The organism is Streptomyces spiroverticillatus (genome assembly GCA_014650415.1).
Lineage (GTDB): Bacteria > Actinomycetota > Actinomycetes > Streptomycetales > Streptomycetaceae > Streptomyces > Streptomyces spiroverticillatus.
In genome coordinates, this window is record BMUX01000018.1 from 57672 (window position 1) to 171080 (window position 113409).

Sequence of the window (113409 nt, forward strand, 5' to 3'; positions counted from 1 at the left end):
CCTGGTGATTCATGTGCTGCTGATGGGGCTGGAGTTCGAGGTGGTGGAACCGGCGGAGCTGACCGGCCGGATCACTGCGGCCCGTGATCTCCTCGGACGCGCTCTGGATCGAGGGGCGCCGGCTCCGTCTGCGACAACTGCTGGAGTTCGGCGATCTCCGGATGGTGCAGGTCGAACGCCGGGGACTCCGAGCGGATCTTCGGCAGGGTGACGAAGTTGTGCCGGGGCGGCGGGCAGGACGTCGCCCACTCCAGCGAGCGGCCGAACCCCCAGGGGTCGTCCCGGTCGACCTTCACCCCGTACTTCGCCGTCTTCCAGACGTTGTAGAAGAACGGCAGCGTGGACAGCCCCAGCAGGAACGCCCCCATGGTCGAGATCGTGTTCAGTACGGTGAAGCCGTCGGCCGCCAGATAGTCGGCGACCCGGCGCGGCATCCCCTCCACACCCAGCCAGTGCTGCACCAGGAACGTGGCGTGGAAGCCCACGAACAGCGTCCAGAACTGGATCTTCCCGAGCCGCTCGTCGAGCATCTTCCCGGTGAACTTCGGCCACCAGTAGTAGAAGCCCGCGAACGTCGCGAACACCACCGTCCCGAATACCACGTAGTGGAAGTGCGCCACCACGAAGTACGAGTCGGAGACGTGGAAGTCCATCGGCGGCGACGCCAGGATGACCCCGGTGAGCCCGCCGAACAGGAAGCTCACCAGGAACCCGACGGACCACAGCATGGGTGTCTCGAAGGACAGCGAGCCCTTGAGCATCGTGCCCGTCCAGTTGAAGAACTTCACCCCGGTCGGCACCGCGATCAGGAACGACATGAACGAGAAGAACGGCAGCAGCACCGCACCGGTGACGAACATGTGGTGCGCCCACACCACCAGCGACAGACCGGTGATGGCCATCGTCGCGCCGATCAGCATCACGTAACCGAAGATCGGCTTCCGCGAGAACACCGGGATGATCTCCGTGATGATGCCGAAGAACGGCAGCGCGATGATGTAGACCTCGGGATGGCCGAAGAACCAGAAGAGGTGCTGCCACAGCAGCGCACCCCCGAACTCGGCCTCGAAGACCATCGACCCGAACCGCCGGTCCGCCTCCAGCACCAGCAGCGCCGCCGCGAGCACCGGGAACGCGACCAGCACCAGAATCGACGTAAACAGCACATTCCAGGTGAAGATGGGCATCCGGAACATCGTCATGCCGGGTGCGCGCATCCCGATGATGGTGGTCAGGAAGTTCACCGCGCCGAGGATCGTGCCGAAGCCGGCCAGCGCGAGCCCCATGATCCACAGGTCGGCGCCGATGCCGGGGGAGCGGGTCAGGCTGTTGAGCGGCGCGTACGCGAACCAGCCGAAGTTCGCCGGACCGCCGGGCACGATCAGCGAGCCCAGCACGATCAGCCCGCCGAACAGGAACAGCCAGTACGAGAACATGTTCAGCCGGGGGAACGCCACGTCCGGCGAGCCGATCTGCAACGGCATGATCTCGTTGGCGAACCCGGCGAAGGTCGGCGTCGCGAACAGCAGCAGCATGATCGTGCCGTGCATCGTGAACGCCTGGTTGAACTCGTTGTTGCTCATCAGCTGAAGGCCCGGCCTGGCCAGCTCGGCCCGCATCATCAGCGCCATCAGCCCGGCGATCAGGAAGAACCCGAACGACGTGATCAGGTACAGGTGCCCGATCTTCTTGTGGTCGGTGGTGGTCAGCCAGTCCACGACGACCCGCCCAGGGCGTCGGTCGCGCGCAGGTGGAGCGGCAGGCGCCTCCACGGTCTCCGTACCCATCGTGCCCCCTCGCGTCCGCGGACCGGGCCTCAACCCGACACATGATGCGCGCGCAGGGGCCCGCTCCGACAGGGGGCGTACGCGACCGGATCACGGCCGAGGGCAAGAGGATCACCGGAGCGGGAAGCGAGTTGATACGGAATCAATAATTCCGCCGACCTCAAGGCGCCGCTTTATCCCGGCCCTACGGAGCGGAATAGCCCTGGCCCGGGGTTCGATTCCTTTCGGGAAGAAATCGAAGAAAGCGCCGGACCTGTCAATTCCCCGATGAATGCGTGCTATTCGCGGACAAAGAATGTGCCCCATCGGGTGAAAGCACCCCGGGCAAACTTCTGTCGTGATCTTGTGACACAAGCGTGACCGGGAGGGTATCGGGCCCTACGGTGGCCCCATGGCACCTCTACCGACACCTCCCGCCCAGCCCGACGACAACCCGGACACCTATCTGGGCCTCGCCCCCGAGGAGGCCGAACGCGCGGCGACGGAACGCGGCTGGAGCACCGTCAGGACGCTTCCGCCGGGCTCGATCATCACCATGGAGTTCGTGCAGGGCCGGCTCAACTTCGAGGCCAAGGACGGGCTCGTGACCCGCTGCTGGATCGGCTGACCCGCCCGCTGCTGGATCGGCTGATCCGCCCGCTGCCGGATCGGCTGGCCGGCCCGCTGCCGGATCGGCCGACCGGCCTGCGGACACCCCCGGACACGGCGAAGGCCCCGTACCGCGCGATGCGGTACGGGGCCTTCCCTGTGCGTACGAGTGCGAGCCGGCCGGTGGCCTCAGCGCGCCGGGTGCGGGGCGTGCGCCCCGCTGCCGCCGCGCGCCTGCGGAGGCCGCCTGCTGCCCGCCGGGGTGACCGGCGCGCGCTCCGAGCGGACCGCGTGCGGCCGGGGCGCGAGGTGCGCCGCCGGGGCGGGGAGGTGCTGGGCGGGGCGGGTGCTCGCGTACCGTCCGCCGCCCGAGCCCACCGGCTCGCGGGCGGGTACGGGGTCGGCGCCCTGACGTATCGACGGAACGGCCACCGGGGCCACCGGCTCGGCCGTGCCGGGAGCGGCCGGGGCGAGCGCGCGGCGCGAGCGCCAGCGGTCCCGCATTTCGAAGATGTACGCCTCGGCGCGGGCGATCGTCGGCTCCACCCAGGGCAGCGCCAGCAGGATCAGCAGGCCCGCGGCCCAGCCGAGCAGCACGTCGCTCAGCCAGTGCGTGCCCAGGTACACCGTGGTCGCCCCGACGCTGAGTGCGACCGTCGCGGAGAGCACCGACAGCCAGCGCCTGGCCCCCGGGGTGGTCGCCAGGTACGCGAGGATGCCCCAGGTCACGACCGCGTTCGCGGTGTGCCCGGAGGGAAATATGTCGCCGCCCATGAACAGCTCGGCGGACCCGATCTCGGTCGCGTAGTGCGGTCCCAGACGGCCGAGGCCGATCTTCACCGCGCCGACCGTGATGTTGAGCAGCAGCAGCGAAGCCGCCATGACCAGCAGCGGGCGCAGCGTGTGCTGCCGCCAGGAGCGCCAGCCCAGCCAGGCCGCGATCATCACGGCGGTGGGGCCGCGCTGGCCGAGCACCACGAAGTAGTCGAGGAACTCGTGCACCTCGGGCCACTGCTCGTAGGGCCGGAAGAGCATGACCTTCCAGTCGAGCAGCACGAGCCAGGAGGAGGCCAGGACCAGCCAGACGATGGCGATGTAGAACACCACCGTCGACCCGAGGAGAACCTTGCGGGTCCGGCTCATGCCGGGCACCACAATCTCCGGGGGCTCCGGTTCCCGGTCCAGCCGGGCAAAGATTCTGTCGATACGCACCCAATCGACATTACAGCGGGTGAGTGTGGGGCCCGGCCGGTCCTGCCTCTTCGTGATGACCATGTGATGTGGGGTGTGTCTCACGGCAGGGTTTATTCCCGGCGATTCGGGAAACACCCGGGACCTTGTGCCCTATTTCCCCGGGGCACTTCCTGGGAGCCTTCGGGAATCCGGTGAATTCCTCCGGGTGATCATTTCCGCGGGAAATCCAGATCCGACGGAGGCGGCACGCGTGACGGCCCGCTCCGGCGGGAACCAGCCACAAGGTGCCGTGCGTCTCCGTGCCGGGACAGTGAGTGACGGGACGGAGAGCGGCGCACGGTGCGGCGCGCGGGCGTGGCGCACGCCACACCGGCCGGGGCGTTTCCGTGAGAGATGGGCCACGCATCCCGGGGGTGAACTCGCGTACGCTGACGGCTCACTCGCCCGTCGATGCCGGGCCCACCAGGACGTATCACGTCAGACACGTCCCCGGCGGCCCACCGAGCGCGAGGGATTTCACTGGGAGGTTACGTACATGGCAGGGACAACCACGGCCGGCAAAGAGCTGACTGCGGGAGGTCCTTGGCGACGGCTCCTCTCCGGTGACGGGGCCAACCGCTGGGTCGTGCTCGTCGTTCTGCTGCTGAGCCTCATCCTGGTCGCCCTCGACTCGACGATCCTGCACATCGCGGTGCCCTCGGTCACCGAGGACCTGCGTCCCGGCTCGGTCCAGCTGCTGTGGATCGTCGACTCCTATCCGCTCGTCTGTGCCTCGCTGCTGATCCTCTTCGGCACGCTCGGCGACCGCGTCGGACGACGGCGCGTCCTGATGATCGGTTACGCGCTGTTCACCGTCGCCTCCGCGATGGCCGCCCTCGCGAAGACGCCGGAGCTGCTGATCACGGCCCGCGTCCTGCTCGGCGTCGGCGGCGCGATGATCATGCCCGCGACGCTGTCCATCGTCCGTGCGGTCTTCCCCGACCGGCGCGAGCGCTCGATGGCGATCGGCATCTGGTCCGCGGTCACCGGCATCGGCGCCGCCGCCGGACCCGTCCTCGGCGGCTTCCTGGTCGAGAACTTCTGGTGGGGCTCGGTCTTCCTGATCAACATCCCGCTGATGCTCGTGATCATCCCGCTCGGCCGCCTCCTGCTGCCGGAGTCCAAGGGCAGCGGCGAGGGCCCGTGGGACGTGGTCGGCGCGCTGATGGCCTCCGCCGGTGTGCTCGGTGTCGTGTACGGGGTCAAGCGGGCGGGCAGCGGCGATCCGACGCTCGACGTCCTGACCATCGGCCCGCTGGTGGCAGGTGCGGTCCTGCTGCTGCTCTTCGTGCGCAGGCAGCGACGCATCCGGCATCCGCTCATCGACATGAAGCTCTTCTCCCGCGCGCCCTTCACCACCTCGGTGGGCTGCATCGTGCTGGGCATGCTGGCGCTGGTCGGCCTGGAGCTGATCGCGGTCCAGTATCTCCAGCTGGTGCTGCACCTGAGCCCGCTGGAGACCGGCATGCGGCTGCTGCCGCTGACCTTCGCCGCGATGGTGGCGGGCGGTCTCGGCTCGTACGTCCTGCAACGGGTCGGCCCCCGGGCGATGGTCGCCTTCGGCTTCACCCTCACCGCGGCCTCCGTCACGCTGCTGACGATGATGGGCCAGGAAGACCAGCCCTGGCTGCTCGCGGGCGGCTTCATCCTGCTCGGCTTCGGCCTCCAGGCCACCCTCTTCGGCAGTTACGAGTCCATGCTCAGCGAGGCCCCCGCCGACTCGGCGGGCGGCGCGGCGGCCATCGGCGAGACCGCCTACCAGCTCGGTGCGGGCATGGGCATCGCCCTGCTCGGCAGCGTGATGAACGCCGCGTACGGCCCCGGGCTCAAGCACGTCGAGGGCGTCGCGGCGTCCGACTCCAAGTACGCCTCTAACTCGCTCGGCGAGGCCTACGAGGTCGCCAAGGAGCTCGGCGGCGCGGCGGGCAAGGCCCTCTACGACGCCGCCCGGGTCGCCTTCGTCCACGGCCTCCACGTCACCCTGCTGACCAGCGCGGGCCTGCTGCTCGTCGGTGCGATCGCCGCACTGAAGCTGCCGCGCGGCATGGACGCGGACAGGGGCAAGGAGCAGGACGAGCAGCAGGACGAGGAGCAGGACGAGCAGCAGGACGAGGAGCAGGACGCCGAACCGGCCGAGGCTCCCGCCGCGCAGGTCACCCACTCGCTGAAGAAGCCCGAGCCCCGCACGCTGCCCGCCGCCCGCGAGCCCGCCGAGGCGACGGCGGGCCGGGACTGACCTCCGGCCCGGCCATGGGGCGGGACCGGCCTCCGGCCGCGCCCCCTGGACGGTGCGGGCCCCGGCCCGTACCGTCTCCCTGGAGCTTTAACTAACACTGCTAGTTAAGAGAGCCGCCGGAGGGCCCGATGTCCGCACGTCCCGCGAAGCTTCCGCCGTTCGACCCCGCCGACCCCCTCGGCATCGACGACCTGCTCGACCCGGAGGACCTCGCGATCCGCGACACGGTCCGCGGCTGGGCCGCCGACCGGGTCCTGCCGCACATCGCCGACTGGTACGAGCGCGGCGAGCTCCCCGGCATCCGCGAGCTGGCCCGCGAACTCGGCTCCATCGGCGCGCTCGGCATGTCCCTGACCGGCTACGGCTGCGCGGGCGCCACCGCCGTCCAGTACGGCCTGGCCTGCCTGGAGCTGGAGGCCGCCGACTCCGGCATCCGCTCGCTGGTCTCGGTGCAGGGCTCGCTCGCCATGTACGCGGTTCGGAAGTTCGGCTCCGAGGAGCAGAAGCAGCGGTGGCTGCCGCCCATGGCGTCCGGCGAGACCATCGGCTGCTTCGGGCTGACCGAGCCCGACCACGGCTCCGACCCGGCGGGCATGCGGACGTACGCGAAGAAGGACGGCAGCGACTGGGTGCTGACCGGCCGCAAGATGTGGATCACCAACGGTTCGGTCGCCGGGGTCGCCGTCGTCTGGGCGCAGACCGACGAGGGCATCCGCGGCTTCGTCGTCCCCACCGACGCCCCCGGCTTCTCCGCCCCCGAGATCCACCACAAGTGGTCGCTGCGCGCGTCCGTCACCAGCGAACTGGTCATGGACGAGGTCCGGCTGCCCGCCGACGCCGTCCTCCCCGAGGTCACCGGGCTCAAGGGACCGCTCAGCTGCCTCAGCCACGCGCGGTACGGAATCGTCTGGGGCTCGATGGGAGCGGCGCGCGCCAGCTTCGAAGCGGCCCTCGACTACGCGAAGAGCCGCGAACAGTTCGGAAAGCCCATCGGCGGCTTCCAGCTCACCCAGGCCAAGCTCGCCGACATGGCGGTCGAACTCCACAAGGGCGTCCTGCTCGCCCACCACCTGGGCCTGCGCATGGACGCCGGGAAGCTGCGCCCGGAGCAGGTCAGCTTCGGCAAGCTCAACAACGTACGGGAGGCGATCGAGATCTGCCGGACCAGCCGGACGATCCTCGGCGCCAACGGGATCTCCCTCGAATACCCCGTGATGCGGCACGCCACCAACCTGGAGTCGGTGCTCACCTACGAGGGCACCGTGGAGATGCACCAGCTGGTGCTGGGCAAGGCGCTCACCGGGCTCGACGCGTTCCGGTAGGCCGGAGGGGGGTGCCGGTGAGTGCCTTGGCTCAGCTCTGGTTGAAGAAGCCGCCGGTCTGACGGCCGGCGGCCTCGCCGCTCACGATGGACGTGTCGGCGGGCGTCAGCAGGAACACCCGGGTGGCCACGCGCTCGATGGAGCCGCGCAGACCGAAGGTCAGGCCGGCCGCGAAGTCCACGACGCGCTTGGCGTCGCCGGGCTCCATGGACGTCAGGTTCACGATCACCGGGATGCCGTCCCGGAACAGCTCGCCGATCCCGCGCGCGTCACGGAAGCCGTCGGGCGTCACGGTCGCGATGCGGCGGCCGTGGTCCTCGGCCTTCTCGGAGACGACACGCACCCGCGGGTCCGTGACCCAGGGCTCGGGTGTCTCGTTGTTCCCCTCGGCGTACTCGTCGTCGTAGTAGCGGTCGTCGTCGCTGTCCTCGACGAGTCCGAGCCAGGCACTCGCCTTGCGCACCGATCCCATGAACGCCTCCTTTCACCGCGGTCTGCTTGTGTTCCGCTCCCCCTATGGTCGTCCATCATGCGGATTGCGCGCCAAGTGGATAGGCGGCGCGCAGGGTTTTCGTGACGGTACTGGTGCAGAAGTTGTGGTGATTTACCGGGGTTCCGTCGTTGCGGGGGCCGCCGGGAGAGTGTAAATCTCACCATCGGGCCAGATGGGTGAGCGGGGGGACGGACGGGTGAACATACGCCGTCGGTACGATCCCTGACGGACAGTTCAGTAGGTGTTCGGCGGCCCTTCGGCGGCGGAACGGCATTACGGGGGCGCAGGATGTTCGGCATCGTCAGGCCATGCACGCATCGGCTCGGCGAGGGGCTCAAGACGGAGTGGATGGCGCATCTGTGCGGCCTCTGTCTGGCACTTCGCGGTGACCACGGCCAGTTCTCACGGATCGTCACGAACTACGACGGCCTGATCGTCTCGGTTCTGACGGAGGCTCAGTCCGTACGGTCCACGGACTGGCGGCGCACCGCGGGCCCCTGCCCGCTGCGCGCGATGCGCACCGCTCCGGTCGCGCAGGGCGAGGGGGCGCGTCTGGCCGCCGCCGTCTCGCTGGTGCTGGCGTCGGCGAAGGTACGCGACCACGTGGCCGACCGGGACGGGCTGTTGGGCCGCCGCCCGGTCGCGCTCGCCGCGCGCCGGGTGGCCAGGGGCTGGGACAGGGCGGGGGCGCGGATCGGCGGCTCGCTCGGCTTCGACACGGCGGTACTGGTCGACGCCGTCGACCGGCAGACCGGCATCGAGGCCGTCGCCGGGATCGGCACCCCGCTGCTCTTCGTCACCGAGCCGACCGAGACGGCGACCGCCGCCGCCTTCGCGCACACCGCCGTCCTCGCCGGGCGGCCGTCGAACGCGGCACCGCTCGCCGAGGCAGGGCGGCTCTTCGGTCGGCTCGCGCACCTGCTGGACGCCGTGGAGGACAAGGCCGCTGACGACGCGTCGGGTGCCTGGAACCCGCTGACCGCCACCGGCACCTCTCTCGCCGAGGCACGTCGGCTGTGCGACGACGCCGTGCACGGAGTACGGCTCGCGCTGCGCGAGGCCGAATTCGTCGACGGCAAGCTGGTGCACGTCCTGCTGGCACACGAACTCCAGCAGTCGGTGCACCGGGCGTTCGGGACGAATGCCTGCGGGCACGCCGGACACGGGACCGCTTCCGTCGAGGCGAACGGCAATCCGTACGCCCCGCCGGGCGGCCCGTACGCGCCGGGCACGCCGGGGCAGCCCGGTGGGCCGACCCCGCCGCCGCCCGAGCCGCCGCGCAATCCGCGCGGGCTGCTGGCCGGCTGCATGGTGGCCATCGGACTGTTCTGCACCTGCCAGGTGTGCTGTGCCAATGAGTACGAAGGACCGTGGTCGCGGCAGAAGCGCGACGGCTGGTGCGACAACTGCGACTGCGACTGCGGCAACTGCTGTGACGGATGCGACTGCTGCGAATGCTGTGGGTGCTGCGACTGCAGCTGCTGACGCCGGACGTACGAGGGGGGCGTGCAGCAGTGAGGTGGAGGCGTGTGCGCCCGGACGCGGCGGTGGCCGGCGGGCAGCGGACAGCGGTTGGTGGAGTCTGACGCTCAACAGGACGCGGACCACACGCGACCGAAGTCGATGTGGGAGCGCGTGACCAGCCACTGCTGCGGATGCATGGGCTCATGGAACAGGTGTTTCCGTGAGGCGTCAACCGAGATGAGACGCGCTGCCCACAGTGTGGACACGCTTGACAGATCACGGACCGACGGTCGTACTCTCGCCCCAGGATCATCCCTTCGGGCGTGGCCCAGGACCGTGCTGAGGGGCTCGGGCCGCCGTGTGCGTTCCCCGTCGCAGCAGTGCTCGTGAGGGCGGACTCCCTTGTCTGGAACCTGCGTTCACGGAGCCCCCGCATGCCTGCCTCAGCACCCCTGCCCTCCTCCTTCCCCCTGCCGCGCACCGCCGTGCCGAGCCTCGTGCTCGTCGGCGCGGGACCGCGCGGCACCGGACTGCTCGAACGAATCGCCGCCAACGCGCCCTCGCTGTGGGGGAGTTCCGGACTCGACGTGCACCTCGTCGACCCGTACCCGCCCGGCGGCGGGCGGATCTGGCGGCGCGACCAGTCGCCGCTGCTGTGGATGAACTCCCGCGCCGAGGACACCACCCTCTTCACCGACGACACCGTACGGATGGCCGGCCCGGTGCGCTCCGGTCCGACCCTCGCCGAGTGGATCGCCCTCGTGCGCGACGGTGCGCTGCCGGAGGTCGCCGATCCCGAGGTGCGGGCGGAAGCGGCGAAGCTCGGGCCGCGCGACTTCGTGGGCCGCCGGGTGCAGAGCGCCTACCTGGCCTGGGCGTATGCGCAGGCGCTCGCCGCGCTGCCGGACGGGATACGGGTCCACGAGCACCGCACCCGGGCCCTGCGGGTCACCGGGCCGCGCGACGGGCGCCAACGCGTCTGGCTGGAGGACCGCGAGGCACCGCTGCACGCGGACGCGGTGGTCTTCGCGCTCGGCCACCTGGAGTCCGAACAGGACGCGGAACCTGACGAGTTGGCGGACTTCGCGCGCCGACGCGGGCTCACCCACGTTCCACCAGCCTTCACCGCCGACGCCGACCTGTCGGGGCTGCGGGCCGGGGAGCCCGTGCTCGTACGGGGCTTCGGGCTGGCCTTCGTGGACCTGATGGTCCTGCTCACCGAGGGGCGCGGCGGACGCTACGAGAGCGAGCCGGACGGGGAGTTGAGGTACCTGCCGTCCGGGCGGGAGCCGGTGCTGTACGTCGGGTCGCGGCGCGGTGTTCCGTACCGCTCGAAGATCGGATACGCCTGGCCGGGCGGCGAACAGCCCCCGCTTCCGCGCTTCTTCGGACCCGAGCAGGTGGCCGCCCTGCGGGCCCGCCCGCAGGGCATCGACTTCCGGCGCGACGTCTGGCCGCTGATCCGCAAGGAGCTGGGCCACGCCCACTACCACCGCCTCTTCACCGCCCACCCCGAACGCACCGCGATCGCCCGCGCCGACTTCGAGACGCGGTACGCCGCCGTCGCGCCCGGCAGCGCGGAGGAGCAGGCGCTGCTCGCCGCCGCCGTGCCCGACCCTGCGGACCGCCTCGACCTCGACGCGCTGGACCGGCCGCTGGAGGGACGCCGCTTCGCGTCGTACGAGGCGCTTCAGGGAGCCCTGCGCGACCACGTACGGGAGGATCTGGCACGTCGTCATGACCCGCAGCGCAGCCCGGACTTAGCGGTCTTCGGGGCGTTGCTCTCCGTCTACGGACAGGTGATCGCGCTCGGGGACACCGGGGAGGGCGGCGAGTGGTGGCACGGCATGTTCAGCTACTTGGGCTCCGGCCCGCCCGGACCCCGGCTGCGGCAACTTCTCGCGCTGTCCAGGGCCGGGGTCGTGCGGTTCCTCGGGGCGGACGTGCGCGTCGAGGCCGACGAGGAGCGCGGGGTCTTCCGGGCCGGGAGCACGAGCGTGCCCGGCCGGTGGGTGGAGGCGCGGGCCCTGGTCGAGGCCAGGGTGCCGGGTGCCACCCGGCCGACGAGTCCGCTGCTCACCGGGCTGTACGAGGACGGGGCCGAGGCCGCCGAGGGGAGCGGGCTGCTGCGGGTGGACCCGCACGACGGGCGCATCCGGGTGCGGGCCGGGGGCGGCGCGGACGCGGGAGGGCACCGGCGGAGGTTCGCGCTGGGCCCGTTCACGACGGACCGCACCGGCGGCGCGTTCAGCCGCCCCGGCACCAACGCCCCCGCCTTCCGGCAGAACGACGCGGCGGCGCGCGAACTGCTGCGGCTGCTGGGCGGGGTGCGGGCCCGGGCCGCCGTGCCCGTGCCGGTGGGAGCACCGGCGGGGCCCTTACTCGTCACGAAAACGCAACGTCCGGAGGGGGAGTGACCATGGGGTCGGCAGTGAGCAGGCCGCTGCATCTGGGGGCCGAGATCGGCGGCGCGGGAGGCGTCGCCGCACGGGTGCGGCTGGCGGAGAACGGGGCGCTGGACTTCGTGACCCTCGCCGGGGCGGACCTGCTCGACGAGCTGGTCCGGGGCGCGGCGGAGACCTGCCGGGTCGGGCTCGTGCCCACCGTGGACGCCCCGGTGCGGGAGACGCCGGCCGCCCTGTTCCGGGAGGGCGGGGGGCGTGTCGGGTGGGGTGTGGACGCGGCGGCGCAGGGGGCCGAGGAGGCGGCGACGGGGTGGGAGGCGTTCGGGGCGGGCCCGGAGCGGCCCGTGACGGTGGTGGATGTGACCGTGTGCGGGGCGGACGGGCTCGCGGTGGCCGCGTACTGCGCCGATGTCGTGCTCGTACGGGCGTACAGCCCCGGTGAGGCCGGGGTGATGCGGGCCGATCTGCGCAGGCGGGCGGCGGCCGCCGGGCGGGATCCCGACGAACTGCGGGTGCTCGCGGCGCTCACGGTGGGCCTCGCGGGGGAGCCCCACCTCGACGGGCCGCCCGCCCTGGACCCGGAGGCCGTGCGGATCGGGCAGGACGGCACCGCCCGCTACACCGGAGGGCCCGTCGGACTCGCCCAGGTGCTCACCCGGTGGCATGCGGCGGACGTGGTGGACGGGTTCCACGTGACGCCGCTGGAGCCCGACCGCGACCTGGAGCGGCTGGTCAACGGCACCGTCACGCTCCTCCAACACAGGTGTCTGCTGAGGCACTTCTACTCCGGCGCGACCCTCCGCGAGCACCTGGGGCTCCCGGACCCGGCCCGGCGGCACACCGCCGGGAGCCGGGCGTGAACGCGCCGGGCACCACTTCGTACCGTATGGAAAGGTTGCACCCATGAGCAGCAGTGATCACACGACGGAGGCCCCGGAGAACCCGCAGGCCGCCGCGCAGGACTGGCAGCGCTGGCACGAGCATCGCGTCGAGACCGTCTCGTCCCCCTACGGACCCCTCTCCCTGACCGGCACCCACTGGCTCGCCGACCATCCGGACGGCCGTATCGACGGCGTGCCCGGGCGGTGGAAGGACGCGGGCGCCGAGGTCGTGCTGAGCGCCGAGGAGGCCGACGGGATCAGCGTCGACGGAAAGCCCTTCGTGGGCGAGGTCGCGCTCGGCCCCGACCGGGGGGCGATTCCCGCCTCCCGGGTCTCGGTGGGGGAGCGGCGGCTGGTCGTCCTCAGCCGGGAGGGGTTGTGGGCGGTGCGCGACTTCGACCCGGCGTCCGACGCGCGGAGCGCCTTCGCGGGCATCGAGGCCGGGGCGTACGACCCGGCCTGGGTGCTGGCGGGACGGTTCGTGCCGTACGAGGAGAGCCGGACCGTGCAGGTGGAGAACGCCGACGGGCGCTCGCGGGGGCTCGGGCTCGCGGGCCAGGTCCTCTTCGCGCACGAGGGGGTTGAGCACGCGCTGCACGTCGCCGTCGAGGAGGACGGGTCGCTGTGGGCCGTCCTCGCCGACGCGGGCAGCGGGAAGAGCAGCTACCGGTTCCGCTTCCTGCGGCCGGCCGCACCCGAGGCGGACGGGAGCGTGACGGTGGACTTCAACCGGGCGCTGCTGCCGCCGTGCGCCTTCGCCGACCACTTCATCTGCCCGTTCCCGCCGCCGGGCAACACACTGCCGTTCGCGGTCCCGGTCGGGGAGCTCAACAAGCGCTAGCCGTACGGAAGTCGGGTCACTTTGGCCCCGGTCGCCCCCGTGGCAGCCGGGGCCGGAGTGCGTCGCACTCCCGCACGCCCGCGTACGGCCGAAACACGCCCTTGCGCGACCCGAAAGGCGCCCGAATACTCCCGAGACAGCGCTTGTCAGGGGCATTGCGGGACCCCCAGTGGCCACGGGGCCCGCCGAGATGCCTCCGGCTGCGCCTCACGGGCCCCGGGAGATTCCCCACACCGCACCGGGCCCCCGATTCCCCTCGGGAGGAACGACAAGTGAGGAAAGAGCGCACCACCACACCCCGCAGCGGAATGGCGAGACGCTTCCGCTTCATGGCCGTGGCGGCAGGACTCGCCGCCACCGCCGCCATCGCCGTACCGAACGCACAGGCCCAACCCGCAGCCTCCACCGCCTCGTTGAGCGCCGCCCAGCTCGTCACCGCCCAGGCAGCCGTCCTGCGCGCCGACGTCGCGGGCACCGCCTGGCACGTCGACAGCGCGACGAACACCCTCGTCGTCACCGCCGACAGCACCGTCTCCCGCGCCGAGCTCGCGCGGATCACGGCAAGCCTGGGCGACCAGGCCCGCGCCCTGCGCATCGAGCGCACCCCCGGCAAGTTCTCCAAGCTGCTGTCCGGCGGCGACGCCATCTACGCGCCGTCCTGGCGCTGCTCCCTGGGCTTCAACGTCCGCAAGGGGAACACGTACTACGCGCTGACCGCCGGGCACTGCACCGACGGCAACCCCACCTGGTACACCAACTCCGCCCGCACGACGCGCATCGGCCCGACCACCGGGTCCAGCTTCCCGGTCAACGACTACGGCATCCTGCGCTACGACAACACCGCCGTCCCGCACCCGGGCACCGTCGGCAGCGTCGACATCACGGGCGCCGGCAACGCCACCGTCGGCATGAACGTCACCCGGCGCGGCTCCACCACCGGCATCCACAGCGGCCGGGTCACCGGCCTCAACGCCACCGTCAACTACGGGGGCGGCGACATCGTCTACGGCATGATCCGCACCAATGTGTGCGCCGAGCCCGGCGACAGCGGCGGCCCGCTGTACTCCGGCACCACGGCGATCGGTCTGACCTCCGGCGGCAGCGGCAACTGCTCGTCGGGCGGCACGACCTTCTTCCAGCCCGTCACCGAGGCACTCAGCGCGTACGGGGTCACGATCTACTGACCCCGCGTCTCCACAGACTGCAGCCAGCAGCGGGCAGGCCCCCGATCCGGACTCCTCCGGGCGGGGGCCTGTCGACTGTCGTCCCCCGGGGTTACCTTCTTCTCAGGACAAGTCAGGACACAATGGGGCTAGTGGGACTCCAGGGGGCCATGATGGTCGAGGAGTTGGTGATGGCGGGGGCCGCCGCCGTGGGCGCCGGGGCGGTCTATCTGATGGCGGCGGCCCGGGTGGTCAAGCAGTACGAGCGCGGGGTGGTGTTCCGGCTGGGGCGGCTCAGGGAGTCCGTGCGGGGGCCCGGCTTCACGATGGTGGTGCCCTTCCTCGACCGGCTCACCAAGGTGAACATGCAGATCGTGACGATGCCGGTGCCCGCCCAGGACGGCATCACCCGGGACAACGTGACGGTGCGGGTCGACGCCGTCATCTACTTCAAGGTGATCGACGCGGCGGACGCGCTGGTGCGGGTCGAGGACTACCGCTTCGCCGTCGCGCAGATGGCGCAGACCTCGCTGCGGTCCATCATCGGCAAGAGCGAGCTCGACGACTTGCTGTCCAACCGTGAACAGCTCAACCAGGGGCTGGAGTTGATGATCGACAGCCCGGCCGTCGGCTGGGGCGTGCAGATCGACCGGGTCGAGATCAAGGACGTGTCGCTGCCGGAGACCATGAAGCGGTCGATGGCCCGGCAGGCGGAGGCCGACCGCGAGCGCCGGGCGCGCGTGATCAACGCGGACGCCGAACTCCAGGCCTCGAAGAAGCTCGCGGAGGCGGCCGGGGTCATGTCCGACCAGCCTGCGGCGCTCCAACTCCGGCTGCTCCAGACGGTGGTGGCGGTGGCGGCCGAGAAGAACTCGACGCTGGTGCTGCCGTTCCCGGTGGAGCTGCTGAGGTTCCTGGAGCGGGCGGCGCCGACACCGGCTCCGGCGGCCCCGACAGCGGCTCCGGCGGCCCCGGTGGACCGGGCCGGGACCCAGGGGAACACTGTGACACCCGAGGAGCTGGCGCTGCCGCCGTACGACTACGAGAGCGCGGCCCCCGTGGGGTCGGCCGAGCCGGGTGCGGACGGGGAGGAACACCACGCGGCGGTCACCGGGTCGGGTGCGACGGCGGCTGCGGAAGAGGAGCACGGGGCGGCGGACGGCGGCGAGCCGGGCGCGCCCGGGGCGACCTGAACCGGCCCGCTACCGCCCAGTACCGGACAGGCGTAGACCTCACCCAGGGGCCCCCGCCGGTCGCACGGGGTGTTCGCAACTGTGACCGGGGGGTCGCGAAACGGGCACGCCGACGGCATGTCAAGAGAACGCGGGCGTGCGGTGGTTGTCGTGTGCGCGTCCGGAAGTCGACCTTGTGTGCTCCCTGTGAGCCTGTGAATAGTGGGGCCTCACCCGGGCTCACCCCCACAATTCCGGGCTCGGGACCCCCCACAGGAGGTCACTTGTGAAGCACCGACGCATACCCAAGCGGCGTGCGGCAGCGGTCGGAACCGCAGTCGTCGCCCTGGTCGCCACGGGCATCACCTTCCAGACCGCGAACGCCAGCGAAGGCGCGGCCCCCACGCCGACGCTGAAGACCCTCTCCGTGGCGAGCGCCAACCAGCTCGCGACCTCGCTCACCAAGAAGCTCGGCGCGGACGCCGCCGGGTCCTTCTACGACGCGAAGGCCAAGGCCCTCGTCGTCAACGTCACCGACAAGGCGGCGGCGGAGACCGTGAAGGCGGCCGGCGGGCAGGCCAGAATCGTCCAGCACACCCTGGCCGAGCTGAAGTCGGCGCGCACCGCCCTCGCGGGCAAGGCGTCCATCCCCGGCACGTCCTGGGCGACCGACCCGGTCAGCAACAAGATCGTCGTCACGGCGGACCGCACGGTGAAGGGCGCGAACCTCGCCAAGCTCAACAAGGCGGTCAAGGAGCTGGGCTCCAAGGCACGACTGAAGCACTCCAAGGGGGAGTTCAAGCCCCTCATCGCGGGCGGCGACGCCATCTGGGGCGACGGCGCGCGCTGCTCGCTGGGCTTCAACGTGACCAAGGGCGGCGAGGCGTACTTCCTCACGGCCGGTCACTGCACGGCCGAGATCCAGAGCTGGTCGGACAAGCAGGGCGGCTCGGCGATCGGCACCACCGCCGACTCCAAGTTCCCCGGCAACGACTACGGGCTGGTCAAGTACTCGGGCTCGACCGCGCACCCCAGCGAGGTCAACCTGTACAACGGCAGCTCGCAGGCCATCACCAAGGCCGGGGAGGCCACCGTCGGCCAGAAGGTGACCCGCTCCGGGTCCACCACCCAGGTCCACGACGGCGAGGTCACCGGCCTCGACGCCACCGTGAACTACGGCAACGGGCAGGTCGTCAACGGGCTCATCCAGACCACGGTCTGCGCCGAGCCGGGCGACAGCGGCGGGGCGCTCTTCGCGGGCGACACGGCGTTGGGGCTCACGTCCGGGGGCAGCGGTGACTGCTCCTCGGGCGGGGAGACCTTCTTCCAGCCGGTGCCGGCGGCGCTGGCCGCGACGGGTACGGAGATCGGCTGACGCGTCAGGGGTGAACGACGGGCCCCGGTCCACCGTTGCGGTGGGCCGGGGCCCGTCGGCGTGTTGTGGTGCGGGTCGGTCGGGTCGACACCCGGTACCGGGGTGTTTTCGCCCCGGTCCCGCCCCTTCACCTAAAGCGCTCGGCCGCGCGGCTGGGTGGGTGGCTGGTGTTTTGCGCAGTTCCCCGCGCCCCTGGAAGGGGCGCGGGGAACTGCGCGACCAGCCACGACGCACCCGCACGGGAACCGTGCAATTGCCCCGCGGGTTTAGGTGAAGGGGCGGGGCTGGGGCACCAACACCCCAGTACCGGTGACGGTACGAGCGAGCCCCGCCCCTTCACCGTAGGGACCCGTGCCGCCCGCCGCCCCAGGCGTCAGCAGCGGCCCGCCGGGCGGTCGCGGGTGACCAGGTTCGTGTGGCCCGTCGTGCCGTCGCCCCAGAGGACCCGCTTCCCGGTGTCGGCGGCGACCCCGTACTGCTCACCGCGCGAGCACGAGACGCGTGCCGGGTTCAGCCCGTCCGGGTCGACCTGGATCAGCTTGGACAGGCTGGAGTTGACCAGGTCCTGCCCCGGCTTGAAGTACGTGTACGTGACCGCCGCGTCCGTCGCGTCCAGGCTCCAGATGTACGCCCGCTCGTCCGTCTCCGGGATCAGGTCGGTCATGCCCGTGCCGTCGACGTTCGCCCGGCGCAGGATCTGCCGGCTGTCGTCCATGATGTTGTCGACCAGCCAGTACAGGTGCTTGCCGGTGAGGACCGGGTTCGCGATGCCGATCCAGCCGCCCTTGGCCGGGACCAGCGACTTCTTGCCGGTCTCCAGGTCGAGGATCTCGGTGGAGATCTCCGAGTAGCCGTCCGGGGTGGGGTAGATCTTGCCGTAGGCCAGCTTCGTGCCGGACACCGTCGGCAGTGCCGTGGTCACCGTCGCGTCGTCGCCGTCGGCGTAGTGCACCGTCGGGTCGTTCCCGCGCACCCACGCCACCCGCGGCTTGCGCTCCGCGTTCTCCTCCTGCCAGGTGACGACGTCACCGGAGACGTGCGCCGCGCCCGCCAGCGAAGGCAGCGTACGGATCGTGCGGATCGGGCCGCCCTTGAGGGAGCGGGAGAGCACCTCGGAGCCGTTCGCGCCGACCGCGACCCAGACGACCGTCTTGCCGTCGGTGTCCGGAGAGGTGTGGTAGCGCCCGTCGTTGGGGCTGATCAGCTTGGGCGCGCCGCCCGAGCCGTCGGTGCGTCCGGCCCAGACCGAGTACGCCTCCTCGCCCTCCTCGTCGGACTTCGAGACGGCCCACCAGCCGCCGCCCGCGCCGGGTTCGGTGCCCCGGGTGTTGAGGTCGCCCAGCAGCTTGTCGGTGTCGACGCCGATGGCCTGCTCCCAGCCGGGCACGATGCCGTGCGCGGCGAAGGCGCGGGTGACCTTCTTCAGCTTGTCGCCCTTGACCCCGAGATCCTTCGCGGCGGCCAGGACGGCGGCGCGGGCCTCGGTGAAGCCGTCGAGCGGGGTGAGGTACTCGGTGAGCGCCTTGTAGACGATCCGGTCGGCCTGCTTGCCGCCGAGGTCCTCGCGGATGTCCCACAACGCGCCCGAGAAGATGGTCGAGTTGAGGTGCACGCCGCCGCGGTCGAAGCCGAAGGCGACGCCGAGGAAGTCCTTGGAGGTGGTGCGGCCGTCGTTGAGGTCGCGCAGCGCGCAGTCGCGCGGGGACTTCGTACGGCACAGGTCCTCGCCGATCAGTCCGGCGTCGCGGGACTTCTCGTTGCCGGTGACGCTCACGTCGATGGCGTTGCCGAAGTAGTCGGCGACGGCCTCGTTGAGCGCACCGGACTGGCCGGTGTAGACGAGGCCGGCGGTGTGCTCGACGACGCCGTGCGTCATCTCGTGGCCCACCACGTCCAGGTCGGCGGCGAGGCTCTTGAACTCCTCGTCGCCGCTGCCGTAGACCATCTTGTCGCCGTCCCAGAAGGCGTTGGCGTACGGGAAGCCGTACTCCGTTATCCCCACCAGGGAGTTGATGGCCATGCCGCGGCCGTCGAGGCTGTCGCGCTTGTGCTGCTTCTTGTAGTAGTCGTAGACCTGCCCGGCCGCCCAGTGCGCGTCGATGGCGCCGCTCTCGGTGACCTTCTTGTCGAAGGTCTTCGAGGGGGAGGCGACCTCCTTGATGCCCGCCGGCCACTTGCCGGACGCGTCGCCGACGTCCACGCCGGTGGCGTCCCAGGTGGTGATGGGGTTCTTGCTGGTCTTCCAGGTGCGGGTGTGGTCGATCAGGAGGTACGAGGAGCCCCGCTTCTCGACCTCCAGCTTCACCTTCTTGCCGTCGAGCTTGACGCCCTTGCCCGTGGTGCCGGGCTGCTTGGCCTTCTTCGCCCCGTCCGCCTTCTGCGCGGCGGGGTCCAGGGCGTTCTGGATGCCGGAGTACGACAGCACCGGGAACCCGGCGTGCGCGTCGACGTACACCTCCTGCTTGACCGGTGCCTTGGCGAGCGGGTCGAAGCCGGTGACGGTGATGTGGTGGGTGAGGACGCCCTTGCCCTGCGGCAGGACGACGAGCCCGTGCGAGACGGCGCTCAGCTGCGGGGCGCCGGGCGCACCCTTCGCGCCGGGGGCCTTCGTGCCGGCGCCCTTCTGCTCCGGCAGGCGCAGCTTTCCGCCCGCGAGCTGCGACCGTACGGACGACAGCGCGCGCTCGCTCGCGGTCGCGGCCGGGACGGTCGCCTTCGCGTCGACGTCGAGGCCGGTGAAGTATTTGCCGGAGGTGCCGGTGACGAGTCGCTCGTCGCCGCCCTTGCTCTGCATCCGCACCAGGTACTGGCCGCCCAGCACCTTCACCCCGCGGTGCTTCTGCTGGAAGCGGACCGTCTCGTCGGTGCCGTCCCGGACGGTGTCGGCGGCGGCCAGGTCGCGCTGCGGGTCGGCGATCGCGTACCGGCTCTTCTTCGCGGCGAGGTGGCCGCGGGCGGCGTCCGCCGGGGCGGCGGCGGCCGGGGCCTGCTCGGCGATGTTGTCGACGAGGGCGGGGGTGGCCGTGCCCTCGCCGGGGACGACGTCCGCCGGGGGAGCGGCGGGGGCCGCGTGCGCGGGGAGGGCTCCGGTCAGGAGGGCCGCCGCGCCGAGCAGCGCGGCGACACCGGCGGCCCGGGATGTCCGGCCGGGTGCTGCCGTGGGTCTGGACTTGCTCAAGGTGTTCCCAACTTCCGTGGTCGCTTGCGCTGTTCATCGTTCATGCAAGGTGTTGCAGGGATGTTGATCAAGGAATAAGTCCTGTCCACAAGTGAGGGGTGCGAGGGGCTGGACGGCGGGGGGAGGGAATGTGTAAAGGGGCCGCGGCGGATGTGCGGCGAAAAACTTGTGAAAGTTTTCACAAGCCCTCAAGGGGCTTAGGTCCCTGAGTGTTTCCGCAGCTCAGAGGGGGTTGAGCGCGAGAGGTCGGGAATTCGAAGGGACCTTGTGCCCGGCTGTTGAGGGCATTCGCCGATCATTTCCGCCCCCCGTCAGGAGTGGAATGGAGGCATCAGCAAGAAGGCCGCAGCGAAGGAGTACCTGTCATGCAGGCCCAGGAGATGGTCGACGGACTCGTCCAGGGAGCGCTGGAAGCGCTCACCGCGTTCGAGGAGCTCGACCAGGAGCAGGTCGACCACATCGTCAAGAAGGCGTCGCTCGCCGCGCTCGCCGCCCACGGAGACCTGGCACAGCAGGCGGTCGAGGAGACCGGCCGGGGCGTCTTCGAGGACAAGGCGGTCAAGAACCTCTTCGCCTGTGAGCACGTCACGAACTCCATGGCCGGTCTCAAGACCGTCGGCGTCGTCAGCCGCGACGAACTGAACGGCATCACCGAGATCGCCGAACCGGTCGGCGTGGTCTGCGCGATGACCCCGGTCACCAACCCCACCTCGACCACCGTCTTCAAGGCGCTCATTGCCCTGAAGACCCGCAACCCGATCGTCTTCGCCTTCCACCCCTCCGCGCAGAAGTGCTCGGCCGAGGCCGCCCGCATCGTCCGCGACGCCGCCGTCGCCGCCGGAGCGCCCGCCGACTGCGTCCAGTGGATCGACACCCCGTCCATGGAGGCCACCGGCCTCCTGATGAACCACCAGGGCGTCTCCACCATCCTGGCCACCGGTGGCAACGCCATGGTCAAGTCGGCCTACTCCTGCGGCAAGCCCGCCCTCGGTGTCGGCGCGGGCAACGTCCCCGCGTACATCCCGAAGAGCGGCAAGCTCCAGCGGGCCGTGCACGACATCGTCCTCTCCAAGGCCTTCGACAACGGCATGATCTGCGCCTCCGAGCAGGCCGTCATCCTCGACGCCGAGGTGTACGAGGCGGGCATCGCCGAGTTCGAGCGCCTCCACGCGTACGTCCTGACGGCGGCCGAGAAGACCAAGGTCGAGGAGTTCGTCTTCGGCACCACGGCGTACGCCACCAACTGCGCCGGCGCCAAGCTGAACGCGGCCGTCGTCGGCAAGTCCCCCCAGTGGATCGCCGAGCAGGCCGGGTTCGAGGTCCCCGAGGACACCTCGATCCTCATCGCCGAGTGCGCCGAGGTCGGCTCCGCCGAGCCGCTCACCCGCGAGAAGCTCTCCCCGATCCTCGCCGCCCTCAAGGCCGACGACACCGAGCACGGGCTGCGACTGTCCGCGCAGATGGTGGAGTTCGACGGTCTCGGGCACAGCGCCGCCATCCACACCGAGGACGAGGAGCTGGCCGAGGAGTTCGGCAAGCGCGTCAAGGCGATCCGTGTCATCGTCAACGCGCCCTCCACCTTCGGCGGCATCGGCGACGTCTACAACGCCTTCCTGCCCTCGCTCACCCTGGGCTGCGGCTCGTACGGCCACAACTCCGTCTCCAACAACGTGACCGCGGTGAACCTCCTCAACATCAAGCGGATCGGACGGCGCAACACCAACATGCAGTGGTTCAAGGTCCCGCCGAAGATCTACTTCGAGCGCAACTCGCTGCGCTACCTCGGTGAGATGGCCGGGATGAAGCGCGTCACGATCGTCACCGACAAGACGATCAGCGCGCTGGGCTTCGTCCAGAAGGTCACCGACATCCTGAACAGCCGCGAGGACCGGATCGTCCTCCAGGTCATCGACAACGTCGAGCCCAACCCCGAGCTGGAGACCGTCCAGGCAGGTGCCGCGATGATGCGGGACTTCCAGCCGGACACGATCATCGCGCTGGGCGGCGGCTCGCCGATGGACGCGGCGAAGATCATGTGGCTGATGTACGAGCGCCCCGAGGTCGAGTTCGCGGACACCAAGGAGAAGTTCTTCGACGTCCGCAAGCGCGCCTACAAGTTCCCGGCGCTCGGCGAGAAGGCCCAGCTCGTGGCCATCCCGACCACCTCGGGCACCGGCTCGGAGGTCACCCCCTTCGCGGTGATCTCGGACCCGAAGGCCGCCCAGAAGTACCCCCTCGCGGACTACGCCCTCACCCCGAACGTCGCGATCGTCGACCCGACGCTCCCGATGGGCCTCCCGGCGAAGGTCACCGCCGACTCCGGCTTCGACGCCCTCACCCACGCCACCGAGGCGTACGTCTCGGTCTACGCCAACGACTACACCGACGGCCTCTGCCTCCAGGCCATCAAGCTCATCTTCGAGAACCTGGAGCGGTGCGTGACGGACGGGGCCAACGACCCCGAGGCCCGCGAGAAGATGCACAACGCGTCGACCGTCGCCGGAATGGCCTTCGCCAACGCCTTCCTGGGGCTGGTGCACGCGATGGCGCACACCCTGGGCAACACCTTCCACGTCGCCCACGGCCGCACCAACGCCCTGCTGCTGCCGCACGTGATCCGGCACAACGGCCAGGTCGCCGCCAAGGCCACCCCGTGGCCGAAGGCCGAGGTCTACCAGGCCCCGGAGCGTTTCCAGGCGATCGCCGCGATGCTGGGACTCCCGGCCGCGACCCCCGCCGAGGGCGTCGAGTCCTACGCCAGGGCCGTCGAGGAGCTGCGTGCTGCGTGCGGCATCCCGGCCAGCTTCAAGGAGGAGGGCGTCGACGAGAAGGCCTTCCTGGCGGCCCTTCCGCAGCAGGCCCTCAACGCCTACGCCGATCAGTGCGCGCCGGCGAACCCGCGGATGCCGATGATCGCGGACATGAAGGAACTGATGCGCAGGGCGTACTACGGGAAGTAGTCCCGGGCCCCGCCACGGCGGAGCGGCCGACGGCAACTGCCGTCGGCCGCTTTGCCGTTCACCGCTTGGGCCAGTACCAGAGGGGCTCGTCCAGGGGGCCCTCGCGGCCCGCGACCGTCGTCTGGCCGAAGTCCTTGACCAGTTCGATGGTGTTGAGGTCGATACGGGCGCGGTGGGTGCCCTCCATGAGGGCGTCCGCGAGGGGGCGGGCGTGGGTGACCACGACCAGTTGAATCTGGCGGCTGGCGGTGAGGATCAGGTCCGCGAGGGGGCGCAGCAGGTCCGGGTGGAGGCTGGTCTCCGGCTCGTTGAGGACCAGGAGGGTGGGCGGGCGGGGGGTGAGGAGGGCGGCCACCCACAGGAGGTAGCGGAGGGTGCCGTCGGAGAGTTCGGGGGCGCCGAGCGGGCGGAGCAGGCCGTGCTGGTGGAGTTCGAGGGCGAGGCGGCCGCCGTGGGAGGTGACGGAGACCCGGCTGCCGGGGAACGCGGAGTCGATCGCCTCGTCCATCGCGGCGTGGTCGCCGATCTCGCGGATCGTCTGGAGGGCCGAGGCGAGGTCGGAGCCGTCGGCGCTCAGGACGGGGGTGCGGGTGCCGATCTGCGCCGAGCGGGCCGGGGCGTGGGCGTCGGTGCGGACGTGGTCGTAGAAGCGCCAGTTGCGGATGCGTTCGCGCAGCAGGAGGAGGTCGGGGGCGAGCTGGGGGTCCGCGAGTTCGCTGAGCATGCTGTCGTACGGGCGGATCTGGCCCTGTGAGCGGTGCCAGTCGCCGGAGGCGGTCCGGATGCGTACGGCAGGGCCCTGGCGCTCCGAGAGGAGGGCCGCCGGGCGCAGGATCGGGCCCGCCCAGGTGCACTCGCGCTTGATCTCCGGGTCGCCGCCGAACATGGAGCGCGCGTCCGGCGGCTGCTGGCCGAAGTCGATGGCGTACCCGAACTCGTCGCCCGCGAAGCCCAGGCGCAGGTTCACCGGGCCCTGGCTGACCACCCCCTGCACCGGGTAGAGCCCCTCGCGGACCGCACGGCCGAGCTTCTCCGGGCCCGCCCACAGCGTCGAGCCGAGGCCGCCCTCGCGGGCCAGGGCGGCGACCGCCCCGTTGCGGGAGGAGTCGGCGAGCAGGCGCAGCGCGCGGTAGAGGCTGGACTTGCCGGTGCCGTTCGCGCCGGTGACGACGTTGACCTGGCCGAGTTCGACGATCAGCTTGCGCAGGGAGCGGTAGTTCTCGACCGCGAGGGTGGTGATCATGCTCAGGACTCCGGGTGTTCCTCGGGGGCCAGGAAGCGGCCCATCGGGAGGACCGGGCGGCCCCAGGTGCTGGCCAGCACCTGGCCGGCCAGCAGGTACGTCGCCCCGGCCGCCGCGCACAGCCCTGCCCAGCCCGCGACCCGGTTCCAGCCGACGATTCCCGTGAACCCGAAGCACGTCATGGCGACGAAGACGACGAGCACGCAGGTGAAGGTGAGGAGCAGGGCGAGGTGGATGCGGAAGCAGGCAAGCCACAGGACGAACACGACGAACACCCAGGGGAGGGTGAAGAGGCCGTTCACGTCGCCGCGCAGGGCCGGGTCGGTGGCCGGCAGCACCCACTGGATGAGGACCGCCTTCGCGCACCAGAAGAGCCCGAAGCCGCCGAAGACGGTGGCGTGCCAGGTGTCGCCGCGCTGCGCCTGGAAGAGCCCGGCGAGGAGCTGTGCCAGGCCGCCGACGAAGAAGCCGACCACCGGGAGCACCGAGTGGGCGAGCTTCTCCGGGAAGACCCCCGCGTCGATCCCGGTGGCCAGGACCGTGACGACGATGAAGCCGGTCAGGCCCAGCGGACCGAGCTGGGCCTGCGCCGTGGGCTCCATCCGCTTGACGGAGACCGCCTGCGCGGCGGGGCCCGACCGGTGCGGCAGCCCCAGGTTCACGCGCGGCCGCCGGTGTCCAGGGTGGCCCCGCCCGTGCCGTCGGCGCGGTCGTCGGGGGCGGTGTCCTGCAGGACCTCCTCGGTGGAGGGCCTGCGCAGCGAGGCCACCGCCATCGTCACGGCCGTGCCGACGAGAGCCCACGCGGAGAGGACCAGCAGCGGGCCGGTGATGTTGTTGCCCTTGAAGTACGCGATCGAGCGCGCCACCCAGGTGGCCGCACCCGGCGGCAGCGCGGGTCCGATCGAGCGCCAGAAGCCAGGCAGCAGCGGGCCGGGGAACGCGCCGCCCGCACTCGGGTTGCCGCCGATCACGATGATCAGGATGGCCAGGCCGATGCCGACCACCCCGAAGATGCCCTGGAGGGCGAGGGTGAGCGCACCGACCGCGAAGACCGTGAGCGCGCCCAGACCCCACAGGCCCCACACGCTGCCGGGCAGGGCGCCCAGGATCGGACCGGCGATCACCGCGCCGAGCAGGCCCGAGACGATCGCGTACAGGGCCATCATCGCGAGCCGGAGGACGGCCCGCTTGCGGTTCGCCGGGCGGGCACCCGCGCTGATCGCCAGGATCGCCGCGCACAGGTAGCCGCCGACGCACCAGCCGACCACCAGGTAGAAGGAGCTGAGCCCGTTCGCGTCGCCCTTCGAGGCCGGGGCGATGTCCTTGAAGACGACCGTGCGCTGCTGCGAGGCACCGACCTTGGTGAAGATCTCCTCCAGTGCCCGGGTCTCGGCGCCGCCCTGGCCCGAGGCGACCAGGAGGGTGTCCTCGGTGCCGCCGCGCGGATTCACCAGAAGCGTGGCGTCGATGTCGCGGTTCATCATCTCGTCGCGGGCCGCCGCCTCGGAGGCCAGGGGGCGCGCGTCCAGCGGGGAGCCGGGCAGTTTGTTCAGCTGCCCGGTGAACTGCTCCGCCGCCCCGCCCGGCGCGACCACCGCCACCTTGATGTCCTGGGGCTTGGGGTGGTGCAGGGCCCCCACGTACGACGTGATGAACAGCAGTTGCAGGGCGAGGCAGCCGATGACGAGCAGTGCGGCTCGCGGGGTCACGGCGTGCTTCAACTCGTCGGCGAATTTCATGTCCCCACGCTCCCGGCGCGGTGAGTTTCCCGCAGGTGGGGTGGGCCGTACGGGTGAACGCGGAGGCGGCCTTCCGGTTGTGCGGAGTACGTGCCGGTGTGCGGCGCCCCGGCCCCTCGTGCGGGCCGACCCAGCACCGTAAGGCTGGACATGGACCTGTCAGTACGGTGAAAGGCCGCTCATGAAGTTCAGCTATGTGATGCTCCCCGACTACCCGCTCCAGGACTCCCTCGCCTCGATCAGGCTCGCCGACGAGCTGGGCTTCCATGCCTGTTACGCGGCGGACGAGACCTGGCACAAGGACATGTGGTTACTGTTCGCGGCGGCCGCCGGGCAGACCCAAAGCATCCGTTTCGGGCCGAGCCTGTCGTCCGTGGTGCTGCGCGAGCCGACCCTCATCGCGCAGTCCCTCGCCACCCTCGACGAGCTGTCCGGCGGACGCGCCGAGGGCGTGCTGTCCTGCGGGAACTTCGGGCTGCTCGCCCAGTACCGCATCGACTGGGCACGGACGAAGCCGCTGTCGCGCACCAAGGAGGCGCTGCACGTCGTGCGGACCCTGCTGGACGAGGGGGTGATCTCGTACGAGGGCGAGTTCTTCTCGTACGACGGACTCTTCACCTTCGCGCGTCCCGTCCAGGAGCGGCTTCCGGTCAAGCTCGGCGCGATGCGCGGCCCGAAGTCCTTCGAGGCGGCGGGGGAGCTGTCGGACGGCGTCCACCATGCGCTCAGCTACACGCGGGAGGCGTACGAGTACGCCGTGAAGCACCTGAAGATCGGCGCGGAGCGGGCCGGGAAGGACTGGCGGAGTCTCGACGTCGGGGCCTGGGTGGTCTTCGCGACCGACCGTGACTCGGCGAAGGCGAAGGAGGCCGCCCGGTCGATGGTCGGCATCTACGCGTCCTCCATGCCGGAGGAGCAGCTGCGGCGCAATGGCGTCGACCCGGCCGAGCTGAAGCCGGTCATCGAGGCCATCGCGGCGGGCGACCTGGCCAAGGGCATCGAGCTGACGTCGCCGGAGGTCGCCGAGAAGCTGTCGGTGTCGGGGACGCCCGAGGAGTGCCTGGAGAAGATCCGCACCGAGATCGAGCCCGCCGGGGTCAACCACATGATCTGCGCGATCACCGACAGCGGGCTGGTGAAGGCCTTCACGGGGCGGGAGCTGGAGGGCGTCGCGGACGTGGACGCCCAACTCCGGCTGATCCACGAGGAGATCATGCCGCACTGGAAGTGAGCGGAGTCCGGGCGCGGACCGGGCAGGGGAGTGCCGCTGCGTGATCCGGGCATGGGCCGGGCAGAGGAGTGCTGCCGCGTGATCCGGGCATGGGTGTGCCGTCCGTTCCCCCGGAACGGACGGCACACCCGGCTCGCACGGCCCTCAGCGGCCGTGGCGCCCACCGGTGGCCGACTTGCGGCGGACCGAGCCGAACATCACGGCCGCGCCCAGCGCCAGCACCGCCGCACCGCCCACCGCGATGTACGGGGTGGCGGAGTCGCCGCCGGTCTCGGCGAGGTTGTCACCGGCCGGGGCCGCGACCGGGGAGGCCGAACCGCCCTGCGGGGCAGGGGCGTTGGCGTCCGGGGCGGCGGGGGCCGCGGGCTTCGGGGCGGCGGCGGTGGAGCCCGCGCCCGTCTTGTGGTCGTTGTCGCCGTGCCCCTTGTGCTCGACGGTCGACTTGTCGGCACCGGCGGCTATGTCCTTGTCGGACGGGGCCGAGGCGGCGGGGGCCGGGGGAGTGCCGGCGTCCGTGCCCTTGCCGCCGGTGTCCTTGCCGAAGACGACGTCGGAGCAGGTGTAGAAGGCCTCCGGGCTGTCCGAGCGCTGCCAGATGCTGTAGACGAGGTGGCGGCCGGACTTGTTGGGCACGGTGCCGTCGAAGACGTAGTCGCCGCCCTGCATCTGCGGGTCGGTGACCTTCGCGAAGGGCTTGGCCTCCAGGTCCGACCACTTCAGCGGCTTCGTCGGGTCGTAGCCGTCCTTGGTGACGTACAGCTCGAAGGAGCCCTTGTGCGGGGCGGTGCCCTTGTAGCGGAAGGTGTGCTTGCCCGCCGCCAGCTTCGAGGACGGCCAGTCGGCGCGCGGCAGGTCCAGGCCCTTGTACTTGTCGTTGCCCGCCGAGCACAGCTTGCCGTCGGGGATCAGGGCCTTGTGGTTGCCGGCGGCGTTGGCGATGTTCACCGCGTTCCAGTCGTAGAACGCCTGGACGCCGCTGGCGGCGACGGCCGCCTTGCAGGCCGCCGACTTCGGGCTCTCCGGGCCCTCCGCGTAGCAGGCGGAGACCCGGCTGACCGGGTCCGTCATCGAGCCGTGCGCGGCGGCCGGGGAAGCGGCCAGGCCGGTCAGCGCGAGCGGCGCGAGGCCGAGGGCGGCGACGGTGGCGGCTTTGCGACGAGCAGCGGTCATGGTGCGGAACTCCTTGGCAGGGGACGTGTGCGCGGCCGGGGGAGAGGGGGGAGATCTCCCCCGGCCAAGCAGCACGCTAGACCCCGAAAACCGTGAAATTCCTTGCGAGGAGCGGCTGGTGGCGATCTTTATGGACCGCTTAAGGAAGCGCTCAGAGACGGTTAAGAAGGTGCCTGGAACGGGCGGTTCCGGCGATGGTCGTCGCGGTGGGCCGTGCGTCGGGCAGGGCTCACACCACCCACCGGTACCGCCGCTCCGGCCGCCCCGTGCCCCCGTACCGCAGCGTCACCTCGGCCCGCCCGGTGGCGGTGAAGTACTCCAGGTACCGGCGCGCGCTCACCCGCGACAGGGCCCCCGCCTCCGCGCACTCCGTCGCCGAAAGGCCCTCCGGATGCGCCCGCAACGTACGCTCCACCAACTCCGCCGTGTGCGCCGCCAGCCCCTTCGGCAGCTCCCGCGAGCCCGGCGGACGCGTCCCGAAGAGCTGGTCCACGTCCTCCTGCCGGGCCTGCCCGTGCACGGCCAGCGCGTCGAAACGCGTCCGCAGCGACGCCACGTGCCGCAACTGCTCGCGCAGCGCCGCCTGGTGGAAGGGCTTGATCAGGTAGTGCAGCGCCCCCGCCCGCAGCGCCGCCCGCACGACACCGGCGTCCCGCGCCGCCGTGATGAACAGGGCGTCCGCCGTCGGCCGCCCCGCGTCCAGCGCCTCCGCCGCCCGCAGCTCGCGCAGCACGTCCAGCCCGTCCATGTCGGGCAGATACACGTCCAGGAGTACGAGATCGGGGCGCAGCCGCTCGGCCGCGCGCAGGGCGTCGGCACCGTTGTGGGCCACCCCGACCACCGTAAAACCGTCCATCGCGGACACGCAGCGGCTGTGGACCTTCGCCACCATGAAGTCGTCGTCCACGACCAGCACATTCGTCACCCCGCGAGGCTAGGGCGCGACCACAAGGACCACAACGTCCGTTGGTTCCGGAACGGCGACAGCTCCTTAACGCACCGGCAACATGAGCGCACCCCCCTCCCCCCTGGAAGAACTGAAGAAAGGCGGCGCCCGTGCGATTGCGCACCCCCCTCGCCCTGGCCGGGGCGGCACTCCTGGTGCTCGTGGGGCCGCCGCTGCTCACCACGGGCAGCGGCTCCGACACCGGCACCCAGATCCCCGGCCTGCGTTTCATGGTCCCCAACACCCCCGGCGGCGGGTACGACATCACCGCGCGCACCGCCGCCAAGAACGCCGAGGAGGCCGAGCTCACCGGCGGCATCGAGGTGTTCAACCTGCCCGGCGCGGGCGGCACCGTGGGCCTGGCCCGGCTCGCCGCCGACCACGGCAACGGCAAGGCCGCCATGTCGATGGGCCTCGGAGTCGTCGGCGCCGTCCACACCAACAAGGCCCCCAAGACCCTCGCCGACACCACCCCCATCGCCCGGCTCACCGAGGAGCAGGACATCGTGGTGGTCGGCAAGGACTCCCCGTACAAGACGATCCAGGACCTCGTCGCGGCCTGGAAGGCGAACCCGGCGAAGGTCCCCGTCGGCGGCGGCTCCTCGCCCGGCGGCCCCGACCACCTCGCGCCGATGCTGATGGCGCGAGCCGCCGGGATCAAGCCGAAGGACGTCAACTACGTGCCCTTCGACGGCGGCGGCGAACTCCTCGCCTCCATCCTCGGCGACAAGGTCGCCTTCGGCGTCTCGGGCGTCGGCGAATACCTGGACCAGATCAAGGCCGGTGAGCTGCGGCTGCTGGCCGTGACCGGACCGAAGCGGGTGCCGGGACTCGACGCGCCCACCCTGCGCGAGTCCGGCCTCGACACCGAGTTCACCAACTGGCGCGGCATCGTCGCCCCGCCCGGCCTCACCGACGCCGAACGCACCAAGCTCGTCGCGCTCTTCGAGAAGCTGCACGCCTCGAAGCAGTGGAAGGACTCGATGAAGAAGAACGGCTGGGACGACGCGTTCCTCACGGGGGAGAAGTTCGGCGACTTCCTGGAGAAGGAAGACAAGCGGGTCGACTCCGTGCTGAAGGAGCTGGGTCTGTGATGAACTCCCTGGAGAAATCGCCCAGTTCGGCGGAGGAGTCCGTGGCGCCGGGCGGCCGTGGCGCCTGGCTGCGGGAGCATTCCGAACTCGGCGTCAGCGTGCTGCTGTTCGTCCTCGGGATCCTCGTCCTCACCGACGCCCTGACCATGCACGTCGAGATCGCCCAGCGCGGCCCGGTCGGCCCGACCACCGTGCCCGTCGTCGTCGGCATCGCGCTGCTTCTGGTGTCGGTACTCCTCGCCGTCGACGTCCTGCGCGGCGGACGCGGCGAGGCCGAGGGCGGCGAGGACGTCGACCTCTCCGAACCCGCCGACTGGCGCACCGTCGTGCTCCTCGCGGGAGTCTTCCTCGCCAACGCCGTCCTCATCGGCCCGCTCGGCTTCCCGATCTCCGGCGCGCTGCTCTTCTGGGGCTCCGCCTACGCGCTCGGCAGCCGCCACTTCAGCCGCGACCCGCTGATCGCCGCCGGACTCTCCCTCTTCACCTACTTCGTCTTCAACAACCTGCTGGGCGTCCCGCTGCCGGGCGGCCCGCTGATGGGAGTGCTGTAAAAGTCATGGACTCCCTGAATTCACTGATGGATGGTTTCGGAACCGCCCTCACCCCGATCAACCTGCTGTGGGCCGCCCTCGGCGTCCTCCTCGGCACCGCCATCGGCGTGCTGCCCGGCATCGGCCCCGCGATGGCGGTGGCACTGCTGCTCCCCGTGACGTACGGGCTCGAACCCACCGGCGCGTTCATCATGTTCGCCGGCATCTACTACGGCGCGATGTTCGGCGGCTCGACCACCTCCATCCTGCTCAACACCCCCGGTGAGAGCGCCGCCGTGGTGGCCGCCATGGAGGGCCATCCGATGGCCAAGGCCGGGCGGGGCGCGCAGGCGCTCGCCGCCGCCGCCATCGGGCACTTCGCGGGCGGCATGATCGGCACCATCCTGCTGGTCGCGCTGGCCCCGGCGGTCGCGGCGCTCGCCGTGGACATCGGCGCGCCCGACTACTTCGCCATCATGGTGCTGGCTTTTATTGCGGTTACTTCTGTGCTCGGGTCCTCGCGGATCCGGGGGCTCGCCTCGCTGCTCATCGGCCTGACCATCGGGCTTGTGGGTCTCGACCAGATGACGGGGCAGTCCCGGCTGACCTTCGGGTCGCTCGAACTCGCCGACGGTGTGGACGTGGTGATCGTCGCGGTGGGTCTCTTCGCGATCGGGGAGGCGCTGTGGGTCGCCGCCCATCTGCGGCGGGGCGGCGCGGACGCGATTCCGGTCGGGCGTCCGTGGCTCGGCAAGTCCGACGTCAAGCGCACCTGGAAGTCCTGGCTGCGCGGGCCGCTGATCGGGTTCCCGTTCGGGGCGATCCCGGCGGGCGGGGCCGAGATCCCGACCTTCCTGTCGTACGTCACCGAGAAGCGGCTCTCGAAGCACAAGGAGGAGTTCGGCAAGGGGGCCATCGAGGGCGTCGCGGGGCCCGAGTCGGCCGCCTCCGCCTCGGCGGCCGGAACGCTGGTCTCCATGCTCACCCTCGGGCTGCCGACCACCGCCGTCGCGGCCGTGATGCTGGCCGCCTTCCAGCAGTACGGCATCCAGCCGGGGCCGCTGCTCTTCGAACGGGAGCCGGAGCTGGTGTGGGGGCTCATCGCGTCGCTGTTCGTGGGCATGGTGCTCCTGCTGGCGTTGAACCTGCCGCTGGCGCCGCTCTGGGCGAAGCTGCTGCGGATTCCGCGGCCCTATCTGTACGCGGGGATCCTCTTCTTCGCGTCGGTCGGGGCGTATGCGGTGGGCGGGGAGGCGCTGGATCTGGTGGTGCTGCTCGTCATCGGGCTGATCGGGTTCGGGATGCGGCGGTACGGGTTGCCGGTGCTGCCGGCGGTCATCGGGGTCATTCTCGGCCCGGCGGCGGAGCAGCAGTTGCGGCGTGCGCTCCAGATCAGTGACGGCAGTGTGGTTGGGCTGGTCAACACCCCCTTCTCCGTCACCGTGTACGTGATCGTCCTGCTGCTGCTGACCTGGCCGCTCCTGCGCAGGCTCCCCTTCCTGCGCCGCGGAACCCCTTCCTGACCCACCCTCCCCGGAGGGCCCCTCTCGGGGCCCTCCGCCCCGTCACTTCCCCGCAGCCCCCTTGGGCGGGGGCCGCCCTCCCTTCCGCCAGCCCGCTTGCGCGGCGGGGCCGCTCCCCTTCCCCCCTCCCCTCAGCCCCCTTCGGCGGCGCCGCCCCTCCCCCCCCTCTTCCCTCGCCCCCTTGGGCGGCGGGGCCGCCCCCCCGGGGGCGGAACGGGCGGGCAAGGGGGCGGCCCCCTCGCTCCGGGCCCGCCCCGGTCCCGGCCCCTGCCCGCACCCCCGATACCGGGTGCGCGCGGCCCCGGGGCCCTCGGGGCGCCTCCCGGTGCCGGGTGCGTGAAGCTCCGGCCCGCTGGGCCAAGGAGGCCCCAGCCCCGCCCCTTCACCTAAAGCGCTCGGCCGCGCGGCTGGGTGGGGGGCTGGGCGCGCAGTTCCCCGCGCCCCTGAAGGGGCACGGCAAGAGCGCGCCCGCACGGCGGTGTCCCGCACAGTATTGGACCGGGTGGTTCATAACCTGTGCTAGCGTCCTCCGTATGGCACGCCCACGCACCTTCGACGAAGGCCAAGCCCTCGAAGCCGCCATGCGCACCTTCTGGGCCAAGGGGTACGAGGCCACCTCGACCCAGGACCTGTGCGAGGCCACCGGCCTCGGCCGAAGCAGCATCTACAACACCTTCGCCAGCAAGCGCGACCTCTTCCGCCGCGCCCTGGAGCACTACACGGAGGTGATGAACGCCCGGCAGGCCGCCCTCCTGGAGGACGGTTCCCTGCCCGGGGCGGATCGGATCCGCGCCCTGTTCGCCCTGATCATCGACGGGGAGTTCGAGGTCAGGGAGAGGGGGAGGAGCATCGGGTGTCTGACCGTCAACACGACCGTGGAGCTGGCGCGTTACGATGAACCCGAGGTCACCGCGCTCCTGGAGCGCGACCTGGCCCGCCGCCTCGGCACGTTCCGGACCGCCGTGGAGGCCGGCCGCCGGGACGGGTCCATCACCTCCGAGCGGGGTGCGGACTCGCTCGCCCGGTACCTCAACGCCGTCATCGGCGGCATGCGGGTCTCCGCCCAGGGGGGCGCGGACCGGGCGACCCTGGAGGCGGTCGCCGAATCGGCGCTGGATGCTCTGACGCGCTGATTCTTCTTCAATTCACGCCGTGATTTCTGCGGCGTTTTCTCTTGCCTCCATTCTGTACTGAACTGTCCAAAACCTTGATGTGAAGGGGCAACCTGCCGTGCCACTCGCCATATACGTCCTCGCCGTGGGCGTCTTCGCCATGGTGACCAGTGAGTTCGTCGTCGCCGGACTGATGCCGCAGATGGCTGCGGGCCTGGACGTCACCATTCCGCAGATCGGCTATCTGATCACCGCGTTCGCGGTGGCGATGGCCGTCGGCGGACCCGTCCTGACCATGACCGTCGTCAAACTCCCGCAGAAGAAGGCGCTGATGCTGCTCTTCGGGCTCTTCCTGATCGGGAACGTCGCGGCTGCGACAGCCGTGAACTACACCGTCATGCTGATCGCCCGCCTGGTCACCGGCACCGCCTCCGCCGCCTTCTTCGGCGTCGCGCTGTCCCTGTGCGCCGAGCTGGTACGTCCCGAACTGCGCGGCCGGGCCGCCTCCGTAGCCCTCAACGGGCTCATGCTCGGCACCCTCCTCGGGCTGCCCATGGCCACGCTGATCGGGGAACACCTGGGCTGGCGGGCCGCGTTCTGGGTCATCACCGGGCTGACCGTCCTCGCCGCCGCGGCCACCGCCGTCGGCGTCCCCACGCTCGGCCGGGCCGAGAGCGGCGGCGACCTCCGCCAGGAACTCGCCGTCTTCCGCAACCGCCGCTTCTGGCTCGCGGTCTCCACCAGCACCCTCATCATCGGTGCGACCTTCTCCGCCTTCAGCTACTTCAACCCGATCCTGACCCAGGTCACCGGCTTCGCCACCGGCACGGTCCCGCTGCTCCTCGTCGCGTACGGAGCGGCCACCGTCGTCGGCAACATGGTCGTCGGCCGGCTCGCCGACCGGTACACGATCCCCGTCCTCGCCGTCGGCCTCGCGCTGAATCTGGTCTTCCTGACCGGTTTCGCGCTCCTCGCCCAACTCCCGCTTGCCGCCGTCGTGTTCATGCTCGGCATCGGGCTCGTCGGCGTGACCATGAACCCCGCGATGATCACCCGGGTGCAGCGGGTCGCCAACGCCCGCCCCTTCGTCAACACCGTCCACGCCTCCTTCATCACCCTCGGCGTCGTCATCGGCTCCTCGGGCGGCGGGCTGGCGATCGACCTGTGGGGGCTGCGGTCGCCGCTGTGGCTGGGCGCGGTGCTGGCAGTGGTCGGGCTGCTCACCCTCGTACCGGAAGTGAAGAAGCGGCGGCGGACGGCATCCGTGCCCGGGGACGACCGGTTGTCAGTGGCGGATGCCACCATCGGTGCATGAAGCCTGAAACGCCGCATTCCGCGCCCCGGCACACCGAGGTGGTCGACGTCCACCTGATCCTGCGCCGGGGCGCGGAGGTGCTCCTCTCCCGCCGCGCCAACACGGGTTACGCGGACGGCCTGTTGCACGCCCCGTCCGGGCATGTGGAGGACGGTGAGGACGTGCGTGCGGCGATGATCCGCGAGGCGGCGGAGGAGGTCGGCGTCACCCTCGCCGCCGACGACCTGTCCGTCGCCCTGGTCATGCAGCACCGGGGGCCCGGTGGGCGGCCGCGCACCGGCTGGTTCTTCGAGGCGTCGTACGACCCGGCCGACCCGCCCTCCAACCGCGAGCCCGACAAGTGCTCCGGCCTCTCCTGGCACCCCCTCGCCGCACTGCCGGACGGCATGGTGGCCTACTGCCGCGCCGGGCTCGACGCCTACCGCCGGGGCGAGCGCTTCGTCCTGCACTGGCACGAGGACGACGACCCGATCGCGTACGACGACCCCGTGCGCGACCGCAAGGTGCCGCTCCGCGAGTCCGGCACCTCCGGGTCCGTGCACCACGTCGAACTGTGGGTGCCCGACCTGGCGGCGGCGGAGCGCAGTTGGGGCTGGCTGCTCGGCGCGCTGGGGTACGTGCCGTACCAGCGCTGGGAGAAGGGCCGGAGCTGGCGGCTCGGGGGAGCGTACGTCGTACTGGAGCAGTCGCCCGCCCTCCTCGGCGACCGGCACGAACGCAGCGCCCCCGGCCTCAACCACCTCGCCCTGCGCGCCCGCGACCCGGCGGCGCTGGACACCCTCGTGTCCGCCGCCCCGGAACACGGCTGGACCCTCCTCTTCCCCGACCGGCACCCCTTCGCGGGCGGCGAGGGCCACCGGGCGGCGTACCTGGAGGACGGGGACGGATACGAGGTGGAGGTGGTGGTGGAGGGAGGCTGAAGGGGGGCGCCGCGTCCTGTGGCGTACGGGCTAGTGGACGGCCAGCAGGTCGGTGAACTCCGGTGTGCGGGCGGCCCGCTCGAGGGTGTCGAGCGTGCGGGAGGCCTCGGCCGCCGCCTGCGGGTCGCGGGCGGCGAGCCCGCTCTCGGCGAACTCGTCCTCGTCCAGGCGCAGTACGTCCGTGCCGTCCGCCGAGCGCCACAGGTCGAGGTCCAGGTCCTCGACCTCCACCGTCCCGTCGGCGTGCACGACGGCGGGGCGGGCCACGTCGCAGTACCAGCCCTTCAGGGTGTTGTCCGGGGACCGGACCTCCTTCACCGCGTACCAGCGGTCCCGCCAGTAGTGCTCCACGAAGACGTCGCCCGGCTCGAAGCGCACGAACCCGAAGTCCTTGACCGTGTCCCGCGCCCAGGCCGCCCGGACCACCAGGTGGGTGCCGTCGTCGGAGAGCAGCTCCGCCGGGTAGCGGATCTTCAGCTTCCCCGCCTTGGTGAGGGCGATGTGCGTGGTGTTCGTGGGGTCAGCCGAGGGGGCGGACATATTCGACCTCCGTGGTGCCGTGTGCGTATCCGAACCAGGTGTTGACGGCCCGCATGGGCGCGTTCTCGTCGTTGTTGCTGGTGACGGCCAGCCGGTGGCCCGTCGCCCGGGCCTTGTGCAGGGAGTGGGACTTCACGGCCTTCGCCAGGCCCAGCCCCCGGAAGTCCCGGCGGACGCCGGTTATCCCGGACCGGTAGCGGTTCTCGCCGTCGGAATGGGCCGTGGTGAACGCGGCGATCCGGCCGTCGGGGGCGACGACGATGCTGGAGAGGGCCCGGTCGTGGAGCGGGTCGTTCCAGTCGTGGGCCAGCCAGTCCTCGTAGTCGTCCAGGACCCAGCCCACGGAGTCGGGCTCGTCCAGCACGACCTCGGCGTCCGCGTCGAACAGGGCGCGCGGGTCGTCGCCGAGGGACGTCGTGTCGCGCAGGGAGAACCCGGAGGGAAGCGGCGGCGGTTCGGGCAGCACGGCGGACGTCAGGTCGAGGCCCAGGTAGTGGAGCGCGTGCCCGGTGGGCTGGTAGCCCCGCTTCTGGGTGAAGGCCCGGCCCGGTTCGTCCAGCGCCCAGATCCGCAGGACGCGCGCCCCGACCCCCGCCGTGTGCTCCTCGGCCGCCCGCAGCAGGGCGGAACCGACGCCCTGCCCCCGGTGGTCGGGGTGCACCAGCACACCGGCGTAGCCCTGGCCGGGCTCCTTGGACTGGTGGTCGACCCCGGCCCGCAGCACGCCGACGACCCGCCCGCTCGCGTCGTCCTCGCCGAGGACGAGGCGGAAGCGGGAGTCCGGATGGGCGGCGGTCACCCCGGTCTCGACGGCCTCGGCGGTGGACAGGTTGAAGGGCAGCAGCAGCCGCCGGATGCGCAGGACGGATTCGGCGTCGTCGGTGCGGGGGCGGTAGTCGCGCAAGATCATGGTCATCGGCGCCGAGGCTATGCGCGGGACCCATGGGTCACAATCTGTTTTGTGACCCTGAAGATTGTCGTGGACTTCGAAGACGCCGTCGCTCCGTACGAGCAGGTGCGTGCCCAGATCTCGCAGCAGGCCCGCGCCGGGACTCTCCCGGTCGGTTACAAGCTGCCGACGGTACGGGGCCTGGCCGCCGACCTGGGCCTCGCCGCCAACACCGTGGCGAAGGCGTACCGGGCGCTGGAGGCGGACGGGGTGATCGAGACGCGCGGCCGCAACGGGACCTTCGTGGCGGCGGCCGGCGACGCGGCGGCCCGCGAAGCGGCTCTGGCCGCAGGGGAGTTCGCCGAGCGGGCCCGCCGCCTGGGCCTGACCCACGAGTCCGCCCTGAGCGCGGTGGAACAGGCCCTGCGGGCGGCGTACGGGAAGTAACCGGTCCAGGGCCCCGGCGAAGCAACCGGTCCAGGGCCCAGGCGCCGTGGAGGCCTCAGAGGTACAGGCCCGCCTCCGGCGACGGGTGCGGACCCCCGACCCCTGTGGGAGACACCCCCCGACGCAAGGCGTACAGCTCCGCCAGCGTCGCGCCCTCCCGGCCCACCCCTTCCTCCGTGCCCAGCCAGGACACCGACTCCCCCCGGGTCAGCGGGCCCACCTCGATGCGGGCCAGGCAGCGGCCGGGGCGGACCACCGCCGGGTGGAGGCGCTCCAGGTCCTCGTTGGTGGTGACGCCCACCAGGACGTTCCGCCCCTGACCCAGCAGGCCGTCCGTCAGGTTCAGCAGCCGCGACAGCGCCTGCCCCGCCGTGTGCTTGGCCTCGCCCCGGATCAGCTCGTCGCAGTCCTCCAGGAGCAGCAGCCGCCAGCGGGACTTGCCCGTCACCCCGTCGTCCTCGCCGATGGCGATGTCCATCAGGTAGCCGACGTCGTTGAACAGCCGCTCCGGGTCCAGTACGCAGTCCACCTGGCACCAGTCCCGCCACGACCGGGCCAGCGTCCGCAGCGCCGACGTCTTGCCCGTGCCCGGCGGCCCGTGCAGGAGCAGCAGCCGGCCCGCGATGTCGTCCGGGGTGACCTTCATCAGCCGGTCCATCGCGTCGGCCACCGGCGCCGTGTAGTTGGGCCGCACCTCCTCCCACGTCCCGGCCGAGATCTGCCGGGTCGTGCGGTGCGGGCCGCGCCTGGGGGACACGTACCAGAAGCCCATGGTCACGGCCTCGGGCTGCGGTTCCGGTTCGTCCTGGGCACCGTCGGCCGTCTCGTCGAGGATCTTGGCGGCGAGCTCGGGCGAGGTGGCCGTCACGGTGACGTCGGCGCCCCGGTTCCACCGGGACACCAGCAGCGTCCACCCCTCGCCCTCCGCGAGGGTCGCGCTGCGGTCGTCGTCGCGGGCCGCGCGCAGGACGGTCGCGTCGGCCGGGAGGAGCGCGGCCCCGGACCGTACGCGATCGATGGAGCGGCTGTGCGAGTACGGCTGCTCGCCCGTGGCGAACCGGCCCAGGAACAGCGCGTCCACCACGTCCGACGGCGAGTCCGAGTCGTCGACGTTCAACCGGATGGGCAGCGCGGACTCCGGACTCGTCACCGCGGCGCTCCCGGACCCCTCACGATTCAAGCGGTTCGCAGACATGCGGCACATGATCCGGCACCCACCCGCCCCGCGCACGGACTTATTCGCACTTCGCGCCCCGCCGCCCGCGCGATCCATTACGTGCACGCATACGCCCCCGCAATGTCAACTCCCGCCCTTACCCTGGAGGGTGATGGGACGTCATGGGTGGAACTCGGGGGCACGGCGGTGGCGGCTCACCGCACTGATCGGCGTCGGCATGGCCGCGCTCGCACTCGTCCTGACCATGTGCACGGTCTGGCCGGACGACTCCGGCCGGGGCGACACGGGTGGCACGACCAGCGACGGCGCGAAGGTGCACGGCACCCCGGCGCCCCTGCCCGGCACCCCGAAGCCGGAACTGGGCTGGGGCTTCACCCACACCCAGTACAGCGCCGACACGGGCGACGCCGGCGCCCGCGAGCGCGCCGAGAAGCTCCTCGCCACGTACCGGCTCCCCCAGATCCAGCACCTCATGGGCTGGGGCTCCAACAACCCCGAACCCACCCCCGGCCGCTACCAGTTCGGCGAGATGGACAGCCGGATCGACCTCGTCCGCAGGACCGGCGGCACCCCCGTCGTCACCCTGTGCTGCGCCCCCGACTGGATGAAGGGCGGCCGCCAGGGGGCCGCCAACACCGACTGGACGCAGACGTCCCTGGAGACCGCGCCCCGCCCCGAGCACTACGCCGACTTCGCCAAGCTGGCCGGGGTGGTGGCCCGCCGTTATCCGGACGTGAAGCACTTCATCGTGTGGAACGAGTTCAAGGGCTTCTTCGACGACAACGCCAAGCGCTGGGACTACGAGGGCTACACGAAGCTCTACAACCTCGTCTACGCCGAGCTGAAAAGTGTCAACAAGGACATCCTCGTCGGCGGCCCCTACCTGGTCATGGACAGCCTGGAGCCCCGCGCCACCGAGAACGCCTCCGCCGCGAAGGGCCCCTGGGGCAGCATCGACCAGCGCTCGCTGGACGCCTTCACCTACTGGAACCAGCACAAGACGGGCGCGGACTTCGTCGTCGTGGACGGCTCCAGCTACTCCAAGGACGACGAACTGCTGCCGTCGGAGGTCGCCGCCACCGACAAGTTCACCGCCGTCAGCCGCTGGGTGCGCCGGCAGACCGGCGGGAAGCTGCCGCTGTGGTGGGCCGAGTACTACGTCGAGCCGGGTGACGCCGAGGACGAGCGCGACGGCTGGAGCGAGCCCCGCCGGGCCGCCGTCCAGGCCGCCGGAATGGTCGCCCTCGCCAAGGGCGGCACCACCACCGCCTTCTACTGGAACCCGCAGAAGAAGGGCGAGAAGTGCGCGGGGTGCCTGTGGACCTCCACTGAACGGGCCGACGGCGGGCGTGAGTTGGGCATGCTGAAGCTGATCTCGCGGTTCGCGAAGGAGTTCCCGCCGGGCACCCGCCACGACGACACCGTCAAGATCGCCCCGGACGACGTGCCCAACGTCCGCGTTCTCGCGAGCGACACGACCGTCCTCGTCGTGAACACCGTCCACCGCCCCATCAAGGCGGAGGTCGACGGCAAGTCCTTCGACATGAACCCGTACGAGATCCGCTGGCTGACCCGCTGAGGGCGACTAGTCCCACACCCCCGACAGCGTCAGCAGCCTCGTCACCAGCGACGCCAGCAGCACCGCCATCAGCGGCAGCGCGAACCAGTACGTCGACTGCATCCACTGGAGCTTCTTCACGCTCTCCCGCCGGCCCACCCGCACCACCTCCCGCGCCGCCAGCAGCAGGATCAGCGCCAGCGCCGCCAGCGCGCCCACCACCGACCACGGCGTCCACGTCACCTTCGGTCCGACCGGTCCGGGATCGGCCTTGGCGACCGGCCCCTCCGGGCGCTCCTTCAGCTCGTACAGCGTGGCGTCCGGGTTCGACAGCACCCGCTTCAGCTCCGGGCGGGCGTCCAGGTTCGCGAGCAGCCGCCGCTCCCAGCTCGGGGCGTACCCCGAGTCCATCTGGAGGTAGATCGTCTGACTGCGGTTGATCATGAGGTACGAGTTCGGGCCCGCGTCCTTCAGCGCCTTGACCAGCGACGCCACCAGCACCGGGTCGCGGGGCGCCTCCGTGGGCTCGTACTGCACCTTCTCCATGTCCTTGGCGCCCCACGGGATCGCCGGGGTGACGTTCTCCTCGACGTCGTTGCTCATCCACAGCAGGCGTGCGGTCGGCTCGTCGTGCGCGTACACGTACTCCATGGCCGCGACCTCGCCCGCCCGGACCTGCTCGAACGCCTCGTTGCCCCAGCGGGCCACCAGGAATCCGCCGATCATGACCAGGCCCGCCATCAGCGCGGCGAGCGGGGCCAGGCTGGTGCGGTCGGCGTCCCGTTCCCGCGTGGTGGCCCCGGTGCGGGGGAAGAAGCCGAGCCCGGCGAGCAGGGCCGCGCCGGGCAGCGCGAACATGAAGACGCGCAGGGCCATTTCCCCGCCGTACGACTGCATGGCCAGCATGACGAAGGGCACGAAGGCGAGGACCACCAGCGACCGTTCGGCGTACCCCGCGAAGCGCCGTCTGCTGACGCCCCAGCAGGCCAGCGCCATCACTCCGCCGGCGAGCGCGACCCGTACGTACAGCACCAGCTTGTGCGTGGAGCTGCCGCCCTCGATGCGGCCCGCGACCGACGAGGAGACGTTGTCGCCCAACCCGCCGATCCCGCCGAAGAGTTCGGCGAAGTGCCCCGACCAGTACGGCTCGGCGAAGAAGCCGATCCACACCGCCACCAGCACCGTGAACAGGATCGGCAGCCCGCGCAGCGTGGAGCGGCGGACCATCACCAGCACCGTCAGCACACCCAGCATCACGAACGGGGTGAGCTGGTGGGAGGGGACGGTTCCTGCGAACACCGCGATCAGTACGACCAGCAGCGTCGCCTTCTCGCGCCGCCCGGCCCGCGTCACCTCCGCCTCGCCGGGCCGCCGCCTGGTCCAGATGACGCGCGGCTCGCGGAACCAGACCAGCAGGATCGCCACGAAGGCCAGATAGAGGAGGTACGTGTAGCCCTGCGGGGAGAAGTAGTCCTGGCCGACCCAGCCGCTCAGCACGAAGAACCAGGCGCCCGCCCACTTCGCCTTCCAGCTCGCCCGCATCGACTTCAGGAGCAGGAACAGCGGTGCCAGGTATAGGAGTTGCATGGTCAGCGGCCACCAGCGGATGACCTCGGACATGTCGGAGATCCCGCAGGCCTGGGCCACGAAGGTCGCCGCCGCGAAGAAGCCCGGCCAGCTCCAGCGGGCGTCCAGGTCCGGGACGGCGGTGCCGGTGCGGTCGATGTAGTCCATGAACCCGAGGTGCTGCCAGGCCGTCGGGAAGCGCGGAGCGGCCTCCAGCACGGCGGGCAGGGCGTGCAGCGACACCACGGTCGCCAGCAGGCCCGCCGCCAGCAGCACGGTCTTCGGCCGCTCGAACCACAGCAGCGACGCGAACGACACCGCGAGCAGCGCCGCCCCGACCAGCGTGGCGAGCGGCAGCACGGAGATCAGCCCGAGCCCGCCGACCTTGCCCAGGTCCGCGCGGTCGATGCCGCCGAGAGGCAGCCAGTAGAGCAGCAGCGCCGCCAGCAGCAGCCCGCCGAGCACGAGTTCGGGAACGCGCCCCCGCAGGGACGGCAGGCCGCGCCGGGCCACCGGGAACGCGGGCTCCTCGCTCGCGTCCACGGAGGGACGGGCGACGGGGGTGGAGGCGGTGGACGCGGGCGAACCCGACTCCGGCGGGGCGGGGGCGGATTCCTCGGCCCCGGACTTGGCCTTTGCCTCGGCCTCGGCCGGTTCCTCCGGTGTGTCCGGTACTTCCTCCTCGGCGGATTCCTCGGCAGGCTTTTCGGCGGCGACCGGCTCCTCCACCGCCCGCGCGGGCACCTTCACCGCCCACGTCGGCCGGTGTTCGTCCTTCTTCACCCCGCCGGGGATGAACAGGCCGCCCGCCGGAGTCTCGGGCCCTATCCGTACGTCCGGCCTGCGCTCCAGGTGGTCGAAGTCCGCGCTGATGCCCAGCGGCAGTGTCGTCGCGTCGCCGAGTGCGGTGCGCAGGTTCCGGCGGGGCTCCTCCGCAGGGGCCTCGGCGGGTGCGTCCGCCGCCGTCGGCTCCCCGGGCCGGCGTACGACCCCGTACAGCTTGAAGGCGGCGATCGCCGCGATCACCGCGAGGCTCGACACCTCGGCGACGCCCGCACCTGTCAGTCCCGTCCGGGGGAGCAGGACCAGCGTCAGGCCGAGGACAAGAACGCACAACGCGCCCTGGAGATAGGCGAGTCCACTGGTGCGGCTCTGCGCGCGCAGCACCGCGAAGTACACCTCTATGACGACCCGCAACAGCGCCCCCACCGCGAACCACCGCAGCAGCGGAGTCGCCGCCTCCGCGTACCCGGCGCCGAAGACGTGCAGGATGTACGGCGCGCCGAAGAACAGCACGGCCGCCACCGGCACCATCAGCTTCGCCATCTTGACCAGCGACGCCCGGCAGTTGCGGGCCAGCGAGGCCGGATCGTGCGCGCCCTCGACCGTCAGCGACGCGCCCATGTTGATGGCGAGCAGGTTGACGGTGCCGCCGATGGTGGTCGTGATGTAGAAGTACGCGTTGTCCGCCGAGCTGACCTGCGAGGCGACGATCACCGGCACCAGGTAGACCACGGCCAGCGAGAAGAGCGAGCCCGTGTAGTCACCGGCCAGGAAGCGGCCCATCTGCCGCATCGTCGGCGGTTCCGCGAGCCCCTCGGTGGCGGCCACATGGCGGGGCACCAGCTTGCGGAAGACCAGGATCCCCAGCGGAATCACCGACACCGAGATCGCCGCGACCCACGACACGAAGACGCCCGCCGTCGGCACCGACGTCGCGATGACCACGAGCAGCAGCAGCTTCACCGCCGAGAACACGGTGTTGCCGACCGGCACCCACAGCGCGCTGCGCAGCCCGGTCAGCACCCCGTCCTGGAGCGTCAGCAGCGACCACAGCACGACCGCCAGCACGAAGCCGAGCCCGTTCAGCGGCCCGTGCAGGAACCGGTACGAAGGCCCCCAGAAGTCCAGCGTGAGCAGGAAGATACCGGCCGCCACCGCGACGACCAGCGAACTTCCCGCGTACGTACGGAGGACGAGGCGCCCGGTGCGTCTGCCGGACACCGGGATGAACCGCGCCATCGCCCCGGTGAGGGTGAGAGCGGTCAGCCCGGCGAGCAGCTTCATCGCGGCGATGGCCGCCGACCCCTGGCCGACCGCCTCGGGGGAGTAGTACCGCGCGGCGGCCAGCCAGAAGCTCAGGCCGAGGAGCGCGCTGACGCCCGTGTTGAGCATCAGCGCATAGGCGTTCCGAAAGAGCGGGCTGCCGTTCCTGGGTCCCTTCTCCTGGCTCTCCCGGAGGGGAAGTCTGAGACGACGCCCCGCCGCCGGCGGTGCGCTCACCGTCTCGTTCTCCCCGGTGCCGTCCTCGGTCTGGGCGGTGGTCGTGTCAGACACGGCGGGACTCCGACCGCCGCACGTCCGTTCGTACGCCTGCTTCTCGTACGATCCGGACCGCCGACCGGGACCTGCGTACCACCGCGTACCCCCGGGTCAGCGCCCGCTCCCGGGCGAAGTCGCGGAAGGTCCCCGCGTCCTCGACCATCCGCTCGAACCGGTCCAGCGGCGTGCTGCGCTGCACCGTGATCCGGCGCAGTGCCAACGGGCCCTGCGCCCGCATCGCCAGGTCGTTGTTGACCGCGAGGGCCTGCGCGAACCCGGCGTCGCGGACGGCGGTGCGCACCCGGCGGCTGGAGTAGCCGTACGGGTAGGCCAGCGACACCGGCGTCCCGCCCAGCTCGTCGGCGACCAGTTCCCGGCAGCGCAGCAGCTCGAACCGCAGCCTCTCGTCGGGGAGTTGGTCGAGCTGGGGATGGGTGTGGCTGTGCCCGCCGATCTCCGCCCCCGCGTCGCGCAGGGCCCGCACCTGGTCCCAGTCGAGCATGGTGTCCAGGGCGCCGCCCTCGTCGTAACGCCCCTTCAGCCAGCCCGTGGTGACGAACAGGCTGCTGCGGAAACCGTGCTTGGCCAGGACCGGCAGGGCGTGCCGATGCACGCCCTCGTACCCGTCGTCGAAGGTGATCAGCACCGGCTTCGGCGGCAGCACGACGCGCCCCGACCGCCAGGAGTCCCCCAACTCCCGTGTGGTGACCGGGGTGAAGCCGTTCGCGTCGAGCACGCCCAACTGCTCGGCGAAGGACTCGGGCGAGACCGAGAGACCGTACGCGGCCTCCGCGGGCCGGTGCCCGACCGCGTGGTACATCAGGATCGGCACCCGCTGTGCCCGTGCCGCGCCCGCCGTGGTTCTGCTTCCGCTCATTCCCGCGTCGCCCCCTCGCGTCCCTCGCTCTCCCCGCCCGCGCCGTTCTCCCGTGCCCGTTCGGGGGCCGCGATCGGTGCGACCGTGAAGCCCCCGCCTCCCTTGCGGGCCCGGACGCTGCCGAGTACGTACCCCCCGGCCGCCGCCGCCACTCCGGTCACGATGGCCCCCGCCCGGCCCGCACCGCCCCGGCGCCCCAGCGCCGCGTCGCGCAGGCCGCGCAGGACGCCGCGGGGGAGCACCCGGGTGGTGTACCGGCGTTCGGACTCAAGTCCCTTGCCCGCACCCACACTTCGCGCCACGAGCGCTTTCGACAAGCCCTCGGCGTACGTACGGGTGCGGAAATAGCCGAACCTTTCCCGTACCCCGGGGACCTTGTGGTGGATCACCGCCCGGTCGTCGATGAGCAGCACCGCCTCCGGCAGGGCCTTCGCGAGGCGGATGCACAGCTCCGTCTCCTCGCAGCCCAGCGGCCGTTTGTCGCCGTCGCGGCCGATGCCGGTGGCGAAGCCGCCCGCCGCGTCGAAGGCCTCCCGGCGGAAGGAGGCGTTGCCCCCGAGCACGTTGCGGACCCGCACCTTCCCCTCGGGCAGGCCCTTGTACGTACAGCCGACGACCCAGTCGAACTCCTCCGGGAACCAGGCCGGGCGGCCGCCCGACGCCCATGCGGGCATGGTGCGGCCGCCGACGGCCATGACGCGGGGGTCGGCGTACCCGGCGGCGAAGTGGTGCAGCCAGTCGCGCTCGGCGACCGCGTCGTCGTCGAGGAAGGCGAGCAGGCCGCCGCGGGAGGCGGCGATCCCCGTGTTGCGGCCCGCCGACAGCCCGCGGGGGCCCGCGTTGGCGAGCACCCGCACCGGCTGCGCGCTCTCCTTGTACTCCTTCGCCAGACGTTCCAGGAGGGTGGGGTTGTGGTCCACGACCAGCAGGGTCTCCAGCGCCGGAAGGGACTGCGCGTGCACCGAGGAGACCGCTGCGAGGATGTCCTCCCAGCGGTCCTCGGTGTACACGCAGATCACCACGGAGAAGCCGTGGGAGACCTGCGCGCCCCGGGGCTGTGCGCTCAAGGGCTGTGCGCTCAAGACACCTCTCCCCGGCCGATGATCCGGCGCGGCGCCACCACGGGCAGCGGGGAGCGGCGGCGCTCGTGCCGCTTGCCGCGCTCCTTGAGGATCACCTTGAGGACGCGCAGTCCGTCGCGGACCGCGCTGAGGTTGCTCATGCCGTGGATGCGCTCGAACTCGTGGCTGGGAATCTCCTGCACGCGCAGGCCGGCCTTGACGACCCGGATGTTCATCAGGGTCTCCACCTCGAAGCCGGTGCAGTCGAGGTCGATCTTGTCGAGGCAGTGCCGCCAGAAGGCGTTGTAGCCGTAGCAGAGGTCGGTGTAGCGGGCGCCGAACTTCTTGTTGACGACCGTGCACAGCACCCAGTTGCCGAGCTTGCGGATGGGCGTCATGTCGTCGGTGCCGCCGCCGTTGGCGAAGCGCGAGCCCTTCGCGAAGTCGGCGCCGGAGACGAGTGCGGAGACGTAGGAGACGATTTCGTGGCCGTCGGCCGAGCCGTCCGCATCGACCATCACGATGATGTCGCCCGTCGCCGCGGCGAATCCCGAGATGAGCGCGTCGCCCTTGCCCTTTCCGGTCTGCTTGACGACGACCACGTCCGGGCGGAGTTCGCGGGCGACGGCGACGGTGTTGTCGGTGGAATTCCCGTCGACGAGAACGACTTCGTGAATCCATTCCGGCAGCGTCTTGAAGACGTACGGGAGATTCTCCGCCTCGTTCATGGCGGGGATGACCACGCTGACGGGCGGCGTGATGGCGAGATGCGAAGAGATGGGACGGTACTTCAGGCTTTTCTTGATCGCGCTGTTACGGCTGTTTCCGTTTGTGGACGGTTCGCCGAGCGGATCTTGTCCCGGTACCGCGGGTCGGAGAAATGAGCTCATGAGTCTTTTCCCTCTCCACCGGTGGACCGCCCGCCCCCGGGCGGTCCGGATGAGTTTCCGGTTCGAAAGGGGGGTTTCACCCCGGGCCAATACGGAATGCGGATCGATGCGTGTGCTGCGTGCCTGTGCTTCGTGCTTTCCGTAACGACCGGGTGAGCTGGCTGATGCTCTGCGCGGAACGTGCCACGGCATTCCACGTGCTCAACGGAACCACACGTGCTTCACCGAGCACGGCACCCCCCTACCGCGCTGCCCGCCACCGTCCGTGCTCGCGACGCTTGAGCCCTCCCCTAGAGCCGCTGTGCTCGATGGACGGTTGCGGGTGATGTACGACGGTATTGATGGTTGGGACCTTATGGCAAGACCTGGAACGTAGCCTCACTTTTTTGTGACTTTGGCCGTTCTTCGACGGTCACATCCGGAACCGTCCCGATCGGATTTCGCCGATCCGTTTCAGCAGCCTGTCCGCCGGTGCGAACAGTTCAGGCCGTTCCACCACCGTATTCCGCAAGGCCCGCACAGGTGCGCGGTGTGCGCGGTGGCCGAATGCGACCGGGTGACGGCGCATCACCCACCCCTCGGCGACCATGATCTCCCTGGTCTTGAGGGAATCCTTGTACTCTTTCTGGCCCCGCCCCAGATCGATGTAGGCGATGCCCTCCGAGGCCGCCGATTCCGCGATCTTGAGCTGCATCAGCAGGCCCGGTGAATATTTTGCGAACTCCGGGTCGTAGGCCGGGAACCAATTCGCGATGATCCGTTCCGAACGCGGGCCGAAATGCGCGGCGACGGGCCGGCCGTCCGCGTACAGCACCGACAGCAGCCCCGTGAAGGAGTCGCCGCGGGTGTGGAAGAGCTGCTCGACCAGGCGGATGATCCAGTCCTGCGCGAAGCGGTCGGAGCGGCCCGTCCTGCGGTACTGGGCGGACTTCCACCGCATCAGCGTCGCCAGCATCTCGGGGTCCCGCTCGTCGTGCACGTACCGCACCTCGCCGATCTGCCGTCCGAGTCGGCGCTCCTTGGCGAGCGTGGTCTTCAGGAACTTCGGCGCGTTCGCCCGCAAGTGGGCCAGGTAGGCGTCGTACCCGTCCAGCGTGTCGATCACCGGCGAGGCGAACCTGCCCGTCGCCCCGCCCTCGAACCCCGCCTGCCCCTGGGCAAGGTGGTCGAACTCGTACACCGCGAGCCCGCACGCCCGCAGCAACTCCCGTGCGTCCCAGGTGAATCCGGGTCTGTGCACGATGCCCTGGCAGTCGGAGACGCCCAGGCCCAGCGCCCGGCCCACACCGGTCGCGGATCTCTGGTACGCGAAGAACGCGGCCGGCTCGCCCTCCTCCCGCACCACCCCGATCCGCACCCCGCGCCGGCATCTGCCCAGCGCCAGGGCGAACTCGGGGGAGAGGAAAGGGTTCGCCAGCTCGGGCGAGCCGTGCAGATGCGCCTTCGCCTGCATCGCCGTCCAGGCAGCCCGGTCCGCCGAGGTCAGTTCGCCGGGGCGGTGGACGGTGAGGTCGAGCCCAAAGAGATGTGTGTGAGGGTTGTCCACGTCAGGGTGCCTGCCTTCTGGTCGTGCGGCCGCCTCGGCGACGCAGAAGTGTGAGCAGGAACAGCAGGACGCTGATCCCGGCCACGGCCGCGATCCCGCCCCTGATCGACCACAGACGCATGGCCAGCATCGCCTGTGCGACGAGCAGGTTGAGCGCGAGTGCCGCTGTGGTGGACGCCACCAGACGCCCCAGCGGTTCCAGCCCGCGCAGCCATCCCGCCACGGCGAGGCCGGGCGCCAGCACCATGAACACCACGGTGCACGGCATGCGCAAGGGGGACGGCAGGTCGACGAAGGCCAGCACCGCGCCCGCGGCGGCCACGGCGAGGCCCGCTCCCGCCGCCAGCGGCAGGGCGTCGCGCACCGCCGCCGGAAGACGGGTGCTGCTTGCTCTGCCGTCCTCTGACGTCTCGTCACTCATGTTCTGGATGGCCTGCATTGGCGACTTTGCCCCCCGACGCGCCGGATGCCGGGCTTCAATGTCGCGCAGGCCGCTTTGGGTCGTCAAGGATGCGTGGGCGATGTGAAGAAGATCCGTGCCCAATGTTCTTGGCATGAACACTACCGGCGAGTCACACCGGCTGGTACGACATGTGTGGCGGCTGCTCACTGTGGGGCGGCCTCTCAGGGAGGTTCCATGAAACTGACCCGTTTCGCGGCATACTCGACCTCGCTCGCCCTCGCCGGAGCCCTCGCCCTCACCGGGGCGGGTGCGGCGGGAGCGGCCCAGAAGACGCAGGGCGTCGACTACGTGGCGCTCGGCGACTCCTACTCCTCGGGAGTCGGCGCCGGCAGCTACGACGGCTCCAGCTGCAAGCGCAGCTCCAAGGCCTACCCCGCCCTCTGGGCGGCGGGCAACGCCCCCGCCACCTTCAAGTTCGCCGCGTGCAGCGGCGCCCGCACCGGCGACGTCACCTCCGGCCAGCTGAGCTCGCTGAGTTCGGCCACCGACCTCGTCAGCATCACTGTCGGCGGCAACGACGCCGGGTTCGCCGACGTCATGACCACCTGCGTCCTCCAGGGCGAGTCGGCCTGCATCAGACGCGTCAACCAGGCCCGCGCCTACGTCGACTCCACGCTCCCCGGACAGCTCGACTCCGTCTACAACGGCATCAAGGCCAAGGCGCCCGCCGCCCGTGTCGTCGTCCTCGGCTACCCCCGCTTCTACAAGATCAACGGAACCTGTTCGGTCGGCCTCAGTGAGAAGTCCCGCACCGCCATCAACAGCGCGGCCGACTACCTCAACACCGCCACCGCCAAGCGCGCCGCCGACCACGGCTTCACCTTCGCCTCCGTCGCCGCCGCCTTCTCCGGCCACGAGATCTGCACCTCCACCCCGTGGCTGCACAGCCTCAACTGGGGCAACATCGGCGAGTCCTACCACCCCACCGCGGCCGGCCAGTCGGGCGGCTATCTCCCCGTCATGAACGCGAACGACTAGCCCGAGGGCGTTCCGTACGTCGTGCCGCCGTCGGTCGTCGCCGGCGGCGGCGTGGTGGTCCCGCCATTGCCGTTCTGCCCGTCGGTGGTCGCGGGGGTCTCCTTCTCGCAGGTCACGGTGAACGGCACGGAGGCCGATTCGGCCGACTTCGGGCTCCGTACCGTCACCTTGATCGTGTCCTTCCAGGTCTCGTCCTTCTTGTACGTCCCCTCCGTGTGGTGCACCTGCTGCGACAGCGAACCGGCGGCGAAGTCCGCCTTCAGCCACTCGCCCCCACTGGTCTCCCCGCTCCCGGTCACCCACTGGTACTCCACCGTGACCGGAGCGCGCGTCACGGTGATCGTCGCGGAGAACGACGGCAGCGCGCTCGCGGGCGGCGGGCACTTCCCCGTGTAGGTGTCACGCACCACGTGCACGGACACCTTCACGTTCTGCTGCGGCTGCGGCGAGGGCTTGCCCCCGTCGGTCCCCTTGCTGGTGGTGTTCCCGGGAGTGCTCGTGGTGCTGCCGTCGGTGGTGCTGCCGGTGCTGTTGTTCCCCTTGGTGGGGTCGCCGGTGGTGCCCGAGGAGCCGGTGCTCGCGTCCGTGCCGCTGGACGAGGTCTGCCCGTTCGTGTTCCCGGCGGTGGTGTTGGGGTCGTCCTTCCTGGTCAGCGCGTACACCAGGCCCCCGACCGCCAGGAGCAGCACGGCGATGCCGAGCGCGAGGACCGCGACCCCGCGCCGGGGCTGGTCCTGGGTGGTCGTCGCCGTCTGCCCGGTCGCCGGCCCGTACGTACCGCTCGGCGGCCCCGGCATCGGCACCGGTGCGGGCACCGGCCTCGGCGGCGGCGTCGGCTCCGGCCGGTAGGGCGTGGACCCGGTGACGGTCGGGCTGCTGTGCACCCCGCCGGCGACGGTCGCCGTGCCGCCCGCCGCCACGATGCGCAGCATCCGGTCGGCCTCCGCGCCCGTCATCCGCTCCGCCGGATCCTTGCGCAGCAGCCCCTCGATCACCGGCCGCAGCGCCCCGGCCCGGGTCGGCGGCGGCAGCTCCTCGTCCACCACCGCCCGCAGCGTGGAGAGCGGCGTGTCCAGCCGGAACGGCGAGTTCCCCTCCACCGCCGCGTACAGCAGCACCCCGAGCGACCACAGGTCCGACTCAGGACCCGGAGTGCGTCCCAGCGCCCGCTCCGGCGCCAGGAACTCCGGGGAGCCGATCAGCTCGCCCGTCATCGTCAGCGCGGAGGTCCCCTCGACCATCGCGATGCCGAAGTCGGTCAGCACGATCCTGCCGTCGTTGCCCACGAGTACGTTGCCGGGCTTGACGTCCCGGTGCAGCACCCCCGCCTCGTGCGCCGCCCGGAGCGCGGCGAGCACCTCCGCGCCGATGTGCGCGGCCCGCTGCGGGGTCAGCGTGCCCTCCGCGTCCAGCACGTCGGACAGGCTCAGGCCCCGGACCAGCTCCATCACGATCCAGGGTCTGCCGTCCTCGGTGGCCACGTCGTACACCGTCACGACGTTGCGGTGCGAGATCCGGGCCGCGGCCCACGCCTCGCGCTCCAGCCTCTGGTAGAGCCGGGTCTGGTCGGTGCCGCCGAGCCCGGCCGGGGCCCGCACCTCCTTCACGGCGACCTCGCGCCCCAGCACCTCGTCACGGGCCCGCCAGACGACGCCCATCCCGCCCTGCCCCAAGGGGGCCAGAAGGCGGTATCGGCCCGTCACCACCCTGTTCTCGCCCGGCACTTCTGTCACAGGACGCATCCCCCGATCCGCAGCAGAGCGGCATCATGGTCGAAACCATTCCAAGCTAGCTCAACTCCGCCCTGGTGCAGCCCCCTTGAACAATTACGGTCCGTCAACATCGTTCCCCCTGTGATGAATCCTGTGGGCGGGATACACGTGTGTCATGACGGGGAGATAGGGTTAACCTGCCCGGTGACGGGTGCCCTCGTACGGGTGGGGAGTGACATGGAACAGATAACGGTGCGCAGCAGGCCCCGGGTGCCTGCCATCACATGCGGGAGCAGTGCGACCAGCACGCGGCTCGACCGCCACCTCGCGGTGCTCGGCGGCCCTGCCGTCCCGCAGCGCGAGACGGCCGAGGCGACGATGCTGATGCGGGAGCTGACCTCGCGCGAGGTGCCGCGCACACGCAACACCAGCAGGGGCACGCGGATCTCGCGCGTCTCGCTGTTCGCGCCGCTCAAGCGGCTCCGCCGGTCCCTGTTCGGCAACCGCGGCTGACGCGGCGGCCGACACCGGCACCACATGCGGGTTCGTCCCGCGCCACACGAGAGCCGCCCCACGTGCCCGACCCCGTCATTCCCGGGGCAGTGGGGCGGCTTTGTGCTGCTCTCGCCCAGAGGCTGATCAGAGCAGTGCGAACTGTCCGCCCGGCCCCTCCTCGTGGTGGTCCAGCACCGACGCGGGCCGCCGCGCGGCCGCCGGTACGGGCAGCACGCCCGCCGCGGTCAGCTCCTCGCGGGAGATCTCCCCGCTGAACTCCTGCTCCCCGCCCGCCAGTTCCGCGTACAGCCCCAGCACCGTCACCAGCTCCAGCAGCTCGGACGACCACTCCTGCGGCCACGCCCGGGGCCGTACGGCCTCCAGCGTGCCCGGTGCCGCCTCGGCGGTGCGCACCTCGAACCACCGCTCCAGCACCCGCACCCCGCCCACCTCGAAGCTCCAGGCGGTCTCCGGCACCGGTGAGATCCGCCCCGTACCGCCGACGACCAGGGCCGATTCCTCGTGGTCGTACGCGATCGAGTCGGGCCGCGCCGGGACGGCCGCCCGCACATAGGGCCTGCGTCCGCCGGGGAGGCGCGGGCGCTCGCCGCCCCGCGCACCGCGCAGCAGCAGGGCGCGCAGCCGGTGGCCCCGCTCCAGGCCGTGCTGCCATGCCTCCGGATCCCGGGGGAGCGGCACGACCGCGCCCCGGGGCGAGGGCCGGGCGCAGGCCAGCGCCCAGGCCGGGACGTCCTCGGGGGCGACCTCGCACCCGTACCGCTTCGAGAGGAAGTCGGTGAGGCCCGGCGTCAGGTTCGGTTCCAGGCCGCCCGGCCTGCGGTACAGGGGGCGGATGCGGCCGGGGCGGCCGGCGGGGGAGTACCCGTCGGGGAGGAGCGCGCCGGCCAGCACGGCGGGACCGGCCGCTCCGGGAACGTAACCCTGTTCGACGGTGAAGAGCTGATGGGTGGAGTCCAGGACCCGCCACAGCTCAGGGCGGGCGGCGTCGATGAGGCGGTGGTCGGGGATCAGCCACTGCTCGTCGAAGGGGCCGTGCAGGACGCGTACCGGCTCCGGGCAGCGGCCCGCCTCGGTGGCGAAGCGCGTGGTGGCGGTGCGCTGGCCGGGCAGGGCGGCCACCGAGGTCTGCGGGGTGCGCAGCCGGGTGGGCGCGAAGAGCACGTCCCGCGTCTGGGGCGTCTCGGCCCGTATCACCGTGTCCCAACGGGCCCGCAGGGACGCGGCGTCGGGCCCGCGCACCCAGCCGCGGCCGAGCCGCAGCGGGGGCACGGACCACGGCATGAGGTCGTCGAGCAGCAGGGGGTTCGGCGGAGAACCGGCAACATCGCTCACGCCCCGCATCGTAGGCACAGACCGGAGGGTCCCCTACGCGCTCGGCGACTCCACCGTCACCGAGAAGGAGAACCGGTCGCCCCGGTAGCGGATCCGCGCCACGTCCACGACCCGCCCGTCCACGTCGTACGTGACGCCCGTGTAGTGCAGGATCGGCGAGCACAAAGGCACCTCCAGCAGCTCCGCCGTCTCCGGGTCGGCGAGGCGGGCCTCGATGGTGTCGGTGATGCGGCTGATGCGTACGCCCACGACGTCCCGCAACACTTTGGTCATCGGCCAGCGCTCCAGGTCGTCGGCCTTCAGCCGGTCGGCGAACTCCGGACGCACCGCGTTCTCCGCCCAGTTGGTGGGCTCGCCGCTGTCCGCGTCGTGGCGCAGTCTGCGGTACGTCAGGACCTCGGCCACGTCCGGGAAGTGCTCGGCGAGATCGCCGGGCACCGGCACCGGACCGTGGCCGAGCAGCGTCGTAGGCTCGCCCGACTGCTGGGCCACGACCGCGTCGATCGAGCCCAGCAGGCGGCGCGGGGCGCCCCGCCGGGCGCCCGGCTCGATGAACGTGCCCCGCCTGCGGTGCCTGCTGATCAGGCCCTCCGACTCCAGCTCCTTGAGCGCCTGACGCATGGTCAGCACGCTCACCCCGTAGTGCGCGGCGAGCTGCTCCTCGGTGGGCAGCCGCAGCGAGGCGTCGGGCGTGCGGCCCAGTATCGAGGCGCGCAACGACTGGGAGACCTGGTACCAGAGCGGGAGCTTCCGGTTCAGGACGAGGGAGTCGGGGGCGAAGGCGGTCACGAGGTCTCCGTCGGTCCTGCGGGTACGGGCTACGGGCGGAAGTGTCGCTGAAGACCCTGCCACACGTCGTCGTACGACGACTGAAGGTGATCGGCGTTCGCGGCCTGCCCGGTGGCGGTGACCGGCCAGCGGGTCTCGAACATGAACGCCAGGCCGTCGTCGATCTTCTGCGGCTTCAGCTCGGCGGCGCTGGCCTTGTCGAAGGTCTCCCGGTCGGGGCCGTGCGCCGACATCATGTTGTGCAGCGAGCCGCCGCCGGGCACGAACCCCCCCTTTCCAGCAGCCTTGGCGTCGTAGGCGCCCTCGATGAGGCCCATGTACTCGCTCATGACGTTGCGGTGGAAGTACGGCGGGCGGAAGGTGTCCTCGCCGACCAGCCAGCGCGGTGCGAACACGACGAAGTCCACGCCCGCGAGGCCGGGGGTGTCGGACGGCGAGGTGAGCACCGTGAAGATCGACGGGTCCGGGTGGTCGTAGGAGATCGTCCCGATGACGTTGAAACGGTGCAGGTCGTAGACGTACGGGACGTGGTTGCCGTGCCAGGCGACGACGTCGAGCGGGGAGTGGTCGTAGGTCGCGGACCAGAGGTTGCCGCAGAACTTGTTGACCACCTCGACCGGGCCCTCGGACTCCTCGTACGCGGCCACGGGCGCCCGGAAGTCGCGGGCGTTGGCGAGGCCGTTGGCGCCGATCGGGCCGAGGTCGGGGAGCTGGAAGGGAGCGCCGTAGTTCTCGCAGACGTAACCGCGGGCGGTGGCGTCCAGCAGCTCCACCCGGAAGCGGACGCCGCGCGGGATCAGCGCGACCTCGCCGGGCTCGGCGCGCAGCAGGCCGAACTCGGTGCGCAGGAGGAGCCCGCCGTGCTCGGGGACGATCAGCAGCTCGCCGTCGGAGTCGCTGAACACCCGGGAGAGCATGGGCGAGTTGGCGTGGTAGAGGTGGATGGCCATGCCGGCGCGCTGCGTGGCGTCGCCGTTGCCGCCCAGCGTCCAGAGACCGGCCAGGAAGTCGGTGCCGGGGGCGGGCTCGGGCAGCGGGTTCCAGCGCAGGCGGTTGGGGTCGGGGACGGTCTCGGTGAAGGGGGCGGAGCGCAGGCTGCCGTTGTCCACGCGTACGAAGGCGGGGTGCGCGGCGGAGGGGCGGATGCGGTACAGCCAGGAGCGGCGGTTGTGGGCGCGGGGCTCGGTGAAGGCGCTGCCGCTGAGCTGCTCGGCGTAGAGGCCGAGCGGGGCGCGCTGGGGCGAGTTCCGGCCATCGGGGAGCGCGCCGGGAACGGCTTCCGAGCTGTGTTCGTTGCCGAAGCCCGAGGAGTACGCGAGGCCCTCCGCGGCCTTGCGCGCCGCCTCGACGTGTCGGTCCGTGCCGTTGCCGCTCATCGTCCGCTCCTGGGAAGAGGTAAGGCTCGTTCAGGGGAAGGTGGGACCCGTAAAGCAATCCTATGCCTGACAGTAGGATTGCGCGCCGGGAACGTCAACGGTGGGCAAAAGGATGGGCTGAAAGGGGTGGGGCGGGGGTGGCGATGGTGCCTGGCGGCCGAGGGCCTGTCGGCTCCGGTCCCGGACCCGTGCGGGCACGGACGGCATGATGGGAGCCGTGAACCACGGATACGAGCCCGACGTCCCCCCGGCCGCCGCCGCGCTGCGTCGTGCCCCCGTCCAGCAGCGCAGCGCCGAGCGGCTGACCCGGATACTCGACGCCTGCGCGGCCCTCCTCGACGAGGTCGGGTACGAGGAGCTGAGCACCCGCGCCGTCGCCGCCCGGGCCGGAGTGCCCATCGGCTCCGTCTACCGCTTCTTCGGCAACAAGCGCGCCATGGCCGACGCGCTCGCCCTGCGCAACCTCGACAGCTACACGGAGCGCGTCGCGGCGGGGGCGGCCCGGCTGCCGGACGGGGACTGGCGGGGCGCGATCGACGTGGTCCTGGACGAGTACCTCGCGATGCGCCGCACCGTGCCCGGCTTCACCCTCGTCGACTTCGGGATGCAGATCCCGGTGGGCAGGCCCGCCGAGGAGACCAACCACCGGGTCGCCGACCGGCTCGCCCACGTCCTTGCCGCCCAGATCGGCCGCACCCCCGACGCGGACTTGCAACGCACCTTCCTGGTCGCGGTCGAGGCGGCGGACGCGGTCCTCCAACTCGCTTTCCGCACCGACCCGTTGGGGGACCCGGGTGTGGTGCGGGAGGCGCGGGAGCTGCTGCGGGCGTATTTGGCGCGGGTGCTGGACTGAGCGGGCCCCGGAGGCTGTTCCCGTCGGCCGTTCCCGTTGGCCGTACCGGTCGGTATGCTCGCGGTGCCCGCACGTCGTCGTGCCTCCGGAGGACTCCGTGTCCCGCACCGCTCAGCGCACCGCCCTGCGCATCTGCCCGCTCTGCGAAGCCACTTGCGGCCTGACCCTCACCGTCGACGGCACCCGGGTCACCGGCGCGCGCGGCGACGCGGACGACGTCTTCAGCCGGGGATTCATCTGCCCCAAAGGGGCCGCGTTCGGCGAGCTCGACGGCGACCCGGACCGCCTCACCGCGCCCCTGATCCGGACGAACGGGCAGCTCAGGGAGGCCAGTTGGCGTGAGGCGTTCGATCTGATCGCCGCCCGCATCCGGCCCCTGATCGAGGAGTACGGGCCCCACGCCGTCGGTGTCGTCCTCGGCAACCCCAACGTGCACACCATGGCCGGTGCCCTCTACCCGCCCGTGCTGCTCGGCGCACTCGGCACCCGTAGCCTCTTCACCGCGTCCACCGTCGACCAGATGCCCAAGCACGTCTCCAGCGGCCTCCTCTTCGGCGACCCCTTCGCCATACCCGTCCCCGACCTGGACCGCACCGACCACCTCCTCCTCATCGGCGCCAACCCCCTGGACTCCAACGGGAGTCTGTGCACCGCCCCCGACTTCCCCGGCCGGCTCAAGGCCCTCAAGGCGCGCGGCGGCACGCTCACCGTGATCGACCCGCGCCGCACCCGCACCGCCAAACTGGCCGACCGGCACGTGGCGATCCGGCCCGGCGCGGACGCCGCTCTGCTGGCCGCGCTCGCCCACGTACTCCTGGAGGAGAAGCTCGCCGCACCGGGCCCGCACCTCGCCGACCGCCTCGACGGGCTCGCGGAAGTCGAGGAAGCGGTACGGGAGTTCACGCCGGAGGCCGTCGCCGGGGTGTGCGACGTGACGCCGCAGGAGATCCGCGAGGTCGCCCGCGAGCTGGCCGCCGCGCCCACCGCTGCGGTGTACGTCCGGGTCGGCGGCTCCACGGTCGCCTTCGGGACGCTGGCCAACTGGCTCGTCGACGTACTCAACGCACTGACCGGCAACCTGGACCGCCCCGGCGGCGCGCTCTTCCCGCTCTCCGCGACCTCGGTCGTCTCCTCCTCCCCCTCCCGCAAGGGCTTCGCGCTCGGCCGGTGGCGCAGCCGGGTCGGCGGCCACCCGGAGGCGAAGGGCGAACTCCCGCTCGCCGCACTCGCCGAGGAGATCGCGACCCCGGGCGAGGGCCGCATCCGCGCCCTGATCACCATCGCCGCCAACCCGGTGCTCTCCGCGCCCGACGGCGACCGCCTCGACAACGCCCTCGCCGACGACCTCGACCTGATGATCTCCGTCGACCCGTACCTCAACGAGACCTCCCGGCACGCGGACGTGATCCTGCCGCCCCCGCCGCCGTCCCGCAGCGCCCACTTCGACTTCGCCTTCAACGGCTTCGCGGTCCGCAACCAGGCCCGCTACACGCCCGCCCCCGTCCCCCTGGACGCGGGCACGATGGACGAGTGCGAGATCCACGCCCGGCTGGTCCTGGCGGTCAGCGGCATGCACGGCGCGGATCCATCGGCCGTCGACGACCTGATCGTCGACCGCCTCCTGCGCAAGGCGGGCGCCGGGCCGGAGACGGCCGCAGACCTCACAGGCACCACCGGCCCCGAACGCATCCTGGACCTCATGCTGCGCCTGGGCCCGTACGACGGGCTCACCCTGGCCGCCCTGCGCGCCGCCCCGCACGGCATCGACCTGGGCCCGCTGCAACCCCGTCTCGACCAGGTCCTGCGCACCCGCACCGGCCGCGTCGAACTCCTCCCGGACCCCATCGCCGCCGACCTTCCGCGCCTGCGGGCGGCCCTCGACGTACGACAGCGGGAGGGCGCCCTCCTCCTGGTGGGCCGCAGGCACCTGCGCTCCAACAACAGCTGGATGCACAACCTCCCCGCCCTGAACGGCGGTTCCAACCGCTGCACCCTCCACATCCACCCCCAGGACGCGGAGCGCCTGTCCGTCACGGACGGCTCTCTCGTACGGGTACGGGGCGCGGGCGGCGAGATCTCGGCCGAGGCGGAGGTGACGGAGTCCGTCCGGGCGGGCGTGGTGAGCCTGCCCCACGGCTGGGGCCACTCCCGCCCCGGCACCCGCCTCTCGGTCGCCTCCGCCCGTCCCGGCGCCAACGTCAACCAACTCCTGGACGGCACCCTCCTGGACCCCCTCTCCGGCACAGCCGTCCTGAACGGCTTCGAGGTGACACTCACGCCGACGGGGGTGTAGGGGTCAGTTCGAGGTGACACTCGTGCCGGCGGGGGTGCAGGGGTCAGTTCGAGGTGACACTCGTGCCGACGGGGGCGTAGGGGCCAGGTGGCGCGGGCCTCCCGCAGGACGATCCGGGCCTGCGCCTCCGCCCACACCTCCCCGCTGCGCCCCGCCCGCACCACCTCCCCTTCCACCACCCGCGCCGCAAGGCCCTTGCGCCCCGCCCCCAGGTGGGCCCGCGCGGCCAGGGCCCCCGCCCCCGGCACGTCCTCATCGCCCAGCACGCGCAGGGTGCCCTCGAAGTCCCCCACGGACAGCGCGAGTTCGGCCGACTCGAGCCGCACCTCGTGACCCGCCTGCCGGTCCCCCCCCCGCTCCACCGCCGCACCCCCCGCCCGTACGAGAAGCTCCCGCGCTTCCCCCACGGCCCCGCCCCCCGTCCGCACACCGGAGTCGACGTTCGCGACGACGATGCCCTCGCCCCGGTCGTCGTACGCCGACCACACCTGGTCCGCCTTGACGTCCTCTCCTTCCCGAGGGCAGGAGATTTCGGTCCGTACTGCTCCGCAGCACCACCTCGGGTTCCTGTTTCACGGGCCGCTGCCGACCAGTGAGGGTCGGTCCTACATGGCCTCCGCAGGCCTGACTTCCCGCCCGTCCGGCGGTAGACCGGACGACTCCGTTGTCCGGTAAGGCGATCACAGCCATGGCGCTGCGGGTCTCCGGGCCGCTATGGGCAGGGTGCCCGCCACTTCCACCCTGAAGGGTGGGGTGCTGGGCAAGAGTTCGGTGGTCGGCCGTCGCTTGGGGCGGTCGGGCTGGCCGTGACCGTAGGAGGCAGGCGTTACTGGGGAATTACAGAGGCGGCGCGGGTCCGCGGGCCGCGTCCCCGGTCCGCCCCTGGCGCCAAAAAACTAACGCCGCTAGTTTGGGGCGTGCACGTGTGAGGCGCGCACGTACGAGGCGCGCACGTACGAGGCGCGCACGTACGAGGCGCGCACGAGCAGGACCGACCGACGGACCGGACCGGTGGAGGAACTTCGATGACGGTGCAGGCGCAGAGCGGCATGTACATCGGCGGCGCATGGCGTCCCGCCCTCGGCGAGGAGACGCTTCCCGTCGTGAACCCCGCCGACGAGCAGATCGTCGGGCACGTCCCGGCGGGCACCCCCGCCGACGTGGACGCGGCCGTGAGCGCCGCCCGCGAGGCGTTCCCCGGCTGGGCCGCCACCCCGCCCGCCGAACGGGCCGCGCTGATCGGCGCGGTGCGCGACGGGCTCGCCGCCCGCAAGGACGAGATCGCGGCGACCGTCACGGCCGAACTGGGCGCACCGCCCGCCCTGGCCGAGGCCGTCCACGCCGGGCTGCCGATCGTGGTCGCGGGCTCGTACGCCGAACTGGCCGCCACGTACGCCTTCGAGGAGAAGGTCGGCAACTCGACGGTGTACGCCGAGCCGGTGGGCGTCGTCGGGGCGATCACGCCGTGGAACTATCCGCTGCACCAGATCGTTGCCAAGGTGGCCCCCGCCTTGGCGGCGGGCTGCACGGTCGTCCTCAAGCCCGCCGAGGACACCCCGCTGACCGCGCAGCTCTTCGCCCAGGTGGTGCACGACGCGGGGCTGCCCGCCGGGGTGTTCAACCTGGTCACCGGGCTCGGCCCGGTCGCCGGGCAGGCGCTCGCGGGGCACGAGGGGGTGGACCTCGTGTCGTTCACCGGGTCCACGGCCGTCGGCCGGCAGATCGGCGCGGTCGCGGGCGCGGCGGTCAAGCGGGTCGCGCTGGAGCTGGGCGGCAAGTCGGCCAATGTGATCCTGCCGGGCGCCGACCTGGCCAAGGCCGTCAACGTCGGCGTCGCCAACGTGATGGCCAACTCCGGGCAGACGTGCAGCGCGTGGACGCGCATGCTGGTGCACGCGGACGTGTACGAGGAAGCCGTGTCGCTGGCTGCGGACGCGGTCGCGAAGTACGCGCCGGGGGAGCGGGTGGGACCGCTGGTCAACGCCAAGCAGCTGGAGCGGGTGCGGGGTTACATCACCAAGGGCGTCGAGGAGGGCGCGCGGATCGTCGCGGGCGGGGCGGAAGCACCGCTGGAGAAGGGCTACTACGTCTCGCCGACCGTCTTCGCCGACGTCACGCCCGAGATGACCATCGCCCAGGAGGAGATCTTCGGGCCGGTGATCTCGATCCTGCGGTACGAGGACGAGGACGACGCGCTGAGGATCGCCAACGGGACGGTGTACGGGCTCGCGGGGGCGGTGTGGGCGGCGGAACCGGAGACGGCGGCGGCGTTCGCCCGGCGGATGGACACCGGGCAGGTGGACATCAACGGGGGCCGGTTCAACCCCCTCGCCCCCTTCGGCGGCTACAAGCAGTCGGGGGTGGGACGGGAACTGGGCGCCCACGGCCTCTCGGAGTACCTCCAGACGAAGTCCCTCCAGTTCTAGGACCGGTTGCGTCGAAGGGGGTGCCGGGCCCGGTCCGGCACCCCCTCACCGGCCCGCCCCGCCCCGTACCCCCGAGGAGTCCCGCCTGTGACCCGCGCCGCCGTCATCCACGCACCGCACACCCCCCTCCGCCTCACCGACATCACCCTCCCCGCCCCCGCACCCCACCAGGTCCGCATCAGGCTCGCCGCCGCCGGGGTCTGCCACTCCGACCTCTCCCTCACCAACGGCACCATGCGCGTCCCCCTCCCCGCCGTCCTCGGGCACGAGGGGGCCGGCACCGTCACCGAGGTCGGTGACGCCGTCACCCACCTCGCACCCGGCGACCGCGTCGTCCTCAACTGGGCGCCCTCCTGCGGCTCCTGCCACGCCTGCTCCCTCGGCGAGGTGTGGCTGTGCGCCGACGCTCTCACCGGCGCCGGTGACGTCTACGCCCGCACGACCGGCGACGGAACCGACCTCCACCCCGGCCTCAACGTCGCCGCCTTCGCGGAGGAGACCGTCGTCGCCGCGAAGTGCGTCCTGCCCGCCCCGGAAGGGATTCCGCTCACCGACGCCGCCCTCCTCGGCTGCGCCGTCCTCACCGGCTACGGCGCCGTGCACCACAGCGCCCGCGTGCGCGAGGGGGAGACCGTCGTCGTGTACGGGGTCGGAGGCGTCGGCCTCGCCGCGATCCAGTCCGCCCGGATCGCCGGAGCCGGGCAGATCGTCGCCGTCGACGTGTCTCCGGAGAAGGAGGAGCTGGCGCGCGCCGCCGGCGCCACCGACTACCTCATCGCATCCGACACCACCGCCAAGGACGTCCGCCGCCTCACCGGCGGGCACGGTGCCGACGTCGCCGTCGAGTGCGTGGGGCGCGCGGCCACGATTCGTACCGCGTGGGAGTCCACCCGCCGGGGCGGCCGGACGACCGTGGTCGGCATCGGCGGCAAGGACCAGCAGGTCTCCTTCAACGCCCTGGAGATCTTCCACTGGGGACGCACCCTGTCCGGCTGTGTGTACGGCAACAGCGACCCGGCCCGCGACCTGCCCGTCCTCGCCGAGCACATCCGGGCGGGCCGCCTCGACCTCGCGTCCATGGTCACCGAGCGCATCACCCTCGACGGGATCCCGGCCGCCTTCGACAACATGCTCGCGGGCAAGGGCGGCCGGGCGCTGGTGGTGTTCTAGCGGGTCTTCTCGGGGGCGGGGCCGGGGGCGGGGGCGGTGGTGTCGGCCAGCGGCACCTCCGCCTTGCGCGAGCGGGAGCGCGAGACCGCCACGCCCGCCAGGCACACCGCCCCGCCGAGCAGCGTGATCCAGCCCGGCACCTCGTCCAGCAGCAGCCAGGACATCAGCACGACGATCGCGGGCACCGCGTAGGTGGTCGCGCCCATCTTCCCGGCCGTGGTGCGCTTGAGCGCGTACGCCCAGGTCGTGAAGGCCAGCGCGCTCGGGAAGATGCCCAGGTAGACCATGTTCAGCGTCGCCGACAACGGGGCGTGGGCGAGGCCGTCCACGAGCTGGCCGCTGAACGGCAGGCAGGCGACCGCGCCGATCACACAGCCGTACGTCGTCGCCTGGAGCGGCGTGGCATGCGTCAGCGCGGGCTTCTGGGCGACCACTCCGATCGCGTACGTCACGGCCGCCACCAGGCACAGGACCACACCCAGCAGCGACGTACCGCCGCCGCCCGACATCGAGACGCCCACGATCGCCGCACCCGCGAAGGAGACGATCATTCCGGCGATGAGGCGCGGCGACAGCCCCTCGCCCAGGAAGCGGCTGGCCAGCAGTGCCATCAGGATCGGGGCCACGTTCACCACGAGCGACGCCGTGCCCGCGTCCACCAGCTGCTCGCCCCAGTTGAGCGCCACCGCGTACGCGCCGAACCAGAGCAGGCCGGAGACGACGATGCCCGGCCAGGCGGCCTTCGGCGGCAGGCCCTCGCGCCGTATCAGCAGGATGACGACCAGGACGACCGAGCCGGACAGCAGCCGTCCGAGCGCCAGTGCGCCCGGCTCGTACGACTCGCCCGCGCTGCGGATGGACACGAAGGCCGAGGCCCACAGCACCACGGTCACGGCGGCCGCGACCAGCGCGAGCGGCTCGGAACGGGTCGAGGGGGAGGAGGAGTTGCTCATGCCGCGATGCTAGGGCATGAACACTTCGGCTGTCACCGAAGTGTCGATGTCGTCAGGGTGCGGGGATCACCGAAGCGCCGCCGCATCGATGCCGAGCAGGTCGCAGAAGGTGCGCTCGCCCGCCGGAGTCACCTTCACCGCGCGCTCCGTCCCGATCCGTACGCACCACTTCTCCTCCAGCGCGCGACGGCACAGCTCCGCCCCCGCGACGCCCGCCAGGTGGCGCTTGCGCTCCGTCCAGTCCAGGCAGGAACTCACCGTCGGGCGGCGGGTCTTGAGCGTCGCGAGGGGAATTCCCAAGTCGTCGAACCAGGCCAGGCCCGTGTCCGTGAGCGCGAAACCGTTGACCGTCAGGAGCAGGCCGCGCGCCTCCATCGCCTCCGTGATCGCGATGCCCAGGCGGCCCGCCAGATGGTCGTAGCAGGTGCGCCCGCGCGCCATCGCCGCCCCCACGCTCGCCGCCCGCAGCGTGTGCGGGGCGTCGCGGCCCGGAATCGCGTACGAGGCCACCGACTCCACGAGCTGCGCCGCGTCCGCGTCCGCGAGGCGCACATAGCGGTGACGGCCCTGCCGCTCCTCGGCCAGCAGTCCGGCCGACACCAGCCGCCCCAGGTGCTCGCTGGCGGTGGAGGCGGCGACGCCCGCCTGCCGGGCGAGTTCGCTCGCGGTCCAGGCGCGGCCGTCCAGGAGGGAGAGCAGGAACACGGCCCGGGTCTCGTCGGACAGCAGGCACGCGAGGGCGGCGAGACGGGCCGCGGGGGTTCCGGCCGTGTCGGACGCGGGGGCGGAGGATTTCGGCATTCCTCCAGGGTGCCCTACGGAAGCTTCGGCGCCGGCCGAACCGTCGCGAAGCCCCCGGCCCCGCTCCCGGCGCGCTCCGATGCGTACCGTCCCGCCTCGTACTGGACCCCCAGCCCGTCCAGCAGCGCCCGCAGGCCCGTCTCGAACGCCCCCTCGTCCACCTTCTCCTGGTGGTCCGCGAGCAGGTGCGCCTGCCCGAGGTGCGGGTAGTCGGCCGGGTCGTACGCCGTCTCGTCGTCGACGAAGCCGCGCGCGAAGGAGCCCAGCGCCGAGCCCGTCACGAAGTAGCGCATGAGCGCGCCGATGTACGTCGCCTGGGCGGGCGGCCAGCCGGCCCGCACCATCGCCCCGAACACCGCGTCGGCGACCCGCAGCCCGGCCGGGCGGCGGCCGGGGCCGCGCGCGAGCACCGGGACGATGTGCGGGTGCTCGGTGAGCGCGGCGCGGTAGGAGAGCGCCCAGTCGTGCAGCGCCCGCCGCCAGTCGCGGCCGTCGGCCGCGTCGAACATCGACAGATCGACCTTCGCGGACACCGTGTCGGCGACCGCCTCCAGGATCTCGTCCTTGTTGCGGAAGTGGTTGTAGAGGGACGGTCCGCTGACCCCCAGCTCCGCCGCGAGCCGCCGCGTGGAGACCGCGTCCAGGCCCTCGGAGTCCACGAGCGCGCGCGCCGTCTCGACGATGCGGTCTCTGCTCAACAGGGGCTTGCGCGGTCGGGCCATGCGGCACATAGTAGGCCGGGCAACTGGAAACTAGCAGTGCTAATTAATTCTTGCACGAAGACGCAGGACGGAAGGGGCGGGTGCCGTGAACCTGGAACTCAGCGAGGAGCAGAGAGCCGTCCAACGGCTCGCCCGTGACTTCGTGGCCCGCGAGATCACCCCGCACGTCGTGGAGTGGGACCGCACCGAGAACGTCGACAAGTCGATCGTGAAGAAGCTCGGCGCCCTCGGCTTCCTCGGCCTGACGATCCCCGAGGAGTACGGCGGCTCCGGCGGCGACCACCTCGCCTACTGCCTGGTCACCGAAGAACTCGGCCGCGGCGACTCCTCGGTGCGCGGCATCGTCTCCGTGTCGCTCGGCCTGGTCGCCAAGACGATCGCCGCGTGGGGGAGCGAGGAGCAGAAGCAGCAGTGGCTGCCGCGCCTCACCTCCGGCGAGGCCATCGGCTGCTTCGGCCTCACCGAGCCCGGCACCGGCTCCGACGCCGGAAACCTGATCACGAAGGCCGTCCGCGACGGCGACGACTACGTGATCAACGGCACCAAGATGTTCATCACCAACGGCACCTGGGCCGACGTCGTCCTCCTCTTCGCCCGCTCCACCGACGCCCCCGGCCACCAGGGCGTCTCCGCCTTCCTGATCCCCACCGACACCCCCGGCCTCACCCGCCGCACCATCCACGGCAAGCTCGGTCTGCGCGGCCAGGCCACCGCCGAACTCGTCCTGGAAGACGTCCGCGTGCCCGCCTCCGCGATGCTCGCCCCCGAGGGCAAGGGCTTCTCCGTCGCCATGTCGGCGCTCGCCAAGGGGCGCATGTCGGTCGCGGCGGGCTGCGTCGGCATCGCCCAGGCGGCGCTGGACGCGGCCCTGTCGTACGCGGGCGAGCGCGAGCAGTTCGGCAAGACCATCGCCCACCACCAGCTCGTCCAGGAGCTGATCACCGACATCGCGGTCGACGTCGACGCCGCCCGCCTGCTGACCTGGCGCGTCGCCGACCTCGTCGACCGGGGCGAGCCCTTCGTCACCGCCGCCTCCAAGGCCAAGCTCTTCGCCTCCGAGGCCGCCGTGCGCGCCGCGAACAACGCCCTCCAGGTGTACGGCGGTTACGGCTACATCGACGAGTACCCGGCGGGCAAGCTGCTGCGCGACGCCCGCGTGATGACCCTCTACGAGGGCACCAGCCAGATCCAGAAGCTGGTCATCGGCCGTGCGCTGACGGGGGTTTCGGCCTTCTGAAGTGGCCCCGGGCCGTCTGAGTACGTTTCTGAGTACGCGTACGGATGGGAGCCCGGAGTGATCCGGGTCACCCTGTCCGCATGAGCGACACACAGGTCAAGCAGCAGAACACCGGGGCCTACTACGCCCAGGCCATCGCCTCCTTCGCCGTCGCGCTCGGCGCCGTCACCATCGGCATCTTCTACCTGGATGCCAGCGGCTGGGTGCGCGCCTTCCTCGCCATCGCCGTCCTCTACCTGACCACCTCCTCCTTCACCCTCGCCAAGGTGATCCGCGACAAGCAGGAGGCCGGGCAGATCGTCAGCCGGGTCGACCAGGCGCGGCTGGAGAAGCTGCTCGCCGAGCACGACCCCTTCCAGAAGCTCTAGACGGACTGCCCGGAAGCTCCGGGTCGCCCAGAGGCTCTGGGCCGCACTCCGCCCCGCACGCTAAGCGCTTGCTCAGTACTGCGGGGTATGGTGTGCGTCCTGCTGTACGGACGGAAGAGGTGCGCGATGAGCACGGCGCAGGACGCGGAGGGCACCGCCGAGGGCGGGACGAACGAGGCATCCGCCTGGGGCGAGGTCGCCCCGGAGGCGGCCAGGAGACTGCTCGTCGCCGCCGTCGGAGCCTTCGCCGAGCGCGGCTACCACGCCACCACCACCCGCGACATCGCGGGCCGCGCCGGCATGAGCCCGGCCGCGCTCTACATCCACTACAAGACCAAGGAAGAACTGCTCCACCGGATCAGCCGCATCGGCCACGACAAGGCCCTGCGCATCCTGGAGACCGCCGCCGACGGCGACGGCACCGCCGCCGAACGCCTCGCGGACGCCGTCGTCACCTTCGTACGGTGGCACGCCGCGCACCACACCACCGCGCGTGTCGTGCAGTACGAACTGGACGCGCTCGGCGAGGAGCACCGCGCGGAGATCGTGGAACTGCGCCGCCGCAGCGACGCCGCCGTGCGCCGCATCATCAACGACGGCGTGAGGTCGGGGGAGTTCGACGTCCCCGACGTGCCGGGCACCACGCTCGCCGTGCTGTCGCTGTGCATCGACGTGGCCCGCTGGTTCAACGTGGAGGGACGGCGCACCCCCGACGAGGTCGGCGCGCTGTACGCCGACCTCGTGCTGCGGATGGTGACGGCCGCCCCGTAGGAGGTGGCTGCCGCTCCGCAGGGGGTGGCTGCCGCTCCGCAGGGGGTGGCTGCCGCTCCGCGGGTGGCTCAGAAGTAGTAGCGCGAGATCGACTCCGCCACGCACGCCGGCTTCGCGCCGCCCTCGATCTCGACCGTCACCTTCGCCGTCACCTGCACACCGCCACCGGCCTCGGTCACCTCGGTCAGCACCGCCGTGGCGCGCAGCCGCGAACCCACCGGCACCGGCGACGGGAAGCGCACCTTGCCGGTGCCGTAGTTGATGCCCATCTTCATGCCCTCGACCCGCATCACCTGCGGCACGAAAAGAGGCAACAGCGACAGCGTCAGGTACCCGTGCGCGATGGTCTTCCCGAACGGGCCCTGGGCGGCGCGCTCCGGGTCCACGTGGATCCACTGGTGGTCGCCCGTCGCGTCGGCGAACAGGTCGATCCGCTTCTGGTCGATCTCCAGCCACTCACTGTGGCCCAACTGCTCGCCGACGCCGGCGCTCAGTTCCTCGGCGGACGTGAAGATCCTCGGCTCGGTCATTCCTGTGCTCCCTCGCTGCTCACGCACTTGATTAAGCGTTTGCTCAGCATGATTGGGCCCCTGTGTCCCTGTCAACGGAAGTCCATTAGGGTTCGCGGAGTGCCGCAGATTCCAGTGAAGGTCCACGAACTCACCGTCGGTCAGTTGTCCGCGCGCAGCGGCGCCGCCGTGTCCGCCCTGCACTTCTACGAGGCCAAGGGCCTGATCAGCAGCCGTCGCACCTCCGGCAACCAACGCCGGTACGGGCGCGACGCGTTGCGTCGGGTCGCCTTCGTGCGTGCCGCCCAGCGCGTCGGCATCCCGCTGGCCACCATCCGCGACGCGCTGGCCGAACTCCCCGAGGAGCGCACCCCCACCCGCGAGGACTGGGCCCGCCTCTCGGAGAACTGGCGCTCCGAACTCGACGCCCGCATCAAGCAGTTGGGCAGGCTGCGCGACCACCTCACCGACTGCATCGGCTGCGGCTGTCTGTCGCTGGAGACCTGCGTGCTGTCCAACCCGGACGACGTCATCGGCGAGCAGATCTCGGGTTCCCGTCTGATGGGCGAGAAGAGGAAGGGCTGACGCCCGAGGCCGCGCCCAGCGCCCGAGGCCGCGTGCGGAGTCCCAGTACGGAGTTCCAGTACGGAGTCCCAGTACGGAGTTCCAGTGCGGAGTCCCCGTACGGAGTCCAAGCGGCGGGCCCTTTCGTCCATGTACGTCCGGGCCCGCCCTCGCAAGCATGGGGTGCATGTCGCACGCCACCGCCGTCACCGCACCGGCGCACCAGGACCTGACCTCCAACGGCTACACCCTCGACCCCGCCCCGCACCGGCTCGGCCGCCTCGCACCGGTGCCGGACGCCGAGCGCGACGACCTGACCGCCCTGCGGGCCCGGTTCAACCGTGAGGGCTACCTCTACCTCCCGGGCTTCTTCCGGCCGGACGTGGTGCGGGAGTTCCGCCGCCACTACTTCACCGAGACCGCCCGCAGCGGTCTGACGCGCGAGGGCACCGACCCCGGTGACGGCATCGCCGCACCCGACCAGAGCGGCTTCGACCGGGCGGCGTTCCGCACCGCCCTGTTCCGGGGCGTCGTACCGGGACCGGAGTACGAGGCGCTGTGCCGCCGCCCCGAACTCGTCGCGTTCTACCGGTGGTTCCTGGGCGCCCCCGAGGTCCACCTGCACCGGCGCAAGATCATCCGGCATGGGCTGCCCGGCGAGTCCGGCATCGGCACCGCCACCCAGGCCCACTACGACCTGGTCTACCTGCGCGAGGGCACCGAACGCGTCCTCTCCAGCTGGATCCCGCTCGGCGACTGCCCGCTGGCCCGGGGCGGCCTGGTCTACCTGGAGCGCAGCCACCACCGGGTGCGGGCGCAGGAGGAGGCGGGGCTGCTGCGCCGCCCCGCCTCCCTCACCGCCGACCTGCCCTCGCTCGCCGAGGAGCACGACACCCGGTGGCTGGTCACCGACTACGCGGCCGGCGACATGGTCGTCCACTCCCCGTACCTGGTGCACGCCTCCCTCGACAACCGGGACCCGGACGGCGTGATGCGGCTGTCCACGGACATCCGCTACCAGTCGGCCGCCGACCCGATCGACGCCCGCTGGCAGAACCACTGGCACCTCGACGACGGCCTCTGAGCCGCGGTCGGCTCTACTCGAACTCGGTGCCGCCCTTGCGCGTCAGGTACGCCGGGCTGACCGCCTTCGCGACGGCCCGGCCGCCCACCACAGGGCTGTGCCGCTCCACCGCCGGGCGGATCACCACACCCTCGCGCAGGTGCAGCTCCCGCCCGGAGACGGTCTCCCGGCCGCTCGCCAGCTCCAGCACCTTCGACACGTCGTACGGGCCCGCGTACAGCATCGGGACCATCGGCAGCCGCCCCTCCAGCAGCTCCGCGAACTCGGCCGCGTCCAGCCACCTGACCTGCCCGTCCACGTCCACCGACACGTCGAACGCGGCGTAACCCAGGTTCAGCGAGCGGCCGTCGGCCCCATACGCCAGGTCCTGCACGCCCGCCCCGTACACCTCGCCGAAGATCCCCACCCGGCGTGCGCCCAGCTTCTCGGCGAGGGCCGCCGCGACGGCGGGCACCTGGTGCCCGGTGACCGCGCGCCAGTACAGATTGCGCTCGGCCTCCTTCAGCGCCAGGCCGCGTGCGCCGAAGCCCTTCGAGGACACGTACACCCGCTCCTCGTCCGCGACGTACGTCACCAGGCAGGCGGTGCCGTGCAGCTTCTCGGTGAGGACGACCTCCTCGCCCGGCTCGAAGATCTGCGGGTACCGGTGCAGGTTCTCGATGTCGACCCAGGGCAGCAGCTCCGGCGCGCGCTCCACCTCGCCGTTCATGGTGGGCGGGATCGGCGGCACCCACTTGGTGATGCCCAGCAGCTCCGCGAAGTCGGTGCCGTCGTCGGCGGCGGCGACCAGATCCACCCCCTCCAGGGCGCTCGGCCTGCACACCAGGCCCTGCGACACCTCGCCGCGCAGGCGCACCGCCTTGACCCGGTTGGCGGCCTTGCCCGCGAGCCTGCCGGTCAGGCCCAACTCCTCGATCAGGGCGTCCGGGAGCACGGACTGCTCGGGTATGTAGAGGGCTGCCTCGCCGGACCGGTACGCGCCCTTGGCGACGACCGCGCGGTAGAGCCCGACCTGGGCCAGCTCCAGCGCGTCCGCGTTCGGGTGCTCGTGGACGGTCAGTACTTCGGCGGTGACTCGCAGCGTCGACATGTCGGCGCCCCCTAAAGATCGTGATGTGGTGAACTCGTCAACTTGCTGGACGAGCACCCACTGTGCGGTCAGCCCACCTCCACCGGCCACCGAATATCGCGGGCGGCGCTGACCAGTTGGGCGTTGGACTTTGCCTGCCGGCCGTCGGGCAGCAGCAGGGTGTCCTCCAGGCCGATGCGGGTGGCCAGACCCAGGCGTCTCGCGAGCGCCAGCACCGGCCAGGCCCCGCCGTCCTCGCCGTGCAGCAGCATCGGAGCCCCGCACACCTCGCCCTTGTCGCCCACCGCACCCCGCCGCGAGAGGTCGGCCAGGAACTGGAGCGCGGAGTCCTCCGCGGTGAGCGGATCGGGGTCGGTCACCTCCACCAGCACCCGCAACGACCGCTTCGCCAGCGGGGACTCCAGGAAGCGCTCCATGCCGTCCGTGCCGGACCACAGCCCGGACTCGACGGCCACACCGCGCGCCAGCAGCGCCCCGGCGACCTCCTCGGCACCCGGCTCGTGCCAGTTCACCGAGGCGTGGTCGGGCAGCACCGTCCAGGACGCGATGCGCTCGATGCGGCGCTGCGGCTCGGGCTCCGTCCAGGCGCCGGTCGTCACGCCGACGGGGACGTCCACCACGTCCCGGATCGCGGTCAGGGTGGTAGCGAGGACGCGGGGCGACAGGGTGTCGTCGCCGCACGGCGTCTTCGGGTGCACATGCACCTCACGGGCCCCGGCGGCCACCGCGGCGGCGGCTGACCGGGCCATGGCGTCCGGCGACACGGGAACGGCGGCTCCGTCGCCGGGACCGCGCTGACCGTTCACACAGACCTGAATCAAGGGCTCGACCATGCATTCGATGGTGACACCCGGTACTGACATTCAGCCATGCACTGAGCATTCGCACGGTTGTCGCGCGGAAACCCTCGCAGGGACTCCGGTACGGATACGTGGGTCACACGCACGCGCGGTACGGACGTGGGGGGTGTGAGCACGGGCGGTACGGACACGGGGGACGCGGCGCCCCAGGGAGCACTTCCGCCGCGCCCCGCGCGCTCACGCCACTGACGCCAGTTCCTTGCGCCGCACCCTCTTGGCCCGGGCCAGTGCCTCGGGCGTCAGGACGGGCTGCGGCACCAGAATTCCGCATCCCGTGCAGACCGGCCCGAACCACGGCTCGTGGACCAGGTCCTGCTTCCAGACGATCCGGCTCGACGCACACACCGGACAGTGCTCGCCGGGTTCCGACTCCAGAGCGGAGATCAGCCCGCGCAGCACCTCTGCCAGCGAAGCCGCCGGATGGGCCGCCGGATCGTCGCACCACGCGACCCCGAAACCGCCCCAGGTCCGCCGGTGCCAGTCGTCGAAGGAGCCCGGCCGCCGCAGCCCGTCGTGCTTCTCGCGCTTGCGGCGCTTCGCGAACTCCACTTCGTACGCGAGCCAGACGGCCCGCGCCTCCTCCAGTTCCTCCAGTGCGGCCACCAACCGCACCGGGTCGGGCGCCCTGTCCTCCGGACCGAACCCGTGCCGGGTGCACAGGTGGTCCCAGGTCGCCCTGTGCCCGTAAGGGGCGAACCTCTCCAGACACTTGCGGAGCGAATAGCGTCGCAACGCAAGATCACACCTCGGGTCACGGACCTGTCTCGCGAGACTCCGAAAACCGGCCATCGCACTGCCACCTCCGTCGCTGGTACTTCGGCGTCGATGAATGGACGTACGGGTGCCCGTTTCGGCTCCATCGAAAATCCGATGGGCCCCATCAGGGATCAATTGGTCCCGTTTCGCACGGATCTCTCCCGTCCCTGTCCACTCCTCCGTCACGCAAGGTCCACGCCTTCTTGCTCGAACGCTTCACTCGAAAGGGTGAAGAAGAGGGAAAGGTGAGGGGTGTTCACCTTCTTCGGGTCCTCTGCGGGGTTAACCGCCGGTAACCTCCGGCGCACCGCTTCCCCCGAGGAGCTCCCGAGGAGCACGCATGCCCGCACGCCCCCCACGCCCCGCCCGCCGCCAACACCCCACCCGACACAGCGGTCTGCGCACGACCGGCACCGTCGCCGCAGCCGCCCTGGCGCTCGGAGCCGGACTGTTCGGCCCGCTGAAGGCCCCCGCCGCCAAGGCCGCCGAGCCGCCCGCCGAGGACCACTGCCAGGCCCAGTGCGCGGACATCCTGCCACCCGGCCAGAACGGCAACGCGACCCTCGCCGAGATCCTCGCCCACCGCGTCCTCGGCACCCGCCCCGCGCACTCCTCGGACCAGATCGAGAAGTACGACGCCCTGGTCGCCGGCAGCGGCGCCCTCACGGACGAGAAGCTCACCGACTTCTTCAACGACGCCTCCTTCGGTGTCCCCGACGGCCAACAGGCCTCCGTGGACAAGCCCCGCGCCGACGTCACGATCACCCGCGACAAGAGGACCGGCGTCCCGCGCATCAAGGGCACCTCTCGTCATCGAACGCTTGCTTGGCTGGTCGCCCTCCATGAGGAAGCTGAGGGCCTTCTTCGTCGTACGGCGTGAAGTGCCGCAGTGCCGTTGCTAATGTCGGCTTGTCCGAACAACCTGGTTGGCGGACCTACCGCCGGACGGGCGGGATGTCAGGCCTGCGGAGGCCACGTAAGACCGCCCTTACAGGTGGCAGCGGCCAGTGAAACAGGAACCCACGGTGGTGCCGCAAGCGGTACGGACCGGAATCGTCGGCCTTCGGGCAGGCGAGGACGTCAATTCCCCGGCGAGTACGTTCGTTCTCACCGGCAGGATCGGCGCGGTCACCTGCACCGGCGAGGTTCGGCCTTCGGGGCCACCGGTGCTGGTGACCGCGCCAGCCGCCTCTTCGGCGGCGGAGGCGAGGTCCAGTCCGCCCTGTCACTGCTGTCGGCGCAGCAGAAGTACGGCGTCGCCGAGGGCACCGAGGTCTGGGAGTCCTTCCGCCAGCGCAACGACCCCGAGGCCGCCCTCACCCTGCACGACGGACAGCGTTTCCCGTACGCCGGAAAGCCCGCACAGGCGCGCGCCGTCGCCCTCCCCGACAAGGGCTCCGTCACCGCCGAACAGCTGGTGCACGACCGCACGGGCGCGGCGCAGCAGAACCGGGCCGGTGCCAAGGACCCGGTCGAGGCCCCCGAGAAGCTCAAGCCCGCCCAGGGCATGTACGACGAAGGCGTCCTGCCCGGCGCCGACTTCGCCACCAGGCGCGGTATGTCCAACGCCCTCCTGGTGTCCGGCAGGCACACCGCGAGCGGCAATCCGGTCGCCGTCTTCGGCCCGCAGACCGGCTACTTCGCCCCGCAGCTGTTGATGCTCCAGGAACTCCAGGGCCCCGGCATCAGTGCCCGCGGCGCCTCCTTCGCCGGTGTCGGCATGTACGTCCAGCTCGGGCGCGGCCAGGACTACGCCTGGTCCGCCACCTCCGCCGGACAGGACATCACCGACACCTACGCCGTCGACCTGTGCGAACCCGGAGGCGGTGCCCCCACCAGGAACTCCACGCACTACCTCTTCCGGGGCGCCTGCACACCGATGGAGAAGCTGGAGAAGCGGAACGCCTGGAAGCCGACGGTGGCCGACTCCACCGCCGCAGGCTCGTACCGCATGCAGGTCTGGCGCACCAGGCTCGGCACGGTCACCCACCGCGCCACCGTCGGCGGCAGGCCCGTCGCGTACACGCTGCTGCGCTCCACCTACCGGCACGAGGCCGACTCGATCATCGGCTTCCAATTGTTCAACGATCCGACATTCGTGAAGGACGCCAAGAGCTTCCAGAAGGCCGCCGAGAGCATCGACTACGCCTTCAACTGGTTCTACGCCGACGCGAACACGGCCGCCTACTACAACAGCGGCCTGAACCCGCAGCGCGCCCCCGGCGTCGACCCCGCGCTCCCGATCAGGGCGGACAGGTCCACCGAGTGGCCCGGCTTCGACCCGGCCGACAACACCGCGTCGTACACCCCGCCCGCCCAGCACCCGCAGTCCACCGACCAGGACTACTACGTCTCCTGGAACAACAAGCAGGCGGCGGACTACTCCTCGGCGGGCTTCGGCAACGGCTCCGTGCACCGGGGCAACCTCCTCGACGACCGCGTCGAGAGGCTCGTCCGCCGCGGCGGCGTCACCCGCGCCTCCCTCACGCAGGCCATGGCCGAGGCCGCCGTCACAGACCTGCGCGGCGAGGACGTCCTCCCCGAGCTGCTGAAGGTGCTCCGCACCAAGCCGGTCACCGACCCGGAACTCGGCCGCTCCGTCCAGCAGTTGGAGGCGTGGCGCTCAGAGGGCGCACAGCGCCGCGAGAACGCCAAGGGGTCCCGGACCTACACCCACCCCGACGCGGTGCGCCTGATGGACGCCTGGTGGCCGCTGCTGGTGGAAGGAACCTTCAAGCCGGGCCTGGGTGACGACCTGTACCAGGCGCTCACCGCCAACCTCGGCATCGACGAGTCCCCCTCCTCCACCCACGGCCCCACCGGCGGGCACGCCGGTTCCGCCTTCCAGTACGGCTGGTGGAGCTACGTCGACAAGGACCTCCGTACGGTCCTGGGGCAGCCGGTGCGGGGCGCACTCGCCAAGCCGTACTGCGGCAACGGCGACCTGAACACCTGCCGCGACACCCTCCTCGCCACCCTCAGGACGGCAGCGGCCAAGCCCGCCGCCGAGGTCTACCCCGGCGACGACACCTGCGCGGCCGGCGACCAGTGGTGCGCGGACACCGTCCAGCACCGGGCACTGGGCGGTCTCACCCAGCCGAAGATGAACTGGCAGAACCGTCCCACGTACCAGATGGTCATGGAGTTCCCGAAGCACCGCTGACACACATGCGACAGGGGACGTGAGGATCGTTCAACGATCCTCACGTCCCCTGTGCTGTGTCGTGCCTCAGCCCAACTCCCGCTCCCGCGTCTCCGGCAGCGCCAGCACGCACAGCAGCGACACCACCGCCATGGCGCTCACGTACCACCCCACCGACGCCGACCCGAAGCCCGCCTGGAGCCGGGTCGCCACCAGCGGCGCCACCGCACCACCGAGCACACCGCCCAGGTTGTACGCGAGGGACGCCCCCGAGTAGCGCACCCGCGCCCCGAACAGCTCCGGCAGGTACGCGCCCATCGGCCCGTACACCACACCCATGCAGAACAACGCCCCGCCCAGCGCCAGCGCGATCAGCACCGGCTGCTCGGTGTCCAGCAGCGGGAAGAGGACCAGACCCCACACCACAGCAAGCCCGCAGCCGCCCAGAATGAGCTTCCGCCGCCCTCCCGCGTCCGAGCGCGTCGCCGCCAGCCAGGTGCCCGCCGCCAGGAACAGACAGGCCACCATCGACAGCCCCAGCATGGTGTTGCGGGGCACCCCGAGCGTCTTGGTCGCGTACGACAGGCAGTAGGTCGTCGCCGTGTAGAACAGCCCGTACGCGACGATCATGCCGCCCGCGCCGAGCAGCAGTTCCTTCGGGAACTTCCGGAAGACGTCCAGCGTCGGGACCTTGCTGGCCTCCTGCTGCTCCATCACCCGCTGGAACACCGGGGTCTCACTGATCTTCAGCCGTACGAACAGTCCGACGGCGACCAGCAGGAACGACAGCAGGAACGGAATCCGCCACCCCCAGCTCTTGAACGTCGTGTCGTCCAGCACCGCCGACAGCAGCCAGAAGATCCCGGTCGCCGCGAAGAACCCGATGGACGGACCGAGTTGCGGGAACGCCGCATACAACCCCCGTCGCCCCTTCGGTGCGTGCTCCACCGCCAGCAGCGCCGCCCCGCCCCACTCGCCGCCGAGCCCGATGCCCTGGAGGAAACGCAGCAGCACCAGCGCCAGCGGCGCCCAGATGCCCCAACTCCCGTACCCCGGCAGCAGACCCACCAGCGCCGTCGAGAGCCCCATCAGCAGCAGCGAGGCCACCAGCACGGACTTGCGGCCCACCCGGTCGCCGAAGTGCCCGAAGACCACCGAACCCAGCGGGCGGGCCGCGAACGCGACGGCGTACGTCGAGAAGGACGCGAGCGTCGCGTTCAGGGGCGTCAGGTTCGGGAAGAACGCCTCGTTCAGGACGAGGGCGGCAGCCGTCCCGTAGATGTAGAAGTCGTAGAACTCGATGGCGGTGCCGATGAAACTGGCCACCGCCACCCGGCGCAGCTTCTCGGGGCTGTCGGCGGGTGTTCCGGCGGTGGCCGGTGGAGCTGTCTTCGTGGTGCGCGGTTCGTCGTTCACGACCGGCAGGGTCTCGGTCGGTGTATGGGGCAGTCAATAGGTGGGACGAACGGTCCCACCATGTGGAACACCTGTGGTCACCGGTAGAGCAGGTGCTCCCGCCTGACCCTGCGGAACGCCGCCAGGTCCGCCTGCCAGGCCGCGACCACCTCCGCCGTCCCCGCCCCCGCGTCGATCATGGTCCGTACGCGGGTGTTCCCCGTCAGCTTGTCGATCCAGTTGTCCGGCCGCCACGCGAAGCCGCTCCAGGACCTCTTCGCCGTCACCAGCAGCGCGACGCCGGTGCGCACCGGGTCGAACGACTCCCGGTCGTGGACGTGCAGCTGGACGCCGCCGACCGTCTTGCCCTGGAACTTCGAGAACGTCGGCGCGAAGTACGCCTCCCGGAACCGCACCCCCGGCAACTGCTCCGCGTTCGCCGCCTCGGCCCAGCGCCGGTCGATGCCCTCGGCCCCCAGCAGCTCGAACGGCCGGGTCGTACCGCGTCCCTCCGACAGGTTCGTGCCCTCGAAGAGGCAGGTGCCGGAGTACACCAACGCGGTGTCCGCCGTCGGCATGTTGGGACTCGGCGGCACCCACGGCAGCCCCGTCGCGTCGAAGAAGTCGCCCCGCCGCCACCCCGACATCCGCACCACCTCAAGAGGCACCGGTTTCTGCAGGAACTCCGCGTTGAACAACAGCGCCAGTTCCGCCACCGTCATCCCGTGCGCCTGTGCGATGGGCTCGCGCCCCACGAACGTCGCGAACGCTCTGTCCAGCACCGGCCCGAGCGCGGCCCGCCCCGTCACCGGGTTCGGCCGGTCCAGCACCACGAAACGCTTTCCCGCGAGCGCGGCGGCCACCATGCAGTCGTACAACGTCCAGATGTACGTGTAGAACCGCGCACCCGCGTCCTGGATGTCGAAGACCACGGTGTCCACCCCGGACGCCGTGAAGACGTCGGCCAGCGGCTGCCCGCTCTTGAGGTACGTGTCGTACACCGGCAGCCCGGTCGCCGGGTCGTCGTACCGCCCCTCCGAGCCGCCCGCCTGCGCAGTGCCCCGGAAGCCGTGCTCGGGGCCGAACACGGCGGTCAGGTTCACGCGTGCGTCGGCGTGCATGACGTCGACGATGTGCCGGACGTCGGAGGTGACGCCCGTGGGGTTGGTGACGATGCCGACCTTGCGCCCGCGCAACAGCCGGTACCCGTCGGCGGCCAGCCGGTCGAACCCGGTACGCACCCGGGGCCCGCCCCCGCTCCCGTGCCCCGCCTCCGCCGCCTGCGCCGCGCCGCCCGCCGCGAGCGCCCCCACCGTGCCGCCGCCGGCCGCCAGCAGCCCTCTTCTGGACAAGCTCATCCGTGCCACCTCCGTGCCCGGACGCCCGGCTTACCACCGGCCGTCGCACCGAATGTCGTGCGCACCGCTCATCCCCGCGGCACGTCCGGGCACGCTAGCCCCTGTACTCGCACCACGGAACGCAGCGCGCTCCGGATCTCCCGTGTACACCCCTTTCCCCCGTCCATACCGACTGGTTAGTCTGCGGAAGCAGTCGGCATGGAGAGGCAGGCCCCGGATGGATGCGGTGCAGGGCGCGACGGTCGTGGTCACGGGTGCGGGAGGCGGCATCGGAGCCGCCCTGGCCCGGCGGTTCACGGCCGAGGGAGCCCGGGTCGTGGTCAACGACCTGGACGCGGGCAAGGCCAAGGCGGTCGCCGAGGAGATCGGCGCCACCGCCGTCCCCGGGGACGCCTCCGGGATCGTCGAGGCGGCCCGCGAGGCACTCGGCGGCAGGATCGACATCTACTGCGCCAACGCCGGCGTCGGCTGCGGCGGCGACCCGTTCGCCGAAGACCTCTGGGAACTGGCCTGGGACGTCAACGTGATGGCCCACGTACGGGCCGCCCGCGCGCTGATCCCGGAGTGGGTGGAGCGGGGGAGCGGCCGCTTCGTGTCGACGGTGTCGGCGGCCGGCCTGCTCACGATGATCGGCGCGGCCCCGTACAGCGTCAGCAAGCACGGCGCGCTCGCCTTCGCCGAGTGGCTGTCGCTGACGTACCGGCACCAGGGCCTCAAGGTCCACGCGATCTGCCCGCAGGGTGTGCGCACCGACCTGATGGCCTCCGCCGGATCGGCGGGCGAACTGGTGCTCGCGCCCACCGCCATCGAGCCGGAGGACGTCGCCGACGCGCTTTTCGAGGGCATCGCGGCCGACCGCTTCCTGATCCTCCCGCACCCGGAAGTCGCCGACTACTACAGGGCGCGCGCGGGCGACACCGACCGCTGGCTCGCCGGGATGAACCAACTCCAGCAGAAGTGGGAAGGGGCCGGGCAGTGACGCACACCGCCGACGGAGGACCGAACCACCCGGCCGCATCGATCTACGCCGCCCAGCCGTGGCTGGCGCAGCTCAGCGAGGCCCAGCGTCGCCCCGTGCACCCGGCGCCCACCCTGGTGCACGCCTTCCGCGACAGCGTGCGCCGCGCCCCCGACACGACCGCGCTCGCCTACTTCGACGGCCGGCTCAGCTACCGCGAGACGGAGGCCCTGTCGGACTCCGTGGCGGGACACCTCGCCGCCCAGGGCCTCGGGCGCGGCGACCGGGTCGCGATCATGCTCCAGAACTCGCCGCAGTTCGTGCTCGCCCTGCTCGGCGCGTGGAAGGCGGGGGCCGTCGTCGTCCCCCTCAACCCGATGTACAAGTCGGCGGAAGTGGGTCACGTCCTCGCGGACGCCGAGGTCAGCGCCCTGATCTGTGCCGACCGCGCCTGGGAGGCGTACCTGCGGGAGACCGCCGCCGCAGCCCCTTCCGTACGCATCGTCCTCACCGCCTGCGAACTCGACCTCCAGAGCACGAACGACGACCGCGTGCTCACCTTCGAGCGCCTGCCCAGGCCCACCGACGCCGACGACCTCGTCGAGGCCGCCCGGGCCGGACTGAATTCACCCTCCGGGCGGGAACTCGGGCCCACGGACACGGCGTTGATCAGTTACACGTCGGGCACCAGCGGCACACCGAAGGGGGCGATGAATTCCCACGGAAACATCATGGTCAACGCGGAGCGGCAGCGCACCGGGCACCCCATCGCCGAGGGGTCGTCCTACTTCGCCCTCGCCCCGCTCTTCCACATCACCGGCATGGTCTGCCAGCTGGCGGCCTGCCTGACCAACGCGGGCACCCTCGTCCTCGCCTACCGCTTCCACCCGCAGGTGGTCCTGGACGCCTTCGCCGAGCACCGGCCCGCGTACACGGTCGGGCCGTCCACGGCCTTCATGGCGCTGGCCGCCACGCCGGGCGTCACCCGCGAGCACTTCGCCTCCTTCGAGGTGATCTCCTCGGGCGGCGCACCGCTGCCGCCGGCCCTGGTGGAGAAGTTCCGGGCGGGCTTCGGGCCGTACATCCGCAACGGCTACGGGCTCACCGAATGCACCGCCCCGTGCGCCTCCGTACCGCCGGAGAAGGAGGCTCCGGTCGACCCGGTCTCCGGCACGCTCTCCGTCGGCGTACCAGGACCCGACACGGTCGTGCGCATCGTCGACGACAAGGGCCAGGACGTCCCCTTCGGCGAGCAGGGCGAGATCGCGGTGCGCGGCCCCCAGGTCGTCTCCGGCTACTGGCGGCTGCCCGAGGCCACCGCCGAGGCCTTCCCGGACGGGGAACTGCGCACCGGCGACATCGGGTTCATGGACTCCGAGGGCTGGCTGTACGTCGTCGACCGCAAGAAGGACATGATCAACGCGTCGGGCTTCAAGGTGTGGCCCCGCGAGGTCGAGGACGTCCTCTACACCCACCCCGCCGTCCGCGAGGCGGCCGTCGTCGGCGTCCCCGACGCCTACCGGGGCGAGAGCGTCAAGGCGTACGTCAGCCTGCGACCCGACGCGGAAGCGACCCCCGACGACCTCATCGCGTACTGCAAGGAACGCCTCGCCGCCTACAAGTACCCGCGCGAGGTGACGGTCCTGCCGGAGCTTCCCAAGACGACGAGTGGGAAGATCCTCCGGCGGGAACTGCGTTCCACGCAGTAGTTCCCCGCACTCAGTACGAGACTCGACGCATTCAGGCAAGGCAGGTAGCGGCACATGGCCAGAACGACCGAACCCGGCGGCACTCCCGTTCCGCAGCGGCTGCTGGCCGCCGCCACCCGGCTCTTCGCCGAACGCGGCTACGACCGGACCTCGGTCCAGGAGATCGTCGAGGCGGCGGGCGTCACCAAGGGCGCCCTCTACCACTACTTCGGCTCCAAGGACGACCTGCTGCACGAGGTGTACGGCCGGGTCCTGCGCCTCCAGCAGGAGCGCCTGGACGCGTTCGCCGACGCCGACGCCCCCGTCGAACAGCGGCTGCGCGACGCGGCGGCGGACGTCGTCGTCACCACCATCGAGAACCTCGACGACGCGTCGATCTTCTTCCGCTCGATGCACCACCTGAGCCCGGAGAAGGACAAGCAGGTCCGCTCCGAGCGCCGCCGCTACCACGAGCGCTTCCGGGCCCTGGTGGAGGAGGGGCAGCGCACGGGCGTCTTCTCCACCGCCACCCCCGCCGACCTGGTGGTCGACTACCACTTCGGCTCGGTCCACCACCTGTCGACCTGGTACCGCCCCGACGGCCCCCTCACCCCGCAGGAGGTCGCCGACCACCTGGCAGACCTCCTGCTCAGGGCCCTGCGCCCCTGAGGAAGGGTCGATCAGCCGAGGGGGAGGACCTTGCGGCCCCAGGTCTCGTTGGTGACTGTCGCGAAGGACGTGTACCAGGCGCACACCGCGCACACCAGGCCCAGCCAGCCGCCGACGTGCCCCAGCGTCACGTTCTGCGCCAGGTCCCCGAGGGCCAGGAACAGGAACGTCAGCGTCAGCGTGACGAAGATCGCCCGGTGCGCCAGGTCCAGCTTCAGCGCCGCCACCGTCATGTACAGGGTGAAGACGAACCACGCGATCAGGAACAGCCCCGTCGCCAGGTGCGCGTCCTCCTTCGGCAGCCCGGGCACCACGAACTTCACGTAGCCCGCGAACGCCATCCAGAAGGCGCCGTACGACACGAACGCCGTCGCCCCGAAGGTGTTGCCCCGCCGGAACTCGAACAGACCCGCCGCGAACTGCGCCAGACCGCCGTAGAACAGCGCCAGCGGCAGCACGACCGCGCTGAGCGCCGCGTTCGAGACCAGGCCCGAGTTGAACATGCTGAGCACGAAGGTGGTCAGCGCGAACGCGGCCAGCCCGAGCGGACCGGGGTTGGCGATCTTGACGGGCGCGGGGGCGGCAGGAGCTGCGGGGGCGTGAGACATGGGTGGAACCTTCGCGTGGACGGCCTCGCACGCGGCTTCGAAAGCAAGGCCGAACGAGGAATGACCCACCGAATTTACCGGGCGATTCGGGCGCAAACCGACGAAAAGCGGCCCCTGTGGTCGGGATCTCAGTCCCGACCACAGGGGCCGCCCGGCCCTGGCGGTCCGCCGAAAGGCCCTTACGGGCACCTGCGGGGCGAGGACCGCAGGTCCTTCGGGCGAGGCCCTACAGGTACTTCTTCAGCTCCCGCCGCGCCAGCGACCTCTGGTGCACCTCGTCCGGCCCGTCCGCCAGCCGCAGCGTCCGCGCCCCCGCCCACAGCTCCGCCAGCGGGAAGTCCTGGCTGACGCCCCCGGCCCCGTGCAGCTGCACCGCGTCGTCGATGATCTGCAGCACCGCACGCGGCGTCGCGATCTTGATCGCCTGGATCTCGGTGTGCGCACCCCGGTTGCCGACCGTGTCCATCAGCCAGGCCGTCTTCAGCACCAGCAGCCGCAGCTGCTCCACGGTCACCCGCGCGTCCGCGATCCAGTTCTGCACGACACCCTGCTGGGCCAGCGACTTCCCGAAGGCGTTGCGCGCCACCGCCCGCCGGCACATCAGCTCGATCGCCCGCTCGGCCATGCCGATCAGCCGCATGCAGTGGTGGATGCGCCCCGGCCCCAGCCGCGCCTGCGCGATGGCGAAGCCGCCGCCCTCCTCGCCGACCAGGTTCGCGGCGGGCACCCGTACGCCGTCGAAGACGACCTCCGCGTGACCCCCGTGGTAGTGGTCCTCGTACCCGTAGACCTGCATCGCCCGGCGGATCTCTACGCCCGGGGTGTCGCGCGGCACCAGGATCATCGACTGCTGGCGGCGCACGTCGGAGCCGTCCGGGTCGGTCTTGCCCATCACGATGAAGATCTTGCAGTCGGGGTTCATCGCCCCGGAGATGTACCACTTGCGGCCCGTGACGACGTACTCGGCCCCGTCGGCGGACCGCTCGATCCGGGTCTCGATGTTCGTCGCGTCCGAGGAGGCCACCTCGGGCTCCGTCATCGCGAACGCCGAGCGGATCTCCCCGGCCAGCAAGGGCTCCAGCCACTGCTTCTTCTGCTGCTCGGAGGCGAACTGGGCCAGCAGCTCCATGTTGCCGGTGTCCGGGGCCGCACAGTTCAGCGCGGTCGGGGCCAACTGCGGGGAGCGGCCGGTGAGTTCGGCGAGGGGCGCGTACTGGAGATTGGTCAGCCCCGCGCCGTACTCCGCATCCGGCAGGAACAGATTCCAGAGCCCCTGCCTTCGCGCCTCCGCCTTCAGCTCCTCCACCACCGCCGGGGTGTCCCACGGCGAGTCGAGCAGCGCGCGCTGCTCGTGCGCCACCGCCTCCGCCGGGTAGACGTGCTCGTCCATGAAGGCCAGCAGCTTGCCGCGCAGCTCTTCGGTGCGTGCGTCGTACGCGAAGTCCATGGGAAATCAGCCCTTCTGAAGGGTCGTCAGGCCGTGCTGGATGAAGACCGGGACGAGCTCGCCGATCCGGTCGAAACCGGCACCGACCGTCTGCCCGAGCGTGTAGCGGTAGTGGATGCCCTCGAGGATGACCGCGAGCTTGAACCAGGCGAACGCCGTGTACCAGTGCACCGCCGACACGTCCCGCCCGGAGCGGGCCGCGTACCGCGCGACGATCTCGTCGGTCGTCGGGTGACCGGGCGCCGAAGCGGTCGTGGAAATGGGGGAGTCGGGCAGCTCCAGCTCCGTCCCGTACATCACCAGCAGGCCGAGGTCCGTCAGCGGGTCGCCCAGCGTCGACATCTCCCAGTCCAGGATCGCCCGGATCTCGTCGTCCGGACCGCCGATCAGTACGTTGTCGAGGCGGTAGTCGCCGTGTACGACGGTGGGCGCGGGGGAGTCGGGCAGCTCGCGGCCGAGCGCGGCGTGCAGTTCGTCGATACCGGGCAGGTCACGGTTGCGGGAGGCGTCCAACTGCTGTCCCCAGCGCCGCAGTTGACGGTCCAGGAATCCCTCGGGGCGGCCGAAGTCGCCGAGCCCGACCTCCTCGGGGTCCACCGCGTGCAGCTCCACCAGGGTGTCCACCAGGCCGAGCACGGCGGCGTGCGTGCGCTCCGGGCCCAGCGGGGCCAGTTCCTGGGATGTCCGGTACGGAGTCCCCTCCACGAACTCCATCACGTAGAACGGCGCGCCCAGCACCTCCTCGTCCTCGCACAGCAGCACCGGGGCCGGTACCGGGACGCGCGTCGGATGCAGACCGCTGATCACCCGGAACTCGCGCTTCATGTCGTGCGCGGTCGCCAGGACATGGCCGAGCGGCGGCCTGCGCACGACCCAGCGGGTGCGGCCGTCCGTGACGTCGTACGTCAGGTTGGAGCGTCCGCCCTCGATCAGGCGGGCGGTGAGCGGGCCGCCGACCAGGCCCGGCCGCTCCTGGTCCAGGTGCTCGCGCAGCCGTGCCGGGTCGAGGCCCGGGGGTGGCGGGGGAGCGGTGCTCATGGGGATGCCTCCAGGACTTGTGGGCAACGGCTCTGCCCATGATGCCGACCAGTCGGTATGTCGTCTAGTCCTGTGCGAGGTGGGTGGTTGCTGTTCCTTCCGGGGGCGCTGCCCCCGAACCCCCGGGTTTCGCCCCGGCCCCGCCCCTTCACCTAAAGCGCTCGCCGCGCGGCTTGTTGTTTGGTTGCTCGCGCAGTTCCCCGCGCCCCTGACGGGGCGCCCCTTTACCAGACGACCGCCACCCCGAACCCCGCCAGCGCCACCCCGCACCCCACCGCCAGCCACGCCCGGCGTGGCGACAGCGCCAAGGGGCGGGCCCGGTCCAACTCCCGCAGCCGCCCGTGCGCCACCACCAGGAAGCCGACCCAGACCAGCGCCCCCAGCGCCGCCCCGAGCAGCCCCACCCCCGTCACCCCGTCGTGCACTGCCTGCTTCACGGCCAGCACCGCCACCACCGTCGCCGACAGCGTCGTCCGCCGCCACGCCAACCGCGTCCGCTCCGGCTGGAGCCCCGGATCCCGGGCGGGCTCCACGGCGGGCCCGCCCACCTGGCCACTCACCCCGCCCACCTGACCACTCACCCCGCCCACCCGAACACCACGACCACCACCATCGCCACCGCGACCACCCCCACCACCAGGCTCAGCACCGTCGGGAAGCGCGTCACCGGCAGGTCCTCTCCCCGCCGCATCGCCCGCTCGCACCGCACCCAGTGGTTCACCGCCCGCAGCGCGCACATCGCCCCCAGCGCGAGCAGCGCGAGCGCCATCGAGACCCGCACTCCCCACCGCAGCTCCGGCAGGAACTGGTCCACCGCGAACCCGCCCCCGACCAGCGCCAGCGCCGTCCGCACCCAGGCCAGGAAGGTCCGCTCATTGGCCAGCGAGAACCGGTAGTCCGGCGTCTCGCCCTCCTCCTGCACCCTCTTGGGCGCCACCCACAGCCGCAGCCCCTCCCGCAGCCCGCTCATCGGCGCGCCAGCAGTTCGTACGCGGCCAGCCCGTCCGGCACCCACTCCCAGGCGTCCGGTCCGCCGCCGGCCCGCCGCGCCAGCTCCTCCTCTGTCAGGAAGGTGTGCCAGGCGACCTCCTCCACCTGCGGGTCCACCGGCACCTCGCACCGCACCTCGTACACGGCGCTCCACCAGCTCTGCCCGTCCGCGCCCTCGTAGAGGAACTTGGTCAGGAACTCCGGCTGCGGCAGCCCGGAAACCCCCAGCTCCTCCTGCGCCTCGCGCAGCGCCGCCGCGTCGTAGGACTCGCCCGCGCCGACCACACCGCCCACGAACATGTCGTACAGCGACGGATACACCAGCTTCGTCGGTGTCCTGCGGTGCACGAAGATCCGGCCCTCGGCGTCCCGCACTCGGATGAAGGTGCAGCGATGGCGAAGGCCCCGCGCGTACACCTCACCGCGCGGGGCCTGCCCGACGACGTCGTCGTGCTCGTCGACGACGTCCAAGATTTCTTCACTGGGGTTCATGGGCCCCATCCAACAACAACCAGTGGATCACTGACCCATGACGTACTTCACGGTCGGGCCGGTCGTCCAGCCGCCGTCCACCGCCAGCTCCGCGCCCGTGACGTACGACGCCGAGTCCGACAGCAGGAAGACGACCGCGCCCGCGATCTCGTCCGCCTCGCCGACCCGGCCCATCGGCGTGTTCGGGTAGTTGCCGTCGCCCTGCTGGATGCCGACGGCGGCCGTCATCGGGGTGTACGTCATGCCCGGGTGCACCGAGTTCACGCGGATCTTCTGGGTGCCCAGCTCGACCGCGCCGATCTTCGTCAGACCGCGCACGCCCCACTTGGACGCGCCGTAACCGGCGGTCAGCGCCAGGCCCATCAGGCCGGCCGCCGAGGAGATGTTGACGATCGAGCCGCCGCCGTTCTCCCGCATCGCCGGGATGACGGCCTTCATGCCGATGAAGACACCGGTCAGGTTGATGTCGAGGACCTTGCGGAAGTGCTCGACCGACTCGTCCGCGAGGAACTGGCCGGTGGATATGCCCGCGTTGTTCACCAGGCCGTCGATGGAGCCGAACTCCGCGACCGCGTACGCCGCGACGCGCGCCCAGTCCTCCTCCGAGGTCACGTCGTGGTGCTGGAACCGGGCCCGCTCGCCCAGCTCCGCCGCCGTGGCCTTGCCGTCTTCGTCGAGCACGTCGGTGATCACGACGTTCGCGCCGGCGGCGACCGCCTGCTTGGCGGCCTCCGCGCCCAGACCCCGGGCGCCGCCGGTGATGATGACGGTCTTGCCGGTGAGGTCGTTGTTGCTCATGGTGCGTTCTTCTCTCACGAGTGTGGGGTTCAAGAGTGTTCTGGTACGTGGGTGTGGGGCGCCCCGAGCAGGGCCGCGGTCGTCTCCACGAGGTCGGCGAGGAATACGTTCGCCGAGGTCAGCGGAGTCTCCCCGGCCAGCAACTGCCGTGCCCGGTCCGCGAGGGCGGCACCGACCAGCGTGAGCGCCAGGTCCAGGCGCTCCAGCCGCAGCGGTTCGGGCAGCCCGTCGCGCACGAGCGCGGCCTCGATGTGCTCGATCAGCCGCCAGTACGCGGTGCCCGCCAGCGTCGGGTGCGGGGTCCGCGACCGTACGCCGCTCTCATGACTGAGCTGCGCCGAAATGCGCAGACAGCGCAGCCCTCGTGCGTCGGTCAGCTCGGTGGCCTCCGCCGCGACGAGGGCCGTGACCAGCTCCCGTACGGAAGCGGCTTCGGGCACCTGGGTCAGCAGCGGCGCGAGCACCTGCTCGGTGCGTGCCTGGCGTCCCGCCATGACGGCGTCGAGGAGCCCGGTCCGCGAGCCGAAGTGGTACTGGACGGCCGACGGATTCGCCTGTCCGGCCAGCTTCACCACGTCCCGCAACTGTGCGCCGTCGACGCCCTGCGCGGCGAAGATCTCCTCGGCCGCACGGATCAGCTTCTCCCGGGTCTCGGGTCCTGACGTCCTTGCCATGCGACCACTGTAATACTGGCCATTATTAGAAGGCAATGCGGGACATTAAAGGATCAATGTTCGGCATTGGCGAGGACGGAACGCGCAGGCCAGCAGGCCAGAAGCCCGCTCAGCGACCTGCCGGCACCTTCTCGGCCGCCACCGGCACCGCCTTCGCCGCCCCGCCCGGCATCGCCGGATGACGGCTCAGCAGCACGATGCCCGCCACGATCGCCACCAGCCCCGCCGCCTCCCCGGCCAGTGCCTCCGGCGTCGTGCGGAGCTGGTCGCCCAGGAAGCCGATCCCGCACGCCACCCCGGAGAGCGGCTGCGCCGCCGTCAGCGCGGGCAGCGAACCGCGCAGCGTGCCCGTCTCGAACGCGCTCTGCACCAGCACCAGCCCGACCACCCCGAGCGCCACCACCGCGTACACCTGCCAACCGCCCAGCAGCGCGTCCCAGCCGCCCTCCTCGAAGCGTTGCCCGGTCGCCCGGGTCAGCGCGTCCTGCAACCCGTACAACAGCCCCGCCGCGAGTGCGAGGAGCGCCGGGCCCGAGCCCATCCGGGACCGCTTGGCGTGCGCGGTCAGCAGCAGGGCGAGGCCCACGACGACGCCGACGACCAGCCAGTGCCGCAGCGGATCGACCTCGGCCCGCCCGCCGTGCGGCCGCCCCGCCACCAGGAACGCCGCCACCCCGCCCGCCAGCAGCCACAGCCCGGCCCAGCCCCGGCGGCCGAGCCTGCGCCCGGTGAGCCGCCGCGAGAGCGCCATCGCGAACAGGAGGTTCGTCGCGAGCAGCGGCTCGACCACCGACACCTCGCCGTACGACAGGGCCAGTGCGCCCAGCACCATGCCCGCCACCATGCAGCCGATCCCGGCCAGCCAGCGCGGCACCCGCACCAGGTCGAGCAGCAGCCGCAGCGACAGGAAGTCACCGAGCGGCGCCTGTCGGGCGGCATCCTGCTGGAGGACAAAACCGAAGCCGATGCAGCACGCGGCGCTCAAAGCCAGTACAAGAACGGTCAGCGACACCGTGAAACCTCAAGTGAGGGGGGAATCAGGGGACTTGGCCGACCATAGCGGCACAGGGGCTGTGATCGCTGCGGCGGCGAGGAGAGGCGTCTTCCGTTCCGGGTACCCCAGCGGGACCCCCGAAAGCGCGCTCGCGAACGGTTGACTAGTTACTCCCGCGTACCGAAGATCGGGCCATGGATGCCAAGGGGAACGACGCCACCGGCCACGACGTCACGGCCGCCTCCGGTGACACGAGTCGCCCGGACGACACGGGGCGCTCCGGCGACACGGGCCGCACCGGTTACGACGCGGACGTCATCGTCATCGGCGCGGGCCTCGCCGGTCTCGTCGCCACCGCCGAGCTGGTGGACGCCGGCCGCAAGGTGATCCTCCTGGACCAGGAGCCCGAGCAGTCGATCGGCGGCCAGGCGCACTGGTCCTTCGGCGGCCTCTTCCTCGTCGACTCGCCCGAACAGCGCCGGATGCGCGTCAAGGACAGCCGCGACCTCGCCCTCCAGGACTGGCTCGGCACCGCGGGCTTCGACCGCGACGAGGACGCCTGGCCGCGCAAGTGGGCCGAGGCGTACGTCGACTTCGCGGCGGGGGAGAAGCGCTCCTGGCTGCACCAGCAGGGCGTCCGCTTCTTCCCCGTCGTCGGCTGGGCGGAGCGCGGCGGCTACGACGCGAACGGCCACGGCAACTCCGTACCCCGCTTCCACATCACCTGGGGCACCGGTCCCGGCCTCGTCGCCCCCTTCGAGCGCAAGGTCCGCGAAGGAGTCGCCCGGGGCCTGGTCACCTTCCGCTTCCGGCACCGGGTCACCGGCCTGGAGCGCACCCAGGGAGTGGTCGACACCGTCACCGGCGAGATCCTGGAGGCGTCCTCCGCCGAGCGAGGCACGGCCAGCTCGCGCACCGCCACCGGAGAGTTCTCGCTGCGCGCGCAGGCGGTGATCGTCACCACCGGCGGCATCGGCGGCAACCACGACCTGGTCCGCGCCCAGTGGCCCGAACGCCTCGGCACTCCGCCCGCGCACATGCTCTCCGGCGTCCCCGCGCACGTCGACGGCCTGATGCTCGGCATCGCCGAGGCGGCCGGCGCCAGCCACATCAACCGCGACCGCATGTGGCACTACACCGAGGGCATCCAGAACTGGAACCCCATCTGGTCCAAGCACGGCATCCGCATCCTGCCCGGCCCCTCCTCGCTGTGGCTCGACGCGCGGGGCAAGCGGCTGCCCGTCCCCCTCTTCCCGGGCTTCGACACGCTCGGCACGCTCGACCACATCATGAAGACCGGCTTCGACTACACGTGGTTCGTCCTCGACCAGCAGATCATCGGCAAGGAGTTCGCCCTCTCCGGCTCCGAGCAGAACCCCGACCTGACGGGCAAGTCCGTACGCGGCGTCATCGACCGGGCGAGGGCCGCCGTGCCCGCCCCTGTGAAGGCGTTCATGGACCACGGCGCCGACTTCGTCGTCGAGAAGGACCTCACCTCCCTGGTGCGCGGCATGAACGCCCTCACCAAGGAACCCCTCATCGACGAGGCCGACCTGCGCCGCCAACTCGTCGCCCGCGACCGGGAGATGGCCAACCCCTTCACCAAGGACCTCCAGGTCACGGCGATCCACGGGGCGCGCAAGTACCTCGGCGACAAGCTCATCCGCACCGCCACCCCGCACCGTATCCTCGACCCCAAGGCCGGGCCGCTGATCGCCGTACGGCTGCACATCCTCACCCGCAAGTCGCTGGGCGGCCTGGAGACCGACCTCTCCTCCCGCGTGCTGACCCCGGACGGCACCCCGCTGCCGGGTGTGTACGCGGCGGGCGAGGCGGCGGGCTTTGGCGGCGGCGGCGTCCACGGCTACCGCTCCCTGGAGGGCACCTTCCTCGGCGGCTGCATCTTCTCCGGCCGGGCGGCGGGGCGCGCGGCCGCGCGCGACGTGGTGTAGCGCCGAAGTGGGGTGACGCCTATCGGTGCCGAGGAAGGGTGGCGCCTACCGGAACCAGGGCGTCACCCCTCAGCACCCGGCACCTCCGCACCCAGCACCTCCACCACCCTGAACCTTTCCGCCACCACCAGCGTCTCGTCGTCCACGGTGAACCCCGGGTCCCCCATGGCCTCCCGCATCTCCTCCCCGTGCCAGAACGCCTCGTGCCCTGCCCGCCACTCGGCCACCGACGCGTACCCCTCGCCTTCGTCCAGCGCGTGCTGAAGATCCACGTCCCCCAGCCGCAGCACCCGCACCTCCGTGATCTCCAGCACCCCCACCTCCCGCCCCGCCGAGTCGATCAGGGCCGAGCGCTCGCCCACCGGCGGCAGTTCCTCGTCCTCCGCCTCGTACTCGCACAGCAGGCCCGTCGTCGACACCTTCCGCCCCGCGAGCACCGCCGCCACCAACTGGTCCCGCAGCGGCCCCGGATAGGCCAGCAGGTACGGCGGGAGCGGTGCGCGGGAGGGAGCGGTTCGGGCGGAATTCTGGTGGTCGTCCATGCGCCCAGCCTAGCCACGACAGGCCCCCTGCCTGGCCCGATGTCATCACCACGCAGACCAACCGCCGCACCGTCGACGCCAGTTGGACACCGCCCCGACAGGAACCGGCTTGACGCGGAGCCGCCCCTACCGCTTTGCTGTGCGTGATCAAAGCCTGCTCGTCGCGCGTCGTGGAGGTACCTCGCGGATGGCCCCTCCTCCGCCCCTTCTCCGCCGCCGTCGCGGCGAACAGCCGCCCGACCCTGCCCTCGACGACGCCGAACTCATAGAAGTGCGCGAGCAGTTGGGGCAGGGCAGATGGACCAAGGTCCGCTCCCTCCTCGCTCGTACCGGCGACGACTGGGACCGCCGCGGCCACCGCCTCCTCGTTCTCGCCGCCCCCAAGGGCACCCTCGCCTGGGCCCAGGACTGGCTCCTCGCCGAACCCGAAAGCGCCGACGCCGCAGCCCTGTTGGCCTGCGCCCAGGCCCAGGCCGCTCTCCTCGGCAAGGGCTGCCCCGACCGTGCCCGGCAGTCCTGCCGCAAGGTCGCCGAGCTGGCCCCCGAGGACCCCACGCCCTGGCTCGCCCTGCTCCTCCTCGCCCGCCACCTCGGCACCGAGGACGAGGTCACTCAGCTCTACGACCAGGTCAGGCTGCGGCACCCGGAGCACCACCACGCCCACCACCTGATCATCGCCCGCCTCGCCGAGCGCCGCCCCGACATAGGGCAGGACCCCCTCCACGAGGTGTACGACTTCGCCGCCTGGGCCGCCGAACAGGCCCCCGCCGACTCCCCGTTGGCCGTCCTGCCCGTGGTCGCGCACGCCGAGCGCTACCGTGCGCTCGCCGTCGCCGGACAGGTCCCGGCCGAGCCGGAGCTGTCGGGGCACTGGTCGGGCCGCCGCGCCCGGCAGACCATGAAGGCCGCCTTCGACTGGTGGCTGGAGTGGGAGCGCGAGGACCACCCCCGTTCCCGCGTCGACCTCAACTACCTCGCCCACGCGAAGTTCTGCGAGGGCCGGTACGCCGAGGCCGCCGCCCTGTTCCACCGGATCGGCCCGCACCGTACGGCCGCCCCCTGGTCGTACCCCGACCGGGACCCCCACCAGGCCTTCCGCGCCGCACGCGGCGTCGTACTCGGAGACGCCTGACCCCCCCCACGCGCAAGTCCAGCACCACCGCACCCCTCCCACTCCGCCTACCCCCGAAGGGACAACCCCGCGATGGCCACGGGCAGTTCACCCACCCGCACGACCCGAGAGACAGGCAGCGGCGACGCCGGAATCAACACCTACAAGGGCGAGGAGGGCGCCCTGCGCGCCGGCCGCCTCGGCACCCTCGGCCTCCTGCTGTCCGTCCTCGCCGCCAGCGCACCCCTCATGGTCGTCGCCGGTGTCATGCCCACGATCTTCGGCGTGATGGGCGTGGTCGGCCAGCCGCTCCTCTTCCTCATCCTCGGCGCGGTGCTCCTCCTCTTCAGCGTCGGCTACGCCGAGATGAGCCGGCACGTCCACAACGCCGGCGCCTTCTACGCGTACATAGCCCGCGGCCTCGGCGCCACCGCCGGCGCCGGCGCCTCGCTGGTCGCCCTCGTCGCGTACAGCGCGATGCAGGTCGGCATCTTCGGCATCCTCGGCTTCGAGCTCTCCGGCATCTTCGCCACCTACCTCGACCTCAAGGTCGCCTGGTGGGTCTTCGCCCTGGTCTGCGTCGTCCTCATCGGCTTCCTCGGCTGGCTGAAGATCGACCTCAACGCCAAGGTGCTCGGCGTCCTGCTGCTCATCGAGTGCCTGCTCGTCGTCATCTTCGACGTCTCCGCCGTCGCCGAGCCCGCCAAGGCCACCGGCCTGTCCTTCGCCGCGTTCGACCCGTCCACGCTCTCCGGGCCCGGCGTCGCGCTCGGCACCGCGCTCTGCTTCTCCATCGCCGCGTTCGTCGGCTTCGAGCAGGCCCCGGTGTACGCCGAGGAGACCCAGCGCCCGCACGTGATCGTCTCCCGCGTGATGTTCCTCGGCGTCGCCTACTCGGCGATCTTCCTGGCCCTCAGCTCCTGGGCGGTCAGCGTCGCCGCAGGCCCCGACAAGGTGTCCAAGCTCGCCACCGACCAGGGCCCCGGCATGCTCTTCACCCTGGTCCAGGAACGCCTCGGCACGACCTTCACCGACGTCCTGCACATCCTCTTCGTCACCGGCATGTTCGCCGCGCTCCTCAGCTTCCACAACGTCGTCGCCCGCTACTCCTTCGCGATGGGCCGCGAGGGCCTCCTCCCGGCCGCCTTCGGCCGTACGAACAAGAACAGCGGCGCCCCCGCCACCGGCTCCGTCCTCCAGACGGTCCTCTCCCTGGTCGTGGTCCTGGCCTTCGCGCTCACCGACGACAAGCCGATCGACGACCCGACCACCCCGGTGCTGCACCTGTTCACCTGGATGGGCAACGTGGGCGCGCTCGGCGTCATCCTGCTGATGGCCGTCGCCTCGTTCGCCGTGATCGCCTTCTTCGTACGACGCGGGGCGGGCGGCGCGCAGAAGTGGCGCCTGCTCTGCTCGGGCCTGGCCGGAATCGCCCTGCTCGGCATCGCGGTCTACACGGTCAAGGACTTCGCCATCCTGGTCGGCGCCGAGTCCGGCTCCGTACTCAGCTGGATTCTGCCCGCCATCATCGGCGTCACCGCCCTGGGCGGGCTCCTCTACGGTGTGGTCCTCAAGGCCAAGAAGCCCGAGGTGCACGCCCGGATCGGGCTCGGCAACGAGGCCTTCCAGCTCGACAAGGCCGCCGGCGCGGACCAGGAGCCCGCCGGACGCTGACGCCCGCGGGTCGGGCGGGGGAGAGGTCGCGGCGCTTCCCCGCCCGGCCCCGGACCCCTGCCCACCCCGGGCCCCGCCGGCCCCCGCAAGGCATGACGAAAGTCTGACGAACACGCGCGGACCTTTGCACCAGGACCCCGCGAGTGCTCGAATCGAGACGTGACCCCTCAACCACCGGACGGGACCGCACCACCGCCACGGCCCGAACCGAAGCAACCCCCCGACGCCCAGCGGCCCGCCGACGCCGAGCGGCCCGCCGCCCCCGACCCCGGCACCCCCGTCGCCCGCCGTCTCGTCCTCGGCATGCTGGGCCTCGGCGCGGCCGGGGTGGCGGCCGCCCCGTACGTCCAGAAGGGCATCGACTCCTTCCTGGGCGCCGCGGCCGACAAGGACCCCACCGGCCTGACCGGGCTGTTCCCCAACAGCAGCGGCTTCCGCTACTACTCCGTCGCCGATTCCGTCCGCAAGAAGACCCCGGCCACCTACCGCCTGGACATCGGCGGCCTCGTCGAGCGCCCCGTCAGCTACACGCTGGCCCAACTGCGGGCCCTGCCGCAGACCCGTGTCGTCCGTGACGTCCAGTGCGTCACCGGCTGGCGCGTCCCCGACACCCCCTTCGAGGGCGTACGCCTCTCCCACCTGCTGGACCTCGCCGGAGTGAAACCCACCGGCCGGGCCGTCCGCTTCCTGTGCTTCGACGGCACGTACAGCGAGAGCCTCACCCTCGACCAGGCCCGCCGCGACGACGTGCTGGTCGCCCTGAAGATGCAGGACAAGGACCTCCCGCACAACCACGGCGGCCCGGTCCGCCTCTACGTCGCCCCCATGTACTTCTACAAGTCGGCGAAATGGCTCTCCGGCATCAACGTCACCGACCGGGTGCTGCCCGGCTACTGGGAGGAACTGGGCTATGACGTCGACGCCTGGGTCGGCAGGTCCAACGGACGCACCGACACCCCGACCGTCTGAACTCCCCACCCGGGTCCGCCGGTTCACCCGCGCCGAACGCCTCGTCCACCGGGCGACCGCGACCCTCACCCTCCTGTGCGTCGCCACCGCCGCCTGCCTGTACGTCCCCGCGCTCGCCGAACTCGTCGGCCGCCGCCACCTGGTGGTCACCGTCCACATCTGGACCGGCGTCCTGCTCCCCGCCCCGTACCTCCTGGGCCTCGCCTCGCGCGCCTTCCGGGCCGACCTCGCGCTGCTGGCGCGCTTCACGTCGTACGACAAGGAATGGGTGCGCGCGGTGCGCCAGCGGCGCTTCCACCGCCCGGCGGGCAAGTTCAACGCGGGCCAGAAGCTCTACGCGGGATGGATCGCGGGGGCGGCCCTGGTGATGCTCGGCACGGGCCTGCTGATGTGGTTCACCCACCTCGCACCGCTGGCCTGGCGCACCGGAGCCACCTTCGTCCACGACTGGCTCGCCCTCGCCATGGGCGTCGTCATCGCCGGACACCTGTGGATGGCCCTGACCCACCCCGAGTCCCGCGTCGGCATGCGCACCGGCGAGGTCGACCGGGCCTGGGCCAAGGACGAACACCCCCACTGGAAGCCCTAAAGCTGCCGCAACGCCCCCACCACCCGCTCCACGATCTCCTCCGGCGTCCCCTCCACCCCCACCGTCACCCCGAACTCGTCGCCCCCGAGCCCCTCCAGCGCCGCGAACTGCGAGTCCAGCAGCGCCACCGGCATGAAGTGGCCCTTGCGCTCCCGCATCCGCTCCTCGATCAACTCCCGCGCCCCCTCCAGGTGCACGAACGCCGCCCCCGGCGCCGCCTCCCGCAGCCGGTCCCGGTACGCCCGCTTCAGCGCCGAGCAGCTCACCACCCCGCCCGCCGTGCCTTGTTCCCGCGCCCAGCCGCCCACCAGATCGAGCCAGGGCAGGCGGTCGGCGTCGTCCAGGGGGACTCCGGCGGCCATCTTCGCGACGTTCGCCGCCGGGTGGAAGTCATCACCCTCCGCGTACGCGACGCCGAGCCTTTCCGCCAGCAATGCCCCGATTGTCGACTTCCCTGTACCCGCAACGCCCATGACCATTACCGCGTGTGAGAAATTCATCAGCCGACCCGATCCCCTCTGTTCACTCTTGACGCGCCAGTAACAACGCCCGAGCATTCTCCGCATGGTCTTGTCAGACAGCCGGACAACCCCCGGCGGCGCCCCCACGAGCGGCACCGCCCCCAGCGGCGACCCCTCCGGCGACCGCGGAGACCGTGACGGTCTTGTGCCCCGACGCGTCAGCGCCACCGACGTCGTCCTCGCACATCTGCGCGCCGCCATCGAGTCCGGCGAACTGGCCGTGGGCGACAAGCTCCCCACCGAGGCGGAACTCGGCCGACGGCACGACGTCAGCCGCTCCGTGGTCCGCGAAGCCCTGCGCACCCTCCAGGCCCTCGGCCTGACGGCCTCCCGCGCGGGCAAGGGTACGTACGTGCTCTCGCCCCGCCCCAACCCGGTCTTCGGCTCGTACTCGGCCCGTGACCTGCTGGAAGTCCGACGTCACGTGGAGATCCCCGCGGCGGGGTACGCTGCTTCGCGCCGCACCCAGGACGACATCGATCACCTGCTGACACTGATCGAGAGGATGGAGCGCGAGACCGACTCCACCGCCTGGGTGGCGCTGGACTCCCTCTTCCACCTCGCCGTCGCCGGGGCCTCGGGCAACCCCGTCTTCCAGAAGATCATCGAAGAGATACGGGACGCCCTGGCGCGGCAGTCCAGCTTCCTGAACCGACTCGGGGACCGACGACGCCAGTCGGAAGCCGAGCACCGGGCGCTGATCGAAGCGATCGTCGAGGGGTCCGAGGGGGCAGCCGTGCACGCCATGGCCGCCCACCTCGAACGCGTCGAGACCGCCCTGCATGCGATCGTGCGCCCCGGTACCGCACACACCCCACACGAAGGCGAAGCGATACATGAGTGACCGCACCCGCACTGCGGCAGTCGACACCGCCCCGCCGTCCCCTCCCTCGACGTCCCCGCACGTCGACGCGGGTGACGAGGGTTACAGCAAGGACCTCAAGTCCCGCCACATCAACATGATCGCCATCGGTGGCGCCATCGGCACCGGCCTCTTCCTGGGCGCCGGCGGCCGGATGGCGGGCGCGGGCCCCTCCCTGGCCATCGCCTACGCCGTCTGCGGCGTCTTCGCGTTCTTCGTGGTGCGCGCGCTCGGCGAACTGGTCCTGTACCGGCCGTCCTCCGGCGCGTTCGTCTCCTACGCCCGTGAGTTCATGGGCGAGAAGGGGGCGTACGCCGCGGGCTGGATGTACTTCCTGAACTGGTCGACCACCGCCGTCGCCGACATCACCGCCGCCGCGACCTACGCGCACTTCTGGGCGATGTTCAGCGACATCCCGCAGTGGATCCTCGCCCTGATCGCCCTGTCGATCGTGCTGACCGCCAACCTCATCTCGGTGAAGTACTTCGGCGAGATGGAGTTCTGGTTCTCGATCGTCAAGGTCGCCGCCCTGGTGATCTTCATGCTGATCGGCATCTACCTGCTGGTCACCCAGACCCCGGTCGACGGCCACACCCCCGGCTTCTCGACCATCTCCGACGGCGGCGGCATCTTCCCGATGGGCGTCCTGCCGATGCTCATCGTCATCCAGGGCGTCGTCTTCGCGTACGCCTCGGTGGAGCTGTGCGGCGTCGCCGCGGGCGAGACCGAGGAGCCGCACAAGGTGCTCCCCAAGGCGATCAACTCGATCATGTGGCGCGTCGGCATCTTCTACGTCGGCTCGGTCGCCCTGCTCGCCCTGCTGCTGCCGTACACGGCCTACAGCGACAAGCAGAGCCCGTTCGTCACCGTCATGGACAAGATCGGCGTCCCGGGCGCTGCGGGCATCATGAACCTCGTCGTCCTCACCGCCGCCCTCTCCAGCCTCAACTCCGGCCTCTACTCCACCGGCCGCATCCTGCGCTCGATGTCCCTCGCGGGCTCCGCCCCGAAGTTCACCGGCCTGATGAACAAGGGCCAGGTCCCCTACGGCGGCATCCTGCTCACCGCGGGCTTCGGCGTCCTGGGCGTCGGGCTGAACTTCTTCGTCCCCAAGAACGCCTTCGAGATCGTCCTCAACTTCGCCTCGATCGGCATCCTCGGCACCTGGGCGATGATCATGATCTGCTCGCTGCTGTTCTGGCGCCGCTCCAAGGAGGGCCTCCTGGAGCGCCCTTCGTACAAGCTGCCCTGGGCGCCGTACACCCAGATCGTCACGCTGGTCTTCCTCGCCTGCGTGCTGTTCCTGATGTGGTACGGCGGCGGGGACGGCCGCAAGACTGTGTACTGCCTGCCGATCATCGCGGCGGCCCTGGTCGGCGGCTGGTTCGTCGTACGCCGCCGGGTCACCGCGATCGCGGCACAGCGGGCGAAGGAGTCCGCGGAGTCCTGACCTCCGGACTCACCCGAAACCCTCGTCGGCCGTCTCCCTCCGGGGAGGCGGCCGACGGGCGTATGGTCGAGGGGTTCCTTGATCACGGCACCCGCGCCCGTCGTCCCCCGGCCCTTACGCGAGGATCACCGGGAAGATCACTGAGAACCGGAAGGAAACCCACCGCATGTCGCAGCAGGTACTCGGGGTCATCGCCCCGGGCAAGAACGAACCGGTCCGCGTCGAGACCATCGTCGTCCCGGACCCCGGACCGGGCGAGGCCGTGGTGAAGATCCAGGCCTGTGGCGTCTGCCACACGGACCTCCACTACAAGCAGGGCGGCATCAACGACGACTTCCCCTTCCTCCTCGGCCACGAGGCGGCGGGCATCGTCGAGTCCGTCGGCGAGGGCGTCACCGACGTCGCCCCCGGCGACTTCGTGATCCTCAACTGGCGCGCGGTCTGCGGCCAGTGCCGCGCCTGTCTGCGCGGTCGCCCCCAGTACTGTTTCGCCACCCACAACGCCAAGCAGAAGATGACCCTGCTCGACGGCACGGAACTCTCCCCGGCCCTGGGCATCGGCGCCTTCGCCGAGAAGACCCTCGTCGCCGCCGGCCAGTGCACCAAGGTCGACCCCTCGGTCTCCCCGGCCGTCGCCGGCCTCCTCGGCTGCGGCGTCATGGCGGGCATCGGCGCCGCCATCAACACCGGCCAGGTCGGCCGCGGCGACTCGGTCGCCGTCATCGGCTGCGGGGGAGTGGGCGACGCCGCGATCGTCGGCGCCCGCCTCGCCGGAGCAGCGAAGATCATCGCCGTCGACATCGACGACCGCAAGCTCGAAACCGCCAAGACCATGGGCGCCACCCACACGGTCAACTCCAAGTCCTCCGAACCCGTCGAGGCCATCCGCGCCCTCACCGACGGCAACGGCGCCGACGTCGTCATCGAGGCCGTTGGCCGCCCCGAGACGTACAAGCAGGCCTTCTACGCCCGCGACCTCGCCGGCACGGTCGTCCTCGTCGGCGTACCCACCCCCGACATGCAGCTCGAACTGCCCCTCCTGGACGTCTTCGGCCGCGGCGGCGCGCTCAAGTCCTCCTGGTACGGCGACTGCTTGCCCTCCCGCGACTTCCCGATGCTGATCGACCTGCACCAGCAGGGCCGCATCGACCTGGCCGCGTTCGTCACCGAGACCATCGGACTCGGCGACGTCGAGAAGGCCTTCGCGCGCATGCACGAGGGCGACGTCCTGCGCTCGGTGGTGACCTTCTGATGTCCGTACGCATCGACCACCTCACCACCTCCGGCACCTTCTCCCTCGACGGCGGCACCTGGGACGTGGACAACAACGTCTGGATCGTCGGCGACGACACCGAAGCGATCGTCATCGACGCCGCCCACGACGCCGACGCGATCCTCACGGCCCTCGGCGGCCGCACCCTGAAGGCCATCGTCTGCACCCACGCCCACAACGACCACATCGACGCCGCCCCGGCCCTCGCCGAGGCCACCGGAGCCCCGATCCTCCTCCACGAGGACGACCTCCCCCTCTGGAAGCAGACCCACCCCGACCGCACCCCGGACGGCACCCTCACCGACGGCCAGCACCTGACCGTCGCGGGCACCACCCTCACGGTCCTGCACACCCCGGGCCACGCCCCGGGCGCGGTCTGCCTCCACTCCGAGGCCCTCGCCACGGTCTTCACCGGCGACACCCTCTTCCACGGCGGCCCCGGAGCCACCGGCCGCTCCTTCTCCCACTTCCCGACGATCATCGACTCGATTCGCGACCGCCTGCTGACGCTCCCCGCGGAGACCACCGTCCGCACCGGCCACGGCGACCCCACCACCATCGGCGCGGAAGCCCCGCAGCTCGCCGACTGGATCGCCCGCGGCCACTGATCCCGGGAACGACGAAGGGGGCCACCCACACCGGGCGGCCCCCTTCCGCGTACCTCTGCTCAGACCTTCTTCACCAGACTCGACTTCAGCCGCAACGCCCCGAAGCCGTCCACCTTGCAGTCGATGTCGTGCCCGTCCACGGGCTCGATCAGCCGGATCCCGCGCACCTTGGTGCCCGCCTTGATCCCCGACGCGCTGCCCTTCACCTTGAGCGCCTTCACGACGGTCACGGAGTCCCCGTCGACCAGCACGTTCCCCACGGCGTCCCGTACGACCCGCTCACCGTCCCTCTCCGCCTCCGCCGCCTGCGGCACCCACTCGTGCCCGCACTCCGGGCACACCACGAGGGCGTCCATCTCGTAGGTGTACGCGCAGGAACATTTGGGGCAAGGGGGGATGTTTTCCGTCATTCGTCCAGGATAGTCGCCCTGTCCGGACCACCTCGTGCCGCGGCAAACGCAGAAGGACCCCAGATCGCTCTGGGGTCCTTCGCTGGTGTCCGAGGGGGGACTTGAACCCCCACGCCCGATAAAGGGCACTAGCACCTCAAGCTAGCGCGTCTGCCATTCCGCCACCCGGACAAGGTGTCTGTCGTTCGGGGCTGTTCTGCGCTGTCCCGTTCCGACGTGGAAAACAATACCAGGGGTTTCGGGTGCTCGATCACCACCCTTCCCCTCCCCTCCCACCTGCATGAACGGCACATTGCGGGAGAGGACCCCCCTTGGGCGCGCGAGCGCGGGGCGGGAGGATGAGGGGGACCACCAGCAACGCAGTGGGAGGAAGCAGCGTGAGCGAGTCGAACACGACCCGGAAGGTGACCGGCGAGGACGAGGTCGTCGACCTCTGCCGGGATCTCATCCGCATCGACACCAGCAACTACGGCGACCACTCCGGGCCGGGCGAGCGCAAGGCCGCCGAGTACGTGGCCGAGAAGCTCGCCGAGGTGGGCCTCGAACCGCAGATCATCGAGTCGCACCAGGGGCGCGCGTCGACCGTGGCGCGGATCGAGGGCGAGGACCCGTCGCGGCCCGCGCTCCTCATCCACGGCCACACCGACGTCGTACCGGCGAACGCGGCGGACTGGACGCACGACCCGTTCTCCGGCGAGATCGCCGACGGCTGCGTCTGGGGGCGCGGCGCGGTCGACATGAAGGACATGGACGCGATGACCCTCGCGGTCGTGCGCGACCGCCTGCGCAGCGGCCGCAAGCCCCCGCGCGACATCGTGCTCGCCTTCCTCGCCGACGAGGAGGCGGGCGGTACCTACGGGGCCCGGTATCTCGTGGACCGGCATCCGGACCTCTTCGAGGGCGTCACGGAGGCCATCGGCGAGGTCGGCGGCTTCTCGTTCACCGTGAACGAGAACCTGCGCCTGTACCTCGTGGAGACCGCCCAGAAGGGCATGAACTGGATGCGGCTCACCGTGGACGGCACCGCCGGCCACGGCTCCATGACCAACAAGGACAACGCCATCACCGAGCTGTGCGAGGCGGTGGGACGCCTCGGGCGCTACGAGTGGCCGGTCAGGGTGACCAAGACCGTACGGTCCTTCCTCGACGAGCTCTCCGACGCGCTCGGCACCGAGCTGGACCCCGAGAACATGGACGAGACCCTCGCCAAGCTCGGTGGCATCGCCAAGATGGTCGGCGCCACGCTCCGCAACTCCGCCGCCCCGACCATGCTCGACGCCGGCTACAAGGTGAACGTCATTCCCGGCCAGGCCAGCGCGCACGTCGACGGCCGCTTCCTGCCCGGTTACGAGAAGGAGTTCCATGCCGACCTCGCGCGCATCCTCGGCCCGCGCGTGAAGATCGACGAGGAGCGCTCGCACCGCGACAAGGCGCTGGAGACCGACTTCGACGGCAAGCTCGTGGACGCGATGCAGGTCGCGCTGCGCGCCGAGGACCCGATCGCCCGCGCCATCCCGTACATGCTCTCCGGCGGCACCGACGCCAAGCACTTCGACGACCTCGGCATCCGCTGCTTCGGCTTCGCGCCGCTGCAGCTGCCCCCGGAGCTGGACTTCGCGGGCATGTTCCACGGCGTGGACGAGCGGGTTCCGGTCGACGGGCTGAAGTTCGGCGCACGCGTGCTGGACCGGTTCATCGACAACTGCTGAAGGCCGGAGGGCAACACAGGTTGCCCTCCGTGGCAGTTGGTGAAACGTATTGCCCAGATATTCGCCTGCACGTGCTAGTTGAATGAAAAGAGTGAATGGGCTCGTTGGGTCGTAGCCCCGCCGGTTTCTCTTCGTTACAGGTGGTGCGGTCCGCGGCTGGGATCGCACCTTTCAACTAGGAGGAACAATGATCAAGAAGGTCGTCGCTGCTGCGGCTGCTACGGGTGGCCTCGTTCTCGCTGGTGCGGGCATGGCTGTCGCCGACTCGGGTGCCCAGGGTGCTGCGCTGCAGTCCCCCGGTGTCCTCTCGGGCAACGTCGTCCAGGCTCCGATTCACATCCCCGTGAACGCCTGCGGCAACACGGTCTCCGTGATCGGTCTGCTGAACCCCACCTTCGGCAACACCTGCACCAACAGCTGACGTTGAGTGCATGACCCCCTGAGGGTCTGAAATTCCCGGGCGGCCCCGGAGTGCGCGCCATGCACTCCGGGGCCGCTTGGGCTTTCGGCCCGCGGGCAATCACGCCCGCGGGCTCTTCGGTAGGCAGAGGCAAGGAAACGATCCAATGCGTCAGGTCACCAAAAAAGGTCTGATCACCATGGCGGCCGCCGGTGGCGTGCTTGCTCTGAGCGGCGGTTCCGCGCACGCCGACTCGGGTGCGCAGGGGAACGCGTCGAACTCCCCGGGCGTCCTGTCCGGCAACTCGGTGCAGGTCCCCGTGCACGCCCCGGTCAACGTGTGCGGCAACACCGTCAGCGTCGTGGGCGCACTCAACCCGGCACTCGGCAACGCCTGTGCCAACGAGTCCCGTCCGGCCGAGCCGAGCAAGCCCGGCCTGCCCGGTCCCGGCAAGCCCGGCACGCAGACGGGCACGCACAGCGGGGGTGGCGCGACCGCCCACGGCGACACGAGCGACTCTCCCGGCGTCGGCTCCGGCAACAACGTCAAGCTGCCGGTGCACGTCCCGGTGAACGCGTGCGGCAACGGAGTCAGCGTCGTCGGGCTCCTCAACCCCGTCTTCGGCAACGACTGCGCCAACGAGTCCGCCCCCACCCCGGAGAAGCCCGTCCCCCCGGTGACGCCGCCCACCCCTGTGGTGCCGCAGACGCCGGGCACGCCCGGCCAGCCGCACACCCCGGGCCAGCCGCACACCCCGCCCACCCGGGCCGTCCCCAACACCCCGCAGGTCCAGCACGCCGCGGCCCCCAAGGCCGACGCGACGCTCGCGCAGACCGGTGCCTCCGGTTCGCTCGGCACGGTGATCCCGGCGGGCGCGGGCCTGCTCCTCGCGGGCACGATGCTCTACCGCAGGGCGCGCTCGCAGGCGTAACCCCACAGCAGTATCCGTACGACTGCGGAACGGGCCCCGGGATCCAGGGGCCCGTTCCGTCGGGGTATGCGCCCACGCCCAAGACGCGCACGCCGAAGACGCGCGCGACACGTTCGCCCGCGGCCCGGCGCCCGGTCCTACGCGGTAACGCTCACCATGTGGCGCGCAGTTGACGGATGATCCTCCTGCGCAGCCGCACCCGACGACTGCCGTCGCGGCGCAGGCTCAGTCGGTCCAGCTCCCAGTGTCCGTACTCGGCATGGTCGGTCAGCAGACGGGTCGCTTCCTTGCGGGACACCCCGCGCGGAACGTACACGTCGACAAATTCGTATTCCGGCATCGCATCTATTGTGCGGGCAGAGGTCGTCTACGGATAGCGTCTGCACTATGTCTGATGCCGCTCAGCCCACCGCTGCCGAGGTACGCGCCGCCGCCGAGGCGGTAAAAGCCGCGCTGGACCGCCACCTTGAGGCGGTCGAGCGCCGTTCCGGAGACGACGACCCCGCCGTCTACGACGCCTTCAACGAACTGGCCGCAGCCGCGGAGGACTACGACGAGCTGCTCTACGAGCGCTACGACGAGGTCACCCCCTTCGAGATCCCCAGCCCCGAGGACTCCGTGCCCAGCCACAAGGGCCCGGTCGACGCGCTCAGCGTGCTGATCCGCCGGGACTACGCCGTGGCCCAGCCGCAGCGCCTCCTCGCCCAGGCCCAGCGCCTCGCCGACCTCGACCCGGACGTCGCCTCCCACGGGCTGCCCGCCTCCGCGGGAGTCGTCGGCAGCAGCGTGCAGGCCGCGCTCGGTGTCCTCTTCGGCGAGTACGAACCCGATGAAATCGCCTCCCGGCACAAGGAGTTCGGCCTGGAGGAGGGCGACTCCACCCTGTGGGTGGCCGCCGTGGAGGAACTGCCCGAACCGGGGGAGTGGCTGAACGCCCCCTTCGACCACGCCGACCAGCGCGACGTCGTGTGCCGCTTCGACGTCAGCTCCGTCTTCGACGACGACGAGATGGACGACTTCGAAGAGGTCTGAGCACAGGTGTGCGGGAGGGGGCGGACCGCCGTGGTCCGCCCCCTCCCGCGTTCTCGCCGGTGTTACGCCGTGGCCTCGACCGGCGCCGGGCGCAGCAGCTGGGCCAGGCGCGTCGTACGCGGCTGCCCCACCGCCTCCGCTACCGCGCGCGGCAGCGCCGCGTCCACCCCGTGCACCACCGACAGGTGCCGCTCACCGCGCCCGAACGCCGTGTACACCCACGGCCTGGTCAGCGCCTGCGCCGCATCCCCCGGCAGCACCACGACCACCGCCGGCCAGCGCATCCCGGCCGCCTGGTGCGCGGTCAGCGCCCACGCATGCCGTACGGACGCCTCCACCCGCTCCTTGGGGACGACCACGGGCTCACCGGCGCAGTCCAGGTGCAGCCCGTCCACGTCCGCGCCCTTCACCGTGCCCAGGGCCGTACGGCCGGGGACCGGGACGTACGCGATCCGGTCGCCCGCGTCGAAGCCGCCGAAACGGCCCGGACCGGGGTTGAGGCGCTGCTTGAGCGCCGCGTTCAGCGCCCGGGTGCCGGCCGAACCGCCGTGGCCCGGGGTGATCACCTGGGTGTGCCCGGCGTCGATGCCGAAGGCACGCGGCACCGAGTCCGCGACGAGCTGCACCGTGCGGTGCACGGCCTCGCCCGCGTCCCGCACCGGCACGATCACGACCTCCTTGCCGGGGGCCTGCACCTGGTTCAGCTCGCCGATGCCGATGCCGGAGACCAGTTCGCCGATGGGGCCCGGGTCGGGCGTCCTCGAGGCCACCTGCGGGCAGGCCCTGGCGCTCAGCACGTCGGCGAAGACCTGGCCGGCACCGGCCGACGGCAGCACGCCCGGGTCGCCGCTGAGGACCAGGCGGGCACCGTCGGGCAGCGCCTCGACGAGCACCGCACCCGTCTCCACGTCGAGCTGGGGCGCGTCGAACACGACCAGCAGGTCCAGGTCGAGCGCACCGTCGGCGTCCCGGCCGGGACCCTCGGCGCCGGACAGCAGCCCGGCGAGGGTCACGGCGGTGTCCTTGCCCCCGGCCGCCTCCCGGGCATGCAGTTCGGCGGCCACCCTCTCGCGGCCGTCGCGGCTGTGCGTGGCGGCGTACGCGCGCAGGCCCAGGCGGTGGGCGGCGCTCAGCAGGGCGGCGGGCTCGGCGCGGGAGGCCTCGCCGCCGGTGTGGGCGACCAGGCCGTTCGTCGCCACCGCGCGCACCAGGTCACCGGCGGAGCCCGGCAGCTGCTCCCACTCCCCGGCGTCCTCCACCGGCGAATTCACCAGCCGGGCCAGGCCCTCGGCGAGGCTCTCCTCGGCCATCGCGTACCGGTCGAGACCGAGCAGGGCGGGGGCGGGCTCCTCCTCCGGCTCCTCTTCCGGCTCCTCCGGCTCGGGGGAGTCCTCGTCGTACTCAGCCTCGGGCTCTTCCTCCGCCCCGTCCTGGAGGGCCAGGGCGACGCCCTCGGCGAGCGCGTGCGCCACCGCCTCCTCGGGGTCCGGCACCGAGAAACCGGCCAGCGCCTTGCACACCTGCTCCGTCGCGACGGCCGTGTGCCCCTTCAGCGCGGCCCGCTCCAGCAGCCAGCCCACCAGCGCGGCGGCCCGGCGCCCGTCGGCGGGACCGCACTGCGCGCCCAGCAGCGCACGGGCGAACCCGTCGGCCTGCTCGGGCAGCGTCCCCGGCACCGACAGCAACTGCCACGGATCGTCCCGCAGCAGCTGCCCGGCCTGCTCGCCGAGCACCCGGGCGACCTCGCCCGCGAGCGCCTCGGGCGCACCACCGGCCGCCAGAACTCCTCGTACGTCCGCCACCGTCTCGGCTGCGACGGGCACTGCGGAAGCCTGCGAGGGCACGGCCGGAGCGGGGGCGGCGACCGGCGCGGAAACGGCACGTGGCGGCGCGGGAGCGGGCTCCGGCACGAACGCGGCAGCGGGCTTGGCCCCGCTCTCCACGGCCTTGACCGCGGCCAGCAGATCGGCGGCCTTGCCGCTCAGCTTGGCCCCGGCGGAGATCTCCGCCTTCTCCGCCTTGCGCTGCTCGATCTTCGCCCGGAACTCCCGCTGCGCGGCCAACTCGGCCTCGGCCTCGGAGAGCTGGGGGGCGGCGGGGGGCTGCTCACCGGCGGCGGGGGAGCCGTCGTCCGCTTCGGCCCCGGCATCGGCGTCGGTCTCGGTTTCCGCCGTGTCGGGCTCTGCGGCGTCGGTCTCGGTTTCCGCCGTGTCGGTCTCGGCGGCGTCGGTCCCGGTTTCCGCCGTGTCGGGCTCGGTCCCGGTCGCCGTCGCCGGGGCTTCGGGGTCCGTCTCGGGCCGGTCGTCCGCCGTGTCCATCTGCTCCACCGTCCCGGTGTCCTCGTGCTCCTCGGCCTGTGCGGCCGGTGTCGCGGTGGCTGTGTCGTCGTCCGGTGTCCCGGTCGCCGGGGCGGGCGTCTCGGGGTCGGCCGGGGGGACGGGGGTCTCCCCCCGGGGGTGCGCGGTCACAGCGTGCTCCAGTCCTGATCGGGATAGCGGTGCACGGGCGCGGACACGTCGTCCAGCGCTCGGCAGATCTCGTCAGGAAGACTAAGCGCCTCCACTGACAATGCCGCCGCGAGCTGCTGCGCGTTGCGCGGCCCGATGATCGGGGCGACCACTCCGGGCCGGTCCCTGATCCAGGCCAGCGCCACCTGGAGCGAGGTGGTGGCCAGCCCGTCGGCGGCGATGGCGACGGCGTCGACGATGCGGTCCGCCGCGTCGTCCAGGTACGGGGCGACGAACGGCGAGAGGTGGTCGGAGGCGCCCCGCGAGTCCGGCGGCAGTCCGTGCCGGTACTTGCCGGTCAGGACGCCGCGCCCGAGCGGGGAGGAGGGCAGCAGGCCGATCCCGAGGTCCATGGCGGCGGGCAGCACCTCGCGCTCCACGCCCCGCTGGAGCAGGGAGTATTCCATCTGCGTGCTGGCCAGCCGGGTACGTGTGCCCGGAGCCGCCAGCTGCCAGGTGCCCGCCTTGGCGAGCTGCCAGCCGCAGAAGTTGGAGACCCCCGCATAGCGGGCGCGACCGCTGGAGACGGCGAGGTCGAGGGCCTGGAGCGTCTCGTCGAGCGGGGTGTCCGGGTCGAAGGCGTGGACCTGCCACACGTCCACGTAGTCGGTGCCGAGCCGCTCCAGGGACGCGTCCAGCGCCGCCAGCAGGTGCCCGCGCGAGCAGTCGAAGCGGCGGTCCGGGTCGGGCACACTGCCCGCCTTGGTCGCGATCACCAGGTCCCGGCGCGGAACCAGGCGTTCCAGGAGCTGCCCGATGACGTACTCCGCGTCGCCGTCCCCGTACACGTCGGCGGTGTCGACGAGCGTGCCGCCCGCGTCCCAGAAGGCCTTCAACAGGTCGGCGGCGTCGTGCTCGTCGGTGTCCCGGCCCCAGGTGAGGGTGCCCAGCCCGATTCTCGATACGCGCAGGCCCGTGCGGCCGAGATGCCTCTGCTCCATGGCCGCGAGATTACTGGTCCACACGCCTGCTCGAAGGAGGCCTGTGGACAACCCGCCGCTGACGCGCCGCCGGAGCCTGTGGACAACCCGCCGCTGACGGATCGCCCGCCGGCGCGCTAGAGTCCGGCACAACCACCACGTTACCGGCGAGTAAGGGAGCGACGCATGCAGCTCGGGATCAACCTCGGCTACTGGGGAGCGGGCATGGACGGCGACAACCTCGCCGTCGCCAAGGAGGCCGACCGCCTCGGCTACGCGGTCTGCTGGGCCGCCGAGGCCTACGGCTCGGACGCCCCCACCGTGCTCTCCTGGGTCGCCGCCCAGACCGAGCGCATCGACATCGGCTCCGCGATCATGCAGATCCCGGCCCGCCAGCCCGCCATGACGGCGATGACCGCCGCCACCCTCGACTCGCTCTCCGGCGGCCGTTTCCGCCTCGGCCTCGGCGTGTCGGGGCCGCAGGTCTCCGAGGGCTGGTACGGCGTGAAGTTCGACAAGCCGCTCGCCCGCACCCGCGAGTACGTCGAGATCGTCCGCAAGGCCATGTCCCGCGAGCGCCTCTCGTACGAAGGCCAGCACTGGACCCTGCCCCTCCCCGACGGCCCCGGCAAGCCCCTCAAGCTGACCGTGCACCCCGAGCGCGAGACCATCCCGCTCTACATCGCCGCCATCGGCCCCAAGAACCTGGAGCAGACCGGCGAGATCGCCGACGGCGCCCTGCTGATCTTCCCCTCCGCCGAGCACCTGGAGGAGACCGCCGTCGCCCCGCTGCGCGCGGGCCGCGAGAAGGCCGGCAAGACCATGGAGGGCTTCGACGTCTGCCCGACGCTGCCGCTCGCGGTCGGCGACGACGTGAACGCGCTGGCCGACATGTTCCGCCCGTACACCGCCCTCTACGTCGGCGGCATGGGCAGCCGCAAGCAGAACTTCTACAACAGCCTTGCCCAGCGCATGGGTTACGAGAAGGAAGCCGCCGAGATCCAGGACACGTACCTGGGCGGCGACAAGAACGGCGCGGCCGCCGCCGTACCGCACAAGCTCATCGACCAGACCACCCTGCTCGGCCCCGTCGAGCGCATCGCCGAACGCATGCAGGCGTACGCCGCCGCCGGAGTCACCACGCTGACGCTGGCGCCCGCAGGGTTCACGCTGGAGGAGCGGATCGCCGCGCTGCGGGCAGGCACCGAGGCGCTGGAGCGCGCCGGACTGGCCTAGTTCGTACGGGAGTTGAAGTCTGCGGCCGTGGTGGGGGCTCGGGGGTCTTCCCCGCCACGGCCGTCACGGAGCACAACGCGCCAGCGGCCGGTGGGTTACGCCCCGCGGAGGGATTGCACGCTCCCTCAAGCGGGCGACTTGTCCGTCATACCTGTTGCCTCCCGGTCCGTACCGCACTTCACTCGATGCAGCGAGTGCACTCGGGTGTGCGCGGACAGGCGCATGGAGGTGGCAGCGATGCTCTCTGCACGGTCTCTGTTCCAGGAAATCCTCGACAACGACGACACGTTCCAGCTCTTCTGCTCGGTGGCCGCCGCCGGCGAGTCCCAGGGCGGCTGGGAGAACAGCCGCATCGCCGCCCTCGTCCCCGACACCATGCGCGACCTCGCGCCCAAGATCACCCGGCACGGCGCCGACGAGGACAAGCACGGACGCCTCTTCCGGGCACTGCTGCGCAAGCGCGAACTCGCGGAGATCGACGTGCCCCTCGCCCTCGACTACACCCTCCTGCTGGAGCACGCGGGCATCGGCCTCGCCCACACCAGACTGCGCGCCGACGAAACGCTCACCGAGGAGGACATCGTCGTCTACCTCGCGCACAGCCGCGTCACCGAACAGCGCGCCGCCGACCAGATGGACATGCTCGTCACCTGCTTCGGCGACCACCCCGAGGCCGGCAAGCCGATCCGGATGATCTGCCAGGACGAGGAGAACCACCTCGCCTACTGCCAGGAGGAGTTGCTGCGCCTGGCCGCCCTCGGCCACGGCCCCACCATCCAGCGCGTCCTGCGCGAGTGCGTCCGCGTGGAGATCGGCGTCTACCGGGACGTCAGCCTCGCCGTGATGGGCCGCATGGGCACCCTGCTCGGCTGGCCCGCGTACAAGTCACTGCTGCTGGCCACCGGCATCCGCGCCATGTACCTCTACGAACGCCTCGTCGGCTGGCGCAGGATGGTCACCCTGACGATGCCCGAGCGCAGGGGGGCGCTCAACGGACCCGCCACCGCATAGGCGCTCACAGCCAGCCGCGCCGCTTGAACAGCCGGTACAGGCCCACCTCGGCGACCACCATCAGAATCAGCACCGCGTAGTACGCCCACCACCACTTCAGCTCCGGCATGTTCTCGAAGTTCATGCCGTAGATGCCCGCCACCATTGTCGGCACGGCCGCCATCGCCGCCCACGCGGAGATCTTGCGCATGTCGTCGTTCTGCCGCACCCCCATCTGCGCCAGATGCGCCGACAGGATGTCCGACAGCAGCCGGTCCAGCCCGTCCACCTGCTCGTTCACCCGGGTCAGGTGGTCGCTGACGTCACGGAAGAACGGCTGCGCCTGGTCGTGCACGAACGGCAGTCCGGGGCTGGAGAGCCGCAGCATCGGCTGCGTCAGCGGCCCGCTCGCCCGCCGGAACTCCAGCACCTGCCGCTTGAAGGTGTAGATGCGCGCCGCAGTGCCCTTCGCACTGCCGCCCTGCGGCGAGAAAACCTCCGCCTCCAGCTCCTCCAGGTCGGTCTGGAGCTCCGCCGCCACCTCCAGGTAGTGGTCCACGACCACGTCGCTGATCGCGTACAGCACCGACGTCGGCCCGTGCGCCAGCAGCTCCGGATTCGCCTCCAGCCGCTTGCGCATGTCCGTCAGCGGGGTGCTCGCACCGTGCCGCACGGTCACCACGAACGAGTCGCCCACGAAGACCATCAGCTCGTCCGAGGAGACCGTGTCGCTCTCCGGCTCGTACAGCACCGGCTTGAGCACCGCGAACAGCGAGTCCTCGTACACCTCCAGCTTCGGCCGCTGGTGCGCCGACAGGGAGTCCTCCACCGCCAGCGGATGCAGCCCAAACTCGGAGGTGACCATGTCGAACTCCTTCTCCGTGGGCTCGTGCAGCCCGATCCACAGGAACCGGTCCTGGGCGGAGCGCGCCTCGGCGAGCGCGTCGGAGAGGTCGGTCGGGCCCTCGGTGCGGCGGCCCTCGCGGTAGATGGCGCAGTCGACGATCACGGCGTGCATTCTCCTTGGCGACGGGGTCCGGCGCACCCGGAAGCGGGCACCAGCCTAGGCTGAGGGCCATGGCCACGCTCATCCTCGTACGGCACGGACGTTCCACCGCCAACACCGCCGGGCTCCTCGCCGGACGCACTCCCGGGGTCGCCCTCGACGAGCGCGGCGCCGAGCAGGCCGCCGGGCTGCCCGGCAGGCTCGCCGGACTGCCGCTCGCGGCCGCCGTCACCAGCCCGCTGCAACGGTGCAACGAAACCCTGCGCCCGCTCCTCGACGCCCGCCCCGAGCTGCCCCTGCACACCGAGGAACGCATCAACGAGTGCGACTACGGCGACTGGTCGGGCCGCAAGCTGGGCGAACTCGGCGACCACCCCCTGATGGAGGTCGTGCAACGGCACGCCTCCGCCGCCGCCTTCCCCGGCGGCGAGTCGATGCGCGCCATGCAGGCGCGCGCCGTCGACGCCGTACGCGACTGGAACCAGCGCATCGAGACCGAGCACGGCCCCGACGCCCTGTACGTGATGTGCTCCCACGGCGACATCATCAAGTCCCTCGTCGCGGACGCGCTCGGCATGCATCTCGACCTCTTCCAGCGCATTCACGTCGATCCGTGTTCCCTGACGGTGATCCGCTACACGAGGCTGCGCCCCTTCGTCGTACGCCTGGGGGACACCGGAGACCTCTCCGGCCTCGCACCGGCACCGGACGACGCGAGCACCGGCACCGGCGGCGACGCAGCCGTCGGGGGCGGAGCGGGAGCACCGTGATCTCCGCGCACAGTAGGGTGGTCGCGCCGTAAACCCTCTGCGCCACCCCTGTGTGCCGACCGTTTACGCCGCTGAACATCCCCAGCCCCTCGAACCGATGGAGATCAGGACGTGTCCCGTCAGGTGTTCCTCTACGACCCGCCGGAGCGTTTCGTGGCCGGTACGGTCGGGCTGCCTGGCCGCCGTACCTTCTTCCTCCAGGCCTCGGCGGCCGGTCGCGTCACCAGCGTCTCCCTGGAGAAGACCCAGGTCGAGGCGTTGGCCGAGCGCATCGACGAGCTCCTGGACGAGGTCGTGCGCCGCACCGGCGGCAACGCCCCGGTCCCGGCGGTCGCCCCCGCCGACGTGCACGACACCGCCCCCCTGGACGCCCCCGTCGAGGAGGAGTTCCGGGTCGGCACCATGGCGCTCGCCTGGGACAGCGACGACCAGCGCATGATCGTCGAGGCGCAGGCCCTGGTCGAGCTGGACGTCGACACCGACGAGGACCTCGCCGAGGCCGAGGAGCGCATGCTCCAGGACGAGGAGAACGGGCCGCCCATGCTGCGGGTGCGCCTCAGCGGCGCCCAGGCCCGCGCCTTCGCCAAGCGCGCCCTGGACGTCGTCAACGCGGGCCGCCCGCCGTGCCCGCTGTGCAGCCTGCCGCTCGACCCGGAGGGACACGTATGCCCGCGCCAGAACGGATACCGGCGGGGCCTGTGACGGACCCTGCGACCCTCCTCGCCAAGGGCGACCTCAAGGTCGTCGGCCAGGTCCGCGAGGCCTCCAACGCGGTCCTGTACTGCGAGATCTCCTACGAGGGCGAGAGCGCCACCTGCGTCTACAAGCCCGTCGCGGGCGAGCAGCCCCTGTGGGACTTCCCCGACGGCAACCTGGCCCGCCGCGAGGTCGCCTCGTACGAGATCTCCGAGGCGACGGGGTGGGGCCTGATCCCGCCGACCGTCCTGCGCGACGGACCGTACGGCGAAGGCATGTGCCAGCTGTGGATCGACGGCGACGCGGAAGCCGGCAGCGCCCTGCTGGCCCTCGTCGAGGAGGAGGAACCGGCCGACGGCTGGAAACCGGTGGTCCTCGCCGAGGTCGCCGAGGGCCGCACCGCCCTCCTCGTCCACGCCGACGACGACCGCCTGCGCCGCCTGGCCGTCCTGGACGCGGTCATCAACAACGGCGACCGCAAGGGCGGCCACCTGCTGCCCGCCGGCGACGGCCGCCTCTACGGCATCGACCACGGCGTCTCCTTCCACACCGAGGACAAGCTGCGCACCCTCCTGTGGGGC

General features: G+C 71.3%; 98 protein-coding genes, 1 tRNA gene and 3 pseudogenes (2 of these 102 running past the window's edge). 54 read left to right on the forward strand and 48 right to left on the reverse strand.

Translation table 11 applies throughout. From position 1 onward, the window contains the following. Positions 1 to 211, forward strand: the final stretch of a protein-coding gene (locus IE269_RS34525; RefSeq protein ID WP_189827220.1) for a helix-turn-helix transcriptional regulator. The gene continues 848 nt to the left of window position 1, outside the view; only the last 211 of its 1059 coding nucleotides appear in the window; its start codon lies beyond the left edge, outside the window; it ends in the stop codon at positions 209 to 211. Here IE269_RS34525 and ctaD read toward each other — a convergent pair. Next, positions 120 to 1787, reverse strand: a pseudogene (gene ctaD, locus IE269_RS34530) (aa3-type cytochrome oxidase subunit I); the annotation flags it as partial. The gene IE269_RS34525 and the pseudogene ctaD sit on opposite strands and share 92 nt — an antisense overlap. 391 nt (positions 1788 to 2178) lie before the next feature. Between ctaD and IE269_RS34535 the strand changes: the two are divergent. Continuing rightward, positions 2179 to 2394, forward strand: a complete 216-nt coding sequence (locus IE269_RS34535; RefSeq protein ID WP_189827221.1) for an I78 family peptidase inhibitor — start codon at positions 2179 to 2181, stop codon at positions 2392 to 2394. Positions 2395 to 2564: 170 nt separating this feature from the next. Here the strand turns inward: IE269_RS34535 and IE269_RS34540 are convergent, their stop codons facing one another. After that, entirely contained in the window at positions 2565 to 3587 is a 1023-nt protein-coding gene (locus IE269_RS34540; RefSeq protein ID WP_189827222.1) for a phosphatase PAP2 family protein, read from the reverse strand. 517 nt (positions 3588 to 4104) lie between these two features. On the opposite strand from IE269_RS34540, the gene IE269_RS34545 reads away from it, so the two are divergent. Both IE269_RS34545 and IE269_RS34550 read left to right on the forward strand, forming a co-directional pair. Next, on the forward strand, positions 4105 to 5844 hold the full coding sequence (locus IE269_RS34545; protein ID WP_189827223.1) for an MFS transporter: 1740 nt from the start codon (positions 4105 to 4107) through the stop codon (positions 5842 to 5844). A gap of 128 nt (positions 5845 to 5972) precedes the next feature. Continuing rightward, positions 5973 to 7166, forward strand: coding sequence for an acyl-CoA dehydrogenase family protein (locus tag IE269_RS34550; RefSeq protein ID WP_189827224.1), 1194 nt, complete (start codon positions 5973 to 5975; stop codon positions 7164 to 7166). Positions 7167 to 7197: 31 nt separating this feature from the next. Here IE269_RS34550 and IE269_RS34555 read toward each other — a convergent pair whose 3' ends face one another. Further along, positions 7198 to 7638: a cell division protein SepF gene (locus IE269_RS34555; protein ID WP_189827225.1), complete on the reverse strand. Its 441-nt coding sequence runs from the start codon at positions 7636 to 7638 to the stop codon at positions 7198 to 7200. Between the two features lie 309 nt (positions 7639 to 7947). On the opposite strand from IE269_RS34555, the gene IE269_RS34560 reads away from it, so the two are divergent. From IE269_RS34560 to IE269_RS34590, 7 genes are all read left to right on the forward strand, one after another. Then, entirely contained in the window at positions 7948 to 9144 is a 1197-nt protein-coding gene (locus tag IE269_RS34560) for a DUF5685 family protein (RefSeq protein WP_189827226.1), read from the forward strand. A 413-nt stretch (positions 9145 to 9557) separates the two neighbouring features. Continuing rightward, positions 9558 to 11540 (forward strand): FAD/NAD(P)-binding protein, encoded by a 1983-nt coding sequence (locus IE269_RS34565; protein WP_189827227.1) that lies wholly within the window; start codon positions 9558 to 9560, stop codon positions 11538 to 11540. 2 nt (positions 11541 to 11542) lie between these two features. Next, positions 11543 to 12388 carry an LLM class flavin-dependent oxidoreductase gene (locus IE269_RS34570; protein WP_189827228.1) on the forward strand — a complete coding sequence of 282 codons (846 nt, stop codon included), beginning with the start codon at positions 11543 to 11545 and terminating at the stop codon, positions 12386 to 12388. Positions 12389 to 12431: 43 nt separating this feature from the next. Beyond that, complete coding sequence (locus tag IE269_RS34575) at positions 12432 to 13250, forward strand: DUF1684 domain-containing protein (protein WP_189827229.1); 819 nt, start codon at positions 12432 to 12434, stop codon at positions 13248 to 13250. 308 nt (positions 13251 to 13558) lie between these two features. Next, the gene (locus IE269_RS34580; RefSeq protein ID WP_189827328.1) at positions 13559 to 14434 is read left to right on the forward strand and encodes a S1 family peptidase; all 876 of its coding nucleotides are present in this window, start codon (positions 13559 to 13561) and stop codon (positions 14432 to 14434) included. 152 nt (positions 14435 to 14586) lie between these two features. Further along, the gene (locus IE269_RS34585) at positions 14587 to 15606 is read left to right on the forward strand and encodes a slipin family protein (RefSeq protein ID WP_189827329.1); all 1020 of its coding nucleotides are present in this window, start codon (positions 14587 to 14589) and stop codon (positions 15604 to 15606) included. Positions 15607 to 15871: 265 nt separating this feature from the next. Next, a complete protein-coding gene (locus IE269_RS34590; protein WP_189827230.1) occupies positions 15872 to 16960 on the forward strand; it encodes a S1 family peptidase in 1089 nt (362 codons plus the stop codon). Between the two features lie 373 nt (positions 16961 to 17333). Here the strand turns inward: IE269_RS34590 and IE269_RS34595 are convergent, their stop codons facing one another. Beyond that, positions 17334 to 20138, reverse strand: coding sequence for a M4 family metallopeptidase (locus IE269_RS34595; RefSeq protein ID WP_189827231.1), 2805 nt, complete (start codon positions 20136 to 20138; stop codon positions 17334 to 17336). 365 nt (positions 20139 to 20503) lie between these two features. Here IE269_RS34595 and adhE point away from each other — a divergent pair, with 365 nt between their 5' ends. Continuing rightward, positions 20504 to 23098, forward strand: coding sequence for a bifunctional acetaldehyde-CoA/alcohol dehydrogenase (adhE, locus tag IE269_RS34600; RefSeq protein WP_189827232.1), 2595 nt, complete (start codon positions 20504 to 20506; stop codon positions 23096 to 23098). A 58-nt stretch (positions 23099 to 23156) separates the two neighbouring features. On the opposite strand, the gene IE269_RS34605 is transcribed toward adhE, so the two are convergent. From IE269_RS34605 to IE269_RS34615, 3 genes are read right to left on the reverse strand one after another with little or no spacing between them, the layout of a single operon-like run. Further along, a complete protein-coding gene (locus IE269_RS34605) occupies positions 23157 to 24341 on the reverse strand; it encodes an AAA family ATPase (RefSeq protein WP_189827233.1) in 1185 nt (394 codons plus the stop codon). 2 nt (positions 24342 to 24343) lie between these two features. Continuing rightward, a complete protein-coding gene (locus tag IE269_RS34610) occupies positions 24344 to 25003 on the reverse strand; it encodes an acetate uptake transporter (protein ID WP_189827234.1) in 660 nt (219 codons plus the stop codon). After that, entirely contained in the window at positions 25000 to 26082 is a 1083-nt protein-coding gene (locus IE269_RS34615) for an ABC-2 transporter permease (RefSeq protein ID WP_189827235.1), read from the reverse strand. The genes IE269_RS34610 and IE269_RS34615 overlap by 4 nt, the downstream gene beginning before the upstream one ends. Positions 26083 to 26263: 181 nt before the next feature. Between IE269_RS34615 and IE269_RS34620 the strand changes: the two genes are divergently transcribed. Continuing rightward, a complete protein-coding gene (locus IE269_RS34620) occupies positions 26264 to 27313 on the forward strand; it encodes an LLM class flavin-dependent oxidoreductase (RefSeq protein WP_189827236.1) in 1050 nt (349 codons plus the stop codon). Between the two features lie 144 nt (positions 27314 to 27457). Here the strand turns inward: IE269_RS34620 and IE269_RS34625 are convergent, their stop codons facing one another. Then, positions 27458 to 28483, reverse strand: coding sequence for a lytic polysaccharide monooxygenase auxiliary activity family 9 protein (locus IE269_RS34625; RefSeq protein ID WP_189827237.1), 1026 nt, complete (start codon positions 28481 to 28483; stop codon positions 27458 to 27460). A 229-nt stretch (positions 28484 to 28712) separates the two neighbouring features. Continuing rightward, positions 28713 to 29399 carry a response regulator gene (locus tag IE269_RS34630; protein ID WP_189827330.1) on the reverse strand — a complete coding sequence of 229 codons (687 nt, stop codon included), beginning with the start codon at positions 29397 to 29399 and terminating at the stop codon, positions 28713 to 28715. 140 nt (positions 29400 to 29539) lie between these two features. On the opposite strand from IE269_RS34630, the gene IE269_RS34635 reads away from it, so the two are divergent. The 6 genes and pseudogenes from IE269_RS34635 to IE269_RS34660 all read left to right on the forward strand — a co-directional run. Further along, positions 29540 to 30523 (forward strand): Bug family tripartite tricarboxylate transporter substrate binding protein, encoded by a 984-nt coding sequence (locus IE269_RS34635; protein WP_189827238.1) that lies wholly within the window; start codon positions 29540 to 29542, stop codon positions 30521 to 30523. Beyond that, complete coding sequence (locus IE269_RS34640; RefSeq protein WP_189827239.1) at positions 30523 to 31074, forward strand: tripartite tricarboxylate transporter TctB family protein; 552 nt, start codon at positions 30523 to 30525, stop codon at positions 31072 to 31074. The genes IE269_RS34635 and IE269_RS34640 overlap by 1 nt, the downstream gene beginning before the upstream one ends. A 5-nt stretch (positions 31075 to 31079) precedes the next feature. Further along, positions 31080 to 32576 (forward strand): tripartite tricarboxylate transporter permease, encoded by a 1497-nt coding sequence (locus IE269_RS34645; protein ID WP_189827240.1) that lies wholly within the window; start codon positions 31080 to 31082, stop codon positions 32574 to 32576. 533 nt (positions 32577 to 33109) lie between these two features. Continuing rightward, on the forward strand, positions 33110 to 33709 hold the full coding sequence (locus tag IE269_RS34650; RefSeq protein WP_189827241.1) for a TetR/AcrR family transcriptional regulator: 600 nt from the start codon (positions 33110 to 33112) through the stop codon (positions 33707 to 33709). A gap of 97 nt (positions 33710 to 33806) precedes the next feature. Beyond that, a complete protein-coding gene (locus IE269_RS34655) occupies positions 33807 to 35003 on the forward strand; it encodes an MFS transporter (protein WP_189827242.1) in 1197 nt (398 codons plus the stop codon). 26 nt (positions 35004 to 35029) lie between these two features. After that, positions 35030 to 35923 (forward strand): annotated as a pseudogene (locus tag IE269_RS34660) (NUDIX domain-containing protein); the annotation flags it as partial. 30 nt (positions 35924 to 35953) lie between these two features. On the opposite strand, the gene IE269_RS34665 reads toward IE269_RS34660, so the two are convergent. Both IE269_RS34665 and IE269_RS34670 read right to left on the reverse strand, forming a co-directional pair. Continuing rightward, on the reverse strand, positions 35954 to 36463 hold the full coding sequence (locus IE269_RS34665) for a ribonuclease FAU-1 family protein (protein ID WP_189827244.1): 510 nt from the start codon (positions 36461 to 36463) through the stop codon (positions 35954 to 35956). After that, on the reverse strand, positions 36444 to 37379 hold the full coding sequence (locus tag IE269_RS34670; RefSeq protein ID WP_189827245.1) for a GNAT family N-acetyltransferase: 936 nt from the start codon (positions 37377 to 37379) through the stop codon (positions 36444 to 36446). Before IE269_RS34670 ends, IE269_RS34665 begins: the two co-directional genes overlap by 20 nt. 45 nt (positions 37380 to 37424) lie before the next feature. On the opposite strand from IE269_RS34670, the gene IE269_RS34675 reads away from it, so the two are divergent. Beyond that, complete coding sequence (locus tag IE269_RS34675; protein ID WP_189827246.1) at positions 37425 to 37799, forward strand: GntR family transcriptional regulator; 375 nt, start codon at positions 37425 to 37427, stop codon at positions 37797 to 37799. A 55-nt stretch (positions 37800 to 37854) separates the two neighbouring features. On the opposite strand, the gene IE269_RS34680 is transcribed toward IE269_RS34675, so the two are convergent. After that, a complete protein-coding gene (locus IE269_RS34680; protein WP_189827247.1) occupies positions 37855 to 38994 on the reverse strand; it encodes a DUF5925 domain-containing protein in 1140 nt (379 codons plus the stop codon). Between the two features lie 133 nt (positions 38995 to 39127). Here IE269_RS34680 and IE269_RS34685 point away from each other — a divergent pair, with 133 nt between their 5' ends. After that, positions 39128 to 40555, forward strand: coding sequence for a glycoside hydrolase family protein (locus tag IE269_RS34685; protein ID WP_189827248.1), 1428 nt, complete (start codon positions 39128 to 39130; stop codon positions 40553 to 40555). 6 nt (positions 40556 to 40561) lie between these two features. Here the strand turns inward: IE269_RS34685 and IE269_RS34690 are convergent, their stop codons facing one another. The 6 genes from IE269_RS34690 to IE269_RS34715 form a co-directional block, all read right to left on the reverse strand. After that, complete coding sequence (locus IE269_RS34690; protein ID WP_189827249.1) at positions 40562 to 44437, reverse strand: lipopolysaccharide biosynthesis protein; 3876 nt, start codon at positions 44435 to 44437, stop codon at positions 40562 to 40564. Continuing rightward, positions 44430 to 45299 (reverse strand): polysaccharide deacetylase family protein, encoded by an 870-nt coding sequence (locus tag IE269_RS34695; RefSeq protein WP_189827250.1) that lies wholly within the window; start codon positions 45297 to 45299, stop codon positions 44430 to 44432. Before IE269_RS34695 ends, IE269_RS34690 begins: the two co-directional genes overlap by 8 nt. After that, positions 45296 to 46381 carry a glycosyltransferase family 2 protein gene (locus IE269_RS34700; RefSeq protein WP_438817613.1) on the reverse strand — a complete coding sequence of 362 codons (1086 nt, stop codon included), beginning with the start codon at positions 46379 to 46381 and terminating at the stop codon, positions 45296 to 45298. The genes IE269_RS34695 and IE269_RS34700 overlap by 4 nt, the downstream gene beginning before the upstream one ends. Then, the gene (locus IE269_RS34705) at positions 46378 to 47250 is read right to left on the reverse strand and encodes a glycosyltransferase family 2 protein (RefSeq protein ID WP_229898154.1); all 873 of its coding nucleotides are present in this window, start codon (positions 47248 to 47250) and stop codon (positions 46378 to 46380) included. Before IE269_RS34705 ends, IE269_RS34700 begins: the two co-directional genes overlap by 4 nt. Positions 47251 to 47662: 412 nt before the next feature. Continuing rightward, positions 47663 to 48796 carry a GNAT family N-acetyltransferase gene (locus IE269_RS34710; protein WP_229898153.1) on the reverse strand — a complete coding sequence of 378 codons (1134 nt, stop codon included), beginning with the start codon at positions 48794 to 48796 and terminating at the stop codon, positions 47663 to 47665. Position 48797: 1 nt separating this feature from the next. Then, on the reverse strand, positions 48798 to 49217 hold the full coding sequence (locus tag IE269_RS34715) for a hypothetical protein (protein WP_229898152.1): 420 nt from the start codon (positions 49215 to 49217) through the stop codon (positions 48798 to 48800). 216 nt (positions 49218 to 49433) lie between these two features. Here IE269_RS34715 and IE269_RS34720 point away from each other — a divergent pair, with 216 nt between their 5' ends. Further along, complete coding sequence (locus tag IE269_RS34720) at positions 49434 to 50237, forward strand: SGNH/GDSL hydrolase family protein (protein ID WP_189827251.1); 804 nt, start codon at positions 49434 to 49436, stop codon at positions 50235 to 50237. Here IE269_RS34720 and IE269_RS34725 read toward each other — a convergent pair. Beyond that, positions 50234 to 51979, reverse strand: a complete 1746-nt coding sequence (locus tag IE269_RS34725; RefSeq protein ID WP_189827252.1) for a serine/threonine-protein kinase — start codon at positions 51977 to 51979, stop codon at positions 50234 to 50236. The two genes, IE269_RS34720 and IE269_RS34725, sit on opposite strands and share 4 nt — an antisense overlap. Before the next feature lie 207 nt (positions 51980 to 52186). On the opposite strand from IE269_RS34725, the gene IE269_RS34730 reads away from it, so the two are divergent. Continuing rightward, complete coding sequence (locus IE269_RS34730) at positions 52187 to 52462, forward strand: hypothetical protein (protein WP_189827253.1); 276 nt, start codon at positions 52187 to 52189, stop codon at positions 52460 to 52462. 126 nt (positions 52463 to 52588) lie between these two features. On the opposite strand, the gene IE269_RS34735 is transcribed toward IE269_RS34730, so the two are convergent. Genes IE269_RS34735 through hmgA form a run of 3 tightly spaced genes read right to left on the reverse strand, consistent with a single transcriptional unit; the run spans position 52589 to position 55962 of the window. Further along, entirely contained in the window at positions 52589 to 53806 is a 1218-nt protein-coding gene (locus IE269_RS34735) for a type ISP restriction/modification enzyme (protein WP_189827334.1), read from the reverse strand. A gap of 24 nt (positions 53807 to 53830) precedes the next feature. After that, positions 53831 to 54586, reverse strand: coding sequence for a GntR family transcriptional regulator (locus IE269_RS34740; RefSeq protein ID WP_189827254.1), 756 nt, complete (start codon positions 54584 to 54586; stop codon positions 53831 to 53833). 29 nt (positions 54587 to 54615) lie between these two features. After that, positions 54616 to 55962: a homogentisate 1,2-dioxygenase gene (gene hmgA, locus IE269_RS34745; protein ID WP_189827255.1), complete on the reverse strand. Its 1347-nt coding sequence runs from the start codon at positions 55960 to 55962 to the stop codon at positions 54616 to 54618. Between the two features lie 208 nt (positions 55963 to 56170). Here hmgA and IE269_RS34750 point away from each other — a divergent pair, with 208 nt between their 5' ends. The 4 genes from IE269_RS34750 to IE269_RS34765 all read left to right on the forward strand — a co-directional run bounded on the left by IE269_RS34750 (position 56171) and on the right by IE269_RS34765 (position 62704). After that, positions 56171 to 56815, forward strand: a complete 645-nt coding sequence (locus IE269_RS34750) for a TetR/AcrR family transcriptional regulator (protein WP_189827256.1) — start codon at positions 56171 to 56173, stop codon at positions 56813 to 56815. A gap of 97 nt (positions 56816 to 56912) precedes the next feature. Beyond that, the gene (locus IE269_RS34755) at positions 56913 to 59108 is read left to right on the forward strand and encodes a molybdopterin-dependent oxidoreductase (protein WP_189827257.1); all 2196 of its coding nucleotides are present in this window, start codon (positions 56913 to 56915) and stop codon (positions 59106 to 59108) included. A gap of 1031 nt (positions 59109 to 60139) precedes the next feature. Next, positions 60140 to 61534, forward strand: coding sequence for an aldehyde dehydrogenase family protein (locus tag IE269_RS34760; RefSeq protein ID WP_189827335.1), 1395 nt, complete (start codon positions 60140 to 60142; stop codon positions 61532 to 61534). An 87-nt stretch (positions 61535 to 61621) separates the two neighbouring features. Further along, entirely contained in the window at positions 61622 to 62704 is a 1083-nt protein-coding gene (locus IE269_RS34765; RefSeq protein WP_189827258.1) for a Zn-dependent alcohol dehydrogenase, read from the forward strand. Here IE269_RS34765 and IE269_RS34770 read toward each other — a convergent pair. From IE269_RS34770 to IE269_RS34780, 3 genes are all read right to left on the reverse strand, one after another. Continuing rightward, positions 62701 to 63657 (reverse strand): DMT family transporter, encoded by a 957-nt coding sequence (locus IE269_RS34770; protein WP_189827259.1) that lies wholly within the window; start codon positions 63655 to 63657, stop codon positions 62701 to 62703. The two genes, IE269_RS34765 and IE269_RS34770, sit on opposite strands and share 4 nt — an antisense overlap. 66 nt (positions 63658 to 63723) lie before the next feature. Then, positions 63724 to 64458, reverse strand: coding sequence for an ArsR/SmtB family transcription factor (locus tag IE269_RS34775; RefSeq protein ID WP_189827260.1), 735 nt, complete (start codon positions 64456 to 64458; stop codon positions 63724 to 63726). Positions 64459 to 64472: 14 nt separating this feature from the next. Continuing rightward, positions 64473 to 65180: a TetR/AcrR family transcriptional regulator gene (locus IE269_RS34780; RefSeq protein ID WP_229898150.1), complete on the reverse strand. Its 708-nt coding sequence runs from the start codon at positions 65178 to 65180 to the stop codon at positions 64473 to 64475. Between the two features lie 85 nt (positions 65181 to 65265). On the opposite strand from IE269_RS34780, the gene IE269_RS34785 reads away from it, so the two are divergent. The 3 genes from IE269_RS34785 to IE269_RS34795 all read left to right on the forward strand — a co-directional run bounded on the left by IE269_RS34785 (position 65266) and on the right by IE269_RS34795 (position 67556). Then, positions 65266 to 66417, forward strand: coding sequence for an acyl-CoA dehydrogenase family protein (locus tag IE269_RS34785; RefSeq protein WP_189827261.1), 1152 nt, complete (start codon positions 65266 to 65268; stop codon positions 66415 to 66417). 80 nt (positions 66418 to 66497) lie between these two features. Then, complete coding sequence (locus IE269_RS34790; protein WP_189827262.1) at positions 66498 to 66785, forward strand: YiaA/YiaB family inner membrane protein; 288 nt, start codon at positions 66498 to 66500, stop codon at positions 66783 to 66785. Positions 66786 to 66911: 126 nt separating this feature from the next. Continuing rightward, positions 66912 to 67556 carry a TetR/AcrR family transcriptional regulator gene (locus IE269_RS34795; RefSeq protein WP_189827263.1) on the forward strand — a complete coding sequence of 215 codons (645 nt, stop codon included), beginning with the start codon at positions 66912 to 66914 and terminating at the stop codon, positions 67554 to 67556. A gap of 68 nt (positions 67557 to 67624) precedes the next feature. On the opposite strand, the gene IE269_RS34800 is transcribed toward IE269_RS34795, so the two are convergent. Beyond that, positions 67625 to 68086, reverse strand: a complete 462-nt coding sequence (locus IE269_RS34800) for a MaoC family dehydratase (RefSeq protein ID WP_189827264.1) — start codon at positions 68084 to 68086, stop codon at positions 67625 to 67627. Between the two features lie 99 nt (positions 68087 to 68185). Between IE269_RS34800 and soxR the strand changes: the two genes are divergently transcribed. Together soxR and IE269_RS34810 are read left to right on the forward strand one after the other, a co-directional pair. Continuing rightward, complete coding sequence (gene soxR / locus IE269_RS34805; RefSeq protein ID WP_189827265.1) at positions 68186 to 68650, forward strand: redox-sensitive transcriptional activator SoxR; 465 nt, start codon at positions 68186 to 68188, stop codon at positions 68648 to 68650. 166 nt (positions 68651 to 68816) lie between these two features. Next, complete coding sequence (locus IE269_RS34810; RefSeq protein ID WP_189827266.1) at positions 68817 to 69713, forward strand: phytanoyl-CoA dioxygenase family protein; 897 nt, start codon at positions 68817 to 68819, stop codon at positions 69711 to 69713. 13 nt (positions 69714 to 69726) lie between these two features. Here IE269_RS34810 and IE269_RS34815 read toward each other — a convergent pair whose 3' ends face one another. The 3 genes from IE269_RS34815 to IE269_RS34825 all read right to left on the reverse strand — a co-directional run bounded on the left by IE269_RS34815 (position 69727) and on the right by IE269_RS34825 (position 72452). Next, entirely contained in the window at positions 69727 to 70803 is a 1077-nt protein-coding gene (locus IE269_RS34815) for an RNA ligase (ATP) (RefSeq protein ID WP_189827267.1), read from the reverse strand. Positions 70804 to 70871: 68 nt separating this feature from the next. Further along, positions 70872 to 71624, reverse strand: a complete 753-nt coding sequence (locus tag IE269_RS34820) for a 3-keto-5-aminohexanoate cleavage protein (protein ID WP_189827336.1) — start codon at positions 71622 to 71624, stop codon at positions 70872 to 70874. 216 nt (positions 71625 to 71840) lie between these two features. Further along, positions 71841 to 72452, reverse strand: coding sequence for a hypothetical protein (locus tag IE269_RS34825; protein ID WP_189827268.1), 612 nt, complete (start codon positions 72450 to 72452; stop codon positions 71841 to 71843). 307 nt (positions 72453 to 72759) lie between these two features. Here IE269_RS34825 and IE269_RS34830 point away from each other — a divergent pair. Continuing rightward, positions 72760 to 75582, forward strand: a pseudogene (locus IE269_RS34830) (penicillin acylase family protein). Positions 75583 to 75648: 66 nt separating this feature from the next. On the opposite strand, the gene IE269_RS34835 reads toward IE269_RS34830, so the two are convergent. Beyond that, the gene (locus tag IE269_RS34835) at positions 75649 to 76977 is read right to left on the reverse strand and encodes an MFS transporter (protein WP_438817612.1); all 1329 of its coding nucleotides are present in this window, start codon (positions 76975 to 76977) and stop codon (positions 75649 to 75651) included. 77 nt (positions 76978 to 77054) lie between these two features. After that, on the reverse strand, positions 77055 to 78314 hold the full coding sequence (locus tag IE269_RS34840) for an exo-beta-N-acetylmuramidase NamZ family protein (protein ID WP_189827269.1): 1260 nt from the start codon (positions 78312 to 78314) through the stop codon (positions 77055 to 77057). A 217-nt stretch (positions 78315 to 78531) separates the two neighbouring features. Between IE269_RS34840 and IE269_RS34845 the strand changes: the two genes are divergently transcribed. Genes IE269_RS34845 through IE269_RS34855 form a run of 3 tightly spaced genes read left to right on the forward strand, consistent with a single transcriptional unit; the run spans position 78532 to position 81629 of the window. Then, positions 78532 to 79293: an SDR family oxidoreductase gene (locus IE269_RS34845; protein ID WP_189827270.1), complete on the forward strand. Its 762-nt coding sequence runs from the start codon at positions 78532 to 78534 to the stop codon at positions 79291 to 79293. After that, a complete protein-coding gene (locus IE269_RS34850) occupies positions 79290 to 80981 on the forward strand; it encodes a class I adenylate-forming enzyme family protein (protein ID WP_189827271.1) in 1692 nt (563 codons plus the stop codon). The genes IE269_RS34845 and IE269_RS34850 overlap by 4 nt, the downstream gene beginning before the upstream one ends. Before the next feature lie 54 nt (positions 80982 to 81035). Next, complete coding sequence (locus IE269_RS34855) at positions 81036 to 81629, forward strand: TetR/AcrR family transcriptional regulator (protein ID WP_189827272.1); 594 nt, start codon at positions 81036 to 81038, stop codon at positions 81627 to 81629. 11 nt (positions 81630 to 81640) lie between these two features. Here IE269_RS34855 and IE269_RS34860 read toward each other — a convergent pair whose 3' ends face one another. The 9 genes from IE269_RS34860 to IE269_RS34900 all read right to left on the reverse strand — a co-directional run bounded on the left by IE269_RS34860 (position 81641) and on the right by IE269_RS34900 (position 88688). Next, entirely contained in the window at positions 81641 to 82237 is a 597-nt protein-coding gene (locus IE269_RS34860) for an acetate uptake transporter (protein ID WP_189827273.1), read from the reverse strand. A gap of 226 nt (positions 82238 to 82463) precedes the next feature. Beyond that, positions 82464 to 83684, reverse strand: a complete 1221-nt coding sequence (locus IE269_RS34865) for an acyl-CoA dehydrogenase family protein (RefSeq protein WP_189827274.1) — start codon at positions 83682 to 83684, stop codon at positions 82464 to 82466. A gap of 6 nt (positions 83685 to 83690) precedes the next feature. After that, positions 83691 to 84722 carry a phosphotransferase family protein gene (locus IE269_RS34870; protein ID WP_189827275.1) on the reverse strand — a complete coding sequence of 344 codons (1032 nt, stop codon included), beginning with the start codon at positions 84720 to 84722 and terminating at the stop codon, positions 83691 to 83693. 224 nt (positions 84723 to 84946) lie between these two features. Next, the gene (locus IE269_RS34875) at positions 84947 to 85282 is read right to left on the reverse strand and encodes a DUF202 domain-containing protein (RefSeq protein ID WP_229898149.1); all 336 of its coding nucleotides are present in this window, start codon (positions 85280 to 85282) and stop codon (positions 84947 to 84949) included. A 17-nt stretch (positions 85283 to 85299) separates the two neighbouring features. Beyond that, positions 85300 to 85692: a YidH family protein gene (locus IE269_RS34880; protein WP_189827276.1), complete on the reverse strand. Its 393-nt coding sequence runs from the start codon at positions 85690 to 85692 to the stop codon at positions 85300 to 85302. Continuing rightward, complete coding sequence (locus IE269_RS34885) at positions 85689 to 86204, reverse strand: NUDIX hydrolase (protein WP_189827277.1); 516 nt, start codon at positions 86202 to 86204, stop codon at positions 85689 to 85691. Before IE269_RS34885 ends, IE269_RS34880 begins: the two co-directional genes overlap by 4 nt. 27 nt (positions 86205 to 86231) lie before the next feature. After that, positions 86232 to 87002, reverse strand: a complete 771-nt coding sequence (locus IE269_RS34890; RefSeq protein WP_189827278.1) for a glucose 1-dehydrogenase — start codon at positions 87000 to 87002, stop codon at positions 86232 to 86234. Positions 87003 to 87031: 29 nt separating this feature from the next. After that, positions 87032 to 87676: a TetR/AcrR family transcriptional regulator gene (locus IE269_RS34895; RefSeq protein ID WP_189827279.1), complete on the reverse strand. Its 645-nt coding sequence runs from the start codon at positions 87674 to 87676 to the stop codon at positions 87032 to 87034. Positions 87677 to 87785: 109 nt separating this feature from the next. After that, positions 87786 to 88688, reverse strand: coding sequence for a DMT family transporter (locus tag IE269_RS34900; protein WP_189827280.1), 903 nt, complete (start codon positions 88686 to 88688; stop codon positions 87786 to 87788). A gap of 176 nt (positions 88689 to 88864) precedes the next feature. Between IE269_RS34900 and IE269_RS34905 the strand changes: the two genes are divergently transcribed. After that, a complete protein-coding gene (locus IE269_RS34905; RefSeq protein ID WP_189827281.1) occupies positions 88865 to 90622 on the forward strand; it encodes an FAD-binding dehydrogenase in 1758 nt (585 codons plus the stop codon). Positions 90623 to 90684: 62 nt separating this feature from the next. On the opposite strand, the gene IE269_RS34910 is transcribed toward IE269_RS34905, so the two are convergent. Further along, positions 90685 to 91164, reverse strand: a complete 480-nt coding sequence (locus tag IE269_RS34910; RefSeq protein ID WP_189827282.1) for an ASCH domain-containing protein — start codon at positions 91162 to 91164, stop codon at positions 90685 to 90687. A gap of 187 nt (positions 91165 to 91351) precedes the next feature. Between IE269_RS34910 and IE269_RS34915 the strand changes: the two genes are divergently transcribed. The 4 genes from IE269_RS34915 to IE269_RS34930 all read left to right on the forward strand — a co-directional run bounded on the left by IE269_RS34915 (position 91352) and on the right by IE269_RS34930 (position 95507). Next, positions 91352 to 92296, forward strand: coding sequence for a hypothetical protein (locus IE269_RS34915; protein ID WP_189827283.1), 945 nt, complete (start codon positions 91352 to 91354; stop codon positions 92294 to 92296). 72 nt (positions 92297 to 92368) lie between these two features. Further along, positions 92369 to 93949, forward strand: coding sequence for an APC family permease (locus IE269_RS34920; protein ID WP_189827284.1), 1581 nt, complete (start codon positions 92369 to 92371; stop codon positions 93947 to 93949). Between the two features lie 303 nt (positions 93950 to 94252). Further along, positions 94253 to 94918 (forward strand): molybdopterin-dependent oxidoreductase, encoded by a 666-nt coding sequence (locus IE269_RS34925; protein WP_189827339.1) that lies wholly within the window; start codon positions 94253 to 94255, stop codon positions 94916 to 94918. Next, positions 94860 to 95507 (forward strand): cytochrome b/b6 domain-containing protein, encoded by a 648-nt coding sequence (locus IE269_RS34930; protein ID WP_189827285.1) that lies wholly within the window; start codon positions 94860 to 94862, stop codon positions 95505 to 95507. Before IE269_RS34925 ends, IE269_RS34930 begins: the two co-directional genes overlap by 59 nt. On the opposite strand, the gene IE269_RS34935 is transcribed toward IE269_RS34930, so the two are convergent. Continuing rightward, positions 95504 to 96007 carry a gluconokinase gene (locus IE269_RS34935; RefSeq protein ID WP_189827286.1) on the reverse strand — a complete coding sequence of 168 codons (504 nt, stop codon included), beginning with the start codon at positions 96005 to 96007 and terminating at the stop codon, positions 95504 to 95506. The two genes, IE269_RS34930 and IE269_RS34935, sit on opposite strands and share 4 nt — an antisense overlap. 64 nt (positions 96008 to 96071) lie before the next feature. Here IE269_RS34935 and IE269_RS34940 point away from each other — a divergent pair, with 64 nt between their 5' ends. From IE269_RS34940 to IE269_RS34955, 4 genes are all read left to right on the forward strand, one after another. Then, positions 96072 to 96872: a FadR/GntR family transcriptional regulator gene (locus tag IE269_RS34940; RefSeq protein ID WP_189827287.1), complete on the forward strand. Its 801-nt coding sequence runs from the start codon at positions 96072 to 96074 to the stop codon at positions 96870 to 96872. Then, complete coding sequence (locus IE269_RS34945; RefSeq protein ID WP_189827288.1) at positions 96865 to 98340, forward strand: amino acid permease; 1476 nt, start codon at positions 96865 to 96867, stop codon at positions 98338 to 98340. The genes IE269_RS34940 and IE269_RS34945 overlap by 8 nt, the downstream gene beginning before the upstream one ends. A 166-nt stretch (positions 98341 to 98506) precedes the next feature. Then, the gene (locus tag IE269_RS34950; RefSeq protein ID WP_189827289.1) at positions 98507 to 99592 is read left to right on the forward strand and encodes an S-(hydroxymethyl)mycothiol dehydrogenase; all 1086 of its coding nucleotides are present in this window, start codon (positions 98507 to 98509) and stop codon (positions 99590 to 99592) included. Continuing rightward, on the forward strand, positions 99592 to 100221 hold the full coding sequence (locus IE269_RS34955; protein ID WP_189827290.1) for an MBL fold metallo-hydrolase: 630 nt from the start codon (positions 99592 to 99594) through the stop codon (positions 100219 to 100221). Before IE269_RS34950 ends, IE269_RS34955 begins: the two co-directional genes overlap by 1 nt. A gap of 59 nt (positions 100222 to 100280) precedes the next feature. Here IE269_RS34955 and IE269_RS34960 read toward each other — a convergent pair whose 3' ends face one another. After that, positions 100281 to 100631: a zinc ribbon domain-containing protein YjdM gene (locus IE269_RS34960; protein WP_189827291.1), complete on the reverse strand. Its 351-nt coding sequence runs from the start codon at positions 100629 to 100631 to the stop codon at positions 100281 to 100283. 83 nt (positions 100632 to 100714) lie between these two features. Then, a tRNA-Leu gene (locus IE269_RS34965) sits at positions 100715 to 100802 on the reverse strand. Positions 100803 to 101008: 206 nt separating this feature from the next. Here IE269_RS34965 and IE269_RS34970 point away from each other — a divergent pair. From IE269_RS34970 to IE269_RS34980, 3 genes are all read left to right on the forward strand, one after another. Then, the gene (locus tag IE269_RS34970) at positions 101009 to 102340 is read left to right on the forward strand and encodes a M20/M25/M40 family metallo-hydrolase (protein WP_189827292.1); all 1332 of its coding nucleotides are present in this window, start codon (positions 101009 to 101011) and stop codon (positions 102338 to 102340) included. Between the two features lie 187 nt (positions 102341 to 102527). Then, positions 102528 to 102761 carry a chaplin ChpH gene (chpH, locus tag IE269_RS34975; protein WP_189827293.1) on the forward strand — a complete coding sequence of 78 codons (234 nt, stop codon included), beginning with the start codon at positions 102528 to 102530 and terminating at the stop codon, positions 102759 to 102761. A 145-nt stretch (positions 102762 to 102906) separates the two neighbouring features. Beyond that, entirely contained in the window at positions 102907 to 103671 is a 765-nt protein-coding gene (locus IE269_RS34980) for a chaplin (RefSeq protein ID WP_189827294.1), read from the forward strand. 151 nt (positions 103672 to 103822) lie between these two features. On the opposite strand, the gene IE269_RS34985 is transcribed toward IE269_RS34980, so the two are convergent. Then, positions 103823 to 104011, reverse strand: coding sequence for a DUF5703 family protein (locus IE269_RS34985; RefSeq protein WP_189827295.1), 189 nt, complete (start codon positions 104009 to 104011; stop codon positions 103823 to 103825). Between the two features lie 47 nt (positions 104012 to 104058). Between IE269_RS34985 and IE269_RS34990 the strand changes: the two genes are divergently transcribed. Beyond that, positions 104059 to 104703: a hypothetical protein gene (locus IE269_RS34990; RefSeq protein WP_189827296.1), complete on the forward strand. Its 645-nt coding sequence runs from the start codon at positions 104059 to 104061 to the stop codon at positions 104701 to 104703. A 62-nt stretch (positions 104704 to 104765) separates the two neighbouring features. Here IE269_RS34990 and IE269_RS34995 read toward each other — a convergent pair whose 3' ends face one another. Then, positions 104766 to 107171 (reverse strand): helix-hairpin-helix domain-containing protein, encoded by a 2406-nt coding sequence (locus IE269_RS34995; RefSeq protein WP_229898148.1) that lies wholly within the window; start codon positions 107169 to 107171, stop codon positions 104766 to 104768. Beyond that, positions 107168 to 108151: an aldo/keto reductase gene (locus tag IE269_RS35000; protein ID WP_189827297.1), complete on the reverse strand. Its 984-nt coding sequence runs from the start codon at positions 108149 to 108151 to the stop codon at positions 107168 to 107170. Before IE269_RS35000 ends, IE269_RS34995 begins: the two co-directional genes overlap by 4 nt. 165 nt (positions 108152 to 108316) lie before the next feature. Here IE269_RS35000 and IE269_RS35005 point away from each other — a divergent pair, with 165 nt between their 5' ends. Next, a complete protein-coding gene (locus IE269_RS35005) occupies positions 108317 to 109366 on the forward strand; it encodes an LLM class F420-dependent oxidoreductase (RefSeq protein WP_189827298.1) in 1050 nt (349 codons plus the stop codon). Positions 109367 to 109603: 237 nt separating this feature from the next. Continuing rightward, complete coding sequence (locus IE269_RS35010; protein WP_189827299.1) at positions 109604 to 110377, forward strand: ferritin-like domain-containing protein; 774 nt, start codon at positions 109604 to 109606, stop codon at positions 110375 to 110377. Positions 110378 to 110381: 4 nt separating this feature from the next. Here the strand turns inward: IE269_RS35010 and corA are convergent, their stop codons facing one another. After that, a complete protein-coding gene (gene corA / locus IE269_RS35015; protein WP_189827300.1) occupies positions 110382 to 111374 on the reverse strand; it encodes a magnesium/cobalt transporter CorA in 993 nt (330 codons plus the stop codon). Between the two features lie 59 nt (positions 111375 to 111433). Between corA and IE269_RS35020 the strand changes: the two genes are divergently transcribed. From IE269_RS35020 to IE269_RS35030, 3 genes are all read left to right on the forward strand, one after another. Continuing rightward, complete coding sequence (locus IE269_RS35020) at positions 111434 to 112132, forward strand: histidine phosphatase family protein (protein WP_189827301.1); 699 nt, start codon at positions 111434 to 111436, stop codon at positions 112130 to 112132. Between the two features lie 111 nt (positions 112133 to 112243). Next, positions 112244 to 112834 carry a DUF3090 domain-containing protein gene (locus IE269_RS35025; protein WP_189827302.1) on the forward strand — a complete coding sequence of 197 codons (591 nt, stop codon included), beginning with the start codon at positions 112244 to 112246 and terminating at the stop codon, positions 112832 to 112834. After that, positions 112798 to 113409, forward strand: the 5' portion of a protein-coding gene (locus IE269_RS35030) for an SCO1664 family protein (RefSeq protein WP_189827303.1). The gene runs 216 nt beyond the window's last position; the window shows 612 of its 828 coding nt (coding positions 1-612); its start codon is at positions 112798 to 112800; its stop codon lies off the right edge, out of view. Before IE269_RS35025 ends, IE269_RS35030 begins: the two co-directional genes overlap by 37 nt.

What these genes read in the sequence shown, in the direction of transcription:
- IE269_RS34535 (WP_189827221.1), top strand. Translation starts at nt 2,179, where the DNA reads ATGGCACCTCTACCGACACCTCCCGCCCAGCCCGACGACAACCCGGAC.
- IE269_RS34545 (WP_189827223.1), top strand. Translation starts at nt 4,105, where the DNA reads ATGGCAGGGACAACCACGGCCGGCAAAGAGCTGACTGCGGGAGGTCCT.
- IE269_RS34550 (WP_189827224.1), top strand. Translation starts at nt 5,973, where the DNA reads ATGTCCGCACGTCCCGCGAAGCTTCCGCCGTTCGACCCCGCCGACCCC.
- IE269_RS34555 (WP_189827225.1), bottom strand. Translation starts at nt 7,638, where the DNA reads ATGGGATCGGTGCGCAAGGCGAGTGCCTGGCTCGGACTCGTCGAGGAC.
- IE269_RS34560 (WP_189827226.1), top strand. Translation starts at nt 7,948, where the DNA reads ATGTTCGGCATCGTCAGGCCATGCACGCATCGGCTCGGCGAGGGGCTC.
- IE269_RS34565 (WP_189827227.1), top strand. Translation starts at nt 9,558, where the DNA reads ATGCCTGCCTCAGCACCCCTGCCCTCCTCCTTCCCCCTGCCGCGCACC.
- IE269_RS34570 (WP_189827228.1), top strand. Translation starts at nt 11,543, where the DNA reads ATGGGGTCGGCAGTGAGCAGGCCGCTGCATCTGGGGGCCGAGATCGGC.
- IE269_RS34575 (WP_189827229.1), top strand. Translation starts at nt 12,432, where the DNA reads ATGAGCAGCAGTGATCACACGACGGAGGCCCCGGAGAACCCGCAGGCC.
- IE269_RS34580 (WP_189827328.1), top strand. Translation starts at nt 13,559, where the DNA reads ATGGCGAGACGCTTCCGCTTCATGGCCGTGGCGGCAGGACTCGCCGCC.
- IE269_RS34585 (WP_189827329.1), top strand. Translation starts at nt 14,587, where the DNA reads ATGGTCGAGGAGTTGGTGATGGCGGGGGCCGCCGCCGTGGGCGCCGGG.
- adhE (WP_189827232.1), top strand. Translation starts at nt 20,504, where the DNA reads ATGCAGGCCCAGGAGATGGTCGACGGACTCGTCCAGGGAGCGCTGGAA.
- IE269_RS34605 (WP_189827233.1), bottom strand. Translation starts at nt 24,341, where the DNA reads ATGATCACCACCCTCGCGGTCGAGAACTACCGCTCCCTGCGCAAGCTG.
- IE269_RS34615 (WP_189827235.1), bottom strand. Translation starts at nt 26,082, where the DNA reads ATGAAATTCGCCGACGAGTTGAAGCACGCCGTGACCCCGCGAGCCGCA.
- IE269_RS34620 (WP_189827236.1), top strand. Translation starts at nt 26,264, where the DNA reads ATGAAGTTCAGCTATGTGATGCTCCCCGACTACCCGCTCCAGGACTCC.
- IE269_RS34625 (WP_189827237.1), bottom strand. Translation starts at nt 28,483, where the DNA reads ATGACCGCTGCTCGTCGCAAAGCCGCCACCGTCGCCGCCCTCGGCCTC.
- IE269_RS34640 (WP_189827239.1), top strand. Translation starts at nt 30,523, where the DNA reads ATGAACTCCCTGGAGAAATCGCCCAGTTCGGCGGAGGAGTCCGTGGCG.
- IE269_RS34645 (WP_189827240.1), top strand. Translation starts at nt 31,080, where the DNA reads ATGGACTCCCTGAATTCACTGATGGATGGTTTCGGAACCGCCCTCACC.
- IE269_RS34650 (WP_189827241.1), top strand. Translation starts at nt 33,110, where the DNA reads ATGGCACGCCCACGCACCTTCGACGAAGGCCAAGCCCTCGAAGCCGCC.
- IE269_RS34665 (WP_189827244.1), bottom strand. Translation starts at nt 36,463, where the DNA reads ATGTCCGCCCCCTCGGCTGACCCCACGAACACCACGCACATCGCCCTC.
- IE269_RS34670 (WP_189827245.1), bottom strand. Translation starts at nt 37,379, where the DNA reads ATGACCATGATCTTGCGCGACTACCGCCCCCGCACCGACGACGCCGAA.
- IE269_RS34680 (WP_189827247.1), bottom strand. Translation starts at nt 38,994, where the DNA reads ATGTCTGCGAACCGCTTGAATCGTGAGGGGTCCGGGAGCGCCGCGGTG.
- IE269_RS34685 (WP_189827248.1), top strand. Translation starts at nt 39,128, where the DNA reads ATGGGACGTCATGGGTGGAACTCGGGGGCACGGCGGTGGCGGCTCACC.
- IE269_RS34695 (WP_189827250.1), bottom strand. Translation starts at nt 45,299, where the DNA reads ATGAGCGGAAGCAGAACCACGGCGGGCGCGGCACGGGCACAGCGGGTG.
- IE269_RS34705 (WP_229898154.1), bottom strand. Translation starts at nt 47,250, where the DNA reads ATGAGCTCATTTCTCCGACCCGCGGTACCGGGACAAGATCCGCTCGGC.
- IE269_RS34715 (WP_229898152.1), bottom strand. Translation starts at nt 49,217, where the DNA reads ATGAGTGACGAGACGTCAGAGGACGGCAGAGCAAGCAGCACCCGTCTT.
- IE269_RS34720 (WP_189827251.1), top strand. Translation starts at nt 49,434, where the DNA reads ATGAAACTGACCCGTTTCGCGGCATACTCGACCTCGCTCGCCCTCGCC.
- IE269_RS34725 (WP_189827252.1), bottom strand. Translation starts at nt 51,979, where the DNA reads ATGCGTCCTGTGACAGAAGTGCCGGGCGAGAACAGGGTGGTGACGGGC.
- IE269_RS34730 (WP_189827253.1), top strand. Translation starts at nt 52,187, where the DNA reads ATGGAACAGATAACGGTGCGCAGCAGGCCCCGGGTGCCTGCCATCACA.
- IE269_RS34735 (WP_189827334.1), bottom strand. Translation starts at nt 53,806, where the DNA reads ATGCGGGGCGTGAGCGATGTTGCCGGTTCTCCGCCGAACCCCCTGCTG.
- hmgA (WP_189827255.1), bottom strand. Translation starts at nt 55,962, where the DNA reads ATGAGCGGCAACGGCACGGACCGACACGTCGAGGCGGCGCGCAAGGCC.
- IE269_RS34750 (WP_189827256.1), top strand. Translation starts at nt 56,171, where the DNA reads ATGGGAGCCGTGAACCACGGATACGAGCCCGACGTCCCCCCGGCCGCC.
- IE269_RS34770 (WP_189827259.1), bottom strand. Translation starts at nt 63,657, where the DNA reads ATGAGCAACTCCTCCTCCCCCTCGACCCGTTCCGAGCCGCTCGCGCTG.
- IE269_RS34775 (WP_189827260.1), bottom strand. Translation starts at nt 64,458, where the DNA reads ATGCCGAAATCCTCCGCCCCCGCGTCCGACACGGCCGGAACCCCCGCG.
- IE269_RS34780 (WP_229898150.1), bottom strand. Translation starts at nt 65,180, where the DNA reads ATGGCCCGACCGCGCAAGCCCCTGTTGAGCAGAGACCGCATCGTCGAG.
- IE269_RS34790 (WP_189827262.1), top strand. Translation starts at nt 66,498, where the DNA reads ATGAGCGACACACAGGTCAAGCAGCAGAACACCGGGGCCTACTACGCC.
- IE269_RS34795 (WP_189827263.1), top strand. Translation starts at nt 66,912, where the DNA reads ATGAGCACGGCGCAGGACGCGGAGGGCACCGCCGAGGGCGGGACGAAC.
- IE269_RS34800 (WP_189827264.1), bottom strand. Translation starts at nt 68,086, where the DNA reads ATGACCGAGCCGAGGATCTTCACGTCCGCCGAGGAACTGAGCGCCGGC.
- IE269_RS34810 (WP_189827266.1), top strand. Translation starts at nt 68,817, where the DNA reads ATGTCGCACGCCACCGCCGTCACCGCACCGGCGCACCAGGACCTGACC.
- IE269_RS34815 (WP_189827267.1), bottom strand. Translation starts at nt 70,803, where the DNA reads ATGTCGACGCTGCGAGTCACCGCCGAAGTACTGACCGTCCACGAGCAC.
- IE269_RS34825 (WP_189827268.1), bottom strand. Translation starts at nt 72,452, where the DNA reads ATGGCCGGTTTTCGGAGTCTCGCGAGACAGGTCCGTGACCCGAGGTGT.
- IE269_RS34840 (WP_189827269.1), bottom strand. Translation starts at nt 78,314, where the DNA reads ATGAGCTTGTCCAGAAGAGGGCTGCTGGCGGCCGGCGGCGGCACGGTG.
- IE269_RS34845 (WP_189827270.1), top strand. Translation starts at nt 78,532, where the DNA reads ATGGATGCGGTGCAGGGCGCGACGGTCGTGGTCACGGGTGCGGGAGGC.
- IE269_RS34855 (WP_189827272.1), top strand. Translation starts at nt 81,036, where the DNA reads ATGGCCAGAACGACCGAACCCGGCGGCACTCCCGTTCCGCAGCGGCTG.
- IE269_RS34860 (WP_189827273.1), bottom strand. Translation starts at nt 82,237, where the DNA reads ATGTCTCACGCCCCCGCAGCTCCTGCCGCCCCCGCGCCCGTCAAGATC.
- IE269_RS34865 (WP_189827274.1), bottom strand. Translation starts at nt 83,684, where the DNA reads ATGGACTTCGCGTACGACGCACGCACCGAAGAGCTGCGCGGCAAGCTG.
- IE269_RS34870 (WP_189827275.1), bottom strand. Translation starts at nt 84,722, where the DNA reads ATGAGCACCGCTCCCCCGCCACCCCCGGGCCTCGACCCGGCACGGCTG.
- IE269_RS34880 (WP_189827276.1), bottom strand. Translation starts at nt 85,692, where the DNA reads ATGAGCGGGCTGCGGGAGGGGCTGCGGCTGTGGGTGGCGCCCAAGAGG.
- IE269_RS34885 (WP_189827277.1), bottom strand. Translation starts at nt 86,204, where the DNA reads ATGAACCCCAGTGAAGAAATCTTGGACGTCGTCGACGAGCACGACGAC.
- IE269_RS34890 (WP_189827278.1), bottom strand. Translation starts at nt 87,002, where the DNA reads ATGAGCAACAACGACCTCACCGGCAAGACCGTCATCATCACCGGCGGC.
- IE269_RS34895 (WP_189827279.1), bottom strand. Translation starts at nt 87,676, where the DNA reads ATGGCAAGGACGTCAGGACCCGAGACCCGGGAGAAGCTGATCCGTGCG.
- IE269_RS34905 (WP_189827281.1), top strand. Translation starts at nt 88,865, where the DNA reads ATGGATGCCAAGGGGAACGACGCCACCGGCCACGACGTCACGGCCGCC.
- IE269_RS34910 (WP_189827282.1), bottom strand. Translation starts at nt 91,164, where the DNA reads ATGGACGACCACCAGAATTCCGCCCGAACCGCTCCCTCCCGCGCACCG.
- IE269_RS34915 (WP_189827283.1), top strand. Translation starts at nt 91,352, where the DNA reads ATGGCCCCTCCTCCGCCCCTTCTCCGCCGCCGTCGCGGCGAACAGCCG.
- IE269_RS34920 (WP_189827284.1), top strand. Translation starts at nt 92,369, where the DNA reads ATGGCCACGGGCAGTTCACCCACCCGCACGACCCGAGAGACAGGCAGC.
- IE269_RS34925 (WP_189827339.1), top strand. Translation starts at nt 94,253, where the DNA reads ATGCTGGGCCTCGGCGCGGCCGGGGTGGCGGCCGCCCCGTACGTCCAG.
- IE269_RS34930 (WP_189827285.1), top strand. Translation starts at nt 94,860, where the DNA reads ATGACGTCGACGCCTGGGTCGGCAGGTCCAACGGACGCACCGACACCC.
- IE269_RS34935 (WP_189827286.1), bottom strand. Translation starts at nt 96,007, where the DNA reads ATGAATTTCTCACACGCGGTAATGGTCATGGGCGTTGCGGGTACAGGG.
- IE269_RS34940 (WP_189827287.1), top strand. Translation starts at nt 96,072, where the DNA reads ATGGTCTTGTCAGACAGCCGGACAACCCCCGGCGGCGCCCCCACGAGC.
- IE269_RS34945 (WP_189827288.1), top strand. Translation starts at nt 96,865, where the DNA reads ATGAGTGACCGCACCCGCACTGCGGCAGTCGACACCGCCCCGCCGTCC.
- IE269_RS34950 (WP_189827289.1), top strand. Translation starts at nt 98,507, where the DNA reads ATGTCGCAGCAGGTACTCGGGGTCATCGCCCCGGGCAAGAACGAACCG.
- IE269_RS34955 (WP_189827290.1), top strand. Translation starts at nt 99,592, where the DNA reads ATGTCCGTACGCATCGACCACCTCACCACCTCCGGCACCTTCTCCCTC.
- IE269_RS34960 (WP_189827291.1), bottom strand. Translation starts at nt 100,631, where the DNA reads ATGACGGAAAACATCCCCCCTTGCCCCAAATGTTCCTGCGCGTACACC.
- chpH (WP_189827293.1), top strand. Translation starts at nt 102,528, where the DNA reads ATGATCAAGAAGGTCGTCGCTGCTGCGGCTGCTACGGGTGGCCTCGTT.
- IE269_RS34980 (WP_189827294.1), top strand. Translation starts at nt 102,907, where the DNA reads ATGCGTCAGGTCACCAAAAAAGGTCTGATCACCATGGCGGCCGCCGGT.
- IE269_RS34985 (WP_189827295.1), bottom strand. Translation starts at nt 104,011, where the DNA reads ATGCCGGAATACGAATTTGTCGACGTGTACGTTCCGCGCGGGGTGTCC.
- IE269_RS34990 (WP_189827296.1), top strand. Translation starts at nt 104,059, where the DNA reads ATGTCTGATGCCGCTCAGCCCACCGCTGCCGAGGTACGCGCCGCCGCC.
- IE269_RS35000 (WP_189827297.1), bottom strand. Translation starts at nt 108,151, where the DNA reads ATGGAGCAGAGGCATCTCGGCCGCACGGGCCTGCGCGTATCGAGAATC.
- IE269_RS35005 (WP_189827298.1), top strand. Translation starts at nt 108,317, where the DNA reads ATGCAGCTCGGGATCAACCTCGGCTACTGGGGAGCGGGCATGGACGGC.
- IE269_RS35010 (WP_189827299.1), top strand. Translation starts at nt 109,604, where the DNA reads ATGCTCTCTGCACGGTCTCTGTTCCAGGAAATCCTCGACAACGACGAC.
- corA (WP_189827300.1), bottom strand. Translation starts at nt 111,374, where the DNA reads ATGCACGCCGTGATCGTCGACTGCGCCATCTACCGCGAGGGCCGCCGC.
- IE269_RS35020 (WP_189827301.1), top strand. Translation starts at nt 111,434, where the DNA reads ATGGCCACGCTCATCCTCGTACGGCACGGACGTTCCACCGCCAACACC.